The sequence below is a fragment of the Olsenella phocaeensis genome (assembly GCF_900120385.1).
Taxonomy (GTDB): Bacteria; Actinomycetota; Coriobacteriia; order Coriobacteriales; family Atopobiaceae; genus Olsenella_I; species Olsenella_I phocaeensis.
Genome location: NZ_LT635494.1, coordinates 119,324 through 221,360, shown reverse-complemented (window position 1 = coordinate 221,360; position 102,037 = coordinate 119,324). Strand labels below are relative to the sequence as shown.

89 protein-coding genes and 6 pseudogenes are annotated in these 102,037 nt (G+C 67.6%); 21 read left to right on the top strand and 74 right to left on the bottom strand.

What is annotated here, in order from left to right:
* From BQ7388_RS00985 to BQ7388_RS00970, 3 genes are all read left to right on the top strand, one after another.
* On the top strand, positions 1-362 hold a 362-nt coding region (locus BQ7388_RS00985; protein WP_129583212.1), incomplete at its 5' end, for a chorismate synthase.
* A 3-nt stretch (positions 363-365) separates the two neighbouring features.
* Complete coding sequence (locus BQ7388_RS00980) at positions 366-1,511, top strand: bifunctional chorismate mutase/prephenate dehydratase (protein ID WP_009279141.1); 1,146 nt, start codon at positions 366-368, stop codon at positions 1,509-1,511.
* Positions 1,512-2,933 (top strand): type II 3-dehydroquinate dehydratase, encoded by a 1,422-nt coding sequence (locus tag BQ7388_RS00970; RefSeq protein WP_083558157.1) that lies wholly within the window; start codon positions 1,512-1,514, stop codon positions 2,931-2,933.
* An 83-nt stretch (positions 2,934-3,016) separates the two neighbouring features.
* On the opposite strand, the gene BQ7388_RS00965 is transcribed toward BQ7388_RS00970, so the two are convergent.
* Together BQ7388_RS00965 and BQ7388_RS00960 are read right to left on the bottom strand one after the other, a co-directional pair.
* Positions 3,017-3,616, bottom strand: coding sequence for a 5-formyltetrahydrofolate cyclo-ligase (locus BQ7388_RS00965; RefSeq protein WP_062531241.1), 600 nt, complete (start codon positions 3,614-3,616; stop codon positions 3,017-3,019).
* A gap of 189 nt (positions 3,617-3,805) precedes the next feature.
* Positions 3,806-4,405: a 5-formyltetrahydrofolate cyclo-ligase gene (locus BQ7388_RS00960; protein WP_062531241.1), complete on the bottom strand. Its 600-nt coding sequence runs from the start codon at positions 4,403-4,405 to the stop codon at positions 3,806-3,808.
* Between the two features lie 91 nt (positions 4,406-4,496).
* On the opposite strand from BQ7388_RS00960, the gene BQ7388_RS00955 reads away from it, so the two are divergent.
* The 3 genes from BQ7388_RS00955 to BQ7388_RS00945 all read left to right on the top strand — a co-directional run bounded on the left by BQ7388_RS00955 (position 4,497) and on the right by BQ7388_RS00945 (position 6,915).
* Entirely contained in the window at positions 4,497-5,246 is a 750-nt protein-coding gene (locus tag BQ7388_RS00955; protein ID WP_062531243.1) for a M48 family metallopeptidase, read from the top strand.
* Positions 5,247-5,363: 117 nt separating this feature from the next.
* Entirely contained in the window at positions 5,364-6,413 is a 1,050-nt protein-coding gene (gene trpS / locus BQ7388_RS00950; RefSeq protein ID WP_062531245.1) for a tryptophan--tRNA ligase, read from the top strand.
* Between the two features lie 196 nt (positions 6,414-6,609).
* Positions 6,610-6,915 carry a hypothetical protein gene (locus tag BQ7388_RS00945; protein ID WP_009279135.1) on the top strand — a complete coding sequence of 102 codons (306 nt, stop codon included), beginning with the start codon at positions 6,610-6,612 and terminating at the stop codon, positions 6,913-6,915.
* A 119-nt stretch (positions 6,916-7,034) separates the two neighbouring features.
* On the opposite strand, the gene BQ7388_RS00940 is transcribed toward BQ7388_RS00945, so the two are convergent.
* From BQ7388_RS00940 to arcA, 5 genes are all read right to left on the bottom strand, one after another.
* The gene (locus BQ7388_RS00940; RefSeq protein WP_062531247.1) at positions 7,035-7,403 is read right to left on the bottom strand and encodes a hypothetical protein; all 369 of its coding nucleotides are present in this window, start codon (positions 7,401-7,403) and stop codon (positions 7,035-7,037) included.
* 57 nt (positions 7,404-7,460) lie between these two features.
* Positions 7,461-7,835, bottom strand: coding sequence for an MmcQ/YjbR family DNA-binding protein (locus tag BQ7388_RS00935; RefSeq protein WP_062531249.1), 375 nt, complete (start codon positions 7,833-7,835; stop codon positions 7,461-7,463).
* Between the two features lie 137 nt (positions 7,836-7,972).
* Positions 7,973-9,559: a YfcC family protein gene (locus BQ7388_RS00930; protein ID WP_072499557.1), complete on the bottom strand. Its 1,587-nt coding sequence runs from the start codon at positions 9,557-9,559 to the stop codon at positions 7,973-7,975.
* Positions 9,560-10,044: 485 nt separating this feature from the next.
* Positions 10,045-11,040, bottom strand: a complete 996-nt coding sequence (argF, locus tag BQ7388_RS00925) for an ornithine carbamoyltransferase (protein ID WP_072499556.1) — start codon at positions 11,038-11,040, stop codon at positions 10,045-10,047.
* Between the two features lie 128 nt (positions 11,041-11,168).
* Entirely contained in the window at positions 11,169-12,419 is a 1,251-nt protein-coding gene (gene arcA, locus BQ7388_RS00920; RefSeq protein WP_062531253.1) for an arginine deiminase, read from the bottom strand.
* Positions 12,420-13,171: 752 nt separating this feature from the next.
* Here arcA and BQ7388_RS00910 point away from each other — a divergent pair.
* The 4 genes from BQ7388_RS00910 (at position 13,172) to BQ7388_RS00895 (ending at position 15,626) form a co-directional block, all read left to right on the top strand.
* Entirely contained in the window at positions 13,172-13,573 is a 402-nt protein-coding gene (locus BQ7388_RS00910) for a GNAT family N-acetyltransferase (RefSeq protein WP_072500404.1), read from the top strand.
* Between the two features lie 190 nt (positions 13,574-13,763).
* A complete protein-coding gene (locus BQ7388_RS00905; RefSeq protein ID WP_009279127.1) occupies positions 13,764-13,949 on the top strand; it encodes a ferredoxin in 186 nt (61 codons plus the stop codon).
* 67 nt (positions 13,950-14,016) lie between these two features.
* A complete protein-coding gene (locus BQ7388_RS00900) occupies positions 14,017-14,658 on the top strand; it encodes a Maf family protein (protein ID WP_009279126.1) in 642 nt (213 codons plus the stop codon).
* Positions 14,655-15,626 carry a P1 family peptidase gene (locus tag BQ7388_RS00895; RefSeq protein WP_062531256.1) on the top strand — a complete coding sequence of 324 codons (972 nt, stop codon included), beginning with the start codon at positions 14,655-14,657 and terminating at the stop codon, positions 15,624-15,626. The genes BQ7388_RS00900 and BQ7388_RS00895 overlap by 4 nt, the downstream gene beginning before the upstream one ends.
* Positions 15,627-15,833: 207 nt before the next feature.
* Here the strand turns inward: BQ7388_RS00895 and BQ7388_RS00890 are convergent, their stop codons facing one another.
* Both BQ7388_RS00890 and glf read right to left on the bottom strand, forming a co-directional pair.
* Positions 15,834-16,883: a glycosyltransferase family 2 protein gene (locus BQ7388_RS00890; RefSeq protein WP_009279124.1), complete on the bottom strand. Its 1,050-nt coding sequence runs from the start codon at positions 16,881-16,883 to the stop codon at positions 15,834-15,836.
* 27 nt (positions 16,884-16,910) lie between these two features.
* On the bottom strand, positions 16,911-18,110 hold the full coding sequence (gene glf, locus BQ7388_RS00885; RefSeq protein ID WP_062531262.1) for a UDP-galactopyranose mutase: 1,200 nt from the start codon (positions 18,108-18,110) through the stop codon (positions 16,911-16,913).
* A 214-nt stretch (positions 18,111-18,324) separates the two neighbouring features.
* On the opposite strand from glf, the gene pta reads away from it, so the two are divergent.
* Positions 18,325-19,302, top strand: coding sequence for a phosphate acetyltransferase (gene pta / locus BQ7388_RS00880; protein WP_072499554.1), 978 nt, complete (start codon positions 18,325-18,327; stop codon positions 19,300-19,302).
* A gap of 97 nt (positions 19,303-19,399) precedes the next feature.
* Here the strand turns inward: pta and BQ7388_RS00875 are convergent, their stop codons facing one another.
* The 7 genes and pseudogenes from BQ7388_RS00875 to BQ7388_RS00850 all read right to left on the bottom strand — a co-directional run bounded on the left by BQ7388_RS00875 (position 19,400) and on the right by BQ7388_RS00850 (position 28,208).
* Positions 19,400-21,217, bottom strand: coding sequence for a [FeFe] hydrogenase, group A (locus tag BQ7388_RS00875; RefSeq protein WP_072500403.1), 1,818 nt, complete (start codon positions 21,215-21,217; stop codon positions 19,400-19,402).
* Positions 21,211-21,477 (bottom strand): hypothetical protein, encoded by a 267-nt coding sequence (locus BQ7388_RS12550; RefSeq protein ID WP_200781478.1) that lies wholly within the window; start codon positions 21,475-21,477, stop codon positions 21,211-21,213. Before BQ7388_RS12550 ends, BQ7388_RS00875 begins: the two co-directional genes overlap by 7 nt.
* 196 nt (positions 21,478-21,673) lie before the next feature.
* Positions 21,674-21,886, bottom strand: a pseudogene (locus BQ7388_RS12800) (2Fe-2S iron-sulfur cluster-binding protein); the annotation flags it as partial.
* 44 nt (positions 21,887-21,930) lie between these two features.
* Positions 21,931-23,760, bottom strand: coding sequence for an NAD(P)-binding protein (locus tag BQ7388_RS00865; RefSeq protein WP_072499553.1), 1,830 nt, complete (start codon positions 23,758-23,760; stop codon positions 21,931-21,933).
* 293 nt (positions 23,761-24,053) lie between these two features.
* Positions 24,054-25,646, bottom strand: coding sequence for a phosphoenolpyruvate carboxykinase (ATP) (gene pckA / locus BQ7388_RS00860; RefSeq protein WP_062531267.1), 1,593 nt, complete (start codon positions 25,644-25,646; stop codon positions 24,054-24,056).
* Positions 25,647-25,808: 162 nt separating this feature from the next.
* Positions 25,809-27,200, bottom strand: coding sequence for an ATP-binding cassette domain-containing protein (locus BQ7388_RS00855; protein ID WP_072499552.1), 1,392 nt, complete (start codon positions 27,198-27,200; stop codon positions 25,809-25,811).
* A 3-nt stretch (positions 27,201-27,203) separates the two neighbouring features.
* Positions 27,204-28,208 carry an ABC transporter substrate-binding protein gene (locus tag BQ7388_RS00850; RefSeq protein ID WP_072499551.1) on the bottom strand — a complete coding sequence of 335 codons (1,005 nt, stop codon included), beginning with the start codon at positions 28,206-28,208 and terminating at the stop codon, positions 27,204-27,206.
* A 98-nt stretch (positions 28,209-28,306) separates the two neighbouring features.
* Here BQ7388_RS00850 and BQ7388_RS00845 point away from each other — a divergent pair, with 98 nt between their 5' ends.
* Positions 28,307-29,188 (top strand): aldose 1-epimerase family protein, encoded by an 882-nt coding sequence (locus BQ7388_RS00845; protein WP_072499550.1) that lies wholly within the window; start codon positions 28,307-28,309, stop codon positions 29,186-29,188.
* A gap of 7 nt (positions 29,189-29,195) precedes the next feature.
* Positions 29,196-29,759 carry a GNAT family N-acetyltransferase gene (locus BQ7388_RS00840; protein WP_072499549.1) on the top strand — a complete coding sequence of 188 codons (564 nt, stop codon included), beginning with the start codon at positions 29,196-29,198 and terminating at the stop codon, positions 29,757-29,759.
* 332 nt (positions 29,760-30,091) lie between these two features.
* On the opposite strand, the gene BQ7388_RS00835 is transcribed toward BQ7388_RS00840, so the two are convergent.
* The 6 genes and pseudogenes from BQ7388_RS00835 to BQ7388_RS12795 form a co-directional block, all read right to left on the bottom strand.
* Positions 30,092-31,273 (bottom strand): acetate/propionate family kinase, encoded by a 1,182-nt coding sequence (locus BQ7388_RS00835; protein ID WP_072499548.1) that lies wholly within the window; start codon positions 31,271-31,273, stop codon positions 30,092-30,094.
* Positions 31,274-31,357: 84 nt separating this feature from the next.
* Complete coding sequence (locus tag BQ7388_RS00830) at positions 31,358-31,783, bottom strand: C-GCAxxG-C-C family protein (RefSeq protein WP_072499547.1); 426 nt, start codon at positions 31,781-31,783, stop codon at positions 31,358-31,360.
* Between the two features lies 1 nt (position 31,784).
* Complete coding sequence (locus BQ7388_RS00825) at positions 31,785-32,141, bottom strand: histidine triad nucleotide-binding protein (RefSeq protein WP_009279111.1); 357 nt, start codon at positions 32,139-32,141, stop codon at positions 31,785-31,787.
* Between the two features lie 67 nt (positions 32,142-32,208).
* Entirely contained in the window at positions 32,209-32,481 is a 273-nt protein-coding gene (gene xseB / locus BQ7388_RS00820; RefSeq protein ID WP_072499546.1) for an exodeoxyribonuclease VII small subunit, read from the bottom strand.
* A 225-nt stretch (positions 32,482-32,706) separates the two neighbouring features.
* Positions 32,707-33,309: pseudogene (locus BQ7388_RS00810) on the bottom strand (zinc metallopeptidase); the annotation flags it as partial.
* A 229-nt stretch (positions 33,310-33,538) separates the two neighbouring features.
* Positions 33,539-34,687, bottom strand: a complete 1,149-nt coding sequence (locus BQ7388_RS12795; RefSeq protein WP_456319906.1) for a ribonuclease D — start codon at positions 34,685-34,687, stop codon at positions 33,539-33,541.
* A gap of 87 nt (positions 34,688-34,774) precedes the next feature.
* Between BQ7388_RS12795 and BQ7388_RS00800 the strand changes: the two genes are divergently transcribed.
* Positions 34,775-35,716: a diacylglycerol/lipid kinase family protein gene (locus tag BQ7388_RS00800; protein WP_009279106.1), complete on the top strand. Its 942-nt coding sequence runs from the start codon at positions 34,775-34,777 to the stop codon at positions 35,714-35,716.
* Here BQ7388_RS00800 and BQ7388_RS00795 read toward each other — a convergent pair.
* The gene (locus BQ7388_RS00795; RefSeq protein ID WP_009279105.1) at positions 35,713-36,426 is read right to left on the bottom strand and encodes an acyl-[acyl-carrier-protein] thioesterase; all 714 of its coding nucleotides are present in this window, start codon (positions 36,424-36,426) and stop codon (positions 35,713-35,715) included. The genes BQ7388_RS00800 and BQ7388_RS00795 overlap by 4 nt on opposite strands.
* A gap of 49 nt (positions 36,427-36,475) precedes the next feature.
* Positions 36,476-37,651, bottom strand: a complete 1,176-nt coding sequence (locus BQ7388_RS00790) for a cation diffusion facilitator family transporter (protein WP_083558153.1) — start codon at positions 37,649-37,651, stop codon at positions 36,476-36,478.
* 84 nt (positions 37,652-37,735) lie between these two features.
* On the opposite strand from BQ7388_RS00790, the gene BQ7388_RS00785 reads away from it, so the two are divergent.
* The 3 genes from BQ7388_RS00785 to thyA all read left to right on the top strand — a co-directional run bounded on the left by BQ7388_RS00785 (position 37,736) and on the right by thyA (position 39,477).
* Positions 37,736-38,146: a (deoxy)nucleoside triphosphate pyrophosphohydrolase gene (locus tag BQ7388_RS00785; protein WP_062531290.1), complete on the top strand. Its 411-nt coding sequence runs from the start codon at positions 37,736-37,738 to the stop codon at positions 38,144-38,146.
* A 79-nt stretch (positions 38,147-38,225) separates the two neighbouring features.
* Positions 38,226-38,564: a hypothetical protein gene (locus BQ7388_RS00780; protein WP_072499545.1), complete on the top strand. Its 339-nt coding sequence runs from the start codon at positions 38,226-38,228 to the stop codon at positions 38,562-38,564.
* A 64-nt stretch (positions 38,565-38,628) separates the two neighbouring features.
* Positions 38,629-39,477, top strand: coding sequence for a thymidylate synthase (gene thyA, locus BQ7388_RS00775; RefSeq protein WP_072499544.1), 849 nt, complete (start codon positions 38,629-38,631; stop codon positions 39,475-39,477).
* A 109-nt stretch (positions 39,478-39,586) separates the two neighbouring features.
* Here the strand turns inward: thyA and BQ7388_RS00770 are convergent.
* A pseudogene (locus tag BQ7388_RS00770) lies at positions 39,587-40,096 on the bottom strand (aldehyde dehydrogenase family protein); the annotation flags it as partial.
* A 233-nt stretch (positions 40,097-40,329) separates the two neighbouring features.
* On the opposite strand from BQ7388_RS00770, the gene BQ7388_RS13575 reads away from it, so the two are divergent.
* On the top strand, positions 40,330-41,274 hold the full coding sequence (locus BQ7388_RS13575) for a dihydrofolate reductase (protein ID WP_456319905.1): 945 nt from the start codon (positions 40,330-40,332) through the stop codon (positions 41,272-41,274).
* A 91-nt stretch (positions 41,275-41,365) separates the two neighbouring features.
* On the opposite strand, the gene BQ7388_RS00760 is transcribed toward BQ7388_RS13575, so the two are convergent.
* The 18 genes and pseudogenes from BQ7388_RS00760 to BQ7388_RS00680 form a co-directional block, all read right to left on the bottom strand.
* Complete coding sequence (locus tag BQ7388_RS00760; RefSeq protein ID WP_072499543.1) at positions 41,366-42,001, bottom strand: hypothetical protein; 636 nt, start codon at positions 41,999-42,001, stop codon at positions 41,366-41,368.
* Between the two features lie 112 nt (positions 42,002-42,113).
* Positions 42,114-42,890 carry a phosphotransferase family protein gene (locus tag BQ7388_RS00755; protein ID WP_009279096.1) on the bottom strand — a complete coding sequence of 259 codons (777 nt, stop codon included), beginning with the start codon at positions 42,888-42,890 and terminating at the stop codon, positions 42,114-42,116.
* 53 nt (positions 42,891-42,943) lie between these two features.
* Positions 42,944-45,244 (bottom strand): annotated as a pseudogene (adhE, locus tag BQ7388_RS00750) (bifunctional acetaldehyde-CoA/alcohol dehydrogenase); the annotation flags it as partial.
* A gap of 33 nt (positions 45,245-45,277) precedes the next feature.
* Positions 45,278-45,688 (bottom strand): annotated as a pseudogene (locus BQ7388_RS13570) (PLP-dependent transferase); the annotation flags it as partial.
* Positions 45,689-45,843: 155 nt separating this feature from the next.
* Complete coding sequence (gene thrS / locus BQ7388_RS00745; protein WP_072499542.1) at positions 45,844-47,610, bottom strand: threonine--tRNA ligase; 1,767 nt, start codon at positions 47,608-47,610, stop codon at positions 45,844-45,846.
* A gap of 366 nt (positions 47,611-47,976) precedes the next feature.
* Positions 47,977-49,740, bottom strand: coding sequence for a 1-deoxy-D-xylulose-5-phosphate synthase (locus BQ7388_RS00740; protein WP_072499541.1), 1,764 nt, complete (start codon positions 49,738-49,740; stop codon positions 47,977-47,979).
* Positions 49,741-49,957: 217 nt separating this feature from the next.
* Positions 49,958-50,389, bottom strand: coding sequence for a double zinc ribbon domain-containing protein (locus BQ7388_RS00735; RefSeq protein WP_009279091.1), 432 nt, complete (start codon positions 50,387-50,389; stop codon positions 49,958-49,960).
* Positions 50,390-50,487: 98 nt separating this feature from the next.
* Entirely contained in the window at positions 50,488-51,897 is a 1,410-nt protein-coding gene (locus tag BQ7388_RS00730) for a bifunctional folylpolyglutamate synthase/dihydrofolate synthase (RefSeq protein WP_072499540.1), read from the bottom strand.
* 88 nt (positions 51,898-51,985) lie between these two features.
* Positions 51,986-52,585, bottom strand: coding sequence for a GTP cyclohydrolase I FolE (gene folE, locus BQ7388_RS00725; RefSeq protein ID WP_072499539.1), 600 nt, complete (start codon positions 52,583-52,585; stop codon positions 51,986-51,988).
* A 59-nt stretch (positions 52,586-52,644) separates the two neighbouring features.
* Positions 52,645-53,496, bottom strand: a complete 852-nt coding sequence (locus tag BQ7388_RS00720; RefSeq protein WP_009279088.1) for a bifunctional 5,10-methylenetetrahydrofolate dehydrogenase/5,10-methenyltetrahydrofolate cyclohydrolase — start codon at positions 53,494-53,496, stop codon at positions 52,645-52,647.
* Between the two features lies 1 nt (position 53,497).
* Complete coding sequence (locus BQ7388_RS00715) at positions 53,498-54,130, bottom strand: cyclodeaminase/cyclohydrolase family protein (protein ID WP_072499538.1); 633 nt, start codon at positions 54,128-54,130, stop codon at positions 53,498-53,500.
* A 119-nt stretch (positions 54,131-54,249) separates the two neighbouring features.
* Positions 54,250-55,914, bottom strand: a complete 1,665-nt coding sequence (locus tag BQ7388_RS00710) for a formate--tetrahydrofolate ligase (RefSeq protein ID WP_072499537.1) — start codon at positions 55,912-55,914, stop codon at positions 54,250-54,252.
* A 377-nt stretch (positions 55,915-56,291) separates the two neighbouring features.
* Entirely contained in the window at positions 56,292-57,401 is a 1,110-nt protein-coding gene (locus tag BQ7388_RS00705; RefSeq protein WP_072499536.1) for a helix-turn-helix domain-containing protein, read from the bottom strand.
* Between the two features lie 110 nt (positions 57,402-57,511).
* Positions 57,512-59,416 carry an ABC transporter permease gene (locus tag BQ7388_RS00700; protein WP_072499535.1) on the bottom strand — a complete coding sequence of 635 codons (1,905 nt, stop codon included), beginning with the start codon at positions 59,414-59,416 and terminating at the stop codon, positions 57,512-57,514.
* A gap of 1 nt (position 59,417) precedes the next feature.
* Positions 59,418-60,161 carry an ABC transporter ATP-binding protein gene (locus BQ7388_RS00695; protein WP_009279083.1) on the bottom strand — a complete coding sequence of 248 codons (744 nt, stop codon included), beginning with the start codon at positions 60,159-60,161 and terminating at the stop codon, positions 59,418-59,420.
* 136 nt (positions 60,162-60,297) lie between these two features.
* The gene (locus BQ7388_RS00690; protein WP_072499534.1) at positions 60,298-61,272 is read right to left on the bottom strand and encodes a sensor histidine kinase; all 975 of its coding nucleotides are present in this window, start codon (positions 61,270-61,272) and stop codon (positions 60,298-60,300) included.
* The gene (locus BQ7388_RS00685; RefSeq protein ID WP_083558151.1) at positions 61,269-62,030 is read right to left on the bottom strand and encodes a response regulator transcription factor; all 762 of its coding nucleotides are present in this window, start codon (positions 62,028-62,030) and stop codon (positions 61,269-61,271) included. Before BQ7388_RS00685 ends, BQ7388_RS00690 begins: the two co-directional genes overlap by 4 nt.
* Positions 62,027-62,686, bottom strand: coding sequence for a 5-formyltetrahydrofolate cyclo-ligase (locus BQ7388_RS00680; RefSeq protein ID WP_072499533.1), 660 nt, complete (start codon positions 62,684-62,686; stop codon positions 62,027-62,029). The genes BQ7388_RS00685 and BQ7388_RS00680 overlap by 4 nt, the downstream gene beginning before the upstream one ends.
* 191 nt (positions 62,687-62,877) lie before the next feature.
* Here BQ7388_RS00680 and BQ7388_RS00675 point away from each other — a divergent pair, with 191 nt between their 5' ends.
* Positions 62,878-64,158: an amidohydrolase family protein gene (locus BQ7388_RS00675; protein ID WP_062531318.1), complete on the top strand. Its 1,281-nt coding sequence runs from the start codon at positions 62,878-62,880 to the stop codon at positions 64,156-64,158.
* 16 nt (positions 64,159-64,174) lie between these two features.
* Here the strand turns inward: BQ7388_RS00675 and BQ7388_RS00670 are convergent, their stop codons facing one another.
* The 28 genes and pseudogenes from BQ7388_RS00670 to BQ7388_RS00535 all read right to left on the bottom strand — a co-directional run bounded on the left by BQ7388_RS00670 (position 64,175) and on the right by BQ7388_RS00535 (position 95,246).
* The gene (locus tag BQ7388_RS00670) at positions 64,175-64,852 is read right to left on the bottom strand and encodes an aspartate/glutamate racemase family protein (protein ID WP_072499532.1); all 678 of its coding nucleotides are present in this window, start codon (positions 64,850-64,852) and stop codon (positions 64,175-64,177) included.
* A gap of 26 nt (positions 64,853-64,878) precedes the next feature.
* Entirely contained in the window at positions 64,879-65,673 is a 795-nt protein-coding gene (locus BQ7388_RS00665; RefSeq protein ID WP_072499531.1) for an ABC transporter ATP-binding protein, read from the bottom strand.
* Positions 65,673-66,965, bottom strand: a complete 1,293-nt coding sequence (locus BQ7388_RS13410; protein WP_407668487.1) for an ABC transporter permease subunit — start codon at positions 66,963-66,965, stop codon at positions 65,673-65,675. The genes BQ7388_RS00665 and BQ7388_RS13410 overlap by 1 nt, the downstream gene beginning before the upstream one ends.
* Positions 66,966-67,033: 68 nt before the next feature.
* A complete protein-coding gene (locus BQ7388_RS00655; protein WP_072499531.1) occupies positions 67,034-67,828 on the bottom strand; it encodes an ABC transporter ATP-binding protein in 795 nt (264 codons plus the stop codon).
* Entirely contained in the window at positions 67,828-68,745 is a 918-nt protein-coding gene (locus tag BQ7388_RS00650; RefSeq protein ID WP_072499530.1) for an ABC transporter permease, read from the bottom strand. The genes BQ7388_RS00655 and BQ7388_RS00650 overlap by 1 nt, the downstream gene beginning before the upstream one ends.
* Before the next feature lie 97 nt (positions 68,746-68,842).
* Entirely contained in the window at positions 68,843-69,808 is a 966-nt protein-coding gene (locus tag BQ7388_RS00645; RefSeq protein ID WP_072499529.1) for an ABC transporter substrate-binding protein, read from the bottom strand.
* Positions 69,809-69,952: 144 nt separating this feature from the next.
* Positions 69,953-70,942: an inorganic phosphate transporter gene (locus tag BQ7388_RS00640; RefSeq protein WP_009279073.1), complete on the bottom strand. Its 990-nt coding sequence runs from the start codon at positions 70,940-70,942 to the stop codon at positions 69,953-69,955.
* The gene (locus BQ7388_RS00635) at positions 70,935-71,549 is read right to left on the bottom strand and encodes a DUF47 domain-containing protein (protein WP_159430773.1); all 615 of its coding nucleotides are present in this window, start codon (positions 71,547-71,549) and stop codon (positions 70,935-70,937) included. The genes BQ7388_RS00640 and BQ7388_RS00635 overlap by 8 nt, the downstream gene beginning before the upstream one ends.
* 150 nt (positions 71,550-71,699) lie before the next feature.
* The gene (locus BQ7388_RS00630; protein ID WP_072499528.1) at positions 71,700-74,387 is read right to left on the bottom strand and encodes a valine--tRNA ligase; all 2,688 of its coding nucleotides are present in this window, start codon (positions 74,385-74,387) and stop codon (positions 71,700-71,702) included.
* Between the two features lie 187 nt (positions 74,388-74,574).
* A complete protein-coding gene (locus BQ7388_RS00625; protein WP_072499527.1) occupies positions 74,575-75,696 on the bottom strand; it encodes a M24 family metallopeptidase in 1,122 nt (373 codons plus the stop codon).
* Positions 75,697-75,768: 72 nt separating this feature from the next.
* Positions 75,769-77,481 carry an HAD family hydrolase gene (locus BQ7388_RS00620; protein ID WP_072499526.1) on the bottom strand — a complete coding sequence of 571 codons (1,713 nt, stop codon included), beginning with the start codon at positions 77,479-77,481 and terminating at the stop codon, positions 75,769-75,771.
* On the bottom strand, positions 77,471-78,556 hold the full coding sequence (gene mltG / locus BQ7388_RS00615; RefSeq protein ID WP_234946727.1) for an endolytic transglycosylase MltG: 1,086 nt from the start codon (positions 78,554-78,556) through the stop codon (positions 77,471-77,473). Before mltG ends, BQ7388_RS00620 begins: the two co-directional genes overlap by 11 nt.
* Positions 78,553-79,098, bottom strand: coding sequence for a shikimate kinase (locus BQ7388_RS00610; protein ID WP_072499525.1), 546 nt, complete (start codon positions 79,096-79,098; stop codon positions 78,553-78,555). Before BQ7388_RS00610 ends, mltG begins: the two co-directional genes overlap by 4 nt.
* Positions 79,099-79,326: 228 nt before the next feature.
* Positions 79,327-79,740: a Holliday junction resolvase RuvX gene (gene ruvX / locus BQ7388_RS00605; protein ID WP_072499524.1), complete on the bottom strand. Its 414-nt coding sequence runs from the start codon at positions 79,738-79,740 to the stop codon at positions 79,327-79,329.
* A 4-nt stretch (positions 79,741-79,744) separates the two neighbouring features.
* A complete protein-coding gene (gene alaS / locus BQ7388_RS00600; protein WP_072499523.1) occupies positions 79,745-82,396 on the bottom strand; it encodes an alanine--tRNA ligase in 2,652 nt (883 codons plus the stop codon).
* Positions 82,397-82,493: 97 nt separating this feature from the next.
* On the bottom strand, positions 82,494-83,849 hold the full coding sequence (locus BQ7388_RS00595; RefSeq protein ID WP_009279063.1) for an AI-2E family transporter: 1,356 nt from the start codon (positions 83,847-83,849) through the stop codon (positions 82,494-82,496).
* Between the two features lie 17 nt (positions 83,850-83,866).
* Positions 83,867-84,703, bottom strand: coding sequence for a SigB/SigF/SigG family RNA polymerase sigma factor (locus tag BQ7388_RS00590; protein ID WP_009279062.1), 837 nt, complete (start codon positions 84,701-84,703; stop codon positions 83,867-83,869).
* Complete coding sequence (locus tag BQ7388_RS00585) at positions 84,696-85,079, bottom strand: ATP-binding protein (RefSeq protein WP_009279061.1); 384 nt, start codon at positions 85,077-85,079, stop codon at positions 84,696-84,698. The genes BQ7388_RS00590 and BQ7388_RS00585 overlap by 8 nt, the downstream gene beginning before the upstream one ends.
* Positions 85,080-85,157: 78 nt before the next feature.
* Positions 85,158-85,772 (bottom strand): DUF948 domain-containing protein, encoded by a 615-nt coding sequence (locus BQ7388_RS00580; RefSeq protein ID WP_072499522.1) that lies wholly within the window; start codon positions 85,770-85,772, stop codon positions 85,158-85,160.
* 319 nt (positions 85,773-86,091) lie between these two features.
* Positions 86,092-86,928 (bottom strand): SigB/SigF/SigG family RNA polymerase sigma factor, encoded by an 837-nt coding sequence (locus BQ7388_RS00575; protein WP_009279062.1) that lies wholly within the window; start codon positions 86,926-86,928, stop codon positions 86,092-86,094.
* Entirely contained in the window at positions 86,921-87,304 is a 384-nt protein-coding gene (locus BQ7388_RS00570; RefSeq protein WP_009279061.1) for an ATP-binding protein, read from the bottom strand. The genes BQ7388_RS00575 and BQ7388_RS00570 overlap by 8 nt, the downstream gene beginning before the upstream one ends.
* 543 nt (positions 87,305-87,847) lie before the next feature.
* Positions 87,848-88,831, bottom strand: a pseudogene (locus BQ7388_RS00565) (replication-associated recombination protein A); the annotation flags it as partial.
* Between the two features lie 8 nt (positions 88,832-88,839).
* Positions 88,840-90,075, bottom strand: a complete 1,236-nt coding sequence (locus BQ7388_RS00560) for a deoxyguanosinetriphosphate triphosphohydrolase family protein (protein WP_072499521.1) — start codon at positions 90,073-90,075, stop codon at positions 88,840-88,842.
* A gap of 115 nt (positions 90,076-90,190) precedes the next feature.
* A complete protein-coding gene (locus BQ7388_RS00555; RefSeq protein WP_234946723.1) occupies positions 90,191-92,185 on the bottom strand; it encodes a GNAT family N-acetyltransferase in 1,995 nt (664 codons plus the stop codon).
* 108 nt (positions 92,186-92,293) lie between these two features.
* Positions 92,294-92,869 carry a DNA-deoxyinosine glycosylase gene (locus BQ7388_RS00550; RefSeq protein WP_083558147.1) on the bottom strand — a complete coding sequence of 192 codons (576 nt, stop codon included), beginning with the start codon at positions 92,867-92,869 and terminating at the stop codon, positions 92,294-92,296.
* A 1-nt stretch (position 92,870) separates the two neighbouring features.
* Positions 92,871-93,671, bottom strand: coding sequence for a metallophosphoesterase family protein (locus tag BQ7388_RS00545; RefSeq protein WP_072499520.1), 801 nt, complete (start codon positions 93,669-93,671; stop codon positions 92,871-92,873).
* Between the two features lie 69 nt (positions 93,672-93,740).
* Positions 93,741-94,253: a very short patch repair endonuclease gene (locus BQ7388_RS00540; RefSeq protein ID WP_009279054.1), complete on the bottom strand. Its 513-nt coding sequence runs from the start codon at positions 94,251-94,253 to the stop codon at positions 93,741-93,743.
* A gap of 21 nt (positions 94,254-94,274) precedes the next feature.
* Positions 94,275-95,246, bottom strand: a complete 972-nt coding sequence (locus BQ7388_RS00535) for a hypothetical protein (RefSeq protein ID WP_072499519.1) — start codon at positions 95,244-95,246, stop codon at positions 94,275-94,277.
* Positions 95,247-95,455: 209 nt separating this feature from the next.
* Here BQ7388_RS00535 and BQ7388_RS00530 point away from each other — a divergent pair, with 209 nt between their 5' ends.
* Positions 95,456-96,676, top strand: coding sequence for an MFS transporter (locus tag BQ7388_RS00530; protein WP_009279052.1), 1,221 nt, complete (start codon positions 95,456-95,458; stop codon positions 96,674-96,676).
* Positions 96,677-96,967: 291 nt separating this feature from the next.
* Here the strand turns inward: BQ7388_RS00530 and BQ7388_RS00525 are convergent, their stop codons facing one another.
* The 3 genes from BQ7388_RS00525 to BQ7388_RS00515 form a co-directional block, all read right to left on the bottom strand.
* Entirely contained in the window at positions 96,968-98,095 is a 1,128-nt protein-coding gene (locus BQ7388_RS00525; RefSeq protein ID WP_072499518.1) for a DUF5011/hyalin repeat domain-containing protein, read from the bottom strand.
* A gap of 126 nt (positions 98,096-98,221) precedes the next feature.
* Positions 98,222-99,061 (bottom strand): DNA/RNA non-specific endonuclease, encoded by an 840-nt coding sequence (locus tag BQ7388_RS00520; protein WP_234946721.1) that lies wholly within the window; start codon positions 99,059-99,061, stop codon positions 98,222-98,224.
* Positions 99,062-99,076: 15 nt separating this feature from the next.
* The gene (locus tag BQ7388_RS00515) at positions 99,077-99,934 is read right to left on the bottom strand and encodes an HAD family hydrolase (protein WP_072499516.1); all 858 of its coding nucleotides are present in this window, start codon (positions 99,932-99,934) and stop codon (positions 99,077-99,079) included.
* Positions 99,935-100,014: 80 nt separating this feature from the next.
* Here BQ7388_RS00515 and BQ7388_RS00510 point away from each other — a divergent pair.
* The coding region (locus BQ7388_RS00510) for a DUF2201 family putative metallopeptidase (RefSeq protein ID WP_072499515.1) at positions 100,015-102,037 on the top strand (2,023 nt) is incomplete at its 3' end.

Genomic DNA, 102,037 nt, shown 5'->3' with positions numbered 1-102,037 from the left:
GGGGCTTCGGCGCCGCCCGCCTGCGCGGGAGCGAGGACAACGACCCGTATCGCCTCGAGGGGGGACGGCCCGTTCCCTCCACCAACAACGCCGGTGGGGCGCTCGGGGGCCTCTCCACCGGGGCGGCCGTGCTCTTCCGCCTCGCCGTCAAGCCCACCTCGAGCATCGGCCGCCCCCAGGACTCCGTCGACCTCGTCTCGGGCGAGCCCGCGCGCCTCGGCGTGAGGGGACGCCACGACCCGTGCATCGCCCCGCGCGCGGTGCCCGTCGCCGAGGCCGTCTGCGCCTTGGCGCTGCTCGACTCATGGCTCGCCTTCCCCCCCGAGGGCGCGCAGTTCTCGCTTGGCGAGGGAAGGGACTAGACCATGGAGGACCTCGCCCGCCTGCGCGAGCGCATCGACGCCATAGACCACCAGATGCTCGCGCTCTTCCAAGAGCGCATGGACTGCGCCGAGGGCGTGGCCGCCTACAAGAGGGAGAGGGGCCTTCCCATCCTCGACCGCTCGCGCGAGCGCAGGGTGGTCGCCTCCGCCGCGGCCGAGGTGCCACCCGAGCTGAAGTCATACGCCGAGGTGCTCATGCAGCTCCTCATGGAGGCGTCGCGCATGCGGCAGGGGGAGCGCAACTACGACACCGGCCCCATCCTGGACCGCGTCGACGCCGCGCTCAAGGACGGCCCGGGCTACTTCCCCCAGGACGCCTACGTCGCCTGCCAGGGCGTCGAGGGAGCCTTCTCCCAGATGGCCTGCGACCGCCTCTTCAAGCACGCCGACATCAGCTTCTTCGACAGCTTCGATGCGGTCTTCCGCGCCGTGGAGGAGGGCTACTGCGAGTTCGGCGTGCTCCCCGTCGAGAACAGCACCGCCGGCTCGGTCAACCAGGTCTACGACCTCATGATGCGCCATGACTTCAAGGTGGTGCGGAGCTGCCGGCTCAAGATCGACCACAACCTACTCGCCAAGCCGGGCTGCGGCCTCGAGTCGATCTCTGACGTCTACAGCCACGAGCAGGCGCTCAGCCAGTGCGAGGGCTTCCTCTCGTCCCTCCATGGGGTCCGCACCCACGTGGTGGAGAACACGGCCATCGCCTCGAGGATGGTCGCCGAGTCGGAGCGCGACGACGTGGCCGCCCTCGCCTCGCGCTCCTGCGCCGAGCTGTATGGGCTCGACACGCTCGCTCGCAGCGTCCAGGACCGTGACAACAACTACACGCGCTTCGCCTGCATCACGAGGGACCTGCGCATCTACCCCGGCGCGGACCGCAGCTCCCTCATGCTGGTCGTGAGCCACGAGCCCGGCTCCCTCTACCGCGTGCTCTCGAAGCTCCATGCGCTTGACATCAACATCCTCAAGCTCGAGAGCCGGCCCATCCCCGACCGCGACTTCGAGTTCATGTTCTACTTCGACGTCGAGTGCCCCGTCGGGGCGCCCGAGCTCCGCCGGCTCCTCCTGACCCTGGGCGACGTTTGCGACGAGGTCCGCTACCTGGGAAGCTACTCGGAGGTGGTGTAGGTGGCGGCCGGGTCGGGCGGTCGCTTCGGCCTCCTGGGTAGGAGGCTCGGCCACAGCTGGTCGCCCACGATCCACGCGGCGCTGGGGCTCCCCTCCTACGAGCTCTTCGAGCGGGAGCCCGAGGAGCTCGACGACTTCCTCCTCCTCGGTGGCTGGCAGGGCCTCAACGTGACCATCCCCTACAAGAGACGGGCCTTCGAGCTCGCCGACGACGCCACGCCCGAGGCGCGACGGCTGGGCGTGGCAAACACCCNGGGGACGCGCGCCTCGTCGCCCGCCTGCTGGGGCTGCTTCCGCCCACCGCCCCCTAGCCCCGCTCGCGCGCAAGGTGCCACGGCACCCTTCCCTTGTGGGCTAAAGTCTGTATGTCGCACCGTCCGACGGCGAGCGCCCTGCCGCCATCGGACGAAGGATCAGGGAGGTTCGCGCATGACCAGCAGGGAGACGGCGTCTGAGGTCCTCGACCTCGTGGGGGGCACCCCCAACGTGACGGCAAACACGCTGTGCATGACGCGCCTGCGCCTCGTCGTGAGGGACCCGTCCCTCGTCGACAAGAATGCGCTCTGCAAGGTCGAGGGCGTCCTAGGCATCGTGGGACGCGGCAGCGACGGCATCGAGGTGGTCTTCGGGCCCAACTCGGTGGGCCAGGTCTTCGAGTCCTTCGCAGAACTCACCGGGCTGCCCGCGAGCTACGAGACCCCCTTCGCGGACCTCAGCCATGGCGGGAGCCCCCTGCAGGTGAGCTTCACCCCCAGTAGGCGCTCCTCCCACCCCGACGTGGCCACGCCCGCGGCGGACCCCGTCCCCCGTCAGGTCGAGGCTGCCGTCGGCGAGCGTCACTCCCGCCCCAGCTTCAGCGACCCGGCCTTCCACAGCCACCAGGCCGAGGGCGCCGATGAGATCGAGGCGCTCCTGAGCGGCATGGACGACGCGACCCAGGCGGATGACTTCGACGGCTACGAGGACGAGGACGGCCCCCACCTCCTGGTCATCAACGGGCCCAACATCAACATGCTGGGCATCAGGGAACCGGGCATCTATGGCCGGGAGGACTTCGCCGCCCTCCTCGAGCTCTGCGCGGACGCGGCTCGCGAGGAGGGGTTCGCCCACTGCGACTGCTACCAGTCAAACCACGAGGGCGACCTCGTCGACGCCATCCAGGACGCCTACGGGAGCGCGGACGGCATCGTCATCAACCCCGCGGCCTACACCCACACCTCGATCGCCCTGCTCGACGCGCTCAAGGCGGTCGGCATCCCCGCGGTCGAGGTCCACATCTCGAGGCTCGAGGAGCGCGAGGACTTCCGCCAGCGCTCCTACGTGCGCGCCGCCTGCATCGAGACGGTCTCGGGCATGGGGATAGGGGGATATCGCGAGGCCATCCGCATCCTTGCCGACCACCTGGGCATCACCCGCGGCTAGCCGCGGGACGGCCGGGGCAAGGAGGTCTGGCCAAGGGGCGCGCCCCTCTCGGTCGCGCCCGGCTCGCGTCTCCCGCGCCCTCCCTACCAGCGCCGGCAGCTCCAGACCGCGGCGTCACTCACCAGCACGTCGACGGCTATGTCGTGCTCGTCTGCGGGAAGGGGGTTCCCGCTCACCTGCATGCTGTGGGCGAGCCCCACCTTCGTGCCCGGGTACACGGCGAGGAAGTTGTCGTAGTAGCCCGCGCCGTAGCCGATCCGGTATCCGTCCGCGTCGAACACGAGACCGGGAACGAGGCAGACGGAGCCCAGCATCTGCCGGGTCGTGAGGGGCTCCCCCTCCGCCGGCGGCTCGAGGGCGCCGCGCGCTCCGGGGCGAAGCCCGTCGAGGCTCGTCACCTCGAAGAACTGGAGCGACACCGACCCGGGCACGCATCGCGGCAGGGCGACGCGCTTCCCGTCCGCCCAGGCGCGCTCCATGATCGGGCGGGTGTCTATCTCGTCCCTGAAGGGAACGTACGAGAGCAGGAGCTGCGCCTCGGCATAGGTGGGAAGGGCCAGGAGGTGGGCTCGTATCTCAGCGTCCAGGCGCTCGCGATGGCTTGGCGCAATCCGGTCACGAATCGCCAGGTAGCCCTCCCTCAGAGCGCTCTTGCTGGCATCCTCGCCGTAACTGCTCGCCATGGTGCTCCCCTCTCGCCTGCCAACACTACAATATTGGCACATCGCGCAGCCTGATGCGCATGCGAAGCGCCATGGAAACCGAAGGGGGCATGTGTCCACCAGCAGAACGCTCGAGGTGGACGGGCTGGAGGTCGAGCTCGTCCGGGGAGACGTGCGTCGCGTCAACCTCAGGGTGNTCCCGCGCCCTCCCTACCAGCGCCGGCAGCTCCAGACCGCGGCGTCACTCACCAGCACGTCGACGGCTATGTCGTGCTCGTCTGCGGGAAGGGGGTTCCCGCTCACCTGCATGCTGTGGGCGAGCCCCACCTTCGTGCCCGGGTACACGGCGAGGAAGTTGTCGTAGTAGCCCGCGCCGTAGCCGATCCGGTATCCGTCCGCGTCGAACACGAGACCGGGAACGAGGCAGACGGAGCCCAGCATCTGCCGGGTCGTGAGGGGCTCCCCCTCCGCCGGCGGCTCGAGGGCGCCGCGCGCTCCGGGGCGAAGCCCGTCGAGGCTCGTCACCTCGAAGAACTGGAGCGACACCGACCCGGGCACGCATCGCGGCAGGGCGACGCGCTTCCCGTCCGCCCAGGCGCGCTCCATGATCGGGCGGGTGTCTATCTCGTCCCTGAAGGGAACGTACGAGAGCAGGAGCTGCGCCTCGGCATAGGTGGGAAGGGCCAGGAGGTGGGCTCGTATCTCAGCGTCCAGGCGCTCGCGATGGCTTGGCGCAATCCGGTCACGAATCGCCAGGTAGCCCTCCCTCAGAGCGCTCTTGCTGGCATCCTCGCCGTAACTGCTCGCCATGGTGCTCCCCTCTCGCCTGCCAACACTACAATATTGGCACATCGCGCAGCCTGATGCGCATGCGAAGCGCCATGGAAACCGAAGGGGGCATGTGTCCACCAGCAGAACGCTCGAGGTGGACGGGCTGGAGGTCGAGCTCGTCCGGGGAGACGTGCGTCGCGTCAACCTCAGGGTGAGGCCCGACGGCAGCGTGCGCCTGAGCGCCCCGTCGCGGGTGCCGGCGGACGAGCTCGCCCGCTTTGTCCGTGCCCATCGGGCCTGGGTGGACGGTTGTCTGGAGCGCAACGGACTCAGGGACAGGGCCGAGCGGGAGCACTGGCAAGACGGCGGCGCGCTCGACCTCCTGGGCGAGCGGGTCTCCCTCAGGGTGGAGCCGGCGGCCGGACGGCACACCCAGGTCGAGAGGGTCGCGGGCGAGCTCGTCGTCCGTCCGCACGCGCCTCGGCCGGACGGCCTGGGCAAGCCTGGCCTCGCCGATTGGCGGCCCGCCGGCGAGGAGCTGCGCCAGCTCCTCCTTCCCTGGCTCAAGGACGAGCTCGTAAAGGCGGCCCTTCCCCTCCTGGAGCGACGTCAGGAGGAGATGGGCGTCCGCTGCAGCCAGCTCCGCGTGCGCTGGATGAGCAGCCGCTGGGGCTCCTGCAACGTGCGCACGGGCGCCATAACCCTCAACGCCGAGCTGGCCCTGCGGCCCGAGGCCTGCCTCGACGCCGTCGTGTGCCACGAGCTCTGCCACCTCCTCGAGCCCAGCCATGGCGCGCGCTTCTACGCCCTCATGGACCGCTGGTGCCCCGGCTGGCCCGAGGCACACGCCGCCCTCAGGGAGAGCCCGCCCATGCGCTAGCCGCCGCACGTCGGCAGCAGGTCGGGACGCGACGGCCCCCCTCGCGTCCCGCTGGCGCCGGCCTGGGGCCTTGCCGTACCATAGGGGGGTTTGCAGACACGACGCGAGGGAGCACCCATGCCCAACGAGGGAAGCTATGAGGCCGCGCTCAGGCGCAGCGACCAGATACAGGAGGACCTCGAGGTCCACCCCCAGAGCTACAACATGCTCACGGGCGACCGGCCCACCGGCAGGCTCCACCTGGGCCACTACTTCGGCACCATCCGCGAGCGCGTGCGCCTGCAGGACATGGGCGTGCGCACCAACATCATCATCGCCGACTACCAGGTGATCACCGACCGCGACAGCACGGAGCACATCCAGGACAACGTCTTCAACATGGTCATGGACTACCTGGCCTGCGGTATCGACCCCCAGAGGACCATGATCTTCGCGCACTCCGCCGTCCCCGCCGCCAACCAGCTCATGCTGCCCTTCCTCTCGCTGGTGACCGAGGCCGAGATGGAGCGCAACCCCACCGTCAAGGCCGAGCAGGAGGCCTCGGGCCACGCGCTCACCGGGCTCCTCCTCACCTACCCCGTGCACCAGGCCTGCGACATCCTCTTCTGCAAGGGCAACGTCGTCCCTGTGGGCCGCGACCAGCTCCCCCACATCGAGGTCACCAACAAGATCGCCCGCCGCTTCAACGAGCGCTATGGCAAGGTGTTCCCCAGCGTGGCGGGACTCCTCACCTCCACCCCCCTGCTCCCGGGCCTGGATGGTCGCAAGATGAGCAAGAGCTATGGCAACGCGATCTCGCTCAGCATGAGCGCGGACGAGACCGCGCGGCTCATCAAGAAGTCCAAGACCGACTCGGAGCGCAACATCACCTTCGACCCCGAGGCGCGCCCCGGCGTGGCGGCGCTGCTCACCACCGCGGGCATCTGCACGGGCCGCGACCCCAAGGAGATAGCCGACGAGATTGGCATGGGCGGCTCCGGCCAGCTCAAGAAGTACGTGACCCAGGCCGTCAACGACTACTTCGCCCCCATCCGCGAGCGAAGGCACGCCTTCGAGCAGGACCTGGACTACGTGAGGGACGTGCTGCGCGACGGCAACGCCCGCGCCAATGCCATCGCCGACCAGACCCTCGACGAGGTGCGCGAGGCCATGGGCATGGTCTATTAGGACCTCGCATCCCCACGCGCCGGCAACCCTCCCGCCCCGCACCAGTCCTCGGACATCGGCGCGGGGCGGGACTTTTTTCTGTGCGACTCCCCCACCCGCGACGTGCAGGTGTTCCCGTCCCACCCCGCTGCTAGCCTAAGGGTCAGTTGCAGTACAGATGTTCGTATCTGTGGAGAGGGGCACAGGAGCCGTGTACGTGACGCCACCCCACGAGGAGGACCGCGCCTACGTGGCGGTCTCGTTCTTCGTGGACACCAACGGGAACCAGGAGTTCACGGCCCTCCACTGGCCCTACCAACCCCACGCCTGCAGCCTGCAGGTGACTTCCACGAGGGAGGTCTCGCCCGCGCCACGACCGGGGGTGCGCCCCTTCCGGGCTTGGGAGCTCGTGCTGGGGCGCAGAGGCGCGAGGCGCACCGTCTTCTTCGAGGACGGCCGCTACTTCGTGCGGAGGGGCCACCTCAAGCCCTTGGGGGCCGAGGTGCAGCTTCGGCCCGCCTAGCCTCACGTAGGGCGGCAAGGGCCATAGAAACCGAGGGGTACCCCGCCCCAGCACGCTCGAGCGAGATACCCCTCGTATCGTCCAGTTGCCTGGGCGTCAGGCCATGGGCAACAGGCGGCCTACAGGACGGGGCGGCCGTGGCGCGCCAGGAGCTCCTGGGCGGCCGTGCAAGCAGCGCAGTCGCAGTAGTGGGCGCCCTCGGCCTTGCGCTCCTGCTGGTGGACGAGGAGCTGGGAGGCCGCCTCCTCGCCGAGGAGCTCGCGCGCGGGGCCCTCGGCAAACGAGATGACCTCGTCTATCGTGGTGTGGTGCTCGTCCAGCGCGTCGAGAAGCTGCTTGGTCTGCGCCTCGAGCGCGACGTCGTCGAGTCCGCCCGCAACGGCGTCCTTCCAGGCCCGTGCGGCCTTGATCGTGCCCTCGGAGCTCGACGAGGCGGCGAGCAGCTCGTCCACCTTCTGGGCCGTGTAGTCGAAGAGTTCCTTGTCCATGTCGTGTCCCCTCTCGTTCGGTCTGCTTGCTTGTGCTTAGATGCCCGAGTCCCCGGGTCACCCGCGCGGAAACGAAGCGGGGTCGACGGGGCGCAGCCTCCGGGGAAGCTTCGACACCACGAGGAGGTAGGACTCCGTGACCAGCCTCCCCACCAGCGCGTCGTCCAAGTCGTCCCCCGCGCGCAGGCTCACCCAGTGCCTCTTGTTCATGTGGTAGCCGGGCGTGATCGAGGGGTAGGCATGCGTGAGCTCGAGCACGTCGTCCGGCTCAGCCTTGAGGTTCACGAGCTGTCCGCCGTGGTCGGTCAGGAGGGCGAACCACTTGCCGCAGACGCGCACGTCCTCCCATCCGTCAGAGAAGCAGCCCGCCACGCTCCCAGGCAGCTCGAGCGCGCTGTCAAGGGCCACCCTGTAGAGCTCCTCGCCAGTCATGCCAGCTCCTCCCTGCCTCCGCCCACGAGGACGGGGCTTCCCCTCTTGCATCTTAGGCCTCTGGGAGGCCCGCGCACAAGAAGAGGGAGGGCGCCCCGAAGGACGCCCTCCCAGCCGAAGCACGATGTGGGTCTGACCTACGCGGCCGCGGGGATGGCCAGCATCGCGATGGCGAGGATGACCATGGAGGCCACGGCGATGGTCGCGACGACCTTGATCGCGAACTTGACCCAGGTGCCGTACTCGATGCGCGAGAGGGCCAGGCCACCCATGATCGCGCCGTTGGTCGGGGTGATCAGGTTCACCGCGCCGGAGGCGGCGGAGAAGATCATGATCATGACCGCGGGGTTGAAGCCGAGCTTGACGGCAAGGGGCCCCATGATGGGCATGGAGACGGTCGCCATGCCGGAGGTCGAGGGGATGAGGAAGGACAGGACGAAGTAGAGCAGGTAGGAGCCGATGGTGAAGACGATTCCGGAGGTTCCGGAGAGGCCCTCGGCGGCGGCGTTCAGGAAGTAGTCCGAGAGACCGGTGGAGCTCATGAGGACGGAGACGCCACGGGAGACGGCGATGATCAGGACGACGGACATCATGTCGCCGGCGCCGGCCATGAACTCGTTGACGATCTCGTGCTCGGAGAGGCCGCCCACGATGCCGATGATGATGGCGAGGAGCAGGAACCAGGTGGTGGACTCGGCGAAGTACCACTGGCCGAGCGGAGTGCCGGTCAGGAAGGCGGACCAACCGGCGTTGTCGGTGACGGAGGAGCTGAGCTCGCCGGTGACGGACTCGGGGCTGAGCGTCAGGTCACCGAGCTTGTCGCTGCTGTACTGCTCGACGATGTCGGCGGCGGTGACCTCGGTGGTCTCGTCGTGAGAGGCGGAGCCGGCCACGAAGGCGTCGACGCCGAGGTCCTCCCAGGGCACGAAGCCGATGATCATCACGAGGAACGCGGCGGCGAAGAAGACCAGGACGCCCTTCTGCTTGCCGGTGAGCTCGGCCTTGACGGCCTCGCCCTCGCCCATGCCATAGGACTCCTCGGCGGAGGCGAGCTCGGAGGAGCTCATGAGGGTGCGGGAGGGATCGGCCTTGACGGACTTGGCGTACTGCAGGACGAAGAAGACGGCGATGGCCCAGGTGACGAGCATGAGGACGAGGCCAAGGCCGATGACCACGGCCTGGTCGACGGCGATGCCCATGTCGACCAGCGCGGAGGAGGCGATGCCGGTGGCGAAGGGGTTGACGGTCGAGCCGAGGCAGCCGACGCCGGCGCCGAGCAGGATCATCATGGCGCCCGTCAGGGAGTCATAGCCGGCGGCCATCATGGTCGCGGAGAGCAGGGCGTAGAAGCCGACGGTCTCCTCGCAGAAGCCGTAGGTGGAGCCCAGGACGGCGAAGAGCAGCATCAGGATGGGGATGAGCTTGAGCTCGTTGCCGTTCATCTTGCGCACCAGCGCGTTGATGCCGGTGGTGAGGGCCTCGGTCTTGTTTACGATGCCGAGGAAGCCGCCCAGGACGATGACGAAGAGGCAGACGTCAATGGCATCGCCGAAGCCCTTGACGGGAGCCATGACGAAGTCCGCCAGGGTGGCGCCGGTCACGGCGTCGGTCGACCCGGAGAGGATGACCGTGATGACGGCCACGACCGCCAGGAGGATGAAGATGATGGAGAAGGACGAGAGCATCTCCCTCTTCTTCTTAGGCTGCGCTGTCGAATCTGACATGACCGCAACTCCTTTCGGCGTCCAAGACGCCTGTCGTATGGAACAGAAAACCTTGCGAAACCAAAACTGAACAGAAATCCCGCAAGTTCTCCTAAGATTGTACAAATCTTGAATGCGGGGGCAAATCGGCAAAGGGTGAGCGTTATTCAATAGTCCCCGAATGGTATGACGCTGCCAGTCATCTTTAACAAGAACCCTTTGCCAGATTTCACACCCTTTCAAGCTCATGGACTACTGGACTTAGGGCAACAAAGTCGCAGTTTGGATGGGGTAAGGATCTTGCTCTGACCAAAAGTGAAAGACAAGCGACGCTTCTGTATCCACATATGCTCCACAATCAACAAACTGCATATATTCGTGAATCTAAACGTCGCATCGCAAAGAAAAACTGATAGGACGACTGCAAAAAAGTAAGGGAGGGAACCTTCTCCCCCCACCAGAAAAAACCTCCCCGCCAAATGGCGGGGAGGTCGGGGCGGAGCCGTCTAACAGAGGGTGGCGTACATGACCGCCTTGATGGTGTGCATGCGGTTCTCGGCCTCGTCGAAGACGCGGGACCGCGGCCCCTCGAAGACCTCGTCGGTGACCTCCATCTCGGTGATGCCAAACTCCTCGGCGACCTCCTTGCCGTGGGTGGTGTTGGTGTCGTGGAAGGAGGGCAGGCAGTGCTCGAAGATGGCGGTGGGCTTGGCCTCGGCCATGAGCTCCTTGGTCACGCGATAGGGCGAGAGGAGCTTGATGCGCTCACCGAAGAGGTCGTAGGACTCACCCATCGACACCCAGATGTCGGTGTAGAGCACGTCGCAGTCCTTGGCGCCCTCGTGGGGATCCTCGGTGAGGACGACCTCGCAGTGGTTCTGCGCGGCGATCTCGCGGCAGGTGGCGACGAGCTCGTCCTCCGGCATGCGCTCCTTGGGTCCGCAGGCGCAGAAGTTGATGCCGAGCTTCGCGCAGACGACCATGAGGGAGTTGGCGACGTTGTTGCGGCAGTCGCCGAAGAAGGTCAGCTTGCGGCCGCGGAGGTCCTGGCCGAACTCCTCCTGGGCGGTGAGGATGTCAGCGAGCATCTGCGTGGGGTGGAAGTCGTCGGTGAGGCCGTTCCACACGGGCACGCCGCTCTTCTCGGCGATCTCCTCGACCTGGGCCTGGCTGAAGCCGCGGTACTCGATGCCGTCGAACATGCGGCCGAGGACGCGGGCGGTGTCCTCGGTGGACTCCTTGTGGCCCATCTGCGATGAGTTGGGGTCGAGGTAGGTCACGCCCATGCCGAGGTCGGAGGCGCCGACCTCGAAGGCGCAGCGGGTGCGCGTGGAGGTCTTCTGGAAGAGGAGGACGATGTTCTTGCCCTCGAGGTAGCGATGGGGCACGCCGGTGCGCTTCATGTCCTTGAAGTTGGCGGAGAGCTTGAGGAGGTAGCGAATCTCGTCGGAGGAGTAGTCGAGGAGCTTGAGGAAGCTGCGGCCGCGGAGGTTGACGCCCATGCGTTGTCCTTTCTGTCTGCCGGCGACCTCATGTCGCCGGCACCTAAAAACCGGGGTGACGAACCGATGTACAGCCCGAATCCGGAGACGACGGGGTCATCTCCGGATTCGGGGGATTGCCTAGGAGGCTAGATGTCCTCGCGGGCGAAGGGCATGCTCATGCAGCGGGGGCCGCCGCGGCCGCGGGAGAGCTCGGCCGAGGGAACCACGAGGAGGTCGAGGCCCTCCTTGTAGAGCACGTCGTTGGTGACGGTGTTGCGCTGGTAGACGCAAATCTTGCCAGGTGCGACAGCAAGGGTGTTGGAGCCGTCGTTCCACTGCTCGCGGGCCGCCGCGACGGGGTCGCCGCCACCGCACTTGATGAGCTTGACGGCATCGAGGCCCATGGCCTTGGCCAGGACGTGCTCGAGGGTGTCGTTCATCTCCTCGATCTTGACCTCGCCCTCAGAGGCGCCCTTGGTGAGCTTGAAGACCTGCAGGGTGCCCATGATGCCCGGGTGGATGGTGAACTTGTCGACGTCGATCTGCGTGAAGACGGTGTCGAGGTGCATGAAGGCACGGGACACGGGGATGTTGAAGGCATAGATCGTGTCAATCTCGCACTCGTCGCCCTTCTCCCAGAACATGTGCTGGGCGAGCGCGTCGATGGCGGCTGCCTGGGTGCGCTGCGAGATGCCGATGGCCAGGGTGTGGGCGTTGATGTTGAGGACGTCGCCACCCTCGGTGTGGTAGGCGGAGTCGCGGCGGTACCACAGGGGCGCGTCGTTGTAGTCGGGGTGGTCGCGGAAGATGTACTTGCCGAAGAGGGTCTCGCGGTTGCGGGTCACCGAGAACATGTGGTTCAGGTTGACGCCCTTGCCCACGATCGCGAAGGGGTCGCGGGTGAAGTAGGTGTTGGGCATGGGGTCGATCAGGAGGTCGGACTCACTGTCCTGGTCATAGCCCACGAGGTCGGCAAGGAGGTTGCTCGACTTGGTGGGAAGCTCAAGCTCGTTCTTGCGGATGCCCGCGATGCACTTCTCGACGAAGGCCTGGGTGTCGGTGATGGAGTCCATGAACTCCTTGACGGTGGCGCGGGTGTGGGTGCCGCGCAGACCGGACTCGTCGAGCCACTGCTCGGTGAACTCCTCGCGGGAGCCGGCGGCGTCCAGGGCCTCGGCGACCAGCTTCTCGAGGTACAGGACCTCGGCGCCCTGCTCGCGCAGAATCTCGGCGAAGCGGTCGTGCTCCTGCTGGGCCACCTCGAGGAAGGGCACGTCATCGAAGAGCAGACGACCCAGCTCGTCGGGGGGAAGGTTGAGAAGCTCCTCGCCAGGGCGGTGAAGCAGGACCTTCTTCAGGGGGCCAATCTCGCTGTGGACATAAAGCCCGTTAGCCATGGTTCCTCCTACTCTTTCTGTGCCAGCACAGTGTCTGGCACTAGACCGATAGTCCTCTCGCACGGGAGGCATCCCGGCGAGACCAGAATAACGCCAAGACAGACTATATCCAATCAATTTATGCGTCTCACCCACAATCGCGACTTTCGCGGGAACGGTCCCTTTGGATCCCTAAGCGGTAGCACCATTATTTCTTGCTTTGATTATCACCTATATTTACCTGCTATTTTATGATTTGGCAAAACTAATTTTCTGATTTCCTAAATTATTTTTTGAACTTAAGACGCCTATTCACCCCCTTGACTCAATCTAATAAACCTTCCATAAATATACTATAGATTTTCATTTTCATTCATCACTGCGAATCACGCCACTCCGGGCGGGAGGCGGGCGGTCGCCAGTTGCTAGAATCTTCTGGGACCCGGGAGTGACCGGGACACGAGCCTTGGAGGGAAACCGGTGGCAGAAGAGGTGCGAGGGGAGCTCACGCTCAGGGTCGAGAGGATGGCCTACGGGCCCGACTCCGTCGCCCATCGCGACGACGGGAAGGCGGTCTTCGTGAGCGGTGGCGTTCCCGGGGACCTGGTGCGCGCACGCGTNCCTCTTCCCCCAGACCTTCCACGTCGAGTGCGTGACATTGCTGTCGAGGGCCCGGGGCTGAGGCCCGAGGGCCTCTAAGAGGCCGGATGGTGCCTTGGGGCTCGTGCTGTGGGCCGGACGCCGCAGGGGAAGTCGGAATCTGGGGGTGGCAGATGGGGATAAGGGAGTACACGGACTATCGCGAGGACGAGATACAGCCGCTCTATGATGCGGTGGGCTGGACGGCATACACGAGAGACCCCGCAGCTCTGCGAAACGGCTTCGTGCATTCTCTGCTGGTTTTGGCCGCTTACGAAGGCGACGAGCTGCTTGGCGTCATCAGGGCCGTCGGCGACGGCTTCACCATTGTGTTCATCCAGGATGTCCTGGTCTACCCCGAGAGGCAGCGGCAGGGAGTCGGCACGGCACTAGTCGAGGCCGTGCTCGACCGCTATGGCGACGTGCGCCAGATAGAGCTTGCGACCGACGACAACGAGAAGACCAAGGCCTTTTATCGGTCAATGGGGTTCCGTACGCTTTCGGAGCTGGGCTGTTGCGGATTCATGAGACGCTGATGACCTTCGGCCGCCACGCCCAACCCGAAGTGGGCCCATGCGTATGGCGTCCCTTTTGGACGGACGAGCCCCAGTGGCTCGCGCGCTACCCACATTGGCACTAGCGCTCCGGGCGAAGTAATAGTACAAAGGGGTCTAGAGAACTTGGGTAAGGGGCCTGGGTTCGGATTCAGAGTGAGAGGAAACCACCATGAAGGCAACTGTGAACGAGGATTGCATCGGCTGCGGTCTCTGCGAGTCCACCTGCGCCGAGGTCTTCGCCATCGGTGACGAGGGCGTCGCCGAGGTCATCGTCGACGAGGTCCCCGAGGAGAACGAGGACAGCGCCCAGGAGGCCGCCGACAACTGCCCCGTCAGCGCCATCACCGTCGAGTAGCACAGCTACCAACGAGCGTGACGCCCGGGAGCCGCTGACGCGGCTCCCTTTTTCTTGGAGGAACAGCATGCGCATCGCACTGGGATCTTCTTCGCCCCGCCGCCGCCAGCTGCTGGAGGAGGCGGGGTTCGAGCTCCTCGTGCTCCCACCTGAGGTCGACGAGACGCGCCAGGAGGGAGAGTCTCCCGTCGCCCTCGTCGAGCGCCTCGCGAGGATGAAGGCACAGGCCTGCCTTGCCCTCCCCCAGCTCCAAGCACCCGGGCGCTCCGGCTGCCAGGCCGTGGTCGCCGCGGACACCGTCGTCTGGATGCCCGGACGGGACGTCCTGGGCAAGCCTAGGGACACGCATGACGCGGCCCGCATGCTGAGGGAGCTGTCAGGGCGGGAGTCGCGGGTCTCGACCGGCGTCTGCCTGGCAGCGCTGCCCGAGCACGGCTCTCCCCGCCCGGCCTCCTTCGTCGAGACGACGACCGTGTCCTTCTGGGAGCTCACGCGCACCCAGATCGATGCCTATGCCCAGAGCGGTGAGCCGCTCGACAAGGCCGGTGCCTATGGCATTCAGGGGCGCGGCCGTTTCCTGGTACGCTCTATAGCCGGTGACTACCAGAACGTCGTGGGGCTTCCCGTCTCCCGGCTCGTCCGCGAGCTCTCGGACCTGCTGGGCGACGAGGTGGACCTCGCGGCCCAAGTGCTAGGAGGAGCGCAGTGAGCAGGATCGACGGAGCCGCCTTCCCCATTGCGGGCGTGTTCGCGGCGAGCGTGTCGAACCACGAGGCGGGCACGGGATGCACGGCCATCGTCTGCCCCGAGGGGGCGACGGGGGCCGTGGACGTGCGAGGGGGAGCCCCCGCCACGAGGGAGACGGACCTCCTGAGGCCCGAGGAGACCGTGAGCAAGCTCCACTGCGTCGTGCTGTCGGGCGGCAGCGCCTACGGGCTCGCGGCGGCCTGCGGAGCGGCCGAGGAGCTCGAGCGCAGGGGCATCGGCCTCGACGTCGGGGTAGGCGTCGTCCCCATCGTGAGCTCCGCCTGCGTCTTCGACCTCGCCTGTGGTTCCCCCGACGTCCGTCCGGGGACGGCGGAGGGCGCGCTCGCCGTGGCCCGTGCGCTTGACGAGAGGGACCGTGAGCTCGAGGCGGGCAACCACGGCGCTGGCTGCGGCTGCACCGTGGGCAAGCTCCGCGGGCCCGCCCACGCGATGAAGGGCGGCCTAGGACGGGCGACCGCAGGCTCCGGCGAACTCGTCTGCTGCGCCATCGCCGCGGTGAACGCCTTCGGGAACGTGGTCGACCCAAAGGACGGAAGCCCCGTCGCGGGCACCCTGTCAAACGAGGGCCGTCCCCTCGACCTCGCGGGGTCACTCGCGGCCCACTCTGACCATGTGCCCTTCCTGAGGACCAACACGACCATCTCCTGCGTGGTGACCAACGCCTCCCTCACGAAGGCCCAGGCCACCAAGGTGGCGCAGATCTCCGCCGACGCCTACGCGCACGCCATCAAGCCCACCCACACCACCAACGACGGCGACACCATCTTCGTGATGGCGACCGGAGAGGTCGAGGCGACGGTCGACGAGGTGGGCATGCTCGCCACGAGGGCGCTCGAGGAGGCCATCGTGGACGGCGTCCGCTCCGCCGAGGGCGCCTACGGCTTCCCTGCCGTCAGCGACCTCGAGTGAGGTGTTGACAGGCCAATCGTCGTGCGACTAGGCCCATCCGCTTCGCAGGTGGGCCTTTTTACGGCTTGGCAGGCTAGAAAACTGCGCACGGTATCTTTCCAGAGTGAGGATCATCTGGGCAAACGTCACGCGTCTTCACAATTCGACGCTATCGTGCGCAGTTTTCCGCTTGGGTGCCCCGATGAGGCGGGCGTCCGCCAGGGACGGCTAGTTGAACTTGACCAGCCTCCGGGCGATGCGGTAGATGCCGACCGTGGCCCTTCGGCCACCCTCTCCGGGAAGGTTCATGGCGATGCCCACGAGCCCGTTGCGCGCCCTCCAGTACATGCGCGCGTCGAACTGCCGGAGCTCCTTCCAGAGCGAGTCGAGGTCGTCCATGGCGGAGGGATCGTCAGAGAGCTTCGAGAAGATGGAGCAGGCGGCCATCATGAGGGTGAAGTGGCCCACCATGTAGCTCCGCAGGCGACGGCTCGGTATGTCGTCGTAGAGATGGTAGGCGCGCATCATCACGCGGGTGACCCGAAGCTGCTGGTCGATGCGCGATACCATCACGTCCTCGTTCACCGACTGGTCCTCCCGCCCGATGAAGTAGCGGTAGAGGTCCACGTCCAGGTAGTAGAGGGTGCGGCAGCGCGGCAGGGGGACGTAGGCGTAGATGTTGTCCACGTAGAAGGTGTGCGCCGGCATGGGCACCCCTCCGTCGCGCAGCACGTCGGTGCGGTAGCAGAGGGCGTGCATCAACATGTTCTGGGCCATGTTGAAGTGGCCAATCCTGTCCCACCCGATGATCTTGCGCTTGGGAAGGGCGAACCCGTAGTCGACGACGTTCTGCTTGCCGTCCTCCGCATGCTCGTACACGTAGTTGGTCACCACGAGGTCGACGCGCGTCTCGTAGGCGATGAACTCGCGCAGGGTCTTGAGCAGGGCCTGGAGGGCTTCCTCGTCGACCCAGTCGTCGGAGTCGACGATCTTGAAGTAGGTGCCGTCCGCAGCCTCCAGGGCGGCGAGCACCGCCATTCCGTGCCCGCCGTTCTCCTGGTGCACGACCTTCACCAAGCCAGGAAAGCGGCCCTCCCACTCACGGGCCTTGGCCAGCGTGTCGTCCTTCGTGGACCCGTCGTCCACGATGACGATCTGGACGTCCTCGGCGTGGCCCGAACCCTCGAGAATGGACCCGATGCAATGGTCCATGTACTCGGCGGAGTTGTAGCACGGCACGCCAAAGCTGATCGTCTTCTTCTGACTCGTCTGCGACATCAATCGGACCTCGACCGGGACCCTCGGCTAGTGGTTGGAGATGATCTCGTCGGAGAGCTCGAGAGCGGAGGCGGTGACGCCGTCCATGTCGTAGTAGCGGTACTCGGCGAGACGACCCACCACGTGGAAGTTGACAAGCCCGCTCGTGCGGTCGCGGTAGCGACGGTAGAGCTCGAGGTTCTCGGGCTCATTGATGATGTAGTACGGGGTCTCGCCCACGCCGGGGATGTAGCTGCGGGAGTACTCGCGCATGATGGTCGTCTTGCCCGGGAGGACCTGGCCGGTGAGGTGCTTGAACTCCGTGATGCGGGTGAAGTTCTCGCTCACGGTGTAGTTGACGGTGCCCACGGGCTGGAACTGGTCCATGTCCAGGGTCTCGAAGACCATGTCGAGCGTGCGGTACGGCAGTGCGCCGAGGTCGAAGCCGTAGAGCTCGTCCAGGGGACCGGTGTAGATGACCTCGCCGCCAAAGGGCCTGCCGCAGACGTTGACCACGCCGTCCGCCGTGCTGAGGAGGTCCCGGGCGTCGACGCCCACGTAGACCTTGATCAGGTCGTGGTCGAGCATGCGCTCGAACATGGCGGTGTAGCCGTCGGCGGGCATGCCCTGGTTGGGCGCCAGGGGGAAGTAGCGGTCGTCGTCGCCCACGAAGACGGGAACGCGGCCCATGACGGAGGGGTCGATCTGGTCGGGCGTCTTGCCCCACTGCTTCATCGTGTAGTGCAGGAAGACGTTCTCGTAGACGTAGTCCGCCACCTCGGAGAGGTCGGGGTCGTTCTTCTCGCGCAGCTCCATGATGGGGACCTTCTTGTCCATGCCGAAGGTCGCGACGAGCTTCTGGAAGAGCCGCTCTCCCCTCTCCTCGCCGAAGGCGAGCTTGAGGGACGTGTGGTTGAAGGGGACGGGCATGAGGGTGCCATGCACGTCGGCGAGGACTTTGTGCTGGTACTCCGTCCAGTCGGTGAAGCGCGAGAGGAACTGGTGGGCGCGCTCGTCGGAGGTGTGGAAGATGTGCGGGCCGTACTTGTGCACCAGCACGCCGGCCTCGTCCTCGTAGTCGTAGGCGTTGCCCGCCACATGGCCGCGGCGCTCGAGGATGCAGACCTTGAAGCCGCAGGCCTCGGCCAGACGGCGCGCGCAGACGGCACCGGCGTATCCGGCCCCCACGACGATGGCGTCGAAGGAGGAGGGGTTGAAGTCGTCCGGAAGGCCTGCGTTGAGGTTCATGGTCGTTTCCCTTCGATGGGCGGCCCGCACGTGACGCGGGCGCTGCGCACAAATAAATCGAGTTGCAGGCCCCTGCCCGCGGCTCGATTCCTTGGTCGATTCTATCACGCCGCCCTATAATGGGGAGGATTGCACCCAAAAGCCAGGCCCAGGCCCCATAGATTGGGGCCGAGCGGCCTTCTTGGGCAGGGAACAACAACCAGAAGGAGAGTCGATGAGCGAGTTTCTGCAGCGCATGAAGGACGCAGCCAAGGCCGACGTCAAGACCGTCGTCCTGCCTGAGGGCGAGGACCCCCGCACCATCGAGGCGGCCAGGAAGATCGTCGCCGAGGGCCTGGCGAAGCTCGTCATCCTGGGTGACCCCTCCCAGATCGACGTCGAGGGCGCAGAGGTCATCGACCCCAGGACCAGCGAGCGGCACGAGGCATACGCCCAGAAGTTCGCCGAGCTGCGCGCGAAGAAGGGCGTGACCATCGAGCAGGCCCGCGAGCAGATGGACGACGCCACCTACTTCGGCACCATGATGGTGAAGATGGGCGACGCGGACGGCCTGGTCTCGGGCGCCTGCCACTCCACCGCCAACACCCTGCGTCCCGCGCTGCAGATCCTGAAGACCGCCCCTGGCACCAAGCTCGTCTCGGCCTTCTTCATCATGTGCACCGACAAGGCGGAGTACGGCCAGGACGGCACGCTGCTCTTCGCCGACTGCGGCCTGAACATCGACCCCACCGCCGAAGAGCTGTCCGAAATCGCCATCGCCTCGGCCAACACCTGGAAGCAGTTCATGAGCGACGAGCCCAAGGTCGCCATGCTCTCCTTCTCCACCAAGGGCTCCGCCAAGGGAGAGGTCCCCGAGAAGGTCCAGGAGGCCACCCGCCTCGCCAACGAGAAGGCCCCCGAGCTCGCCCTCGACGGCGACCTCCAGCTCGATGCCGCCCTCGTGAAGAGCGTCGCCGCCCTCAAGGCCCCCGGGTCAAAGGTCGCCGGCAACGCCAACATCCTGGTCTTCCCCGACCTCGAGGCGGGCAACATCGGCTACAAGCTGGTCCAGCGCTTCGCCGGCGCCGAGGCCTACGGCCCGGTGCTCCAGGGCATCGCCAAGCCCGTCAACGACCTGTCGCGCGGCTGCTCCGCCGACGACATCGTGGGCGTCGTCGCCATCACCGCCGTCCAGGCCCAGATGGCCGAGTAGCCCCTCCGGCACAGGCCCCAGGACGAACGGTGGCCCCTCTCGCCCACATGGGTGAGAGGGGCCACCTCCTTTTCTGGCGAACCCCGTGCCTGGAAGCCTAGCGTCTCGCCAGCGCCGCGTCCGGGGCGGACTCCGCCTCGCGTATCCACTCCGCGGGCATCTTCCAAGCCCGGAGGTCGGTGTGCAGCAGCTCCTCGGCGAGCTCGGAGTTGGGCTCTCCGAAGAACTCCTCGTAGCAGCGCCTGACGGCGGGGCTCTCGTAGGAGTTGCGCCACTCCGAGCGCCTGTCGAAACCGTAGAGCGCCTGCCCGCGCACGCCGGCAAGCTCCTGCCCCTCGTGGATGGGCTGCCCGCCGCCGCCCACGCAGCCGCCGGGGCAGGCCATGACCTCGACGAAGTCGTATTGGGCCTCTCCCGAGACCAGCGCCTTGCAGAGGGCGTCGGCATTGGCCAGCCCGTGAGCGACGGCCACCCTGAGCGTGGTCCCCGCCAGGTCGAAGCTGGCCTCCTTCCATCCCTCGAGGCCCCTCACGTCGCCGAACATGTCGTCCTTGGGCGGCCTCCCGCTCACCAGGTAGTGCGCGGTCCTGAGCGCGGCCTCCATGACGCCGCCCGTGGCCCCGAAGATGATGCCCGCGCCTGTCCCCACGCCCAACGGCTCGTCGAAGGGCTCCTCCCCGAGGCTCGCCACGTCCACGTGGTCCGCCCTCAGGAGCCGTTCGAGCTCGCGCACCGTGAGCGCGCAGTCGACGTCGGGGTCCCCGCAGGCGTCGTTCATGTTGGGATAGGCGCACTCCGCCTTCTTCGCCACGCAGGGCATGATCGAGAGCGAGAAGACCTTGTGGGGGTCGAGCCCCAGCAGCTGGGCGTAGTAGCTCTTCACCACGGCGCCGAACATCTGCTGGGGGCTCTTGCTGGTGGACACGTCGTCCACCAGCTCGGGGTGGTGCGCCTTCACGAAGCGGACCCAAGCGGGGCAGCAGGAGGTCATGAGCGGGTAGGGACGGCCCTCGCCCAGGTGGCGGAGGAGCTCGGTGCCCTCCTCCATGATGGTGAGGTCGGCCGCCACGTCGGTGTTGACCACGTAGTCGAAGCCCATGTGACGGAGGGCGGAGACGAGGCGCCCCATGCCCGCCGTCTCCCCCAGGCCCCAATGGTCGCCCCAGGAGGTGCGCACGGAGGGGGCTATCTGGACGACGGTCGTCACCTCGGGGTCCTGGAGCGCGTCGTAGACGCGGGACACGTCGTCGCGTTCGCGCAGCGCGCCCACCGGGCAGTGGGTGATGCACTGGCCGCAGAGCGTGCAGTCCACGTTGAGGATGCTGGCCCCGTCGGCCACGTCCACCGTGGTGTGGGTCGCGCGGTTGGTGATCCCCCAGACGTGCGAGGCCTGGACCTTGTCGCAGACCTGGATGCAGCGCATGCAGCGGATGCACTTGTCGTTGTTGCGTATGAGGGGGAAGCCCTGCGGCCAGGAGCCATGGGGAAGGATGGTGGGATATGGCATGCCCACGAGGCCAAGGTCGTTTGACACCTCCTGCAGCGAGCAGTTGCCCGAGCGCACGCAGGTCGTGCAGGTCGCGTCATGCTGCGAGAGGAGCAGGAGCACGTTCTCGCGGCGGGCGCACCTCACCTTGGGGCTGTTGGTGAGGACTTCCATCCCCTCTTCGACGCAGTTGTTGCAGGAGGCGACGAGGCGCTCTCGGCCCTTGACCTCCACGACGCAGACACGACAGGAGCCGATCTCGTTCAGCTCCCTCAGGTAGCAGAGGGTCGGGACCTTGGACCCCGCGGCGCGGCAGGCGTCCAGGATGCTGGTGCCCGCGGGGACCGTGACGGGCATCCCGTCCACGACGAGGCTCACCGCCTTGGTCGCGACGCCCCTCTCGCCTTGCTCGTGCTCGTGTCCTACCACTGGATCTCCCTCCCCCCGCGGAAGGCCCCGAAGCCGAAGTGGTCGCAGCGCAGGCAGCGCGAGGACTCCTGCAGCGCCTCCTCGGGCGTGAGCCCGCGCTCTATCTCCTCGAAGTTCCGCTTCCTCTCCCCCGCCTCCCGCAGGATGGTCTCGCAGCGGGCGCAGTGCCCCATGTCCTCGAGCTGGGGCGCGGGGACGTCGACGTCGAGCTCGATCCTGTGGTCGAAGCCCAGGTAGTTGTCGATGTTGCCCGCAGCCACCTTGCCAGCGTTTATGGCCTTGATGACGGTGGCGGGACCCGTCTGGCAGTCCCCGCCCGAGAAGACGCCCTCGAGCTCGGGGATGCTCGCGTCGGTCTGGGTCGAGATGCGGCCCCAGGAGGTGGGGATGCCCAGCNGAGAGGAGCAGGAGCACGTTCTCGCGGCGGGCGCACCTCACCTTGGGGCTGTTGGTGAGGACTTCCATCCCCTCTTCGACGCAGTTGTTGCAGGAGGCGACGAGGCGCTCTCGGCCCTTGACCTCCACGACGCAGACACGACAGGAGCCGATCTCGTTCAGCTCCCTCAGGTAGCAGAGGGTCGGGACCTTGGACCCCGCGGCGCGGCAGGCGTCCAGGATGCTGGTGCCCGCGGGGACCGTGACGGGCATCCCGTCCACGACGAGGCTCACCGCCTTGGTCGCGACGCCCCTCTCGCCTTGCTCGTGCTCGTGTCCTACCACTGGATCTCCCTCCCCCCGCGGAAGGCCCCGAAGCCGAAGTGGTCGCAGCGCAGGCAGCGCGAGGACTCCTGCAGCGCCTCCTCGGGCGTGAGCCCGCGCTCTATCTCCTCGAAGTTCCGCTTCCTCTCCCCCGCCTCCCGCAGGATGGTCTCGCAGCGGGCGCAGTGCCCCATGTCCTCGAGCTGGGGCGCGGGGACGTCGACGTCGAGCTCGATCCTGTGGTCGAAGCCCAGGTAGTTGTCGATGTTGCCCGCAGCCACCTTGCCAGCGTTTATGGCCTTGATGACGGTGGCGGGACCCGTCTGGCAGTCCCCGCCCGAGAAGACGCCCTCGAGCTCGGGGATGCTCGCGTCGGTCTGGGTCGAGATGCGGCCCCAGGAGGTGGGGATGCCCAGCCCCTCGAAGGGGGCCGACTCGATGGCCTGGCCGATGGCGACGACCACGCGGTCGCAGGCGATGGTGCGCTCGGGCGCCGAGGCAGGTCGGGGAGCCGGCCTGCCCCCGCGGTGCCCGCCGATGAGCTGGGGCTGGACCACGAGTCCCGCGACCCTGCCCTCGGAATCGGCCTCTATGCGGACGGGGGCGTTGAGCTCCAGGATCTCGCAGCCCTCGGCCCGGGCGCCCTCGATCTCCTCGTCCTGCGCCGTCATGTCGCAGGCACGGCGGCGGTACACGATGTAGACGCGCTCGGCGCCGCAGCGCACGCTGGAGCGCGCGACGTCCATGGCGACGTTGCCGCCGCCCACGACGCAGACGTGCTGCCCCGAGAAGTCGGGCATCTCTCCGTCGCCGATGGAGCGCAGCATGTCCACCGCGCTCTCGACCCCCGGCAGCCCTTCCCCCGCTATGTCCAGCTTCTTGTCGCCATGGGCGCCGATGGCCAGGTAGACAGCATCGTATTCCTCGCGCAGGCGCGCGAGGCCGGCCGCGTCGACCTTCTCGTCCATGCGGACCGTGACGCCCTGGCCCACGATCCAGCCGATCTCCTGGTCCAGCCGCTCGCGCGGGAGGCGGTAGGCGGGGATGCCGTAGCGCAGCATGCCGCCCAGATGGTGTCGGGCCTCGAAGACCGTGACCTCGTGCCCCATCAGCGTCAGGTAGTAAGCGCAGCTGAGGCCGGCGGGACCGCCCCCCACCACACAGACCCTCTTGCCCGTCGAAGCGGCACGCGCGGGCTCCTCGGGAGTCCCCTCGTGCTCGCAGGCAAAGCGCTTGAGCGCGCGGATGTTGATGGGGTCGTCCACCATCCCGCGGCGGCAGTTCCTCTCGCAGGGATGCTCGCAGACCAGGCCGCAGACCAGGGGGAAGGGGTTGTCCTTCCTGATGAGGCGGACGGCGTCCGCGCACCTGCCCGCCCGGACGAGCGCGAGGTAGCCGGGCACGTCCACGCCGGCGGGGCACCCTGCCACGCAGGGCACGCTGGGAGCCAGGGCGCTCGCGCAGGAGTTGTGGCTCACGTGGCTCACGAAGTCGTCCCTGAAGCCCCTCACGGCCCTCAGGGCCATGGCGCCGGCCTCGTAGCCTATGGCGCAGTCGCTCGAGAGGTAGGCCGTCTGGGCGAGCCGCTCGATCTCGTCGATCGTCGCCATCGTCGCCGTGCCCGTGAGCACGTCGCTCAGGAGGTGCCTGAGCGCCCTGAGCCCCACGCGGCAGGGCGTGCACTTGCCGCAGCTCTGTGTCGCGCACATGTTGACGAACGACATCGTGAACTCGACCGGGCAAGGGGCGAGGGAGCTCACCTCGAGCCGCCTGCCCACCGAGGCATGCAGCTCGTCCATCACCTTCTGCTCGGGAGTCAGTTCCAACAGATGAAATCGAGCCATCTGCCCCCCTATGGTCTGGGGCGCGCCCGCGCCCGGCCTGAGCGTGGCCGCGTTCCTCTCCCCTGGCCACGCACCTGAATGTATATAGCTAAGGATGGGCCAAGGGCTGTCGTTTGGGGACCGAGGGGGCCGTTGCGAGGGAACCAGTGGAAGGAAAGCGGGGATGGGTGGCCGGGCGAGAGGGGCGCGCGGCCGAGGTCGGAGGCGCCGTCGCACCGGAACGTGGCACAGGCTCCGACGGGGGCCGGCCCCCGGGAGCCAACGCCGCACGCTGGCCCCGGGAGCCGACGGCGCTAGGCGGGGTTGGGTCCCGCGGCCCTCACGGCAGGGTCCATATCGGGGTACTTCTCGCGTGCGTTCTCCACGAACATGCCCGCGAGCTGGCGGGCGACGCCATCATAGGCGGCCTTGTCCGCCCAGGTTCCACGCGGGTTCAGGACACGGCTGTCAACGCCCTCGATGTGCTGGGGCACGTCCACGTTGAACACGGGGTCGTGGACGAACTCCGCCTCCTCGACCGAGCCGTTGAGCGCCGCCGAGACCATGAGACGGGTGGAAGCGAGGTCCATGCGCATGCCCACGCCGTAGGGGCCTCCCGTCCAGCCCGTGTTGATCAGGTAGACCCTGGTGCCGGCCTTGTCGATCTTCTTGCCGAACATGTCGGCATAGAGCAGGGGCGAGAGCGGCATGAAGGGCTCGCCGAAGAGGGTCGAGAAGGTGGGCTGGGGCTCGTCCACCCCGCGCTCGGTGCCCGCGACCTTGCTGGTGAAGCCGCTCAGGAAGTGGTACATGGCGCCGTTCTTGTCCAGGCGCGAGATGGGCGGGAGCACGCCGAAGGAGTCGCAGGTCAGGAAGATGATCACGTTGGGATAGCGCCCCTGGCCCATGACCTGGGCGTTGTCGATGAAGTCGATGGGGTACGCCACGCGCGTGTTCTCGGTCAGGGTGCCGTCGAAGTAGTCGGGCTTGCGGGTGGCGTTGTCCACGATCACGTTCTCGCAGATGCTGCCGAAGCGGATGGCGTTGTAGATCTGGGGCTCGGTCGCGGACGAGATGCGGATGGCCTTGGCGTAGCAGCCGCCCTCGAAGTTGAAGACGCTCCCCTCCGCCCAGCCGTGCTCGTCGTCACCGATGAGCATGCGGTCCGGGTCGGCCGAGAGCGTGGTCTTGCCCGTGCCGGAGAGGCCGAAGAAGACGGCCGTCTCGCCCGTGACGGGGTCCATGTTGGCCGAGGAGTGCATGGGCAGGACGCCCTCCTCGAGGGGCATGAGGTAGTTCATGACCGAGAAGATGGACTTCTTGATCTCGCCCGAGTACATGGTCCCCGCGATGAGGACCTCGCGCTCCTGGAAGTTGATGAGGACGACCGCCTCGGAGTGGGTCCCGTAGGTCGCGGGGTCCAGCCGCAGCGTGGGGGCGACGAGGACGCTGAAGTCCTGGGGCTCGAAGTCCGCCAGCTGGCGCTTAGACGGCCTGACCAGGAGCTGGCGGGCAAAGAGGGCCTGGCTCGCGCGCTCGCAGACCACGAGGAACTTGCGGCACCAGCGGCGATCGGCGCCGGCGATGGCGTGGACCACATAGAGGTCGCGCGTGCTCAGATGGTCGACCACGGCCTTCTTGACCCTCTCGTAGCCCTCGACGTCGAAGGGACGGTTGACGGCGCCCCAGGCGATGTCGTCGTGCACGTCGGGCGTGTCCACGATGAAGCGGTCCTCGGGGGAGCGACCGGTGTAGCGGCCCGTCTCCACGTACAGGGCGCCGCGCGAGGTCAGGCGACCCTCGTTGGCGAGCAGGGCCTTCTCCACCAGGACGGCCGGGGCCGCGTCCACCTGGATGGCACCCCTGCAGTTGACAAGACCGCAGGCAGCAAGCTGGTCTTGAATCATGACCCACCTCCTTCTCCATGGCCGCGGGCACGGGCTGGGACACGGCGCCGCGGGAGTTCAACCCATCCAGCATATGGGAAGGCCGGAGGTGCCGGGAGTTTATTAACAAAGCTTAACGAGGGACGCGCCATGGGACGGGCCGGCGCCAGGTCCGCCCGCTCGCTAGCGCGTGGGTCGCAGGGAGAGGGGGCGCGCGCCCAGGGCGCGCAGGTCCCCCTCGTCGTGGGAGGCCATGACGAGGGTCCGGCCGCCGAGGAGCCGGTCCACGAGGGAGCGGCAGCGCCTGCGCGCGTCTGGGTCGAGCCCCGCGAAGGGCTCGTCCAGAAGGACGGTGTTCGAGGGCGAGAGGAGCGCGCGCACGAGCTCGACGCGCCTGCGCTGCCCACCGGAGAGCTCGCCCACGGGTCGAAGGGGATCCACGCCGGGAAGGGCCTCCGCCAGGGTGCGCTCGACCTCGTCGCGCGCGCGGCCGCGCGCGCAGAGGAGGACGTTCTGGAGCGCCCCCATCTCGTCGACGAGGAGGCTTCCCTGGGTCTGGACGGAGAAAGGCGCGCCTCCGCGCAGCTCACCCGCCGTGGGAGCGAGGACGCCGTCGAGCAGGCGCAGGAAGGTGGTCTTCCCCGAGCCGGAGGCGTCGTTCAGGCAGGCGCGCGAGCCGGGCGCGAGCTCGAGGTCGAGTCCCTCGATGACGGAAGGGCCACCATACGAGAAGCGAAGCCCCCTGGCCACGATGGGCGTCAGGGGCGGAAGGGCACGCCCCTCTCCTCCGTCCCCTCGCCCCAGGCCCATGAGGGAGAGGCTGCGACAGAGCGGGCCGGAGGCCTCCAGCAGCGCCACGACGAGCGCCTCGCTGAGCCTCGACGCCAGGATGACCAGCGCCGTCCAGGCGAAGACGTCCGAGGTCTCGAGCAGGAGCTTGGCCTGGAAGACGCGCTCCCCCACGCTGCCCAAGGACGAGCCGACGAGCTCGGCGGCCACGGCGGCCTTCCACGCCATCCCCACGGCACTCCGGGAGGCGGCGACCACGAAGGGGAGCACCTGCGGCCAAAAGCTGGCGAGGAGACGCCTCCAGAGGGGGACCCTCATGACGGAGAGGAGCGACGACATCCCTCGGTCTAGCTCGGACAGCCCCTCCAGGACGGCAAAGAGCAGGGGCGGGAAGCAGGCGAGGAACACCGCCGCCTCGGCGACGCGCGCCGCCCCGAACCACAGGAGGAGCAGGACGATGACGCACACGATGGGGGCGCTCTTGAGCACCGTCACGCCGGGAAGGACGACGCGTCGGACGGCGGGGAAGGCGTCGAGCGCCCATCCCAGCGGGAGGGCCAAGAGGAGCGAGGCGGCAAAGCCCAGGGCGACGTGCGCGAGCGTCGCCGACCCCACCCGGACGAGCGTCCCTGCGGCAGCGAGGCGCGCGAGGCTCCCGAGCACGGCCAGGGGGCCAGGCAGCAGGAGCTCGCTCGAGACGAGGAGGCTCGCGACCTGCCAGGCGCCAAGCCAGAGCAGGCAGGCCGCGAGCCACGAGGCAAGCCTATGGGAGCGGCTTCCCCTCAAGGGCTAGCCCTGGAAGTAGAAGTCCTTGGGAGGGAGGCTCCCGCCCACGGAGCTGGCGTCGACGGAGGCGATCGCCCCGAGGTAGCCCGAAAGCGCGCTTTCCATCTCGCCGCCGGTCAGGCAGACCAGGTGGCAGGCGGGGATGGCCTTCTCGACGACCTTCTCGTTGTCCATGATCCCGGCGGCCACCACCTTCGGGGAGACGCCAGCGGGGTCGGAGTTGGCGGCATCCACCGACGCCGCATGCTCCTTCAGGAACTCCTCCACGGCAGCCGGGTGGTCCCTCAGGAAGTCGTTGCGCACGACGGTGACGCCGGTGACCATAGTGGCGCCCTCGCCCGTCGCCGCCCAGGCGTCGTTGAGGTCGATTGCAGCGCGCAGCGAGGGGTTCTTCGAGGTTGCCGCGGTCACGTAGGGCTGGGGCAGCACACCGACCGCGGACGGGTCTGCCACGAGGGCGGCCACGACCTCGGTGGGGGCGCTCTTGAACTCGAGGGTCACCTTGTCTGCAAGCTCCGACTTCTGGAGCAGGTACTGCATGACGAACTCGGGCGTCGTGCCCTTGCCGGTCATGTAGACCGTCCTGCCGGCGAGGTCGGCGAGGCTCGACACGCCCTCGTCGCCCGTCACGACGGAGAGCACGCCCAGCGTGTTGACGTCGATGACCGAGACGGCCCCCTTGGTCTTGTTGTAGAGGACGGAGGCGACGTTGGCGGGAACCAAGGCAACGTCGAGGTCACCGCTCACGACGGAGGGGACGATCTCGTCGGCGGAGGAGGCGATGGTGAAGCTGTAGGCGTTCGCGGTGCCGCCACCAGCCGCCCGATCCATGAAGGACGCGAGGCCGATGGAGGTGGGACCCTTGAGGGAGCCGACGCGCACCTCGGTCACTCCCTGGGACCCCGTCGCATTCTGCCCCTGCCACGGCGCGCCAGCGCAGCCGACAAGGGCGAGGGCGAGGAGGACCACCACGAACGACGCGAGCGGGAACAGCTTCCTCTTGTGCATGCCTGAGCCTTCCTTTGCCTGGGGGATGTACTATCTATGTGCTCACACATTGCACATATTACTGCATCCAACTCAAGCGTTCGGGGCGGGAGGACGGCATGGAGGACACGGCACGCATCTCCTCTGGTCAAATCGAGGCCGAGGTCAGCAGGCTTGGGGCTCAGCTCATGAGCCTCAAGGCGGGCGGTACGGAGTGCCTGTGGCAGGGAGACCCCCGTTGGTGGCCCCGCCGGGCGCCCGTCCTCTTCCCCATCGTGGGCAACCTCAGGGGAGACCACGCCACCAGCGCTCGGGGAGAGATACGCCTCGGCAGGCACGGCCTCGCCCGCAACGAGGAGTTCTCGTTGGTGGAGCGGGAGGGGAACCGCGTCCTCCTGGAGCTCGAGTCGAACGAGGGGACGCGCCGGTCCTTCCCCTACGACTTCAGGCTGCGCCTCTCGTACGCCATCGACGAGAGCTCGCTCGTGCAGGGCTTCGAGGTCACCAACACCGGCTCGCACGACCTTCCCTATGTGCTGGGGGGCCATCCCGCCTTCAACGTCCCGGCTGTGGGAGCCTCCGATGGCTTCGATGCCTACCGCCTCGAGTTCGCCGAGCCTTGGACCTACGCCGCTCCGCGGATCGACGTCTCGACCGGCCTCCTCGACTTCCAGGACCGCCTCCCCCTCCTGGACGGCTGCTCCGTCCTGCCGCTGACCCACAGGACCTTCGACGTCGACACCCTGGTCTTCGAGGACGTCCCGCAGAGGCGGGTTCGTCTCGTGGGGCCGGAGGGACACGGCATCAGGGTCGACTTCGCGGGATTCGACTACCTCGGCGTCTGGTCTGCCGCCGGGGACGCGCCCTTCGTCGCGCTCGAGCCCTGGACGGGCTGCGCCACGGCGGAGGACGAGGACGACGTGTTCGAGCACAAGCGGGGCATGAGGCTCCTCTCGCCCGGACAGAAAGACCGCCTCTCCTTCGTCGTCACCCCCTTCTAGGGACGTCATGTCGGAACGACGCATCAGGACGGCAGAGGTCCACGAACTTGACGACGTCATGCACGCGCTCGAGTCGTCGCGCTCCTTCATGCGCGCACGGGGCAACCCACAATGGGAACGCTCCTTCCCCACGAGGGCGGAGCTGACGTCGGAGCTCAGTCGCGGCACACTCATGGTCTGCGAGGAGGAGGGCGAGGGGGTCGTCGGATGCTTCGTCCTCGCGCCGGGGCCAGACCCCTGCTACCTGCGAATCGACGATGGAGACTGGCTGGACGACGGCCCCTACTTCGTCGTGCACCGCTTTGCCACGCTTCGTCAGGGCAACGGAGTCGGCTCCTTCATGATGGCTTGGCTCTGCGAGACGGCAGACAGCCTGCGCATGGACACCCACGAGCTCAACCTGCCCATGCAGGGGCTGCTCGAGAGGCATGGCTTCAGGCGCTGCGGGGTCATCTGCCTTTCCAACGGAGAGGAACGGCTCGCCTACCAGTACCTCTCCCCCACACACGAGCCAGAGCCGCGGGGCATCCTAGAATGGCTTCCTTGGCGCAAGGGCGGGCTCGGCAGGTAGGAGGAGCCACGACAGGGCCCTGCCAGGCGAAGGGCACTCGCCCGCAGTAGCGCAGCAACTCAAGACTCTCGACTATACAGGCCGACCAGGCCTCGCGAGTGCGCAAGCTGAAGGGTTAAGGTTGCACACTCGAGAGACGCTGGCTTCCTCTCAACTGGGAAAACACTGGGGAGAGGGACGTCGAATGCGCAACCTTAAGGTTTCAGCTTGCGCACTCGACATAGCGAGGGTAGGAATGGGCCCTGCCAGGCGAAGGAAACGCGCCCGCATTGCAGAGACGGCCCGACGGGAAATCCCGCCGGGCCGTCTCTGCAAAGCGTTTTGGCTTGAGACTACTTGCCCAGGAGCTCCTCGACGTCCATGGCGATCATGAGCTCCTCGTTGGTGGGAACCACGAGGACCTTGACCCTAGAGTCGGGCGCAGAGATGACGCGGGGCTCGCCGGAGCGGACCTTGTTGGCCTCCTCGTCGATCTTGACGCCGAGCCACTCGAGCTCCTTGGCGACGCCAAGGCGCATGATGTCGGAGTTCTCGCCGATGCCCGCAGTGAAGACCATGGTGTCGAAGCCATGCATGGACTGGGCCATCTCGGCGACGAGCTGGGAGGTGCGGTAGTAGAACATCTCGAGCGCGAGCTTGCAGTTCTCGTCGCCCCTCTCGGCACCCTCCTCGATGTCGCGGGAGTCGCTCGAGACGGCGCTGAGGGCCGCCAGGCCGGACTGCTTGTTCATCATGGTGTCGACCTCGTCGACGGTGTAGCCGCCGACGCGCTGCAGATAGAACACGGTGGCGGGGTCGACGCTGCCGCAGCGGGTGCCCATGATGAGGCCGTCGAGCGGGGTGAGGCCCATGGTGGTGTCCATCACGCGGCCGTCCTGGATGGCGGCGAGGGAGGCGCCGGAGCCCAGGTGGCAGGAGACGAGCTTGTGGACGTCGCCGTCCAGGAACTCGTTGGTGGTCTTCCAGATGAAGCGGTGCGAGGTGCCGTGCGCGCCGTACTTGCGGATGTGCAGCTTGTCGACCACGTCGCGCGGCAGGGCGTAGCGCCAGGCCTTCTCGGGCATGTTGTAGTGGAAGGAGGTGTCCGCCACGATCACGTTACCGATGCTGGGGAAGAGCTCGCGGCAAATCTGGATGACGTCTGCCTCGGCGTAGTTGTGCAGGGGCGCGAGAGGAGCGACCTCACGAGCCCAGCCCAGGGTCTCGTCGGTGACGACCTTGGACTCGGGGAAGTACCAGCCTCCCTGGACCACGCGGTGGCCGATGCCCTCGATCTTCGAGGTGTCGAAGCCGGCCTCGTCCAGGATCTTGAATACGTGCTGGATGGCGGTCTTGTGGTCCGGCAGGGCCACCTCGAGCTTCTGCTTCTCGCCGTCGTTCTCCTGGTGGCCGATGAACGAGCCGTCGATGCCGATGCGCTCGCAGTTGCCCTTTGCAAAGACCTGGCGGGTCTTGGTGTCGAGCAGCTGGTACTTGAGCGAAGAGCTGCCGGCGTTGATGACTAGGACGTTCATGGATCTCCTCTCGAGGCGGTGTGCCCAATCGGCACAAACTCTCTCTATCATAGCCCTCCGCCAGCCATGGGAGGACGTCACGGGCTAGGCCTGGCGCGTGCGCGCCTCCCGGAGCACGTCCTCGGCGATCCTCACCGCGTCGCTGACGCACTTCGTGCAGGGCGCGAGCACCGTTCCCGTCCCCACCCCCTTGAGCTCGCGACAGGTGGTCGATCCGTTTGCCTCGCCAAATCGCTCCACGATCTGGCGCGAGAGACGGTACGTGGATGCCTTGCTGTTGGGATGGTCCAGGTCGCCCGTGCTGTTGAGGAGGCCGGCAACCATGCATGCGCCCGCGACGGCGCCACAGGTGGCCTGCATGCCGCCCATGCCAAGCCCCAGTCCCTCGGCAGCCCTGAAGAGGGAGGCCTCGTCCATGCCCAGCTCGTCGGCGAAGCTGCACGCCACCGCCTGGGCGCAGTTGTAGCCGCGGGCGTGTCGCTCGGCGGCCGCCTCCTCATGCGACGGCACGCTAGGACCTCGCGATCAGGCCCTCGCCCAGGGACTCCCCGCCCAGGACGTGGAGATGCAGGTGGTGGACCGTCTGCCCGGCGTCATCGCCCGTGTTGGTGATGACGCGAAACCCCGTCTTGTCGATGCCCTCCGCGCGCGCGACCTCGCCCACGGCATGCGCGAGGGCGGCCAAGGTCGCCTCGTCGACGCCGTCGAGGATGTCCTCATGATGGCTCTTCGGGACGACCAGGACGTGCGTCGGCGCCTGGGGGCTCATGTCCCTGAACGCGCAGACCAGCTCGTCCTCGTACACGTAGTCGGACTCGATCTGGTGGTTGGCGATCTTGCAGAAGATGCAGTCGTCCCTGATGGCCATGGCCGTTCCTCTCCCCAGATGTCTGTTGCTTCCCGCTGGCATGGCGCGATGCGCCCGGACGCGGCGGCTACTCGTCCAGATAGGCGGTAGACGGCGCGGCCGTGGTGTCCGCGACGGCGGCGGGTTCTGTCGAGTCCACGAGCAGCTGCACCTTCTGCTCCGCCTCCGCGAGGCGCCTGCGCAGGCTCTTAAGGAGCTCGACGCCCCGTCCATAGCGGCTGAGGGACTCCTCGAGCTCGAGGTCACCCGCCTCGAGGGAGCGCACGATCTGCTCGAGCTCGATCGAGGCCTCCTTGAAGCTCAGCTGCTCAACGTCGGCGTTCGCGGTCTTCTCCTCCATGGGGCTACTCCTTTCGCGGGGCATCCTGCCCCGCCGCTTCCGGACTTACGTTCGTGACGACCGTGCCCACGCTGCCATGCGCGAGCAGCAGCCGAAGCTCGTCGCCCACGCCAACGCTCTCCGCGTCGCTCAGGACGTGCCCCTCGCCGTCGCGGGCTATGGCGTAGCCGCGCGTGAGGACCTTGAGGGGCGAGAGCGCCTCGAGCGTCGCCGCGAGGCGCAGNCCTGGCGGGCGCCGCGCCCGTCGAGCCCCTGGCCGTTCGCCGAGAGGTAGGCGACCGCGCGGCGCGAGGCGTCGATCTCGACGGGGAGGGTGACGAGCTGGAAGACGACCGAGAAGGCGAAGAGGGCGATGGCCAGGCGCACGAGGCCGGAGAGGCTTAGGAAGACGCCCAGCATGAAGACGACCGCCCACGCCTGCTGGGTGACGTTGACGACGGGCACCAGCGCCGAGCGCAGCCTGCCGAAGGCATAGCCCCTGGCGGTCTGCACGGCATGCCCGGCCTCGTGACAGGCCACGGCGACCGAGGCGACCGAGCCCTGCGCGTAGTTCTCGCCCGAGAGGTGCAGCTGGTTGTCGCGCGGGTCGAAGTAGTCCGTGAGGTGGCCCTCCACCCTGGTGATGCCCACGCCATGCGCCCCACCCGAGTCGAGCATGCGGCGGGCGACCTCAGCCCCGGTGGCGCCCAGGGTGGACGGGACCTTGGACCACTTCCTGTAGGTGGACTGGATGTAGCTCTGGGTGAGGAGCCCCAGGACGAGCGAGACCAGGACCACGCCCAGGTAGCCCAGGTCCGCACCGTAACCGTAATACATGCCCATTGGCATACGACCTGCCTCCCATCCGATCGGTGACATGGAGCACTTGTACCCCATCCGCCCGCGCTGTCTTGCGCCCATCCTACGACAGTCCTGGGACACAATCGGCAAGGCCGCTCAGAGAAGCTCGATGTGTCCGTCCTTGACGGTGAGGCCCATCTCGCCCGAGAGGAGGCGGGAGAGCTGGCTTCCCAGGAGCTCCGCCCTCCACGAGCGCGAGAGCTTGGAGGAGGCGGGGTCAGAGACGTAGTCCTGGAGGTCCTCCCTCGTGGCGATGAGCTGGGCGGCGACGCCGCTGCACTCCGAGACCAGCCTGAGGANTGCGCTCCAGGGCCATGAGTCCCTCCGCCTCGAGCTTGCGGGCGAGCTGGGCCACCTGCTGGCGCAGGAGCCCCTCGCCCGCCACGCTGATGCGCGACGCCACGAACGAGAGCCTGCCGCTCCCCCGGTATACGTTGAACCTGCCCTGCATCTCGAGCTGGAGCCCGTCCCTGAGCCGCACGCCGGACTTGGCGTAGCTCCCGCGCCAGACGATGACGTCCATCGCGGAGGAGTCGTCCTTCACCTGGAAGTAGCAGTGGCCCGAGCGGGCGTTGGGGCCTCGGAACCCCGTCACCTCGCCGTTGACGAGCAGGGTGGGCATGGCGTCCGCCGCCGCGGCGGCAAGCCCCACCGCCTGGCTCACGGAGATGNGGGCCGCCTCGCGCTCGCGCCAGGCACAGACCTCGCGCGCGACGGAGAGCTGGCGGCGGGTGAGGGAGTTGGAGCGCTTGAGGTGCAGGTAGGCGTCCCTGGGGTCGCGCTCGACGCGCGAGGGGTCGGTGAGGGAGCGCATCTCGGGCTCGAGCCAGGCCAACCTGTCGCGGCGGGCGAGCTCCGACACCATCTGCTCATAGATGCGCGGGAGGTAGATCACGTCGTCCTCCGCGTAGCGCAGCTGCTCGGCGTCGAGGGGGCGGCGGGACCAGTCGGTGAGCGACTCCGCCTTGGGCAGGCGCACGCCACAGCAGGCCTCGACGAGGGCACCGTAGCCAATCTGCTGGCGATGCCCCAGGAAGGCAGCGGCGAGCTGGGTGTCGAAGACCGGCGCGGGCACGCAGCCCATGCCGTCCAGGATGACCTCGAGGTCCTGCGTACACGCATGGAAGACCTTGGTGACGGAGCGGTCCTCGAGGAGCCTCCTGAGGGGCGTGAGGTCCTCGATGAGGATGGGGTCGACGGCACACGACTCGTCGGCGGTCGCGACCTGGATCAGGCAGAGCCGGGGAAAGTAGGTCCTCTCGCGCAGGAACTCGGTGTCCACCGCCAGCACCTTGGAGTCCGAGGCCCGCTCGCAGAAACGCGCGAGCCCCTCCGCGTCAGATATGTACACGCACGCTCGATTCATGTCTTGTCGCCAAAACGGATACATTTGTATCCGTCGGCCGGCCCCTCGCCGGCCCCACCATCATACTCAAGGCCGTCGGAGGTCAGCATGCGCAGCCTCATAGTCCACAACAACGCTTCCGGCTTCGGGTCGGACGCGGTCTTCGAGTTCGAGCGCGCCCTGCTCGAACAGGGCGACGAGTGCGTGATGCGCGTGCTGCCCGGCTCGGGAGGAGGGCGCGAGTGCCTCGCGGACGCGGAGGACTTCGACCTCGTCGTGCTCTCGGGCGGGGACGGCACGGTGTCCGGCCTCCTCTGGGAGCTCAGGGGCCGCGACGTCCTCAGCTGCGTGTTCCCCTCGGGCACGGCCAACCTCCTGCACGCCAACCTGGGATCGGCCGCCGAGCCCGCGGCGATCGCCCGGGCCTGCAGGCGCGGCCTCTGGGCGCGCACCGACCTCGGCGAGCTGAGCTGGGAGGACCCCTCCGGCGCACACGTGTGCGGATTCGGCGTCATGTCCGGGACAGGCTACGACGCCCGCCTCATGCAGGCCGCCGTTCCCAACAAGCAGAGCATGGGGGAGGCGGCCTACTTCGCGGCGGCGCTGAAGAACATCCGACCGCAGGTATCACACTTCTCCATAGAGGTGGATGGCGAGCGTCACGAGCGTGACGGCATCGCCTGCATGGTCGCCAACTGCGCCATGATCCAGGGCGAGGTGGAGATCGTCCCCGACAGCAGCATGGACGACGGGCGTCTCGACGTGATCGTGCTCGAGACCGAGGACGCCGTCCACCTGCTCAGGCCCATGTTCGCGAGCCTCGTCGACCCTGCGGGAAGCCACCTGGGCAGGCCATACCTCGAGCACTTCTCGGGCGAGAGGGTCCACGTCCGCTCGAGCGAGCCCATGCCCATGCAGATCGACGGCGAGCTGGTCACGGAGGGGGTCACCGAATACGAGGCGCGGGCCCTCCCCTCCTGCTGCAAGTTGGTGGTGGACGGCCTCAGCCGCTACAGGCCACAGGGCGAGCGGGCGCCGGTGCGCCCCTAGCGAGAGAGCCGGACCACGGCGTAGCTCCTCTCGCCGCCGTCCGAGAGGTCAACGCAGGCGCCGTCCTGCCACCGGTGGACCCGGGGCGCCACGAGGTCCCCCAGAAGTGCCATCTGGCGGTACTGCACGCAGATCCGCCGTGGCTCGAAGGCCTCGCCCAGCTCCTCCAGCGCGTCGCAGGCAAGCTGGATGTACTGGGCATTGTTGACGTGGCGGTTCGTGTCGAGGTGCTGCTCGGCGATGGTCACGGGACGCGTCTCTCGGTACGGTCCCTCGACCTCGAGCTTCCTCTTGGTGGGTGGCAAGTCGAGCCGGGGCGTGTCCTCGGCATATGCCAGCTGGGACTCCGGTATGCGCACGGGTGACTTTGCCTCGGTGTCATACACGAACCAGAGCGAGTCCGCCTGGACGTAGGTCCTCCCCTCGGGCGAGGAGATGGTGAAGCAGCGACCCGCCTGGGTGCGCCTCATGCTGTACGCCCAGGTGGAGACCACGATGGGGTCGAAGAAGCGCGGGAGCTCGTCAATCTCGATCTGCCAGGCGGAGATGAACCACGCGAAGTGGTGCGCGGCCATGAAGTCAAGGCCGATGCCCAGGCTCTGCGACTGGAAGGTCGAGCAGTCCTGCAGGTAGTTGACAAGGCCCAGGAGCGACAGCCTCCCGTCCTCGTCGCACTCGCTGTAACGCACCCTGCCATCGAAGCTGTACATGCGGCACCTCGCCATCTGGGTCGCCATCCCCGGGCGACGACCCCCCATCCTAGTCCGAAACGTCCGAGTCGAGCCCCACGGTGAAGCTCCAGTCGGGATATGCCTCGGAGCATTCTGCACGGATCGCCTCGTAGGTCCCCATCCTGTCAGGGTCGTCGAAGTCGACGATCACGTCGAAGAGCGCCGTGTGCCTCTCTTCGTTTGCGTAGAACCCGTGCATCTGCGCCACGTGCTCGTGGGACCACACGATGCGCTCCACCCCCTCGCGCAGGTCCCTCAGGGCCTCCGACCCCGAATCGTTCGTCGCATAGATCCCGACCGTGGTCAGGATGACCCCGCATCGCTCGAACGCCCGTGACTGGATGGCGCGGGAGAGCGCGTCAATCTGGGGGGCGGCGAGGCGGTCATCCACCTCCACATGCACGCTTCCCTGAAGGCGCTGGGGCCCGTAGTCGCTCAGCAGGAGGTCATAGGCGCCACGCACCCCATCGACGGACTCTACTGCCTCCTTGACGCGACGCGAGACGCCGGCGTCGACGCGCTCGCCCAGCACCTTGGAGAGGGTCTCGCGAAGCATGGAGACGCCGCTCTTGAAGATGATGACCGAGATGAGCGCGCCAAGCCATCCCTCGAGGCGCGCTCCGGTGGCGAGATGGACGAAGGCGGCCGCAAGGGTCGTCGCGGAGATGGCCGCGTCCATGGATGCGTCGGTGCCGGAGGCGACGAGGGCGTCGGAAGAGACGCGTCTGCCCACCGACCTCGCGTGTCTTCCCATGAGGAGCTTGGCGACGACCGCCGCCGCGACGATGGCGAGGGACGTCGCAGAGTAGTCTGGCGTCGCGGGGTCCAGGATGGACGCGACAGACTCCTTGAGGGAGCTTGCGCCCGCCGCAAGCACTATTGCCGCGATCACGATGGCGGAGAGGTACTCCACGCGGCCGTAGCCAAAGGGATGCCGCCTGTCGGCCGGACGGGAGGCAAGTCGCGTCCCGATGATGGTGATGAGCGAGGACAGGGCGTCCGAGAGGTTGTTCACCGCGTCGAGCGCGATCGCGATGGAGCCCGTGAGGGCGCCCACGACCGCCTTGAAGGCCGCGAGCACGACGTTGCCGGCGATGGCCAGCTCGCTCGCGCGAACGATGATCCGGTCCCTCTCGCCCTCGTCCCTTTCCAGGAGCGTCCTCAGCTCCTGGCCCCCCTCCGAGTCGACCTGCTCCCCTGACATGTCGCGATACCTCCGCGCTATAGAATCGAATGGGCTCCGCATACCAACCACTGATACCCATCGCGAGGGCCCGGAGGTGCGTGAATGGAAAAGACCAAGGTTGTCTGTGCCATCGTCCAACGCGACGGGAAGGTCCTGGCGGCACGGCGCGGACATGGCATGGAGGGATGGGAGTTCCCCGGCGGCAAGGTGGAGGAGGGCGAGTCGCGCGAGGAGGCCCTCAGGCGCGAGGTGCGGGAGGAACTGGGGTGCGAGCTCTCCACCATCTGGTACCTCGACAGCGTCGACTACGAGTATCCCGGCTTCCACCTGGACATGGACTGCTTCGTGTGCAGCCTCGCCGAGGGGGAGGAGCCCGTCCTTCGCGAGCACCGCGAGCTCCGCTGGCTGGGCCGGGACGAGCTCACCGACGTCGACTGGCTTCCCGCGGACCACGGGCTGATCATGACGCTGGGCGTGATGTGGGACTCCATCTTCGAGTCCAGCCATCTCTAGGCTGCGGGCACCCCGAGGAAATGCGACGTGACGCCTTGCCTCGGGTATCATGGGAAGCCAGCCCACAGAGGAGGTATGCATGGAGGAGCAGGCTCAGGTCACCGAAAGCGGGCCGCAGGTCATAGAGACCGCCTCGGGCACCACCTCGCCTGACAACGCGAACTCGGGGGCCAAGCCCCTCGTCATAGCCGGCCTGGGCCTCCTGCTGGCCATCCTCGTCTTCTCCTACCTGGGTGGCTGCGCCGCCCAGGTCGTGGGTGACGCCCTCGACAGGGAATTCAGGGCCTTCGCCCAGATGAAGGGCTCGGGAGGGAATGCCTGGGAGACCGACGAGGACGACGAGGAGCTCGTCCGGGAGCTTGAGGAGCTCCTCCGCGACGACCAGGACCTCGGGTCATCCCCCATCCAGCGAGGCTAGGCCAACGAGGGCGGCGACGTGCCGCCACAACCAAGATCCAGGGCGCAAGGCGAGAGGAGCGCGCATGAGCAAGGCCGACGATATCTTCATTGGCATGTGCAGGCAGATCATCGAGCACGGCAGCACCACCGAGGGCCAGAAGGTCCGGCCCCGCTGGGAGGACGGCAGTCCCGCCTACACCATCAAGAGCTTCGGCATGTGCAACCGCTACGACCTGCGGGAGGAGTTTCCCGCCCTCACCCTGAGGAGGACCGCCCTCAAGAGCGCCATGGACGAGGTCCTCTGGATCTACCAGCGCAAGTCCAACAACATCAACGACCTCCACTCCCACATCTGGGACGAGTGGGCCGACGAGGACGGCAGCATAGGCAAGGCCTACGGCTATCAGGTCGCGCAGAGGAGCCATTACCCCGAGGGCGACTTCGACCAGATGGACCGCGTCCTCTATGACCTCAAGAACAACCCCTACTCCCGCCGCATCATGACCAACCTGTACACCTTCGGCGACCTCAGCGAGATGAACCTCTATCCCTGCGCCTTCAACGCCATCTACAACGTGACCCATGCGGAGGGCGACGAGAGGCCGACCCTCAACATGCTGCTCGTCCAGCGCAGCCAGGACGTGCTCGCCGCGAACAACTGGAACGTCTGCCAGTACGCGCTCCTGCTCATGATGGTCGCCCAGGCCAACGACATGGTGGCCGGCGAGCTCGTGCACATGATCGCCGACGCCCACATCTACGACCGCCACGTGGACATCGTGCGGGAGCTCATCTCGCGCCCGACCCACCCTGCGCCCAAGGTGAGCCTGAACCCCGAGGTGCACGACTTCTACGACTTCACCACCGACGACCTCGTCGTGGAGGGCTACGAGCACGGGCCGCAGGTCAAGAACATCCCCATCGCGGTCTAGGGAAGCCATGATGAACGCGATAGTCTCCGTCACCCCCAGCTGGGGCATAGGGCGCGACGGCGCGCTCCTGGTGCGCAACCGCGCCGACATGCGCCGCTTCGTGGAGCTCACCATGGGCGGCNCCCGCCGCCTCGGCGGCGTCGCGGACCACGCGCGCGGCCTCGATGGTGCACTGCTTGGCGCGGGGGTGCGGGCTGATGATGATGGCGTTGCGGGTCTTGAGGCAGACCAGCGTCTTGAAGATGGCCGTCGAGGTGGGGTTGGTGGTGGGGATGACGGCGGCGATGATGCCGATGGGCTCGGCAATCTTCTTGAAGCCGTAGGCCTTGTCCTCGAATATCACGCCACAGGTCTTGGTGTTGCGGTACTTGTTGTAGATGTACTCGGCCGCATAGTGGTTCTTGATGACCTTGTCCTCGACGAGGCCCATGTGGGTCTCTTCCACCGCGAGCTTGGCCAGCGGGATGCGGGCCTTGTCGGCGGCCATGGCCGCCTCGTAGAAGATCCTGTCGACCTGCTCCTGGGTGAACGTTGCGAACTCGGCCTGGGCCACGCGCATCTGCGCGATACGCTCTGCCAGGGCATCGACGCTGTCGATGACTTTCTCGGCCTTTGCCATGCTTCCCCTTTCGCGTAAGGTAGGGCACCGCAGTCGGTGATGCCGTCTACGTAGGGCTCTACGTACGGTCCTAATCATAGCGAAAAAGCCTTGCGGGGATATGTGCAAAGGCAGGCCTAAGCGTTTCAGACTTGCACCTCTACCTGCGGTTGTCTACCAAACGATGTACAAGTGGACCCTAATTGGCGCCCAGCGGCGCAATTGGGCCGCAAGGCAACGAGGCCACTGACGCCATGCGGCGACGGAGCGCGCGTCCCTCTCGCCTGGAGCGTTCTCTATGCAAGCAACTGCGCCCCTGCGGGCGTTCTCTATGCCGTCGCGGCCCTGCAGGCGTTCTCTATGCAAGCCGCCACGCCCCTGCGGGCGTTCTCTATGCAAGTCTCTTACTTCTCGCTTACAAAACCCCAGTTGGGACCGAAACGATTTCAGAGATGTGCATAGAGAACATCGGGGGCAAGAAGAACGTACGGAAGGAAGAACGCATGGGGAGGCTTCGTGGACGAAAGGGCAAGATGCCAGAAGCGCCCCATACCCCGCCGCCGCCCGCTGCCAGGCCCGCGACCCCATTTCGGGCAGCGAGGCGCACAAAAGGGCAGAGGGAACGCCCGGGGTCAGCAGCCTTGACGGCACAGCCGTGCCTCCAGCCGTGCCACGAGCCCCCGTGCGTCTCCCCCGCCGCAGGCGACGCGACACCAGGAGGCCTCCCCCGCCAGCCGGAAGTCCACGAGGGGCCCGAATCCGTCGAAGAGCAATGCCGCCGCAGCCTCGTGGTCTGGGTCATCGGGAAGCCCGGGATAGCGCAGCCCCGAGACGGCGNCCCCCTCAGGGGACGCCGCAACGTCGTGCTCACGCGCGGGGCAGGGGGCCTGCCCGAGGGCGTGGAGGTCGCGAGCGGCATCGAGGAGGCGCTGGGCCTCGTCGCGGACACGACTCCCGACGAAGTTTGGCTCATAGGAGGACAGAGCGTCTACCAGGAGCTCCTACCCTGGTGCGAGCGCGCCTACGTGACGATGAACTACGTCGAGGCGGAGGCCGACGCCTGGTTTCCCCGGCTCGACGACCTTCCTGGCTGGAGGATCGAGTCGCGCGAGGAGGGTGGCGTCACGGCGGGGGGCGTGCCCTTCGAGTACCTGACCTACCGTCAGCTTGAGCCACGGGGCCTGGCGGAGGACGAGTAGACAGCACTGGCCAACAGCGCGGGTTGCGAACGATGCGGGGCGCAGACCGTCTTCGGCCCGCGCCCCGTCTCTCGCTGCTCAGACGCCAGGGCTAGACGAGGGACTCCAGGGACGAGAGGTCGATGTTGCCGAACAGGACGTCCGCCATCCTCTGGGCGTCATCCTTCGTGGGCTGCCAGCCATCCTCGCCCTTCACCAGGTCGAGCGTAACGTCACCCTCGACCTGGGCGTCACTTGCGTCCAGGTTCTCGTAGAAGCGGGAGAGGAGCTTCTGCGCCACGGCGGCCTCCCCGCCGTCCTGGTAGGCGGAGACGAGCTCGGCCATCCCCTCGCCGGAGGAAAAGCCCGACCAGGTCGCCTCGAGCGCCGGGGCGAGGTCGCGCCCCTTGACGTGCACGGCGGCGGTCGCCGTGTCACCATCCACGCTCACGTCCCCCAGCTGGTAGTCGAAGCCTTTGAGTACGTGCGCGGCAAGGTCGTACACGTCGATCCCACAGCCTTCGAGCCTGCTCACGCCGTCCTGCCCCAGCTGCGACACGTAAGGCTCCAGCGACTCCCTGCTCGGGTTCTTGAGCGCGTCCAGGCTTTGCGTGAGGCCAGCCCGTATGAGCTGCTCCTCCGCCTGCTTGCATCCAGCGAGCGAGAGCCCCGCACCCACGGCAAGCACCAGGGCGAAGGCCAGGCAGGCAAGCCTGGCAAGTCCCCTTCGAGTGGTCTTTGCGCGCATCTCTCCCCTTCCTTCGGGCCTTGTCCTTGCTGGGGCGTCATGCGCAGGGGACCCGAAAGGCTCTCCGGGTCCCCTGCATCCCTAACTCACGTGGCGGGCCATGCCCCGTTGCCTACTCGTAGTCGCCCACGTTGACCATACCGGCGAGCTTCTCCTCGTTGACCTTGCGGTTACGCGAGAGCTCCGCGGCGGCGACGACGGGCAGCCAGTAGTGCACGACCTGCTTGGGCGTGTCGGTACGCCGCGAGTAGATGACCAGGTACTCCTCGGCAAGCTCGGGGTCCTCGAGGCTGAAGAGCAGGTAGGTCATGGCGGCGTCAAGCTCGGGCAGGCCGGCGGTGACGTGCGCCCAGTCGCAGACGTAGAGCTCGTTGCCGTCCTCGCTCACGATCACGTTGGAGGGGACGAAGTCGCCGTGGCACACCCTCATGCCGGGCTTCATCCCGTCGACGCGCATCTCGAGGTCGTAGCGCACGGAGGGGTCGATGCCCTTGCAGCTGGCTATCATGCGTGCCAGCTTGTCCTTCTGGCGGTTGAGCAGGGGCGCCTCGAAGGAGTGGACCTCCGCCTGGAGGTCCACCAGCTGCTCCAGGTAGCGCCCCCTCCCCTCGGGATCGCCCTGGGCGACCTCGAGCAGCGTCACGCCGTGGACGTAGCGGGTGGCAAGGGCCCAGGAGCCCTTGTGCTCGCCCTCCTCCACGCGGGAGACCTCGAGCACCTCGGGGACGCGGATGCCCACGCCCTGGACGCGCGCGAGGTTGAGGGCCTCGTTGAACACGTCGGCCGCGGGCTTCTCGCTGTTGAACACCTTAACGAGCCTGTCACCATCGTGGTAGACGACCTTGTTGCCACGACGCACCAATTCGACCTTGCCGTCAGACAGCTTCATTGCGATCCTCCTCGTGGGTCACGAATCGTTGCTTCCTTCGACCTCCCGCAGCGCTAGTCCTCGTAGGAGCTAGGCTCGCGGCCGTAGTAGGCATCGAGGTAGAGCTCCTTGATCTCGCTCATCAGGGGATAGCGGGGGTTCGCGCCGGTGCACTGGTCGTTGAAGGCCTGCTCCACCATGGCGTCGAGGTTGTCGAGGAAGTTCTTCTCGTCCACGCCGTACTCGGCGATGGTGCGATGGACGCCCACGTAGTCGAAGAGCTCCTGGATCTTGGCGACGAACTTCTCGAAGACCTCCTGGTCGTCCTTGCCGGTGACGCCACAGTAGCGGGCGGCCTCGGCGTAGCGGTGCAGGGTCTTGGGATGGTCATACTGCGGGAAGGTGCCCATGCGGGTGGGGCGCTCGGCCGCGTTGTAGCGCATGACGCGCGTGAGGATCACCGCGTTGGCCCAGCCGTGCGGGATGTGGTGGAAGGCGCCCAGCTTGTGCGCCATGGAGTGGTTGATGCCGAGGAACGCGTTGGCGAAGGCGAGGCCACCCAGGCAGGAGGCGTTCGCCATGTGGTCGCGGGCCTCGACGTCGGTCGGGTTGTCGTAGGCGCGGGGCAGGTAGTCGAAGACCAGCTTCATGCCCTGGAGTGCCAGGGGGTCGGTGTAGTCGGACGCCATGACCGACACGTAGGCCTCGAGGCAGTGGGTCAGGACGTCGACGCCAGAGGACGAGGTGAGGCCACGCGGCTGGGTCATCATGTTGTCCGTGTCCACGATGGCCATGTTGGGCATGAGCTCGTAGTCGGTGATGGGCCACTTAACGCCGGTCGTCTTGTCGGTGATGATGGCGAAGGGCGTGACCTCGGAGCCGGTGCCCGAGGAGGTGGGGATGGCCACGAAGTAGGCCTTCTTGCCCATCTTGGGGAAGGTGTAGACGCGCTTGCGGATGTCCATGAAGTCGGCGGACATGTCCTCGAACTTCTCGTCCGGGTTCTCGTACATCGACCACATGATCTTGCCGCAGTCCATGGCCGAGCCGCCGCCCATGGCGATGATCACGTCGGGCTCGAAGGCCTTCATCTGCTGCAGGCCCTCGAGCGCGGACTGCAGCGAGGGGTCGGGCTCGACGTTCCAGAAGCTGGAGTGCACGATGCCCATCTGGTCGAGCTTGTCCTCGATGGGCTTGGTGAAGCCGTTCTTGTAGAGGAACTGGTCGGTGACGATGAAGCAGCGCTTCTTGCCCATGACCGTGCCCAGCTCGTCCAGGGCGACGGGCATGCAGCCCTTCTTGAAGTAGACCTTCTCGGGGGTACGGAGCCACAGCATGTTCTCACGCCTCTCTGCCACGTCCTTGACATTGAGCAGGTTGGCGACGCCGACGTTTCCGCAGACGGAGTTGCCTCCCCAGGTTCCGCAGCCGAGGGTGAGCGACGGGGTCATCATGAAGTTGTAGATGTCACCGATGCCGCCCTGGGCAGCGGGGGTGTTGACCAGGATGCGGCAGGTCTTCATGGCATTCTGGTGCTTCTCGAGCTTCTCGGTCTCGCGCACGTCACAGAAGAGGGAGCTCGTGTGGCCGTAGCCGCCGTCGGCGACCAGGCGCGATGCCTTCGCGATGGCGTCGTCGAAGTCCTTGGCGCGGTACATGCCCAGGATGGTGGTGAGCTTCTCGTGCGCCCAGCGGTTGGAGGGCTCGACGGACTCGGTCTCGCCAATCAGGACCTTGGTGGACCTGGGGACGTCCACGCCCGCCTCGCAGGCGATGTGGTAGGCGGACTGGCCCACCATGGCGGCGTTGACCGCGCCGCCGTCCTTGATGACGAGGTTGACGACCTTGTCCGCCTCCTCGCCCTTCAGGAAGTAGCAGCCGCGCTTCTCGAACTCGGCCTTGACCGCGTCGTAGACGCCGTCGAGGACAATCACGTTCTGCTCGGTGGCGCAGATCATGCCGTAGTCGAAGGTCTTGGAGTGGATGATCGAGTTGACCGAGAGCTCGACGTCCGCGGAGTCGTCGATGATCGCGGGGTTGTTGCCGGGGCCGACGCCCAGGGCGGGCTTGCCCGAGCTGTAGGCGGCGTTGACCATGCCGGGGCCGCCCGTGGCGAGGATGGTGTCGCAGGAGTGCATCAGCTCGTTGGTGAGGGCGAGCGAGGGCTCGTCGATCCACGAGATGATGCCCTTGGGCAGGCCCGCCGCCTCGGCGGCGTCGCGGACCACGCGCGCGGCCTCGATGGTGCACTGCTTGGCGCGGGGGTGCGGGCTGATGATGATGGCGTTGCGGGTCTTGAGGCAGACCAGCGTCTTGAAGATGGCCGTCGAGGTGGGGTTGGTGGTGGGGATGACGGCGGCGATGATGCCGATGGGNCCGAATCCGTCGAAGAGCAATGCCGCCGCAGCCTCGTGGTCTGGGTCATCGGGAAGCCCGGGATAGCGCAGCCCCGAGACGGCGGGATGGCAGCGCAGGTAGCAGGCGACGACCATCGCCTCGTCGTTCGCGGCACGTCGGCGCAGGTCGAAAGCAGGAAGCGCCGCCACGAGCGCCTCGAGCTCCCCCGCACTCGCGCCGTCGAGCGCGTCCACAGCCTCGTCCAGTCCCGCGACGCGCCGCGAGTCGCGCGAGAGGCTCACCGCGGCCAGACCCGCGCCCTCTCCCAGGACGGGGTCGAGGAGCTCCACCGCCAGGTGCGCACCACGCCTGAGCGGCGCCGCGCCAAAGGAGCTCGCGAGCGTGTTGTCGGCCACGACCGCCCTGCCCTGCCCCCGCGCCTCGGGAGCGAGGACGCGCAGGTCCGGCACCCCCACGGGCATGCCTCCGAGGGTCGGCACCACGAGGGCGTCCCCGGGCAGGCACAGACGCGAGAGGAGCCCCTCCCGGGAGCCGGCGCGCACGACGCGCGTGCGCCGTGCCCCGACCCTCTGGGAGAACCCCCTCTCGACCTCGCTCTGAGGACGGCCCCCCACGCCTAGCCGCGACGTTCGGCGATCTCTGCCGTCACGCTGGCAACGAACTCCTCGAGGCTCGTCTGGTGGGTCTCGTTGGAGCGGTCGCGGACGCTGATGTTGCCCGCCTCAGCTTCCTTCTCGCCCAGGATGAGCATGTAGGGCACGCGGTCGATGGAGCGCGCCTCACGAATCTTGTAGCCGATCTTCTCGTCGCGCTCGTCCACCTTGACGCGGATGCCGGCGGCGCGCAGCCTCTCGCCGACCTCCTTGGCGTAGTCGCGGGCCTTCTCGGACACGGGAAGGACCTTGACCTGGCAGGGGCTCAGCCAGGTGGGGAACTTGCCGGCGTACTGCTCGATGAGCATGCCGGTGAAGCGCTCGAAGGATCCGAAGCCGGCGCGGTGGATCATGATGGGGCGCTGCTTGCTGCCGTCGGGGGCAGTGTACTCGAGCTCGAAGTTCTGGGGGAGCTGGAAGTCGAGCTGGATGGTGCCGCACTGCCAGGTGCGGCCCAGGCAGTCCTGCAGGTGGAAGTCAATCTTGGGGCCATAGAAGGCGCCGTCGCCCTCGTTGAGCGTGTACTCGACGCCCATGGAGTCGAGCGCCTCCTTGAGGCCCGCCTCTGCCTGCTCCCAGTCCTCGTCGGAGCCCATGGAGTCCTCCGGGCGGGTGGAGAGCTCGACGCGGTAGGGGAAGCCGAACTGAGCGTAGTAGGTGGTGATCAGGTGCGCCGTGTCCGTCACCTGCTCGGTGATCTGGTCGGGACGGATGAAGAGGTGGGCGTCGTCCTGGGTGAACTCGCGCACGCGGAAGAGGCCGTGCAGGGCGCCCTTGAGCTCGTGACGGTGGTCGAGCCCGGCCTCGGCGAGCTTGAGGGGCAGGTCGCGGTAGGAGCGCGGACGGCTCTTGTAGATCAGGCAGGCACCCGGGCAGTTCATGGGCTTCACCGCGTAGTCCTCATCGTCGATGAGGGTGGTGTACATGTTCTCTTTGTAGTGGTCCCAGTGGCCCGAGGTCTCCCAGAGCTTGCGCGAGAGGATGATGGGCGTCTGCACCTGCTCGTAGCCGTAGGCGTCCTGCATCTCCTGCCAGTACTGCATGAGGGCGTTCTTGACGCGCATGCCGTTGGGGAGCCAGAAGGGAAATCCCGGACCCGCGTCGCTCATCATGAAGAGGTCCATCTCGCGGCCTATCTTGCGGTGGTCGCGCTTCTCGGCCTCCTCGAGCATGTGCTCCCAGGCCGCGAGCTCGTCCTTGCTGCGGAAGGCGGTGCCGCTCACGCGGGTGAGCATCTTGTTGGAGCTGTCGCCCTTCCAGTAGGCGCCCGACACGCCGGTGAGCTTGAAGGCCTTGAGGGCCTTGGTGTACATGAGGTGGGGCCCCACGCACATGTCGACGTACTCGCCCTGCCTGTAGAAGGTGATGCGCGCGTCCTCGGGGAGGTCGCCGATGTGCTCGACCTTGTACTTCTCCCCCCTCTCCCTCATGTGCTCGATGGCCTCGGCACGGGGGAGCTCGTAGGTCTCGAACTTGAGGTTCTCCTTGGCCACCTTGCGCATCTCGGCCTCGATGGCGGGAAGGTCCTCGTCGGTGATCTTCTGGCCCCCGGGCAGGTCGATGTCGTAGTAGAAGCCGTTCTCAGTGGCGGGACCGTAGGCGAAGTCGGCCTCGGGGTACAGGCGCTTGATGGCCTGCGCCATGATGTGCGCGGCAGAGTGGCGGATGACGTGGAGCTCCTCGTCCTCGGGGACCTCGTCCACGCGGCCGTCGTTGAAGAGTGCCTTCATAGTTGTAAAACCTTTCCTTGCAGCTGGTCGCTTGCCATGCTCGTCGGTACAAGAAAAAACGCCCGACCTCCCTCTGGGGCCGAGCGGTTGAGGCGCCTGCCACAGGCAGCTCGCTGCCGTGAAGGGACAGACGCCTAGATAGTCGGAGTTCGGGTGGAGCTGGCAGACGCTGGCCTGTCGCAAGAGAGCATGCTGGGAAACCTCCGTTTGGCTACAGGGCAAAGGTTTACCACATCCTGGGCCTCCGGTCAGCCCAGACAGCGCACTTGGAACCCATCGCCCCAAGGAGGCCACATGGACGACGCGGGCGAGAGGAGCCATCCGCGACCGCGCACGCACGCCCCTCTCGCCCGCCCCGCGCGGTGGCTATGCCCCCAGCTGGGCCAGAACGTCCTCGCAGACCTGCTCGGGGGCGAGCCGCGCCTCGCGCAGGAGCTCGTCCGCGTCGTAGCGGTCGTAGAAGGCCTTCGCGAAGCCGCGGACCAGGACCCTCGTGGAGGGGTCGGCCGCGAGCCGACCCGCCACGCACTGGCCGAAGCCGCCGTCCACCGAGCCGTCCTCGAGGGTCACGACGAGCTCGTGCGTGCGGGCGATCTTGTCCAGGGCGCCCTCGTCGAGACCGGAGGCGAAGAGGGGGTTGACCAGCGTGGCCTCCACCCCGTGCTCGGCGAGGAGGTCCGCCGCCCGCTCTCCCAGGCCGAAGAAGTCCCCCAACGCGAGGATCGCGACCCTCTTGCCCACGCGCGCGTGCTCCCAGCGGGTCTGGGAGTAGTCGTCGCGCTGGACGGCGCCCTCGGGCGCGTGCCGCACGGGACCGGCGGGAAGGGCGATGTAGACCGGGCCCTCCTCCTGGTCGAGCGACCACCCGAGCATGGAGAGGTACTCCTCCACGTTGGTGGGGGCGAGGTAGGTGATGCCGGGGATGTTGGCCACCATGGGGATGGAGTAGAAGGCGGCGTGGGTCACGTCGCTCATGCCCCAGACCGAGGCGTTGGCACCCACGATGGTCGCAGGGTTGTGGTTGATGGAGAGGTCCTGCGAGAGCTGGTCGTAGACGCGCTGCAGGAAGGTCGCCTGCGTGCCGAAGACGACGTGCGCCCCTGCCTTCGCCGCTCCGGAGGCCAGGGCGACGGCAGTCTCCTCGGCGATGCCGACGTCCAGGTAGTGCTCGCCGAGGTCCGCGCGCTGGGAGGGCCCGAGGCCCAGGGTGCCGGGCACTGCGGCGGCGAGCACGAGGAGGTCGCGGTCCGACTTGGCGCGCTCGAGCAGGTAGCGCGCCGTGATGGAGCCGTAGCCCTCGCCGGAGCCCTGGCGGAGGGGACGCCCCGTGGCGAGGTCGAAGGGGGCGTTGTAGTGCCAGGGCTCGGGGTCCTGCTCGGCGGGGGCGTAGCCCTTGCCCTTCAGGGTGTTGACGTGGACCACCACGGGATGGTCGATGTCGCGGACCTCCTCGAAGGCGGCGACGAGGGCCGCGCAGTCGTTGCCGTCCGCCACGTAGCGGTAGTCGAGGCCCATGGCCCGGAAGAGGTTGTCCTCCGCCTTGCCCCCCGTCTCGCGCAGGCGGGCGAGGCCCGCGTACATGCCGCCGTGGTTCTCGGCGATGGACATCTGGTTGTCGTTGAAGACGATGACGAAGTTGCTGCCCAGCTCGCCGGCGACGTCCAGGCCCTCGAGGGCCTCTCCCCCGCTGAGGGACCCGTCGCCTATGACCGCGACGACGTTCTCGTGCCTCCCGGCGAGGTCGCGGGCCTTGGCCAGCCCCAGTGCCAGGCTGATGGAGGTCGAGGTGTGGCCGACCTCGAAGAGGTCGTGGTCCGACTCGGCGGGGTTGCTGTAGCCGCTGACCTCGTCGTAGCGCGCGGGGTCGAGGTAGGCGTCGACGCGCCCTGTGAGCATCTTGTGCGGGTAGGTCTGGTGCGAGACGTCGAAGACGAAGTGGTCGCGAGGCGAGTCGAACACGTAGTGCAGGGCGATCGTCGCCTCGACGAAGCCGAAGTTGGGGCCGAAGTGCCCACCGTGCGCCGCGGCGCGCCTCAGTAGCGCGTCCCTGATCTCCTGTGCGAGGACCGGCAGCTGGTCGCTCGCGAGGGCCTTCACGTCCTGGGGCGAATGGATGTTCTCTAGGTACATGCGCTTCCTTTCTGCGCCGCATCGGAACGGCGGCTTTTCTCGGGACCTTATTCCCCGGGGTGGGGCGCGCGAGAACGACGTCACGTACCTTCCCGCCCATCGAAACGCATGCGTAACGAAGCGGGCCGCACGACGTCAGAGGTCCGTCGCGCACAAGTCAGGCGCCCCCGTCGCGGTGACGGAGGCGCCTGGCGTCGGAACTACGTTGGCCTTAGGGCTACTGGATGCGGGTACGGCAGTAGGGGCAGACCTTCCAGTCCGCATTGAGCGGGCGGTGGCAGGTGGGGCAGACGTTGCGCACCTGCGTGTTGCAGATGGGGCAGACCACGAAGTCGCGGTCGATGGGAGCTCCGCACTTGGGACAGATGCCGTAGTGCGAGAGCTGGTGCTCGCGCAGGGCGATGTCCAGGTCCTGCTCCTCGCGGTCGACCAGGTAGCTGCTGGGGCGCAGGATCACGTAGGCGAGAAGGCCCACGATGGGGATCACCGAGATGATCGCCCAGAGCCACCAGGGCTCGGCACCGCGCCGCTGGGCGTCGCGGATGACGTAGACGATGGAGAGGATATAGAGCATGACGACGCAGGCGACCATGAGGTAGAGCACCATGCGCACCTCAGGGGTGATGAGCTGGTCAAGTAGGTCTGACATTAAGGCTGTGCTCCTTTGCTGTCATAGGACGGCGCCACGCGGACGGACATGCTCGCGCCATGACCCATTTGGGTAGCTCGGGCAATTGTAGCAGATGGCTAGCGCAGGGCGGCCGCGACCTCTCCCGCAAGCGTGATGGAACCACAGGCGACGAAGGCCTCTCCCACCAGGGCGGCCAGCGCCTCTCCGCAGCTCGCATACTCCCCCACCGGCTCTGCGGCATGGGCGCGGAAGCGCTCGGCAAGCTCGTGCGCCGCCAGGGCGCGCGGCGAGGACGTCTGCGTGACGACCACGCGGGGGAACTCCGGGGCAAGCAGGCCGACGATCCCATCCACGTCCTTGTCCGCCAGGACGGCGCAGAGCAGGGTGGGCCTCGTCGCCACCTCGGGAGCCACCTCCCTCACGGCCGAGAGGAACACCCCCACGGACTGCGGGTTGTGGCAGGCGTCGATGAGTCCCACGGGGTCGGCGCGCACCACGTCAAAGCGGCCGGGCGTGGGGCAGCAGACCACGGACTCGAAGAGCGCCTCGGGATTGAGCCCGCGTCCCAGAAAGTCCTCGCAGAGCACCACGGCACAGGCCACGTTGGCGGCCTGGTAGACGGGCTTCAGGGCCGAGAGCTCGCGGTAGCGCGAGCGCGGGGTCGTGACGTCGAACACCAGGGATCCGCCTATGCGCCCCGGTCGCCGCAGGACCTCGTAGCTGGCATGGGGAAGGTCCCCGTGGGTGCGCGGCAGTCCGGGGTGGAGCTCCCCCACCGCGTCCTCGAGCCTGGCGGGCCTGAGGAGCGTCGGTGCCACACCCTCGTCGGCGCAGCGCCGGAGGAAGACGTCCTCGACGCTCGCCGGGGTGGCGGTGCCCACGCCCAAGACGCAGCTCCTTCCGGAACGGATGATGGCGGCCTTCTCGCCCGCGATCTTCTCGAGGGTGTCACCCAGGATGCGGGTGTGGTCGAGGCCCACCCCCGTCACGGCGACGGACTCGATGGAGCCCACAGCCGTGGTGGCGTCCCAGCGGCCGCCCATACCGCACTCGAGCACCACGACCTCCGCCCCCAGAAGCGCGAAGGCGACGCAGGCGCCCACGGTGAGCAGGTCGAACTCGGTGATGTCGTAGGGACGCTCGCCCGAGGCCTCCCGGGCGGCGTTGACGCGTCGTCCGGCCTCCGCCGCGGCGGCGATCGCCTGGGCGAAGTCGCGCTCGGATATGGGGGCTCCGCCCACATCTATGCGCTCGGTGTAGCTCACGAGCTCGGGCGAGGTGTAGAGGCCCACCTTGAGCCCCTCCCCGCGCAGGATCGCCGCCGCGTAGCGGGAGGTGGACGTCTTGCCGTTCGTGCCCGCGACCTGCAGGCTGCGGAAGCGAAGGTCGGGGTTCCCGAGCTCCGCGAGCATGTCCTCCACGCTCTCGAGCATGGGGCTGATGCCGAGGCGCAGGGTGGCGTGAAGCCGCCCCATGGCCCCGTCGAAGTCCCAGTCAGGTACCTCGAACGGAATCTTGTAGCTCATGTGATGCGGGCCTTTCAGCTCTTGGGCATCACGCCGTCCGCCTGCCAACGGGATGCCCCTCTCGTCAGATACTGCAGCGTGCTGCGCCCTAGTTGCTCACGCCCAGGAGGCGCAGGGCCTCCTCACGCGTCTTCACGTCATTCTTGAAGCAACCGCGCACCGCCGAGGTCACCGTGAGGGAGCCTGCCGCGCGAATTCCGCGCATGGTCATGCAGGTATGCTCCGCCTCGATGACCACCATCACGCCAAGGGGGTCGAGCTCGGTCACGAAGGCATCGGCCACCTCGGCCGTGAGACGCTCCTGCAGCTGGGGACGGGCCGCATAGCCCGCCACGCAGCGGGCGATCTTTGAGAGCCCGGTGATGCGACCTGCGCGCGGGATGTAGGCAACGTGCGCCTTGCCGATGAAGGGCAGGAGGTGATGCTCGCACATCGAGTGGAAGGGGATGTCCCGGACGATGACCATCTCCTGGTTGTGGTCCTCCTGGAACTGCTTGCGCAGGTGGCGGGCAGGGTCGTCCGAGAGCCCCCCGAACAGCTCCTCGCAGGCGCGCGCCACGCGGTCGGGGGTGCCCCTGAGCCCCTCGCGGTCGGGGTCCTCCCCTATGGCGAGAAGGAACTCCCTCATCGCCGCCTCCACCCGCGGCCTGTCTATCCCATGCGCCACCTGGGCCTCGTCCCGTTCCATGCACCTGCCTTCCCTCCGGCCGCGCGCGGGCGCGGCGCCATGCACCGTCAACGTCTGAATCAGTGCCGCAGCTCGGCCGCACTCACCACGTGCTCCATGAGCACGGCCGTCGTTATGGAGCCGATCCCGCCCGGGACCGGCGTGATGGCAGAGACGAGGGGCGCCACCGCGTCGAAGTCGACGTCGCCCACAAGCCTGCCCGCCTCGCCGTCCCAGTTTATGCCCACGTCCACCACCACCTGGCCGGGAGTGACGAAGTCCGCGCCGACCATGCGGGGCCTGCCCGTGGCGACGACGAGGACCTCGGCCCCGCGGCATGCGGCGGCGAGGTCACGGGTCCTGCTGTGGCAGAGCGTCACGGTAGCGTCACGCGCCTGCAGCAGCAGCGCCAGCGGACGTCCCACGACCAGCGAGCGCCCCACGACGGTCACGCGCCTGCCCGAGAGCCCGATGCCGTAGTGGTCGAGGAGGCGCAGGGCCGCCTCCGCCGTGCAGGGCGCGAAGCCACGTCCCCTGCCCGAGAAGACCTTGGCAAGCGAGAGAGGCGTGACGCCGTCCACGTCTTTCCCAGGAGCGAGCAGGGTGCAGGCAGCCTCCCCGTCGAGCCCCGCGGGAAGCGGACGGAACATGAGGCAGCCGGAGACCTCGTCGTCCTCGTTGACGGAGCGAATGGCCGCCTCTAGCTCCCCCTGGCCGCAGCCCTCGGGCGGCAGGACCCTCCTCAGGCCGATGCCGAGCGCGTCCGCCCTCTTCTGGAGGCCGCGCTCGTAGCTGAGGTCGTCGGGCCTCTCCCCCACGCGAAGGACCGCCAGCACGGGTGGCCTCCCGGCTTCGGCGAGGGCATCCACGCGCCGGCGCAGCCCCTCGGCGATGGCTGCGGCGACGGGGGCACCCCTCAGTTCCCTGGACATGCTAGCCCCTCTCCCTCAAGGCGCGCGTGACCGCGCGCAGCAGCGCCTCGGCCCTTGGCTCCCACTGCGCCAGGAGCGCATCGCAGCGGGCGTCGAGCCCATCCGCCACGTCGCGCCGCACGAGCGAGCGCGTGTTCACGTAGACGTTCAGGCTTGCCGCCGAGAGCGACGCCCCGCAGAGCGCCGCGGCGCAGCCCACGTCCGAGACGAGCAGCCGCGATCCCTTCTCGCCCAGGAGCTCCAGCTGCGGGATCGCCCGGGCGACGAGTCCCATGAGCTCGAGGGGGACCTCGCAGGCGCCTCGGCCCGCCTCCTCGAGGGCGGCGGGCCTTCGGGGGTCGCCCGCGGGCAGGGCGTAGGCTCGGGTCAGAGGCTCGAGCGAACGGGCGTCCTCGTCCACGAGCTCGACGAGCCTCAGACGGATCCGCCCGAGCTCGTCCAGGGCCTCCCTGACCTCCCCCTCCACATCGGCGTAGCGAGACTTGCCCAGGGTGAACTCTGCTGCCATGGAGCCCAGGGCGGCACCCAGGGAGGCGACGTAAGCGACGGCCGCGCCGCCTGCGGGACTCGACACCCTGGCCGCGAGGTCGTGCGAGAAGTCCTCGCAGCTCCTCTGCACTAGGCGGTCTTCCATGTTTGCTCCAAACGACGCCTGGGCACCGGGGCAGGGGCTCCCGGCACCCAGGATGCTTTTGCTTGACCCCGTCGATGTTCCCACAGCGCGCGCTCCGCGCGGACGGCGAAGGCGACGCTCTAGAAGAGGCCCACGATGCGGCCGTCCTCGGTGACGTCGATTCCCTCCGCCGCGGGCCGCTTGGGCAGCCCAGGCATGGTCATGATGTCGCCGGTGAGCGCCACGACGAAGCCCGCGCCGGCAGAGACCTTCACGCTGCGCACGGTGATGCGGAAGCCCTCGGGTGCGCCGAGCTTGGCCGCATCGTCAGAGAAGGAGTACTGCGTCTTGGCCATGCACACCGGCATGTTGGTGAAGCCTTGGTCCTCGAGCTGCGTTATCTGCTTCTCGGCAGAAGTGGTGAAGTCGACCCCGTCGGCGCGATACACGCGCCTCGCGATGGCCTCGATGGACTCCCTGATGCCGCCCAGCTCGTAGCTGAACCGGAAGTTCGAGGGCTCGTCGCAGAGGCGCACGACCTCCTCGGCCAGAGCACGTCCGCCCTCGCCTCCCTTGGCCCACACCTCGGAGAGGGCCACGTTCACGCCCAGCTCCCTGCACTTGGCTTCGACGAGGTCGAGCTCGTCCTTGGTGTCGGTGGGGAACGCGTTGATGGCCACCACGACGGGCAGGCCATAGACGTTCTTCATGTTGTCCACGTGCTGCAGGAGGTTGGGCAGGCCCGCCTCGAGGGCTTCGAGGTTCTCGTTGTTGAGGTCTGCCTTGGCCACGCCGCCGTGGTGCTTGAGCGCGCGCACCGTGGCGACCACCACGCAGGCATCGGGCGTGAGACCCGCGAGGCGGCACTTGATGTCGCAGAACTTCTCGGCACCCAGGTCGGCCCCGAAGCCCGCCTCGGTCACCACGTAGTCGCCGAGCCTCATGGCCGTGGTGGTGGCGGAGACGGAGTTGCAGCCGTGGGCGATGTTGGCGAACGGGCCGCCATGCACGAAGGCGGGGTTGTGCTCGAGGGTCTGCACCAGGTTGGGCGAGATGGCGTCCTTGAGCAGCGCCGTCATGGCGCCTTCCGCCTTGAGGTCGTGTGCGGTGACGGGCTTGCGGTCAAAGGTGTAGGCCACCACGACGCGCCCCAGGCGCGCCTTGAGGTCCATGAGGTCGGTGGCCAGGCAGAAGATGGCCATGACCTCGGAGGCCACGGTGATGTCGAAGCCGTCCTCGCGCGGCATGCCGTTGGCCACGCCGCCCAGGCCGTCCACGATCTTGCGCAGCTGGCGGTCGTTCATGTCCATCGCGCGCTTCCACACGATGCGGCGCGGGTCGATGACCAGCTCGTTGCCCTGCTTGATGTGGTTGTCGAGCATGGCGGCCAGCAGGTTGTTGGCGTTCTCGATGGCATGGAAGTCGCCGGTGAAGTGGAGGTTGATGTTCTCCATGGGAATGACCTGGGCGTATCCGCCACCTGCCGCACCACCCTTGACACCGAAAACCGGCCCCAGAGAGGGCTCGCGCAGAGCGAGCACCGTCTTGTGACCGAGGGCGTTCATGGCGTCGGCCAGTCCGACGGAGGTGGTGGTCTTGCCCTCGCCGGCGGGCGTGGGATTGATGGCGGTCACGAGGACGAGCTTGGCCTTCTTGGGCTTGTCGGCCATCTTGGTGACGTCCACCTTGGCCATGTGGTGGCCGTAGGGGATGAGCTCGTCGTCGGTGAGGCCCAGCTTCTCGGCAATCTCGCCAATGGGCCGAATCTCGGCCTCCTGTGCGATCTCGATGTCTGACTTTGCCATCGCTTACTCCCCTTCTCCGGACGCAACGCTCGCCTTTGGACTCACGGGACACATGCTAGGGAACGTGCCCCGGCTCCCCACGCCATTTTGGCAAGAACTCCTGCGCCAGGGTTGGTCATTTTGCGCCGATGAAACCAGCCGCCCGCAGGTGGTACGACAATGACAATCATATTGAACGGAATGCCCGAGCCACACACCCAAGCTTCGGCGCGTGGGGGCAATAGGCAGAATCACCCATACGATGGCGTGTTCCGGCACGCATTGGGCTTCGCCGATGGCAATGCCCCCGGGCGGCTGCCCGCAAGGATAACAGGGCGCCCTGGGTGGAGCAGGCCGCGCGTACGAGTGCTCTGTGCGTGCGGCGCCCGTCGCGCTTGCTAGAGTTGCCTTATGCGGGCAAGGGCTCTCGCGACCTTGGAATCCTGTGCGACCAAGCTCCATTCGCCGCGGCCCTCGACCATGGAAAGAAGGCCCTTCCTCACCATTGATGCCGGGGGTCGCACCATGTCCGCCGCGTTGCCGGGGGCGAAGACGTGCTCGAAGAGGGGACCGGCAGGGAACCTCTCACCTTGCTCCGCCGCGCAGATGACCTTCTCCGCCAGGCCTGCGAACCTGGCGAGATAGGATGCTGCCTCCGTCGCCTCCTCAAGCTGGGCCGAAGCCGCCGCTGCCCCGGCCCAGAAGGTAAGGGCGGTCTCGGGCAGGTGCTCCTCCAGCTCAAAGCCCGACACGAGGGCGTTCCCAGCCTTGAGCAGCGCATCCGCCTGCGCCTTGGATGGATGGGCCAGCAGCTGGGCGCAGATGCCCCCCATGACCCCACCGAGGCTCGAGAACAGCTCGCGTTCACGAAGAGATGCGGCGTCCTCCGCTCGCCCGCACTGCTCGTACAGAGAGGCGAGCACCGAGGAGGTTCCTATGGGCGTTGCCCCAACGATGCCTTCAAGCAGGGCGATCGCCTCCCCCAACCTGTCATCTTGCCTGCGGAGGAACCCCGCCCTGATGAAGCGCGCCAGGGCGAGTTGCCTCGCGTCCTCGGAGCGAGCCTCGACACGGTCGAGGCAGTCGAAGGCGTTATCCCTCAGCTCGTCGGCTCGCGTGGGATCCGCCGCGCTCCGACCAAGGTAGAACATTGCTGCCTGGAGTAGCCAAAGCAGGCAGAAGGGGTGCTCTGCCGTCACCGACCTGATCTCTGCGTAGGCACCCTCGGGGTCGTCGTTGGCGCGCAGGGCAATTCTCGCCGCCGTCTCCCTGACCTGGCCTTCGTCCAGCTGGGAGTCCCAATCGAACAGCTCGTCAAGCGACATCCCAAACTGTGCCGCTATGCTCGGCAGCAGCGCCACGTCGGGCAGGCTGAGCCCAAGCTCCCACTTGCTTACGGCAGCCTTCGTCACGCCAAGGAGGTCCGCGAGCTGCTCCTGCGTGAGCCCCTCGGCATGGCGTGCCCGCGCGATGGTGGCCCCGATGTTGGTCGCGCTTGTGTTCTGCATGATGGCTCCCCTCTTCAGGATGGCTCCCCTCTTCCGTGCGGGTCCATTCTCTGGCGCTGGTGCCTACCGCTCAAGCGAGCGCGAGTTGACCTTTTCGAGGGTTGAGTCAACTAGTCCCGCGGACGGACGAAGGACTTCACCTGTCCGCTGAAGCGGGTGTCCAGCGCTGCAAAGAGCAGGGTCTCCAGCGCGAGCAGGGGAACCATGGTCACAGCCATGCGCACGTAGACATGTGCGCTCGCTACGTCCATGCTGATGAGGAACGCCATCGCAAAGCCCGTCAGCACGACTGCGAACCCAATGGGCAGGGAGAAGAGCAGCTGCAGCTGGCGCCTCTGGATGCGCAGCACCTGTGCCAGGGACAGCCCCATGCGGTTCAGGTTGCGCATGACGGGCAGGCTCTCGCGCACGTCGGAGAGCAGCCGGAAGTAGACGAGGCTGATGGAAGCCACTATGAAGATGACGGCCAGCATGAGCGAGATGTAGGTGTACATCTCGTACGAGTACTCCTGCAGGAAGATGGTCTCTATGCGAGGAATGAAGAGGAAGTCGTTCCCGTCCCCGAGGCCCACGCCTATCGTGCTGCGTATGCGCTCGCAGGCGGTACGCACCTCCTGGGCTTGGGCATCGTCATCCACGTCAAACGTGAAGACCCTCACGTCCACAAGGCTGCCCGTGTCCTGCAGCATCTGCCAGTCCGCATCGCTCACCACGTAACTGCCGCTGCGCTTGGCGGTGTCCAGTATGGGTGTGGACGTGCCGACGACCTCCAGCACCCGGCCGCCTGGCACCTCCACCGAGCTTTCTGGCTCGGCCGCGCCGGAGACGTCAACCGCCTGTCCGTCTTCGATCGAGAGCGTCCTACCCGACTGCCTCTCGTATGAGCTCTGGGCAACGAACTTGTTCCCGAAGATGGTCTTCTCGGTCTGCAGCATGCCGTAGGAGTCCTTCGCGTACGCCACGCCATGGCTGGCGAGCTCGGCCTCGATCTCGCTGACGTCTGACGACTCCCGCGCGTTGTCGCCATACGAGAAGTACCCGATTCCGAAGGGGATGTCCCTGGTGATGTCGGCGCGGACCGTCGTGACGAGGGCGAGGGACACGACGATGGCGCTGAACGACATCGTGAGCATGAGGGTCGACACGAACATCGTCGTGACCGACCCCTTGAGGCGGTCCCTGAGCCCGGAGACCCAGATGGCGTTTCCCTCCCTCAGGTAATAGCGCGACCGCGCGACGCGCGAGATCACGAGGAACGAGAACTGGCGGTACGCGAGGAAGAGTCCGGCGAGCGTGGACGCGATGATGAGCCAGGGTATGACGTCGACGAGCGCGTCGTGGGACTCCACGAACGTTCGCACGGACGGGATGACGCCGAACAGGCAGGTGCCGCAGCCGCAGGCGAGCAGGACGATGCCCAGGACGGCCAGGGGCTTCGAGAAGCGCATCTCGCGGCTCTCGTCGACCTTGGCGGCAAGCAGGTCGACGATGGGACGCCTGCATATCCCGCGCGCCTGCGCTGCGCTCGCCACCAGGAATATGACGGAGAACGTGACGACAGTCTGCACGATGGACGCGGACGGGAACTGGTATGCGATGTCGGCGACATGGATGATGCGGGCCATGAGCATGACCATGAGATGCCCGAAGACAAGCCCGATGACGAGTCCTGCGGCGATGGCGCTCACGCCAATCAGGAGGCTTTCGAGCACGATCGAGAGGGCGACCTGGCGCCTCGTCATGCCCATGGTGAGGAGGGCTCCGTACAGGCGCCGCTTGCGCTTCAGGAAGGCGCTGAGCGAAAGCCCCAGGAACCCCAGGGAGTACACGGCGATGAAGGCGATGGCGAGGCGCATGATGTCCTGCACGCTCTCGCTCTGCGCAAGCTGCGGATGGTTCATGTTGGCGGAGAAGACGAAGAAGACCACGATCGAGAACACGCTGCTCAGCCAGAACGCGACGTAGCTCTCCTTGTCGCGCATGACGTTGTTGAGGGCAAACCTGAAGAAGCTCATCCTACTTCGCCCCCATGAACTTGAGCACGTTCAGGATCTCGTCGTAGAACGCCAGCCCGTCTCCCTCGCGGTACAGCTCCTCCAGGATGCAACCGTCCTTGATGAAGATGGCGCGCGTGCAGAAGCTTGCGGTCTTGGCGTCATGCGTGACGATGATGGTGGAGGTGCCCCGACGCGCATTGAGGTCGGCAAAGATGCGCATGACGCCCTCGGCTGCCGCCGAGTCGAGGTTGCCCGTGGGCTCGTCGGCAAGAAGGAGGCGTGGGCTGTGGATGATGGCGCGGGCGATGGCGGCACGCTGCGCCTGACCTCCCGACACCTCATGCGTCCGTTTGTCGAGGATCTTGCCGATGCCAAGGCTCGCGGCAATGCTCTCGGCTGCGGCGTTCATGCGTGCAGGCGGGACGTGGCGCAACATGAGTGGGAGCATGATGTTCTCGCGGATGGTGAGCGTGTCCACCAGGTTGAAGTCCTGGAAGACGAAGCCGAGCTCGTTGCGGCGGAACTCGGCCGCCTCGGGCTCGCCCAGGTGGGAGATGTCGCGCCCGTCGATGCGAATTTCTCCCGAGCTGAGCGGGAGGATGCCCGAGATGAGGTTGAGGAGCGTGGACTTTCCCGATCCCGACGCCCCCATGATCGCTACGAACTCGCCCTCCTCCATCTTCATGGACAGGTCGTTCACGGCACGCACCTGAACTCCGGTTCCGTATATCTTGCTCGCGTGCTCGATGGTGAGAATCGCCATGAGGTTCTCCTTTCCGATTCGCTGCAAGCAGAATACGAAACGGCACGTGAGGGGCGCTATCGAGTGGAGTGACGAAAGATGACAGCCCCTGTCACTTTTGCACAAGGGGGATGATGGGCGCGAGTCGGGGGCGACGCTAGAAAACTATGTCCACTCGGGTTCCATGCCCAACCTCAGACCTCACCTCTATTTCGTGCCCAAGCTCGTCGAGCGCGCGCTTCACCACGTACAGTCCGACGCCTGACGACTGGTCGTGATCGCGTCCGTTGCTCCCCGTGAAGTAGAGGTCAAAGATGCGCGGCAGGTCGCGCGGGCGGATGCCAATGCCGTGATCGACAAAGCTGAGCTCCACGCTTCCGTCCGACTCCCCCGCGCCGACCTCGATCGACGACCCCGCGTCCGAATACTTCACGGCGTTATGCAGTATCTGCTCGATGACGAACGCGAGCCATTTCCTGTCGGTGCGCATGCGCAGGCTTGCGTCGATGCCTACAGTGGGGAAGACCTCCCTCTGCGCAAAGAGGCGCCTCTCTTTGTCAATAACGGCCTCTACCACCTCTTTGAGGGACAGATCCTCGATGGTGAGGTCGGCCTGCATGCGCTCCATGCGCACGAGACTCAGGATGAGGTCGAGCTGCCCCTGCATGCGATCGAGCTCGCAGAGCGCACCGAACGAGTCCATATGCCCGGGGTCCTTCTGAACCATGAGGCGCAGGACGCTCACGGGCGTCTTCATCTGGTGCACCCACTGCATGACATGCGTCCGCCAGCGCAGCATCTCGTCGTCTCGCTCGTTCAGCTGGCGCTGGTAGCTGCGGTAGGCATCACGCCTGCGTGTGACGTACGCTTCGGTGACGGGGTCGCCGCTATGGCGCCCCACCAGCTGTTCCATGGTCTCGACGTCATCTTCCAGGCTTTCGTAGAACGCCCGCTTGCGCGCGAATCGCACGACAAGGAACACCGCCAGCACGAATGCCGCCACGAAGAGGAAGTAGGCGATGCCTGCGGCCGTCTCGAAGCCTCGGCCAAAGTGAAAGGCAAGGGCTATGGCAACGGACTCGAGGAGGAAGAGGGCCATGACGTCCAGATGATCCCTGAGGAAGAGCCTCATGGCCTTCCGCCCATGTAGAGACGATAGCCAACGGTGCGCACCACCTTGATCTGGGCGAGAATGCCCGCACTGGAGAAGCGATCGCGAAGCCGGCGGATGTTGACATTCAGGGTGTTGGGCTCCACGAAGCCCTCCCCGTCCCACGCGGCCATGTACAGGTCTCCACGCGCAGCCGTCTTTGGATATGCCCTCATCAGGCATCCAAGGAGACTTGCCTCCGTGGCGGTGAGCTCGATCGTTGAGCCCTGGTACTCCGCCCTGAGGAGTCCCGGGAAAAAGACGAGCCCGTCGCAAGCGAGGGACTCGAGCTCCGTTGTGGCAGGTGCGAGCTCCCCATAGTTGCGGCGCATCTGCGCCTGCACCTTGGCGAGCAGCACGTCGAGGTCGAAGGGCTTCGTCACGTAGTCGTCAGCTCCCGCCTCCATGCCACGCACCTGGTCGGACGCGGCATCACGAGCCGAGACCATGACGATGGGGACGTGCGATGTCTCGCGGATGCGACGACACCAGAAGAATCCGTCGTAGCGGGGCAGGCTCACGTCGAGCAGGACGAGGGAGGGGTCGAGGGCACGGGCCTGGGCGTCTATGTCATCGAACGAGTCCGCCACGCGGCACTGGTAGCGATACCGCCCCAGCAGGTCTGCTACCTGACCCGCGAGGGCGCTGTCATCTTCCACTATGAGGATGGGCCGCAGCGTTGCGCCCTCCTCGGCCCGCCGCGCGCCACCATGTGCCGCCGTTGTCTTCTCCATGGTCATGCCTGGCCCTCCTTCTCTCGCACCCAATTGGACCAGGGGCTCTCGGACGTTTCGATGGTGCGCCGCTCCGTCACTACCACGTCGACGCCCAGGTCATGCTCCCCCACCACGCCCATGGCTGCCAGGTTATCGGTAAGCTGCGCCTCGCGACATATGCCGACGGAAGTGCCAGGAAAATCGGCAAGCAGCGTGTCATAGAAGCCGCCCCCGTACCCCATGCGGAAGCCATGGCCGTCGAAGGTCAAGCCAGGCACGACGGCGAGGATGCTCCCGCCCGCCTCTGCCTCGCGCGCGACGTCCAGAAGGCGATCTGGCTCCGCAAGGGGCTCCTCCACGCCAAAGGAGCTGCGCTCGAGGCGGTCGAAGTCGTCGATGCGATACCACTCCATGAGACGAGTGTGGGGCACCACGCGGGGGATGGCAACGACCTTGCCAGCCAACCACGCCTGACGTACGAGCCCGCGTGTGTCCACCTCCTCGCCTACCGAAAGGTAGGCGAGGACGATCTGGGAGCGTTGCCACTCGGACAGAGAGAGGACGCGGGAGGCGATGCCGGCATCGGCACGCTCTCGCGCCTCGGAGCCAAGGTCCTTGCGCGCCTGCCTGAGCCGCTTGCGAAGCTCCTTCTTGCGCGCGGTGACTTCCTTGTCCTCCATGTGCCTCCCCCAGGACCCAATTCACATCGAGGAGAGCTTACTCCACCCCGAAGCATGCGTCACAGGGAAGGAGGCGCGCCATCCTGCTGCAATGCAGGCAAAGGGAAAAGTATCTGGCACAAGAACCCCGCCTCCTAGCCCATCGAAACTTGGAAGGTCTACGATGGCAGCGCTGACTTCGAGGAGGGGCCATGAGATACGCATTTGCCAATGCCACCGTGATCGACGGAACGCTCGAGGCTCAACCCCAGGAGGGACGCTGCGTACTCGTCGCGGACGGACGCATCGAGTCCGTCGATGCGGGCACGGCCCCCTCCGGATACCGCGTGGTCGACCTCGGGGGCAGATTCCTGCTGCCCGGCCTGATAAACATGCACGTCCACCTCGCGGGCAACGGCAGCCCGAAGTCGGGTGGCAAGGACCCCAAGAAGACGGTGGACGCCATCTTTGCCACTCCTGTCGGCGCGGCCGTCGCCCACCTCATGGTGGCCGGGTTCGCCAAGGCCGCACTCATGGGCGGCGTGACCACCGTGCGCACCGTTGGCGGCCTGCGCGACCTCGACACGCGCGTGAGGGACGAGATCGCCGCAGGCAGGAGGATCGGACCGCGCATCCTCGCCGCCAACGAGGCGGTCTCAGTGCCGGGAGGGCACATGGCCGGATCGGTCGCCGTCGCGGCGACGACCGTCGAAGAGGCCCTGGCCGCGGTCGATGCCGCCTGCGACCAGAACGCGGACCTCGTCAAGCTCATGATTACCGGCGGGGTCATGGACGCACGGGCCAAGGGAGAGCCCGGCGAGATGAAGATGCCTCCAGAGATGGTGCGTGCCTGCTGCGACCGGGCGCACGCGCGCGGTCGCATCGTGGCGGCGCACGTGGAGTCTCCCGAGGGCGTCCGCGCCGCACTCGAGGGCGGCGTCGACTCGATCGAGCACGGCGCCAGGCCGGACGAGGACACCATGGCCCTCTTCGCCGAGAGGGGTTCCTTCCTGGTGACCACGCTCTCCCCCGCCCTCCCCTATGCGCTCTTCGACAGAAGCGTCTCAGGCGCCTCCGAGATGGCCCAGTTCAACGGCAAGGTCGTCTTCGATGGCATCAGGGAGTGCTCGAAGGCGGCACTTGCCGCCGGGGTGCCCGTGGCGCTCGGCAACGACGTGGGCTGCCCCTGGATCGCCCAGTACGACTTCTGGCGCGAACTCGTCTACTTCCACAAGTACGTGGGCGCAAGCAATGCGCTCGCCCTGCATACCGCAACCCTCGGCAACGCCCGGCTCGCGGGCATCGACAGGGTGACGGGCTCCGTCGAGGAGGGAAAGGACGCCGACCTCGTCGTCTGTGCGCGGAACCCCCTCGAGGACCTCAAGGCGCTTCGCGAGGTCGACATGGTCATGGCACGCGGCATCCTCGTACGGCACCCCCACGTCAGACGCAACGCCCTGCTCGACAGGGAGCTGGACAAGTTCCTGGATTAGCCTCGCGGCGCACGCGCTACCTGGCTCTAGCCTCGTCCACGAGCGCCTGGGCCTGAGCCCCCAGGGCGTCGGCCACCGGGAGCGCAAGCTCTCGACCCCGCGCGAGCGCGAGGAGCTCCGGCGCGGCCATCACGATGGCCTGGGCGCCATGCTCGACCGCCTCGCCCACGAGCTCGTCAAAACGTGCCAGGTCGTCCGCTGAGGGTTCCTCTCCCCCGGACACGCGCCCGATCACGGCGTCGACCCACTCCTTGTCCTCGTCGTTGGGCGTGAACACCGGAACGTGGCTCGCCGCGATGGGCGACTTGAAGAACTTCTCGCGCATGGTGGTGGACGTGCCAAGGAGAAGTACGCGCACATACCGCGCTGCGACGATTCTCCTCCAGCTGGCCTCGACCACGCTCAGCAGCCGCACGCTGGTCGTACCCCGCAACTCGCGGAGGACGAGGTGCGCGTCGGTCCCCACGATCGCAACGAGCTCGCAGCCACGATGCTCGAGCGACTCGACCGCAGGGGCGAGGAGCGCGACCAGGCCCTCCCTGTCGCCCTCGCCGGCGAGGGCGTTCGTCAGAGCGGCATCCACGGACGAGCGCTCGACCTGCGCGGCGGTCTCGCCCAGCTCCTCCCCGAGCACGTCCGTGAAGTGGCGCATGCCTGCCTCGCCCGTCGCCAGAACGATGCCCATCTTCCTCATGAGACCCCCCGTCCGCCGGCGCGCGGCTAGCTCAGGAGCATGCGGTCGTTGGCGAGCTCGCCGCCGCTTGCCTCCTCGAACTTGAGGAGCAGGTCGTGGACCTTGAGCGCGCGCTTCTCCTCGCCGCTCACGTCGTAGATCACGTGGCCCTCGTGCATCATGATCAGGCGGCTGCCCAGGCGGATGGCGTCGTTCATGTTGTGCGTGATCATGAGGGTGGTGAGGGAGTCCCTCTCGACGACCTGGGCCGTGAGCTCAAGGACCTTCTTGGCGGTCTTGGGGTCCAGTGCCGCCGTGTGCTCGTCCAAAAGCAGGAGCTTGGGCTTCTTGAGCGTGGCCATGAGCAAGGTGAGCGCCTGGCGCTGCCCGCCCGAGAGCAGGCCGACTTTGGAGCTCAGGCGGTCCTCGAGGCCCAGGTCGAGCGAGGCCAGTCGCTCCGCGTACTCGGCGCGCTCGGCCTTCCCGATGCCCCAGGACAGTCCCCTGCCCTCGCCGCGGCGGCGGGCCAGAGCCAGGTTCTCGTCGATCTGCATGTCGGCCGCGGTGCCGCGCATGGGGTCCTGGAAGACGCGCCCCAGGTAGCGGGCGCGCTGGTGCTCGGAGAGCAGGCTCACGTCGGCCCCGTCGATCTGTATGACGCCCGAGTCGGGCGGGAAGACGCCGGCTATGGCGTTGAGCAGGGTCGACTTGCCCGCCCCGTTTCCGCCGATCACGGTGACGAAGTCGCCGGGCTCGAGGTGGAGATCCACGCCGACGAGGGCGAGCTTCTCGTTGACGGTGCCCTTGTTGAAGGTCTTGCTGACGTTGGTGAGGCGCAGCATCAGCGCTCGCCTCCCTTCGAGTAGGAACGCCTCTGCCGCTGGCGCTCGACGACGGTGGGTACCACCAGGGCAAGGGCGACGATCACGGCCGAGAGGAGCTTCATGTCGTTGGCGTCGAGGCCCATCTGGAGCACGATGGCCCTGATGAGGAAGTAGACGACGGAGCCCACGACCGCCGAGGTGAGACGGCTGCCGAAGGCCTGGAGCTTGCCGGGGGTGAGCCGGCCCAGGACCTCGCCGATGACGATGGCGGCGAGTCCGATCACGATGGCGCCCGTGCCCATGCCGATGTCGGCGTACTTCTGGCTCTGGCAGATGAGGGCGCCCGAGAGGCCCACCAGGCCGTTGGAGAGGGCAAGCGCTATGAGCTTGGTGACGCGCACGTCGATGCCCAGGGCGCGGCACATGTCCTCGTTGTTGCCCGTGGCGCGCAGGGCGGAGCCAATCTCGGTGCCGAAGAACCAGTACATGGCCGCCACCAGAGCCGCTGCCACCACGAGCCCCACGACCATGGCCGAGGCGGCCTGGTTGAGGCCCGTCAGCGCGGAGATGCGCGTGAAGACGGTGTCCACGTTGAGGAGCGGGGTGTTCGACTTGCCCATGACGCGCAGGTTGACCGACCAGAGGGCGATCTGGGTCAGGATCCCGGCCAGGATGGCGGGGATGTCGAACACAGTGTGGAGAAGCCCCGTCACCAGGCCCGCGANGTCGGCCACCGGGAGCGCAAGCTCTCGACCCCGCGCGAGCGCGAGGAGCTCCGGCGCGGCCATCACGATGGCCTGGGCGCCATGCTCGACCGCCTCGCCCACGAGCTCGTCAAAACGTGCCAGGTCGTCCGCTGAGGGTTCCTCTCCCCCGGACACGCGCCCGATCACGGCGTCGACCCACTCCTTGTCCTCGTCGTTGGGCGTGAACACCGGAACGTGGCTCGCCGCGATGGGCGACTTGAAGAACTTCTCGCGCATGGTGGTGGACGTGCCAAGGAGAAGTACGCGCACATACCGCGCTGCGACGATTCTCCTCCAGCTGGCCTCGACCACGCTCAGCAGCCGCACGCTGGTCGTACCCCGCAACTCGCGGAGGACGAGGTGCGCGTCGGTCCCCACGATCGCAACGAGCTCGCAGCCACGATGCTCGAGCGACTCGACCGCAGGGGCGAGGAGCGCGACCAGGCCCTCCCTGTCGCCCTCGCCGGCGAGGGCGTTCGTCAGAGCGGCATCCACGGACGAGCGCTCGACCTGCGCGGCGGTCTCGCCCAGCTCCTCCCCGAGCACGTCCGTGAAGTGGCGCATGCCTGCCTCGCCCGTCGCCAGAACGATGCCCATCTTCCTCATGAGACCCCCCGTCCGCCGGCGCGCGGCTAGCTCAGGAGCATGCGGTCGTTGGCGAGCTCGCCGCCGCTTGCCTCCTCGAACTTGAGGAGCAGGTCGTGGACCTTGAGCGCGCGCTTCTCCTCGCCGCTCACGTCGTAGATCACGTGGCCCTCGTGCATCATGATCAGGCGGCTGCCCAGGCGGATGGCGTCGTTCATGTTGTGCGTGATCATGAGGGTGGTGAGGGAGTCCCTCTCGACGACCTGGGCCGTGAGCTCAAGGACCTTCTTGGCGGTCTTGGGGTCCAGTGCCGCCGTGTGCTCGTCCAAAAGCAGGAGCTTGGGCTTCTTGAGCGTGGCCATGAGCAAGGTGAGCGCCTGGCGCTGCCCGCCCGAGAGCAGGCCGACTTTGGAGCTCAGGCGGTCCTCGAGGCCCAGGTCGAGCGAGGCCAGTCGCTCCGCGTACTCGGCGCGCTCGGCCTTCCCGATGCCCCAGGACAGTCCCCTGCCCTCGCCGCGGCGGCGGGCCAGAGCCAGGTTCTCGTCGATCTGCATGTCGGCCGCGGTGCCGCGCATGGGGTCCTGGAAGACGCGCCCCAGGTAGCGGGCGCGCTGGTGCTCGGAGAGCAGGCTCACGTCGGCCCCGTCGATCTGTATGACGCCCGAGTCGGGCGGGAAGACGCCGGCTATGGCGTTGAGCAGGGTCGACTTGCCCGCCCCGTTTCCGCCGATCACGGTGACGAAGTCGCCGGGCTCGAGGTGGAGATCCACGCCGACGAGGGCGAGCTTCTCGTTGACGGTGCCCTTGTTGAAGGTCTTGCTGACGTTGGTGAGGCGCAGCATCAGCGCTCGCCTCCCTTCGAGTAGGAACGCCTCTGCCGCTGGCGCTCGACGACGGTGGGTACCACCAGGGCAAGGGCGACGATCACGGCCGAGAGGAGCTTCATGTCGTTGGCGTCGAGGCCCATCTGGAGCACGATGGCCCTGATGAGGAAGTAGACGACGGAGCCCACGACCGCCGAGGTGAGACGGCTGCCGAAGGCCTGGAGCTTGCCGGGGGTGAGCCGGCCCAGGACCTCGCCGATGACGATGGCGGCGAGTCCGATCACGATGGCGCCCGTGCCCATGCCGATGTCGGCGTACTTCTGGCTCTGGCAGATGAGGGCGCCCGAGAGGCCCACCAGGCCGTTGGAGAGGGCAAGCGCTATGAGCTTGGTGACGCGCACGTCGATGCCCAGGGCGCGGCACATGTCCTCGTTGTTGCCCGTGGCGCGCAGGGCGGAGCCAATCTCGGTGCCGAAGAACCAGTACATGGCCGCCACCAGAGCCGCTGCCACCACGAGCCCCACGACCATGGCCGAGGCGGCCTGGTTGAGGCCCGTCAGCGCGGAGATGCGCGTGAAGACGGTGTCCACGTTGAGGAGCGGGGTGTTCGACTTGCCCATGACGCGCAGGTTGACCGACCAGAGGGCGATCTGGGTCAGGATCCCGGCCAGGATGGCGGGGATGTCGAACACAGTGTGGAGAAGCCCCGTCACCAGGCCCGCGACCACGCCGGCAAGCATGCCCAGTAGGATCGCGACCAGCGGGTCGAGCCCCAGCGAGACGGAGGCGACCGCCGCGACGCAGCCGCCCAGGGCGAAGCTGCCGTCGACCGTCAGGTCCGCGATGTCGAGCATCTTGTAGGTGACGAAGAGTCCGAGCACCATGACGCCCCAGAGGATTCCCTGAGAGACGGCACCCGTTAGAGCTGACAGCATGCTACCCCCAAACCTGCGATGTGCCCCGGGTCGCCCCGGGGCACACGACGAACGTCAGAAACTGTCGTCCCATCCCGGGACGAGACGCGACCCGCGCCTAGGCGCCCAGCACGGAGAGGTCGACCCCGATGGCGTCGGCCGTGGCCTGGTTGGTCGCAAGGGTGCAGTCCTCCGCAGCGAGGTACTCGATGGGCATCTCGGCAGGCTTGGCCTCGCCCTTCAGGACCTTGACGGCCATCTGGCCAGCCTTGTAGCCCAGCTGGTCGTAGTTGACGCCATAGGTGGCAAGGCCGCCGTTGTCGACCATGCCCTGCTCGCCCACGATGACCGGGAGCTTGTGCTCGATCGCCACCATCGAGACCGTGGACATGCCTGCGGCGATCGTGTTGTCGGTCGGCGCGTAGGCGACGTCCACCTTGCCCACCATCGACTCGACGACCTGCTGGATCTCGTTGGAGCTCGAGACCGAGAAGCGGACGGCCTCTAGGCCGCGGGCGGAGGCGGCAGCCTCGGCGAGCGCGACCTGGACGTCGGAGTTCGACTCGGCGGTGCAGTAGAGCAGGCCGACCTTCTTGGCGGAGGGGATGAGCTTGACCAGGAGGTCGAACTGGTCCTCGACCGGCGTGAGGTCGGAGCTGCCCGTTACGTTGCCGCCCGGGGCGTCGTTGGAGGCGACGAGACCGGAGGCCGCGAAGTCGGTGATGGCCGTACCGATGACGGGAATCTGGTCGGTGGCGCCTGCGACCGCCTGCGCAGCCGGCGTGCCGATGGCGAGGATGAGGTCGTCCCCGTCGTTGACCAGCTTGGAGGCGATGGTCTGGCAGGCCGACTGGTCGTTCTGGGCGTTCTGCTGGTCGATCGTGTAGCTCAGTCCGGACTCGTCGAGCGCGCGGACGAAGCCGGCGTTGGCCGCGTCGAGCGCGGCGTGCTCGGTGAGCTGCAGCACGCCGACCTTGTAGCCCCCCACAGAGGGAGCGGCGGCGTTTCCGCAGGCAGAAAGGGTGAACGAGGAGCAGCCCCCCAACGCGAGGGCAAGGAAGGACCTTCTGCTAAGGCTGTTCATGGCAATCCTCTCTGAACGCGCCGCAGGGCGGCGGCAGACGTCTCGATGCAGTTGGTTATATCAGTTGCAAGACGTCCGATGGTTTCCTGCGCATTAAGTTATTTATGGGACCGCTCGGGATGCCGTGCAATTCGCCCGAGAGCCCTAGAAGCGCTCCGCCACGAGGGCGAAGAGGGCGCCCAGGCACATGGTGGCCGGAAGGGTCACGACCCAGGCGGTCACGATGCTGCCGGCGACCCCCCAGCGCACGTTCTTGATGCCCTTGGCACTGCCCGCACCCATGATCGAGGTGGTGAGCACCTGCGTGGTGGAGACAGGTGCGCCCAGGGCGGTCATCGCCTCGATGGCGATGGCAGAGGCCGTCTGGCAGACGAAGCCGATGGCGGGCTCCAGCTTGGTGACGCCCTGGCCCACCGTCTTCATGATGCGCTGCCCGCCGATGGCGGTCCCCAGGGCCATCATCGCCGCGCAGAGCACCTTCACCCAGAGGGGCACGCCGGCCCCGGCATCGAGCATCCCCGCCGAGACAAGGGCGATGGTGATGATGCCCATGGTCTTCTGTGCGTCGTTGTTGCCGTGGCTGTAGGCCATGAACATCGACGAGGCGACCTGGGCCTTGTGGAAGAAGGAGTTCGCGTTATGGGCCGTGACGTCGGCGAAGGCCTCGAAGGCCAGGTTCATGAAGACGAAGCCCAGGGCCAGGCCGATGAGGGGCGAGGTGAAGAGGGGAATCACGACCTTGTCCACAACCCCCTCCCAGATCACGTCCTGGGGTCCCCCCGTGAAGACCATGGTCGCGCCGATGAGGCTCCCGATGAGGGCGTGGCTCGAGCTCGAGGGAATCGAGAACCACCAGGTGAAGAGGTCCCAGGCCACGGCGCCCAGGAGGGCGGCGAGGATGACGTGAAGTCCCAGCTGCACGCTCACCAGGCCCGTGGCGATGGTCATGGCGACCTTCTCGCTCGTGAGCGCGCCGACGAAGTTCATGGCCGCAGAGCTCAGGATGGCCACCCGGGGAGAGAGGGCGCGCGTGTACACCGTGGTGGCGATGGCGTTCGCCGTGTCGTGGAAGCCGTTGATGAACTCGAAGGCGAACGCGATGACGAGCACGGCGGCGAGCAGCGGGCTAGGCATTCTTCATTACCACGCTATGAGCGACGTTGGAGACGTGCTTGCAGTTGTCGAGCGCGTCCTCCATCTTGTCGAGCAGGCTCTTCCACTTGAGGGTGTGGATGGGGTCGTCGTGGGCGGCGAAGACGGCGCCGAGCGCCTCCCGGTAGACGACGTCGCCCTGGTCCTCGAGCTCGTTGACGCGCCGCATCTGCTGCGTGACGACGGGATCCTTCTTGAACCTGTCGAAGTGCTCGAAGAGGGTCTGGAGCTCGCGGGCGGAGGCCAGGGTGAGGTCGGCCATGTCCTTGGCGGGGGCGATCATCACGTTGACGTCGTAGATGGCGAAGCGCGCCGAGACCCCCTCCATGCCGTCCACGATGTCGTCCAGGAGGGTGATGAGCTGGAATACGTCGTCGCGGTCGAAGGGCGTGATGAAGGAGCGGTTGAGCTCGTCCATCGCCTGTCCGGTGAGCTCGTCGTGCCTGCTCTCGAACTCCTTCATCAGGGGGATGAGGGGCTTGGAGCTCGGCCACTCCCCCACGATCCTCACGAAGAGCTCCGCGGCTTCGACGATCATCTTCGACGACGCCCTGAAGTGGTCGTAGAAGACGGCTTCCTTGCGACTCACGCGGCTCATAGGCCCCTCTTCCAGGGCGCGTGCCCATCTCGTTTTTTGACGAACCGTTGAATTCTACACCCGTGGCAGAGTGCCCCGCCACCGCAGGGCGTCAGGGCACTCGAATCCGTCTGTGGCGGGCGGGGGCCGCGGGCGGCAGGCCTATGCGAAGTCGGCAATCTGGCTCCTGAGCTGCTCCACCGCCAGGTCGAGATCCTCCTGCTGCTGGCGTTTCTTCTCGATGACCTCGGGTGCCGCCTTGGCCACGAAGCCCTCGTTGGAGAGGGTGCGAACGACGGACGCGAGGTCTTTCTCCGCCTTGGCAAGCTCCTTCTGGAGGCGCCTGGACTCTGCGGCGAGGTCCACGAGCTCGCCCACCACGACGAAGGCCTCGAGGCCGCCGTCGGCAACCGAGACGGAGCCCACCGGGCGCTCCTGCCCGGCGTCGAGCATGAGCTCGCTCACGCGGCCCACCTTGCGGATGAAGCCCTCCTGCGAGGAGAGGACCGCGAGCTCTGGCTCGCTGGCGCGCACCGCCACGGCAAGCTCGGCCTTGGGCGAGAGGCGGTAGCGGGCCCGGGTAGAGCGCACGACGGAGATGAGGCGCTTGGCGAGCTCGAAGTCGCCCTCGGCGCGCTCGTTGACGAAGCCCGCGAGCGCCTCAGGCTCGGGCCAGGCGGCCGTCATGAGGAACTCGCTCGAATGGTCGTCCAGGGCGGAGGCGGGAAGCATGTCCCACACGCTCTCGGTCACGAAGGGCATCACCGGGTGGAGCAGGCGCATGCTCACGTCGAGGACGAAGACCAGGTTGCGCTGGACCTGCAGGCGCTCCGCGGCGACACCGTCCAGGAGGCGGCCCTTGCAGAGCTCGATGTACCAGTCGCAGACCTCGTTCCAGAAGAAGGACTGGATGTCACGGGCGTAGTCGCCGAACTCGTAGGCCTCGAGCTGCGAGGTCGCCGTGCGCACGGCGCGCGCGAGGCGGCTGAGCATCCAGGCGTCCTCGGGGGTTTGCGCGAGCGCGGGGCCCGGCTCGTAGCCGTCGAGGTTCATCTGGACGAAGCGGCTCGCGTTCCAGATCTTGGTCACGAACCCGCGCGCCTGCTCGGTCCGGGGGCTGTCTATGAGCGCCTTGGTCTTCTTGTCGATGTTCGCGTCGAACTTGACGTCCTGGTTGTTGGTGATGAGCGTCAGCAGGTTGAAGCGCATGGCGTCGGCGCCGTACTTCTCCATGAGCTCCATGGGGTTGACGCCGTTGCCCTTGGACTTGGACATGCGGCTGCCGTCCTTGGCCAGGATCGTCGCGTAGATGTACACGTCGTGGAAGGGCACCTCTCCCGTGAAGTAGAGGGAGCTCATGACCATGCGCGCCACCCAGAGGGCGATGATGTCACGCGCGGTGACCAGCACCTTGGTGGGGTGGTGCCCCTCCATCTGCTCCGGGTGGTCGGGCCAGCCCTGCGTGGCGAAGGTCCAGAGCTGCGAGCTGAACCAGGTGTCGAGCACGTCCTCGTCCTGGTGCACGTGGTGGCCACCGCAGTGGGGGCACACGTCCACGTCCTCCATGAGGGCGTCCTGCCAGCCGCAGTCGTCGCAGTAGAAGACGGGGATGCGGTGGCCCCACCAGAGCTGGCGGCTGATGCACCAGTCCTTGAGGTTCTCCATCCAGGTGAGGTAGGTCTGGGTCCAGCGGTCAGGGTGGAACGTGACCTCGCCGTCCCTCACGACCTCGCAGGCACGCTCCTTGAGCTTGTCCACGGCCACAAACCACTGCTCGCTGAGCCAAGGCTCGAGGGCGGTGCCGCAGCGGTAGCAGTGCATGACGGAGTGGTCCAGCTCCTCGACGTGGTCGAGCAGCCCATGCTCCTCGAACCAGGCCACGATGGCCTTGCGGCACTCGTCGCGGTCCATGCCGCTGAACTCGCCGTAGCCCTCCACCACGTGCGCGGTCTCGTCGAAGATGTTGATCTGCTCGAGGCCGTGGGCCTGGCCCATGGCGTAGTCGTTGGGGTCATGCGCGGGGGTCACCTTGACAAATCCGGTGCCGAAGCCGGCGTCGACGTGCCAGTCCGAGAAGATGGGGATCTCGCGGTCCATGATGGGCAGGATGACCGTCTTGCCCACGAGCCCCGCCTTCTTGGGGTCGGATGGGCTCACGGCGATGCCGGTGTCGCCCAGCATGGTCTCGGGACGGGTGGTGGCCACGGTCACGTACTCGACGCCGTCCACGGGCTCCGCCAGGGGGTAGCGCAGGTACCAGAGGTGACCCTTCTCGTCCTGGTACTCCGCCTCGTCGTCCGAGATCGCGGTACGGCAGCTGGGGCACCAGTTGACGATGCGCTTGCCGCGGTAGATCAGCCCGTCGTGGTACCAGTCGACGAAGACCTTGCGCACGGCCTTCGAGAACTCGGGGCTCATGGTGAACTTCTCGTCGTCGAAGTCGATCGAGCAGCCCATGCGGCGGATCTGGCTCACGATGGTCCCGCCGTACTCGTGCGTCCAGTCCCAGCAGGCGTCGAGGAACCTCTCGCGTCCGATCTCGAGGCGAGAGACGCCCTCGGACTTGAGCTTCTTGTCCACCTTGGTCTGCGTGGCGATGCCGGCATGGTCAGTTCCCAGGATCCAGCGGGTGGAGCGGCCCCTCATGCGGTTGTAGCGCACGAACGCGTCCTGGATGGCGTCGTCCATGGCGTGCCCCATGTGCAGGATGCCCGTGACGTTGGGGGGCGGGATCACGACGGTGCAGTCTCCCACGCCCTTGCTGCGCTGGTAGCAGCCTGCAGAGACCCAGCGGTCGATGAGAGCGGGCTCGCTGGCCTGGGGGTCGTAGGTCTTGGGCATCTCTTCCACAGGTACTTCCTCTCGTCTGGCCCGGGGCACGCGTTGGCACTCGTGTCTTGAGCGCGCGCGACCTTCGGGCTGGTCAGGTCTGCGCGAGGGGCCATGCCCTCGCGGCTAGCAAAGAAGAATAGCACGCAGCGGGTGGGGCCTCCCCTGCCGGATCGACCCGCCGCGCGTCGGGTTGCCCTGTCGTGCGCTACCCCACCACGCGGAGCTCGTGGCCGGACTTGGTGAAGGGATGGTAGCCGTCCTCCCCCATGATGCCGAAGTCCTCGAGGCGCACTCCGAAGCGACCGGGCAGGTAGATGCCCGGCTCGATGGTTATCACGGAGCCGACGGGGACGGGCTTGTCGTAGAGCCTGCCGAAGCTGGGCTGCTCGTGGATCTCGAGCCCCACGCCGTGGCCCAGGCCATGCTTGAAGTAGTCGCCGTAGCCGGCGTCGGTGATGACCTCGACGGCCAAGTTGTGGATGTCGCTGCCGATGCAGCCGGGCCTTGCCTCGCGGGCGCAGGTCTCGTGGGCGAGACGAACCACGTCGTAGACCCGGCGCTGCTCCTCCCCCGGTTCGCCCACGCACACGGTGCGCGTCATGTCGGAGTGGTAGTCGTGGTAGCCGGCACCGTAGTCCATGACGACCATGTCGCCCTCCCGGACCACGTACTCGCCCGGCTGGGCGTGCGGGTTGGCGCCGTTGGGCCCCGCGGCGACGATGGTGTCAAACGAGAGCGCGTCCGCACCATGCGTGAGCATGTAGTTCTCGAGCTCGACCTTGATCTCCTGCTCGGTCACGCCCGCCTTGACGAAGCCGCAGATGTGCTCGAAGGCCGCATCGGTGATGCGCTGGGCGTGGCGCATGAGCTCGACCTCCTCGGCGTCTTTCACGATGCGCAGGCCGACGATGTCGCCGTGCATGCGCGGGACGAGGCAGGCGGTCGACTGCTTGGCGCAGGCAACGTTGAAGGCGTCGAAGAAGGCGAGGCTGCAGCTGTCCTCGATGGCCACGACGCGGGCGTGCGCCATCGAGACAACGCGCGCCGCCCACTCCGCGGGGTCGACGAGCTCCATGTCGATCTGCCAGGGTGTGTCGGCGCCCAGGCGCTCCTGGAAGGTGTTGAAGTAGCGGGAGTCGGTATGGAGCCAGAGCCCGTCGGCCGTGACGACGGCCGTGTGCGCCACCTCGCCGTCGAAGGTGCGCTCGGCACCCGTGAGCCAGCGCAGGTCGGGGTTGTTCCTCAGGATCGCGGCGTCGTAGCCACGCTCCCCCATGAGCGCGCGGAAGCGCTCGACGCGTCCCGCGCAGGCCTTTGCGTCTGCCATGTTCTGTTCCTCTCTGGCCATCCTCTGCCGCGTGGGTGCGGGGTCCTGCCCCGCGTCGGCAGTTCGATCCTTCTATTCCTCGGGCAGGTGGGCGTCGCACCAGGCGGCGGCATGCTCGGCGAGCAGGTCCTCGTCGACGGAGGAGAGCCTCACGCGCCCCACGGCCTGGGGCAGCGCCAGGAGGAAGCGGTTGCTGCGCGCGAAGCGCTCCCTCCTCAGGGCCTCCACCATGGCCCCCGGCTCGAGCTCGCACTCTATGGGCTCGACGCCCAGGCGCTCGAGCAGCTCGTCCTGCACCAGCACGTCGTCCACGTCGAGCTTGCCCTCGCCGGCCGAGATGCGGGCGGAGAAGCGAAGGGCCTCCCCCAGGAGCTCCGCCTCGGATGCCGCGGGGACCAGCGGGCGCAGGGCGCGCACGAAGTCCTGCCCATAGAAGAGCGACTGTCGCACGGCGACGGCCGTCGAGGAGGCGAGCTTACCGCGGGCCTTGAGCAGGGCCATGGCTTGGTCGAGGAGGACGTCCTCGTCGCCCTCCATGATCTGGGGCGTGGCGTCCCAGAGGTGCTCGAGCGTCGGCCTCGAGTCCGCGACGGCCGTGGCGACCATCAGCGCGAGCGAGAGGCGCGTGGCCTCCGAGTNCGAGGCCTCCTTGACCAATGCACCGGCGGAGAAGCCCAGGGCGACGGCGTCGTCGGTCGCTGCCGCGAGCAGGGCGACCTTGCCGTCTGGCGTGGCGGAGGCGATGACGCAGGCGGCCTTCTGCCCGCCCATGCCGTCGCGGATGGTGTCCCAGGCGCTGCGGAGCTCCTTGCCCGAGAGGCCCTCGACGCGGGCGATAGCGCAGCGGTAGCCGCCCAGGTCGACCGCGGAGGAGATAGCCTGCGCCAGCTGGTCGCTGGAGGCACCCACCTTGGCCGCGTCCAGGCTCTTGCGCGCCTCGCGGAGCTCCGCCTCCAGGGCCTCGACGCGCGCCTTGAGGTCGGACGGGCGGCACTTGAGCGACGCCGCGACGTCTTCCAGGAGCTGCAGGCGCTCGTCCACGTACTCTATGGCGCCGGCGGAGGTCACGGCCTCGAGCCTGCGGGCGTTGGACCCCACGGAGCTCTCGCTCACGATCTTGAAGAGGCCGAGCTCCGCGGTGTTGCGGGCATGGGTGCCGCCGCAGAGCTCGCGGGAGAAGGGCGTCTCGGACTCGCCGCACGAGACCACGCGCACGACGTCGCCGTACTTCTCGCCGAAGAGGGCGACTGCACCGGACGCCTTGGCCTCCTCGATGCCCATGATCCTGGTCACGATGGGCTCGGCTGCGAAAATCTGCGCGTTGACCAGCCCCTCGACGCGCTCGACCTCGTCCTTGGTCATGGCCTCGAAGTGCGTGAAGTCGAAGCGCAGGCGGNGGTTCCCCGCCACGACGTCGGTGAACACCTGGTCGCCCACGAGCACGGCCTGCTCGGCGGGGACGCCCACCTTGCGCAGCGCGGCATGGACGGCGAAGGGCAGGGGCTTCATGGCGTGATGCACGACCTCGCAGCCCAGCTCGCGGGCCGAGCGCTCGACCTCGGCGGAATGGAAGTTGTTCGAGACGACGCAGGTCGCCATTCCCGCCTCCCGCACCCGCCCGAGCCAGTCGAGGACCTGCGGGGGCGCGACCTTCGCGTCGCGAGGCACGCAGGTGTTGTCACGGTCCAGGAGCACGCAGCGCACCCCCTCGGAGGCGAGGCGCCCGACGTCGACGAGGTCAACGGAGGCGACGTAGGCCGTTGCCTCGAAGGGACTACGAGGCATTGGAGATCGCCTGCAGGTGCTGGTCGTAGGTCTCGGAGAAGACGTGCTCGCTCTGGGTGATCCAGAAGTAGAGGTAGTTGGTGCTGGGCGGGTCCATCGCGGCCTGGATGGAGGCAAGGCTGGGCGAGCAGATGGGAGTCGGGGTCAGTCCCGCGTTGAGGTAGGTGTTGTAGGGGCTCTGGGTCTTGAGGTCGTCGGCGCTCACGGCACCGCCCGTCACGTAGCCCATCGTGGCATCGCTCTGCAGGGCCATGCCCTCCCTCATGCGGTTGTACATCACGGACGAGATGTTGCTGCGGTCCTCGTCGTTCAGGGCCTCCTTCTCGATGATGGAGGCGAGGGTGAGGATGCCGTAGTCGCTCATGTCGATGCCGTAGGTCTCCTTGATTCTCGCCTCCGCCGAGGCGAGGTCGAGGCTCGCGACCTCCTGCCCATATTGGTCGAGCATGGCGCGGATGACGGCATCCGCGCTGGCCGCCTTGCCGCCCAGGTCGTAGGTCTTGGGATACAGGAAGCCCTCGAGGGAGTCGTTGGCGGCCCGTGCGAGGAAGGGGTAGTCGGCGACGTAGTTGGAGGCCTTTGCCTGGTTGAGGAAGTCCTCGGCCGACACGCCGATGCCGCTCGAGCCGACGGCCTCCGCCGTCTTCTGGAGGGTGAGGCCCTCGGCTATGGTCAGCTTGCCCGCCGCGGAGTTGGGCCCGCTCACGAGCTGCCTCACGACCTCGGACACGTTGGCGCCGGTGAAGAAGTCGTAGGAGCCGCTCTTCATGCTCGACTCCGCGCCCTGGGCCTGGACGGCCTTGAAGAACTCCCCGCTGTCGCTGATGACGCCGGCGTCGAGGAGGATCTGGGCTATCNCCCTGAATCCGGCGTCGGTGACCTGCCTGCGCAGACGCTCGACCAGCCCCTCGTCGGAGCCCGCCGGGACCACGATGGCGCAGACCTCGGGCCTTCCGGCCACCGTCTTGAGGACGGACCCCAGCCCCTCGACGAGGTCGCGGCCCACGCGCACGTCGCAGGAGCCCCCGGGCACCGAGACCCACTGTCTGACCAGCTCGGGCACCTCTTCGCTCATAGCAGACCCTTCTCCCAGAGCAGCTGGGCCGCATCGGCACAGACCTGCTCGAACGTCCTGTTCCTGATGTCTATCGTGTAGTCGGAGGTCGCCTCGTAGAGGGGCCGCCTCCGGACGTGGAGGCTCCTGGCGCAGTCCACCGTGGCGAAGTCGGGCCTGAGCTCGGGATGCCTGAGCTGGCGAAGGGAGTCCTCGACGTCCCCGTCGAGGTAGACCACCGTGCCCATGCGGTGCATGAGCTCGCAGCTCTCCCGCCCCTCCACGATGCCGCCCCCGCAGCTCACGAGCAGGGACTTGCGCGAGAGGAGGCCCCTGAGGACCTTCGCCTCGTCGCGTCGAAACGCCTCCTCGCCCTCCCGCTCAAAGATCTGGCAGACGCTGAGGCCGCGCATGCGCTCGACCATGCGGTCGGTGTCCACGTAGTCACGACGGAAGAGCCCACCCAGGTTGCGCGCCAAGGTGGACTTGCCCGCTCCGTGAAAGCCCACGAAGAAGATGTGGTCGCAGCCCTCGTGGACCACGTACCCGCCAGCCGATGCCATAGAGCCTCTCGAGAGGAAAGATGTCTTTCGTGACGATTCTAGCATCCGAGTCCCGGGCTATTCCCCCCTGAACCGGCGGTCTCCCAGCACGACGCGCTCCGCGACGCGCAGGAGCTGCGNCCGCGCGAGCGACGCGTGTCGCCGCCGCGGACGGGCCGGGAGCCGCGACTCGAGGGCTCGGGCGAGAAGTGCGATCCGTTGCGGGTCGGGTTGTCAGACATCAGGGACCTAATCTACTCGGGCGTCCAGCCAGGCCTGCAGGAACAGGGACGCCGCCACCATGTCGACGCGCCCGCGCATCGAGCGCTCGTCGTACCCCTGCTCACGAAGGATACGCTTGGCCTCCCTGGACGAGAAGCGCTCGTCGGCAAACTCCAGAGGAAGGCCGCAGGAAGCCGCGACCCCCCTCGCCTGCTCCATGACGCGCTCGGCCTGGGGACCCTCCTCGCCCGCAAGGGTGAGGGGGCGGCCGCACAGCAGGAGCTCGGGCTCGTAGTCCTCCAGGATGCGCCTGAAGCTGCGCGCGTTCTGGAGGACCTCCTGGGCCGGGAGCACCTTGACGGGAGAGGCGATGCTTCCGCTCGCGTCGCTCGCCGCGACGCCGATGCGCACCTCCCCTATGTCGAGGGCGAGGACCCGCATGCCGCTAGGCGCCCAGCATCTCTCGGACGGCCCTCAGCGCCGCGTCGATTCCGGAGGCGTCGGTGCCGCCTGCCTGGGCCATGTTGGGCCTTCCGCCACCGCGGCCACCCACCAGCTGCGAGGCCTCCTTGACCAATGCACCGGCGGAGAAGCCCAGGGCGACGGCGTCGTCGGTCGCTGCCGCGAGCAGGGCGACCTTGCCGTCTGGCGTGGCGGAGGCGATGACGCAGGCGGCCTTCTGCCCGCCCATGCCGTCGCGGATGGTGTCCCAGGCGCTGCGGAGCTCCTTGCCCGAGAGGCCCTCGACGCGGGCGATAGCGCAGCGGTAGCCGCCCAGGTCGACCGCGGAGGAGATAGCCTGCGCCAGCTGGTCGCTGGAGGCACCCACCTTGGCCGCGTCCAGGCTCTTGCGCGCCTCGCGGAGCTCCGCCTCCAGGGCCTCGACGCGCGCCTTGAGGTCGGACGGGCGGCACTTGAGCGACGCCGCGACGTCTTCCAGGAGCTGCAGGCGCTCGTCCACGTACTCTATGGCGCCGGCGGAGGTCACGGCCTCGAGCCTGCGGGCGTTGGACCCCACGGAGCTCTCGCTCACGATCTTGAAGAGGCCGAGCTCCGCGGTGTTGCGGGCATGGGTGCCGCCGCAGAGCTCGCGGGAGAAGGGCGTCTCGGACTCGCCGCACGAGACCACGCGCACGACGTCGCCGTACTTCTCGCCGAAGAGGGCGACTGCACCGGACGCCTTGGCCTCCTCGATGCCCATGATCCTGGTCACGATGGGCTCGGCTGCGAAAATCTGCGCGTTGACCAGCCCCTCGACGCGCTCGACCTCGTCCTTGGTCATGGCCTCGAAGTGCGTGAAGTCGAAGCGCAGGCGGTCGGGGGCGACGAGGGAACCCGCCTGGCTCACGTGCTCGCCCAGGACCTGCTTGAGCGCGGCGTCCAGGAGGTGGGTCGCGGTGTGGTTGCGTCGGATGAGCTCGCGGCGGCCGTGGTCGACCACGGCACGGAGCTCGCGGCCCTGGGCCACCTCACCCGCGACGACCTCCGCCACATGCCCCACAAGACCACCCTCGTGGTGGCGTGTGTCAGTGACCTGCAGGCTCAGGCCCTTTGCCAGGAGCCTGCCGGTGTCGCCCACCTGGCCGCCCATCTCGGCGTAGAAGGGAGTGCGGTCGAGGACGACCTCGACCCTCTGCCCCAGGGTGGCGGAGGGGACCTCCTCGCCGTCGCGGACGAGGGCCAGCACCCGGGCGCCCTCGAGCTCGTCGCTGTCGTAGCCCACGAACTCGGTCTGGGCGATGCGGTCGGAGATGGAGACCCACACGTTGTTGGCCTTGCCCCAGGCGTCGCGGTTGGCCGTGGCGCGGGCGCGCTCGCGCTGGGCCTCCATGGCGCTGTCGAAGGCGCCCATGTCGATGCCATGGCCGGAGTTGGCGCAGATCTCGCGCGTGAGGTCGATGGGGAAGCCATAGGTGTCATGCAGCTTGAAGGCCACGGCGCCCGAGAGGTCCTCCCCCTCGCCCAGGGACTCGAGCTCGGCCTTGAGCATGGTCTCGCCGGCGTCCAGGGTTGCGCCGAAGCGCTCCTCCTCGGCGTTCACGATGCCGTCGATGAGGGCGCCGTTCTCCACCAGCTGCGGGTACACGTCCGCCATGAGGCTCGTGACCTCGTGGACGTAGCTGGAGAGGAAGCGTCCCTGGATGCCCAGGAGGCGTCCGTGGTAGACGGCGCGGCGCAGCAGGCGGCGCAGGACGTAGCCACGCCCCTCGTTGGAGGGCAGGATGCCGTCGCCGATCATGAACGAGACGGCGCGGCTGTGGTCGGCGACGATGCGCAGGCTCTTGTCCACCGCGTCGGACGCATGATAGGTCACGCCGGCGAGCCGCTCGCCCACGCCGATGAGGGTGCGCAGGACGTCGCCCTCGTAGTTGGAGCCCTCGTGCTGCATGATCGCCGCAATGCGCTCCAGGCCCATGCCGGTGTCGATGTTGCGATGGGGCAGCTCAGGCATCGAGCCGTCCTCCTGGCGGTCGTACTGGGTGAAGACGAGGTTCCAGAACTCGAGGTAGCGGTCGCCGTCGTCGCCGGGCGCCTCTCCCTCGAAGTCGGGGCCCTGGTCGAAGTAGATCTCGGAGCAGGGACCGCAGGGACCGGTGGGGCCGGCGGCCCAGAAGTTGTCCTCCTCGCCCAGACGCGAGATGTGGTCATAGGCGACGCCCTGGGCGTGCCAGAGCTCGATCGCCTCGTCGTCGTCCTCGAAGACGGTCATGTAGAGGCGGTCCGCGGGAAGGCCGAGGTGCTCGGGGCTGGTGATGAACTCCCAGGCCCAGGCGATGGCATCGGCCTTGGTGTAGCCGCCGAACGAGAAGTTGCCCAGCATCTCGAAGAACGAGAGGTGGCGGGAGTCGCCGATGTTGTCGATGTCGTTCGTGCGCAGGCACTTCTGGCAGGAGGTGGCACCTATCTCCCTCATGGTCTTGGTGCCCTGGTAGTACTCCTTGAACTGGTTCATGCCGGCGTTGGCGAGGAGGAGCGAGGGGTCCTCGGGGACGAGCGAGGAGGACGGATAGAGCTTGCAGCCCTTCTCCTCGAAGAAGCGCAGGAAGTCGCTGCGAATCTGCGCGGTGGTCATGGTCTTGTAGTCAGAGCTGCTCATGCTTCTCCTTGTGGTTTTACTCGCGGCGGTGGCGCCGAGCCAACCCATATATCATACGTGGCGCGCCCTTCGAGCGCGGCTGGGAATTGCCACTCAGCTACTTCTCTTCATCGTCTGCGCCAGACCTGCCGCGCATGGCATGCCGCGCGACGTTTTGCACCCGCGCCCCCAGGCCGACCCCGGCCGCGTCCGGCCGGGGCTCGGGCCGCACCGCATGCAGGCCCTCGGGGCTCACCAGCCGCGTGCTCTCGAAGAAGCGGTCGTCGTCCAGGGCGTCGAAGGAGGGCTCGATGCGCCCCTCCTCGTCGCGGAAGGGGGTGCTCCTGAACAGCGCCCCGTCGTACGAGACGAGCTGCCGTCCGCTCTTCGACTCGAAGAAGTAGACGAAGACGCTGCGGGCCGCGGCGGTGAGCGGTATCGCCAGCGCCATGCCCAGGACCCCGCCCAAGGCGTTGCCGATCACGATGCCCAGAAGCGAGAGCGCCGGATGCACCTTGACCGACGACTGCATGACCAGGGGAGAAACCACGTTGTCCGTCAGGTTCTGCACCACCACCGACACGAGCAGGGCCTCGAGGGCGAGCACGGGGCTCACCGAGAGCGCGAGCAGCACGGCGAGGGCGGAGGCGATCCAAGGCCCCACCACGGGCACGAAGTGGAACACGCCCATCGCGATGGCCATGAGCCCCGCGTAGGGGTGTCCCATGAGCGCGTAGCCCACGAAGGCGAGGAGCCCGCCCACGAGCGAGGTGATGGTGACGCCCCTCATGTAGCCGCCCACGGACCGGCTCATCACGGCGAGGAGCACCGAGAGGTCCCTGCCGTGCGCGGGGCCGGCGATGACCATGAGCTCGCGCGCAATCCTTGGGTAGTCCTTCGCGAACCAGTAGCCCAGGACGAGGCCGAGGAAGAGGGTGAAGAGCCCTCCCACGGCAGAGACGGCGTTGCGCACGATGCCGCTGGAGAGCCGCTCCACCAGCTCGGAGGAGGTGTTGAGGCCCAGGTTGGATATGGCGGTCACGAACTGGTCGAGGCTCTGCTGGACCTCTACGGTCTTGTCGCTGCCAAAGGACTCCCAGAACCCGCCCATGGTCGCGCGCAGCTGCGAGACGTACACGGGCGTCCTCTGCAGGACCTCGAGCAGCTGGCTCATGAAGGGCGGTCCCAGCAGGACGAAGACGAGGGACGCGACGAGGAGCACGAGCAGGAGGGAGGCGAGCGCGGCGAGCGCGCGGCCCACTCCTCTCCCCTCGAGCCAGTTGGTGATGGGGCTGCAGACGAAGCCGACGACCACCCCCACGATGAGGAGCTCCACCGCGGGCCACACGATCACGAGCGCGCGGCTGGCCAGCCAGACGGCGAGCAGGCAGCCCACGGTCGCCCAAGCCCGCAGGGCGACCCTGCGGGCCCTTTCGTCGCTGGCGCCACGGTCGTGGGCGTCGGTCTGGGGCATGAGGGCTCCCTTCCGGCCTAGCGCATGAGCCCCTCGGGGTCGATCTTCTCCTGGACCTTCTTGAGCGTGCGCCTCAGGAGGCGCGACACCTGCACCTGGGAGATGCCGAGCTTCTTCGCTATCTCGACCTGGGTGAGGCCGTCGATGAAGCGCATGCGTATGATCTCCTGCTCGCGCGGAGAGAAGTCGCGGATGGTGTCCTCGATGACCATGCGGTCGTCAGAGGAGGCGAGCTCCTCGTCCTCGCTGGCGTAGTGGTCCAGGACCGAGGGGCTGTCGTCGTCCCCACCCGAGCTCGGCGCCTCGAGCGAGACCGAGCTGTAGGCGCTGGAGGACTCCATCGCCTCGAGCACCTCGTCCACCGTGGAGTCGAGCTCGCGGGCTATCTCCTCCACCGAGGGGCTGCGCTGCAGCTCCTTCGTGAGCTCGTCGGTCACCTGGTTGACCTTGGCCGAGAGCTCCTGCAGGCGACGGGGCACGCGCACCGACCAGCCCTTGTCGCGGAAGTGGCGCTTGATCTCTCCCGTGATGGTGGGCGTGGCGAAGGTCGTGAACTCGAGGCCGCGCTCGGGGTCGAAGCGGTCGATGGCCTTGATGAGGCCGATGGAGCCCACCTGGATGAGGTCGTCCAGCGGCTCGCCGCGGTTCTTGAACTTGGACGCGAGGAAGCGGACCAGGTTCAGGTGGCTCTCGATGAGCTGCTCGCGGGCCTCCTCGTCGCCCTCCTCCTTGTAGCGGCGGAAGAGCTCGCGCGTGCGCCCCTTGTCCCAGGCGAGCTTGCCGTGGGTGAGGCGCGCGGAGCTCCTACGACGGCGGCGCTCGGCCGAGGCGGACGTTGCGTCGAGGCTAGGCATGGGCAACGACCGTGCCCTTCGCGAGGTGCAGGACGCCCTCCTCGGTGATGTCGAACTCGTCGCAGATGGCCGAGAGGAGCAGGCCCACCATCTCGAGGCCATCCTCCCCTGCGCCCCCCTCCGACTCGTCGGGCTCGCCCTCGCCCAGCACGAAGTCCATGCGCACGGCACGCTCGCCCAGGCGGAAGCTGATGTCGCAGGACTCGGGACGGGTCGCGCAGCAGTAGACGAAGCCCTCCTCGGCGGCCATGCGGACGTCCTCCACGTCGTCCACGCTCATGTCGCAGGCGACGGCGAGGCTCGCCGCGGTCATGCGCACGGCGCGCGCGTACTTCGCCTCGGCGGGAACGCTCAGGCGAACCATGTTCTCGGTCATTTCTCTCCTTGTCAGGGGCGCTGTCAGGCGACGCCCGCGTGGTGTGTGATCGATCCTCGGCTGGGAAGGAGGCCGATGCTACTCCTCGGCGTCGCCCTCGTTCGTGGTGGCGTCGCCGCCCTCGCCCGCCGCCCCCTGTGCCTTGGGGCTGCCATCCTTGGGGTCGTCACCCTTGGGGCCGCCGTAGGTCACGTACCCCGTGGGCTCCTTGGCGCGATGCGGCGTGGCAGTCGGTCCATCCGCAAGCGAGGCGTCGTCAGCGGGGGCGAGCTTGGCCGAGCCGCGCTCGCCAGGCACGTGGGCGAGGCGTGAGACGATTCCGTTCACCGAGTTCGCCGCGTTGTTGGCGACCTTGGTCACGGCGTCGGTCACGCCGACGGCGGTGCCGGACACGGTGGAGACGTCGCCCAGGATGCCGTTCACGCGCTCGAGGCTGACGTTTGCCTGCGTCACGGCGACGTCGAGCTTCGCCGCGATGGGGTCGGCCTGCTTCAGCGCGGGCTGCAGCTCGTCCATGACCCCGTCCAGCTTCGAGATGATGGGCTGCACCTGCTCGATCGTCTCGTTCGCAGACCTCGTCACCTCCTCGACGGAGGAGCGGGCCTTCCTGAGGGTGAACGCCAGCTCGACGACCGCCCATATCGCCGCGGCCACGAGTGCCAGGATCAAGATGCCAAGAGGTGTGAGGTCCATGACCTGCCCTTCCCTAGTGCGTGGGCCGCAACGCACGGCGCGGCCACGTGGTCGGATCCAATTCTAGCCGTTCGTGCCGTCCTGGCCAGGACGGCCGTCCTGCGCGTCAAGATGGTCCCTTCCCGCAGCCTCCACGCGCCAGGCCTCCCAGCCCCTCGGCCCCGGATGGTAGAAGTCGCCCCGCGAGAGCCCGTCGGGNGCCAGACGGCGAGCAGGCAGCCCACGGTCGCCCAAGCCCGCAGGGCGACCCTGCGGGCCCTTTCGTCGCTGGCGCCACGGTCGTGGGCGTCGGTCTGGGGCATGAGGGCTCCCTTCCGGCCTAGCGCATGAGCCCCTCGGGGTCGATCTTCTCCTGGACCTTCTTGAGCGTGCGCCTCAGGAGGCGCGACACCTGCACCTGGGAGATGCCGAGCTTCTTCGCTATCTCGACCTGGGTGAGGCCGTCGATGAAGCGCATGCGTATGATCTCCTGCTCGCGCGGAGAGAAGTCGCGGATGGTGTCCTCGATGACCATGCGGTCGTCAGAGGAGGCGAGCTCCTCGTCCTCGCTGGCGTAGTGGTCCAGGACCGAGGGGCTGTCGTCGTCCCCACCCGAGCTCGGCGCCTCGAGCGAGACCGAGCTGTAGGCGCTGGAGGACTCCATCGCCTCGAGCACCTCGTCCACCGTGGAGTCGAGCTCGCGGGCTATCTCCTCCACCGAGGGGCTGCGCTGCAGCTCCTTCGTGAGCTCGTCGGTCACCTGGTTGACCTTGGCCGAGAGCTCCTGCAGGCGACGGGGCACGCGCACCGACCAGCCCTTGTCGCGGAAGTGGCGCTTGATCTCTCCCGTGATGGTGGGCGTGGCGAAGGTCGTGAACTCGAGGCCGCGCTCGGGGTCGAAGCGGTCGATGGCCTTGATGAGGCCGATGGAGCCCACCTGGATGAGGTCGTCCAGCGGCTCGCCGCGGTTCTTGAACTTGGACGCGAGGAAGCGGACCAGGTTCAGGTGGCTCTCGATGAGCTGCTCGCGGGCCTCCTCGTCGCCCTCCTCCTTGTAGCGGCGGAAGAGCTCGCGCGTGCGCCCCTTGTCCCAGGCGAGCTTGCCGTGGGTGAGGCGCGCGGAGCTCCTACGACGGCGGCGCTCGGCCGAGGCGGACGTTGCGTCGAGGCTAGGCATGGGCAACGACCGTGCCCTTCGCGAGGTGCAGGACGCCCTCCTCGGTGATGTCGAACTCGTCGCAGATGGCCGAGAGGAGCAGGCCCACCATCTCGAGGCCATCCTCCCCTGCGCCCCCCTCCGACTCGTCGGGCTCGCCCTCGCCCAGCACGAAGTCCATGCGCACGGCACGCTCGCCCAGGCGGAAGCTGATGTCGCAGGACTCGGGACGGGTCGCGCAGCAGTAGACGAAGCCCTCCTCGGCGGCCATGCGGACGTCCTCCACGTCGTCCACGCTCATGTCGCAGGCGACGGCGAGGCTCGCCGCGGTCATGCGCACGGCGCGCGCGTACTTCGCCTCGGCGGGAACGCTCAGGCGAACCATGTTCTCGGTCATTTCTCTCCTTGTCAGGGGCGCTGTCAGGCGACGCCCGCGTGGTGTGTGATCGATCCTCGGCTGGGAAGGAGGCCGATGCTACTCCTCGGCGTCGCCCTCGTTCGTGGTGGCGTCGCCGCCCTCGCCCGCCGCCCCCTGTGCCTTGGGGCTGCCATCCTTGGGGTCGTCACCCTTGGGGCCGCCGTAGGTCACGTACCCCGTGGGCTCCTTGGCGCGATGCGGCGTGGCAGTCGGTCCATCCGCAAGCGAGGCGTCGTCAGCGGGGGCGAGCTTGGCCGAGCCGCGCTCGCCAGGCACGTGGGCGAGGCGTGAGACGATTCCGTTCACCGAGTTCGCCGCGTTGTTGGCGACCTTGGTCACGGCGTCGGTCACGCCGACGGCGGTGCCGGACACGGTGGAGACGTCGCCCAGGATGCCGTTCACGCGCTCGAGGCTGACGTTTGCCTGCGTCACGGCGACGTCGAGCTTCGCCGCGATGGGGTCGGCCTGCTTCAGCGCGGGCTGCAGCTCGTCCATGACCCCGTCCAGCTTCGAGATGATGNCCCTGAAGGCGGCCTCGGCCACGAGGAGGGCCTGGGGGTCGGCGTTGCCTATGTCCTCGGAGGCGAGGATGAAGATGCGGCGCGCGATGAACTTGGGGTCCTCGCCCGCGTCGATCATGCGGGCGAGCCAGTAGAGGGCCGCGTCGGGGTCGCTCCCGCGCATCGACTTGATGAAGGCGGAGATGACGTCGTAGTGCATGTCGCCGGACTTGTCGTAGCTGAGGCCGCGGCGGGGGTTCGCCTCGCGCACGTGCTCGGAGGTGATGGCAAGGGGGTGGGAGGGGTCGGCCTCGGCGGGGTCTCCGGTGGGAAGGGCCATCTGGCTCGCGAGCTCGAGCGAGGTGAGGGCGGCGCGGCCATCTCCCCCGGCCAGGGTCACGATGTCGCGCAGCGCCTCGTCCTCGAGGGCGAAGGCGCCGGCCAGGCCCTGGGGGTCCGCCACCGCCCGCAGGACCAGCGTGCGCAGCGACTCGTCGTCGAGGGGCTGGAGCTCGACCACCCGCGAGCGGCTGATGAGCGCTGAGTTGACCTCGAAGTAGGGGTTCTCGGTCGTGGCACCCACGAGGACGACCACGCGGTCCTCCACGGCGTGCAGCAGCGCGTCCTGCTGCGAGCGGTTGAAGCGGTGGATCTCGTCCACGAAGAGGATGGTGCGCCTTCCCTGGACGAGTAGGCGGCTCTCCGCCGCGTCAACCTCGCGACGGAGGTCCTTCACCGTGCCCGTCACGGCCGAGACCTCGACGAACTCGGCATGGGTGCCATTGGCGATGATCCGCGCGAGCGTGGTCTTGCCCGTGCCGGCGGGCCCGTAGAGGAGGACGGACGAGAGCGTGTCGTGCTCTATGGCCCGCCTCAGCCACGACCCCTCCCCCACGGCCTGCTCCTGGCCCACGAACTCGTCGAGGGTCTGGGGCCGCATTCGCACGGCGAGAGGGGCGTTGGCCTTGCGCTTGTAGCGCTCGACGCTTGAGAAGAGGGTGTCCATGTGGCCCTCTACGCCCGCACGCCGTCGAAGTAGCGCCGCCTGGGGAAGAGCGACCTAGCCTCGGGGAAGGCCTCCTGGCAGATCGCCACGAAGTAGTCGTCGGTCATGGCGCTGATGAAGTCGCAGACGGTCTGGTCGGGGTCCGTCTCCCAGTCGTACTCGCGCCCGTAGTGGCCCAGGTGCCGCTGGAGCGGGAGCACGTGGTGCTGGAACACGGCGCTGCCCTCGTCACCCTCGGCCAGGGCATCCAGCTCGTGCTCGTAGAGGCGGTGGAAGTACTCCCCCACCTCGCGCGAGAAGTCGCCGTTGACCTCCGCCGAGCGGTAGATCTTCTGGTAGTTCTCGCGCTTCGCGCGCCTGAGCTCGGCGAACCCCTCCACGCTCAGGGCGATGCGGTCCTTGCCCAGGCTGTTCTCGACCACGTCGGCCACGAAGGCCGAGAGCGCCCACGCGTTGTAGGCGCCTCCCAGGCCGTCGTCGAAGCTGTCCTCGTCGCAGATGCCGGCGCGGATGGCGTCCTGCCGGTCCTTGCCCACGTAGGCGATGATGTCCGACACGCGGACGACGCAGCCCTCGAGGGTCATGGGGCGCAGGCGCCCGATGGCATCCTCGCCCGTCTCCCAGCAGCCCGCCACCACGCGGTCGAAGGTGTCGAAGTTGGTGAGCCCGCTGGTCTCGAGCCGCTGCTGCTCGAACTCGCCGTTGTGGCAGATCACGCCGTCGAGGGTCTGGAGCGAGAGGTTGCGCCCGTAGAGGCGGTCGAGCACGCGCACGCTCTGCACGTTGTGGAAGAACCAGCGCCCCGTGCGCTCGTGGAAGACGTCGTTGAGGCACTTCTCGCCCACATGGCCGAAGGGCGTGTGCCCCAGGTCGTGGCCCAGGGCTATGGCCTCGATGAGGTCCAGGTTGAGCCCCAGGGCGCGGCCGATGTCCCGCGCGACCCTGCCCACGAGCTGCTCGTGGAGGCCGCGGCGGCAGAGGTCGTCGTTGGGCCTGAACGAGAAGACCTGGGTCTTTCCGTTGAGCCTGTTGTAGGCGGGGATGTGGAGGATCTTCTCCGTGTCGCGCACGAAGGCGGGGCGCAGGGCGCTGTCCTGGTCGCGCTCGTCGTCGCGGCGGATCGCCGCGAGGTCCGAGGTCGCGTAGTGCGAGAGCGTGCCCGACGCGCGCTGCTCGCGCACGCGCGCGGCCGCCTCGTCGGAAAGGCGCCCCGTGAGCAGCGGCGCCAGCCTGTTGGTCTGCATGGTCCCTCCCGGCATGGCCTCGACCGTCAGGGACGCGAGCCTCCGCGCTGCACCTGGGCGACGTCAGCCATGTGATAGCTGTCTTCTGACGCCCAGTATAGGAGCAGCCTGGGACCTAGTGCCTGGGGCCGTCCCCCGCACATGCCGGTGGCTCGTCCGTCTGCGCGGTATCTCCACCTTGCGCGGGCTCCTCGCCCGCACCGTGGGCCCAGCCGTCGCCGGCCCCCTCAGGCGCGACCACCTCCCCCGCCTCGGGAGCGCGCGAGACGTAGCAGCTCTCGTTGGCAGCCTGGACCTTGAGACCAAGGCGTCGCTGCAGCCTGAGGGAGTCCCTGTTCTCCGGCCACACCTCGCACCAGGGCCTGAGGCCACGCGCCAGCTGGTCCTCGATCTTGGCGCGCTCGAGCGCCTCTCCCCAGCCCCTGCCCCTGTGCTCGGGGAAGACCTCCAGCATGCCCATGGAGCCACCGGGGTGCTCGCCCACGAACCCCACCAGCTCGCCGCCCTCGAAGCCCCCCAGCAGGAGTCCCTGCTTGAGCAGCCCCTCGAGCTCCCCTTGGCGCAGGTACTCCGGGTGGGAGTAGCGCTCCCTCACGACACTCGCGAAGGAGGCGTCAAGGGGACGGACCTCGCGCGGACGAGAGGGACGGTGCCCCTTCGCCGCTGGCTTGGGCCGCCCCTGACACACGCAGATGCTCACGGGGCTCACGGACTCGAGCCCCAGGGTGAGGCACACGTCGCGAACGAGCGCCGGCTCGAGGCAGTACACGAGCTCGACGTCGTCCAGCATGAGCAGGACGTCGTGCGCGAGCTCCCGGTCGCGGCCCCAGATGGTGACCTGGCCGGGCACCAGCGAGAGGGCCACGCAGCCCTCCTCCGCGAACAGCACCTCTCCGATGCCCCTCCTCAGCTCCTCCTGCAGGGGGAAGCAGCGCCGCGGCGCGCCCTCGAGCAGGGTTTGCGCCCGCGTGCGGCGCTCCTCCACGTCGCCTCGCCGCATCATCATGCGAACCCAGAGCCTGCGTGCGAGCTGGCGCGAGCCCTCTGCGTTGGGATGCTCGAAGCCGTCCGCCATGAGCGAGGCCCTGTGGTCCAGCAGCCGCCCCCCGTCCAGGAGGGTCATCTGGTCGTGCGGGGCGCAGTGGGCCGCCAGGAAGAGGGGCACGCTCCGCCAGCAGCTCATGGAGTGGGAGGGGTAGGCCTCCTCGTCGTGCCAGAGGGGCGACATGACCCAGATGGGGACCCTGGGCCAGAGGCGCGAGAGCTCGAGCAGGTAGCCCCTGACGTCGCGCGTCACCAGGCGCTCGCGGCAGGGCTCGTAGCGATAGTTTGCCCCCAGCTCCACGACGATGCAGGCGGGGTCGACCGCCTGGGCGAGCCCCAGGAGCGTCCCCGGCTGGAACACCTGCCCACCTATGCCCTGGTTCACGAGGTCCAGGTCCAGGCGGGACGCCAGGAGGGCGGGCCAGGCCTGGAAGGGGTCGTCCGAGACGAACCCCTGGGCGATTGAGTCCCCCAGGACGAGGAGCTCCCGACGGGCGGAGACCCCCCTCACGAAGCTCCCGTTGCCCACGACGTCGCGAAGCCGGCATCCGCGCAGGCAGGGAAGCCAGATGCGCACGTGGTGCGTGTCTCCCATGCCGGGGAGCTGCATGACGCCATCGGCCGGGGCGGCGTCGGGGTCGTCGAGCGAGAAGACCACGCAGTCGTCGTCGCCGGAGGGCTGTCGCAGGCCCAGGTGCCTGCCGTCCACCTCGCAGGAAACGCCGTCGTGAGGGAACGCCTCCCCCTCAGGGTCCACGTAGTCGAGCACCGCACGGGTGCCCCGGGGCTCGTCGTCGAGCAGGAGTTCGAGGGCGACCTCTGACGAGTCCGTCGTGAACTCGAGCGTCACGCCGGCGGTCGTGCGGGCCATCTGGCGGTACAGGCCGGGGTGCCAGGCCTGGCAGCTCCCCAGGGCGCGCATCTGGATGGGCGAGAAGCGCCAGGGCCGCACCCAGCCCTCTCCCTCGTCGCTCGTCCTCAGGGCGCCATGCAGGAGCTCGCGCGCCCTCGCCGAGGCAAGCGTCCGCTGCGATCCGGGCGTCATGTCCATGTCACGAAGCCTCATCGACGTCTCTCTCGTTTGAGCTGCGGTCATCGCCGTTGGGCACTGACATTCTCTCAGAGCGTGCCGACGTCAGGCAAGGTTGGCGCAAAAAAGCCAGGAGCGGGGCCGCTACCCGCCCACCGCGTCCCGGGACAGGCAGGGCGGGTCGCTCCCCTCCGCGGCCTCGCGCACCACGGCGTAGGCCCGGACCAGGTCGTCGAGGCGCCACCGGGCGTTGGCGGGGCTCGTCGAGGGCAGCGCCACGCAGGGCACGCCCAGGACGGGCTCGACGTGACGGCGGTAGAGCCGCGCCGCAGTCGAGCCCGTGCAGAACACGCGGCAGATGGGGGATGCCCTGAGGATGGGCCCGAGGTCGTTGGGGACGGGATTCGCGATGGACGAGTCTGATGCCCCCGCGATGTCGCAGCTCGCCAGCACGTCATGCAGGGCAAGACGATGGCGGCGCAGGAGGTCCCGGCGACCCTCGACGCTGTTGGGAGGCTCCTCATCCCAGAGGGCGGAGAGCACGCGCCAGAAGCGGTTCTGGGGGTTCCCGTAGTGGTAGCCCCTCTCGCGCGAGAGCGGGCTGGGGAGGCTCCCCAGGACGAGCACCCTGGAGTCCGCGTCGAAGACGGCGGGAAGCGGGGACTCGACGTGCCTCAGCGGCCGGGTCGCGCCCCTCCCGGCGTCACGGCCGGAGGGCACGCTACTCTCCCTCGCGGACGGGCTCGTAGAACTCCATGCCATCATCCAGACGCAGCATGCAGACCTTCCCGAAGCCCGCGCCGCCCGCGGCGCCGCAGTCGATGTCCCAGCGGTCCGAGACGCCGCCCGTGGCCTCGCAGGCCCCGACCCTGACCATCTGGCAGAGCCCGTCATCCGCCCTCGAGGGCCGCTCGGGCAGGTCCGCCATGCCGTCCAGGTACGCCGTCGGCGTGTGGCCCGCGATCACGATGGGACCGCGCCCCGCCTCGTCGAGGAGGTTCGTGGGCCGCCCCCAGAAGTCCTCGCGGATCCAGAGAAGGTCGTCCACGAGCTGCCGGTCCAGGAGGTCGAGCAGCGCCTGGGCGTCCCAGGACTCGCGGGGAGAGAGCCCGTCGGCGCGGATGCCCGCGTGCACCAGGATGTAGGGCCTCTCGCCCACCTGGGTGATGGCGCAGACGGGAAGCTGCTCCACCCAGCCGAGGAGCTCGGTGCGCGACGCCTCGTCGAGCCCGTCGAGGCCCGCCTGGGTGCTCGCCGCGCCGTTGGTCTGCCAGTTGTACTGGCGGATGGGGTCGTCGGGCTGCTCGAGGCACGAGAGGAGGAGGTCCTCGTGGTTGCCCATGAGGACGGTGCAGCCGGGGAGGTCGCGACAGCAGCGCATGACCCCCACGGGATCGGGCCCGCGGTCGATCATGTCGCCTAGCATGAAGAGGCTGTCACCCTCGCCGGGGGTGATGCGCTCCAGCAGGCGGTCGAGGGGGGCAAGGTGCCCATGCACGTCCGAGAACACGTAGGTTGACACGAGCGTCCCTCCTCAGGTGGCAGTGCGTCGCCCCTCTGGCTACGGCGCTGCCTGGCAATGTCTCACAGTCTAGCGGTAGTGCCCCGACGCGTGCCTGCCCGACCTTATGGTCCTGAGCCTCCAGCCCGGCAGGGACCCGGCCTCCACGATGCGCCCCGCGTGCGTTCCGGCACCGCCCGCCCGCTCGACCTGCGTCACCACATCGCGCATCGTGGGCTCGAAGCGCTCGCCCTTGAGGTGGCACTCCCAGACCACGACCACCGTCCAGCCGTCCTCCATGAGCAGGACCTGGTCACGCTCGTCACGAGCCCTGTTGCGGTTGAACTTCGCCTCCCAGAACTCGACGTTGGACTTGGGCATGCGCAGGTCGCAGTGGGGGCAGCGATGCCAGAAGCAGCCGTTCACGAAGATCGCCACCTTGCGGCCGGGATAGCAGATGTCGGGCCTCCCGGCCGCCTTCTTCCAGTGCAGGCGATAGCCGGGGTAGCCCGCGGCGCGCAGGGCCTCCCTCACCCTGAGCTCGGGCTTGGTGTCCTCGCTCTTGTTGGCCTGCATCACATGGCGCGTGGCAAGGCTGGTCATGCTGCGGGAGCGCCGCCTTCCCTACTCGCCGGCATCAGGGTCGTCCGGGTCAACCGGCATGCCCGAAAAGTTGAGGTCGCGGGAGAGGCGCAGGCTCGCCGCGTAGTCGAACGAGGGCGAGAAGAACGTCGTGACGTTGTCGAAGACCTCCTCCAGGGCGTCCTCGTATATGTCCCAGAAGCTGTCGGTGCTCGAGACGCCCTCCACGAAGGGATGGCTCCAGACATGGTGGTCGTGATTGTCGAAGGCCGAGGTCCTCTCGGCCCGCACGCGATGCGCCATGGCGCCATAGAGCGAGTAGCGCTTGTGGCCGACGAGGCGCTCCAATGGCGCAAGGACGCGGGCCTTGCCCTGGCGGGGGGTGTAGAAGAGGCGCTGCATGAGCCTGAATGCCTTGACGGCGCGCGTGTAGCAGTCGAGGTCCAGGGTGCGGCTGTAGGTCCAGAGGCCCATGTAGAAGTACAGCTTGTCGATGATGGCGAGGGTCTGGTCGCTGGCGTGCAGCACCTCCTCGTAGGGCCTGTAGTCCGCGACCGTCTTGCCCGTCTTGGTATAGAGCACCATCTCGTCCAGGTCGCGCTCGATCTCTGCGTGCACCTCTCCCCCGTCGGAGCGGTCGAGCCCGTCCACGCCGGCGTCGCAGATGGCGTACTCGTTAAAGAACACGAGGGGGTGCACGGCCCGGTCGAGCGTGTAGTGGCAGAGAAAGCCAGCGGCGTAGGCCTCACCCACGGGGCGCTCCTCGCGCGTGAGCATCGAGAGCGCGTCATGGAGCGAGAGCAGGAGCTTGGCAGGGCGGGCGTGGTGCATGAGGCCACCCACGCGGTTGCCCTTGGAGACGCGGGGGTCGGCCACCAGGTAGAAGAGGGGGTCCGGGCCCTGGTTGCCCAGGAAGAAGGCATCGTGCTCCTCGACGGAGAGCAGGCCCAGGCGGGAGGAGACGTCGGCGTAGGCGTCCCTGCCAAAGAAGTCGTGGGTGAGAATCGCGGGCACGGTGGCTCCTTCCTTCCGTCGTCCCACCCATGGTGCGGTTTATCACCTTGCGATGCAAGGGGCACTTGGCCCCGTGCCCCCCGGGTGCCCCGGCCCCGCCGCAGAGCCCTGGTGAGGGGCCGTTGGGCCTGAGCGGCGGGGATCGCGTACGAGGGCGCACATACAATATGCAAGAAATGCGCGATGGGCCCTGCTGGGAGGGAGCAGAGATGGCACGCACCAGGTTCACGAAGGCCGAGAAGAGCTGGATCATGTACGACGTTGGCAACTCAGCCCTCGTGCTGCTCGCGACGAGCGTCATCCCCATCTACTTCAAGTCGCTGGCCGATGGGCCCGCGCTCGTGGCCTGGAGCTACGGGGAGACCGTCGCCTCCCTGGTCATAGCCCTGCTCATGCCCATCCTCGGCTCCATAGCCGACATGCAGGGCATGAAGAAGAAGTTCGTCCTGGGCACGGTGCTCACGGGCGTCGTCGCCACCGTGGGAATGGGGTTCCCCACCAACGCGATGGCCTTCCTGGTCGTGTACGTCATCTCGTCGGTGATGCTCAACTCGTCGATCGTGTTCTACGACGCGCTCCTGGTCGATGCGACCACCGACGAGCACATGGACGAGGTTTCGAGCCAGGGCTACGCCTGGGGATACATCGGCAGCTGCGTGCCCTTCGTGGTCTGCCTCGCCGTCGTGCTCCTGCGCGAGCGGCTGGGCCTGGCGCTGCAGACCTCCATGCAGATCTCGTTCGCCGTCACCGCGGCCTGGTGGCTCGCCTTCACGATCCCGATGCTGCGCGACGTGGAGCAGACCCACTACAAGCCGCTCGAGAGCCACGCCCTCTCCAAGGCAGTGCGGGGCATCGGCTCGACCCTGCGCTGCATCGGCGGAGACGAGGCCCTGCGCACCTACATGCTGGCGTACTTCTTCTACATCGACGGCGTGCACACCATCATCAAGCTCTCCACGAGCTATGGGTCCGACCTCGGGATCGACGGCACCCAGCTCGTGCTCGCCCTGCTGGTGACGCAGTTCGTGGCCTTCCCCTCGGCCATCGCCTACGGCAAGCTGGGCAGCCGGGTGGGCACCCGCAAGATGATCCTGGTGGGCATCGCGGGCTACACCTTCATCACGCTCTTTGCCGCCTTCTTCCTCCGCAGCGCCGCCGAATTCTGGTTCCTCGCCATCATGGTGGGGCTCTTCCAGGGCGGGCTTCAGGCGCTCTCGCGCTCCGAGTTCGGAAAGCTCTGCCCCAAGGACCACGCCAACGAGTACTTCGGCTTCTTCGACATCTTCGGCAAGTACGCTGCCATCCTGGGAACCTTCATCGTGGGCACCATGACGGCGGTCACGGGAAGCGGGTCTCTGGGCGTGCTGTCCATCGTCGTGCTCTTCGTCATCGGCTTCGTCCTGATGACCCGCGTGCCCGAGCGCAGGTAGCGCCGGCGACGGCCGAACCCGCGGGCCACGGCCGGTGGCTCGCGGACTATGGGCCGCGAGCCACCGGCCAATTCCGGCTGCCCTGGGGCGCCCGCTTCGAGCGCCTCGCACGGATTGCCAGCGAAGCGCGCATTCTATTTTTAGAATGCGCGCTTCGTCTCAAAATGCCAGGTCGGCATATGGGGGTGCGCATTCTAAAAATAGAATGCGCACGTGACAGCTCCCCGCAAGGGAAGAGGGCAGGTCATTCTCAGACGCAGCCATGTGCCGACGACCAGGCGGGAGATTCCGCTAGGGGTTGCAGTGGCCGCAGGGGCTATACCCCTGAGCGATGAGCTCCTCGCGCGTCGACTCCACGATTTTCTTGTTCTTGTCCTTCATTCGGCTAATGTCGCGGCACCCCTCGCGATGAAACTTGTGGGTATGGGTGTTGAGCACGTATGTCTGGGTCTGGGGCTCTGACGCGGAAACTACCGAAGTCGGTTCCTGGGCTGATGAGACCTCCTGTTGGGCCGTGGAGGCATCGGGGGACTTCTCCTCTGGCTTGGAGGACACCTCGACTCTGAAGGACTTCTTGGCGCTGTTTCCGCTTGCATCACAAGCTCTGACCACGAGCTCGTAGCTGCCCGGAACGTTGGTGTCAACCGACCCGTCGATGAGGTACCAGCCCACTTCGTAGAAGTTCTTCCCATCCTGGCTTCCCTTGGGGACTGGCTCCTCCTCCACGCGTGGCAGAGCCCCATCCACCGGATCTGCCGTGACACTCACGTTGGAGGCCACGTCGAGGCCATCCCCCTGCACAATCCCCAGCACGTCCTGTGCGAGAGTGATGTTGGGAGCGCGGGTGTCACGCACCTCGAAGGCGACGTTCTGCTCCTTCGTCTTGTCGCCCAGGTGGATGACATAGCTCAGCTCCTGTCGCCCGAGCCTCCTAAGGTCGATACCGCCAGAGGCGGAGACCTCCGCGCCCTCGTCGGAGCATCTCATGAGAGTCAGGGGATCAACGGGAAGGTCGGAGTACTCGAGCACCCCAGTCGTAGGGGTGAGATTCACCGCATCTAGCCTTGCCTGCATTTCGTCCGTCCGCTCCTCCGTCGAGGGAGCCTCCCCGCTGTTTTGGACAGTGCTCGCCCCTGCGGAGTAGCAGGCCGTAAGGAAGAGGGCGAGGGCTGCCGGTAGCCAGTAGCGTCCCGCCCTACGTGCCCAGGCGGGCGCGTCGAAGTCTCCTCGATGAAGGTGAGGCAGCCGGTTCGATAGCTGCTTCACCGGAGCAAGGAAGAACGCCGCCAAAACGAAGAGCAGCGAGGCAAGACTGGGAAGGAAGCAAAATGAGAAGAGGAGACAGGCTCCCGTACAAGCCCAGCGAAAGACGCTCCCCGCAAAGCCGAACGCCCGGCCCTTCCAAAGCCTGCGCAGCATGAGCTCCCCCTTGCAAGGAAGTGAACCTGGAATGTGTGATCGTGAGTCCAGGGATAGGTTTCCGGATGCCTTCCAGGACAAGATATGCACGGACGGCAGAAGGGAGCGGCAAGCGGGGTACGCCAGCTAGGAGACGCTGGCAAACTCGCCCGTGTGGTAGTCGATCCGGTAGCCCTTCGCGGCGTTGTACACCTCGAGACGCTCGTCGATCTGCCCGTCAGACGAGAGGACGTCCACCATGACCGAGCGGCAGATGGGCTCGTCCCCCTCGTAGAGGGGCGTTGCCACGTACTGGACGCTCACGTCGGGATACACCTCCAGCCAGCTGCGGATGGCCGACTCGAACATGTCCATTCCGCCCTGCCCGTCGTTGGCGCCGACGTTCTGCATCCTCGTCCCGCAGACCAGATTCTGCAGCTCGTCGCTCCCGCCCAGGGACTTGGCGAGCAGGTGGCTGCGGTTCCAGAACCAGCCGTGGTAGATGCGCCCGTCAGGGAGCTCGATGGATACCTCCTCGTTGTGGGAGGGCCACCCGGATGGGTCTGGGAGGGAGCGCGAACGCGCCCTGGCACGACCCTCGTCCATCATCTGACGCGTGATGCACGCGCGCACGCGACCCGTCCTCCCCAGCGCGTCCAGTCCTTCGTAGACGACCTTCCCCGGCTCGAGCGGCTCTGCGACCTCGGCCGTGCCGACCAGGCGAACGTAGTTGGGGCTCTCCTGCTCCGACCAGCTGGTGTAGACGAGAGCGCCCGGCTCCGTCGCCGCGGCATCGACGGAAGTCCCCGGATCGCCGTCCTCCGAGGGGGACGTCTGGGACCTCGCGGCCATGGGTTGCGCCCCGGGCACCCCATAGGGGGCGGTGGCCAGGACGCCCAGGGCGACGGCAAGGCCGCAGGCGACAAGGAAGTTGCGCCATGCCCTCCTGCCTGCCCTGTTTGGAGAGGGGACTTTTGCAAACGCCACGGGAGGGCGAGCCACCTAGTCCCTCGAGACCTCGTCGGGAATGGCCAGGTCTCCTCCGCTCCGCGCGATGGCCTCCATGACCCGTGCCGGAGCGTCGTCGAGGTCGCGGGCGATGTGGAAGCTCGCCGTTCGCTTCGCCTCGTCGCTGCCGTTCTCCACGCAGACCGAGCTGGGAAGGCGACGCATGAGGGCGAGGTCGTTCTCGGAGTCCCCGAAGAACGCCACCTCGTCCGTCGCGAGCCCAAGGGCCTCGAGGAGGAGGTCAAGTGCCGTGCCCTTGTTCCAGCCGCGGGGCATGACGTCCAGGAAGCCGGGGGCGGGAGAGACGAAGTCGAGCTCCGGCGCCGCGACGGCAAGCTCCTGGCGGACCTCTGCAAACCTCGTGGTGGAGCCGCTGCAGAGGAAGCCCACCGTGAGGATGGGGCAGTCGGGCAGCTCGGGGGCAAGGGTGACGTCCACGCGCCCGCCCTCGCTGGTGCGCATCCCCGCCGCCTCCTCGGCGCTCGCCCCCAGGAGCAGGCGCTCCGCGCTCCCGTCGGAACGGGCCGGCCCATGGGTCACCAGGCCGCAGTCACGCTGGCTCGCGGCGTAGTCGACGACCTTCTGGAGCGCATGGCGGTCGAGCTCCCGCCTGTACACCACCTCGCCACCCGCCAAGACGTACTTGCCATTGGCGAGGATGCCGTTCTCTATGGTGACGCTTCCCTTGCCGAAGAAGCCCATCACGTCCTCGAGCTCGCGCCCGCTTGCCGGGCCGAAGCCGATTCCCGCCCGTCGCAGCGCCTCGATTGCCGCAAGCGTCCGCGCGGAGACCTCCTGATGCCCAAAGGGCAGCAAGGTGCCGTCCATGTCGCAAAGAACGAGTCGTATCATGCGAATTCTCCCAGCGTCGGCCAACCGCGCGGACGCGGGGCGAGTCTCGTGTGAGATAGTAAGCCAAAAAAGGGAGGGACATGGCCCAGGCGAGCGCGGAACGCAACGCACGAGACATGCTCGAGCAGGCGCGCGAGCTCATCCGGAGCGGTCACTCCTCCCGTGCGGCGACGGCATGCCGTGCCCTCGCCGACGTGCGGCGCGAGCTCTCCGCCCAAGAGGCGGTGGACCTCCTGGAGCGCGCCTGCTGCATGGCGGACGCCTCCGTGGTGGAGGCAGTTTGGCAGGCCTTCTCGGGAGACTTCGCCTACAGCGGCTGGGCGCTCGCGCTGGCCCTGCGCTGCGCCCGCGAGGACGTGGCTCGCCTGCTCCTCTCCCGGGGCGTGGACCTCCTGGGAGGCGTCCGGCACCCGCGCGCGATTCGCTCCCTCCTCCCCCACGAGGGGGTGTTCACCCGCTTCGACCTCGTGCGAGAGAGTCCTACCCTCTTCGTGAACAACATGGACCCCACGGTCTCGACCGAGGTCTTCGAGCCCTTCACGGGCAGGGAGCAGCTCGCCGGGCCGCCCTATGCGCCAGAGGTCGACCTCGCCGCCAGCTGCGGGCTCGTCGCACGCCTGGCCGAGGAGGGGCTCTTTGACGCCACGGTGTTCGACGACCTGCTGCGCGCCAGCGCCGTCAAGGCCTGGAAGGCCCTGCGCCATGCCGACCGGCGCGACGAGGATGTGGCCGGAACCTGCCTGGGGCTTGCGCGAAGGCTCCTCGAGCTCCATCGCGAGCGCGGCATGGGGGACTCCAACATCGAGCACGTCCTGGGAAACCTCATAGTCCCCCGGGCGGACCCGGCCATCGTCGCCTTCGTCTGCAAAACGGAACCCCAGGTCTTCCTGGGAAGGCTGGTCGCCCTCGGGTGGCTCCGCGAGGACGGCGAGCTGCTGCGCTCGATGGTGCCCCTGCTCAGCGCGGGCAGCGAGGAGCAGAACCGTGCCGTCCTGGTCTGCTGCGCCAGGAACTCGTTCCTGGACGAGCTCGGGCTGCTCGAATCCTGGCCGCGCACCATGACCGAGCGAAACCTCCGGGAGGCCATCCGGGCGGCAAGCGAGGCGGGCCGCGCCGAGGCCGTAGCCTGGCGGCTGGCACGGCTCAAGGGGGTGGGCGACGCGGCGGCCCTGCGGCCCGCGGCCGCCAGGCAAGCCCTTGGGGACGACGTGGGACCAAACCCCTCGCGAAGGGTCAAGGGCCTTGCGTCGTTCCAGCCCAGCCACATCGTCTCGACTCCTTCCGGGCCTCTCCCTGACGCAGGGGAAGACGATGGGGCCCAAGGCGAGAGGGACGCCCTCGCGCTGGAGGTGGTCTCGCTCGCCCGAGACGCCCTCCTCGCCCAGAACCCCTTCCTCGCCTCCAGCATGGGCCTGCTCGAGCTGGCGCCCCGGGAGCTGGGGGGCACGTCCCTCTCGACCGATGGCGGGACGCTCTGGTACGACCCCACCCGCATCCTCGACGAGTTCCGCGCCACGCACGAGCCCCCCGTCCACGAGATCGCCCACCTCTTCGTGCACTGCCTGCTCCTGCATCCCTTCGTAGACGCCAGCGTGGACGCAAGGTCATGGGACCTCGCCGCCGACATCGTGGCCGAGGGCCTCTCCACCGAGCTGGTGGGCCCGCGCGAGGGAGAGCGCGGGAAGAAGATCGCCGCGGTGATGGAACAGCTCCGCGACGCCTTCGAAGGGCGCGTCACGACCGAGAGGCTCTATGGGCGCCTGCGCAGGGGCTGCTGGGACAACATGCGCGAGGTCTGGGAGGAGCTCTTCCGCGTGGACGACCACGCGCCCTGGCACCCCCGTGCGGCAGACCAGCCCACCGACGAGGGCGACGGGGCGGACGCGCAGGACGGCCCCTCCGACGGCCAGGCGGATTCCCAACGCCGCAGGAGCTCGCAGGGCCAGGACCAGGGCTCCGCAGGCTCGGACGGGCACGGAAGCGGGGGCGACTACCGCGACGACATCTGGGACGAGGACGAGGGGGACGTCAAGGGAGAGGGGCCCTCCGAGGCCGAGGGTCCTGCCCACGGCTCCCCGCGCCCCCAGCAGGCACCGGCCCGCG

Excerpts from the sequence above, each read along its gene's own strand:
- BQ7388_RS00980 (WP_009279141.1), top strand. The coding sequence starts at position 366 with ATGGAGGACCTCGCCCGCCTGCGCGAGCGCATCGACGCCATAGACCAC.
- BQ7388_RS00965 (WP_062531241.1), bottom strand. The coding sequence starts at position 3,616 with ATGGCGAGCAGTTACGGCGAGGATGCCAGCAAGAGCGCTCTGAGGGAG.
- BQ7388_RS00960 (WP_062531241.1), bottom strand. The coding sequence starts at position 4,405 with ATGGCGAGCAGTTACGGCGAGGATGCCAGCAAGAGCGCTCTGAGGGAG.
- trpS (WP_062531245.1), top strand. The coding sequence starts at position 5,364 with ATGCCCAACGAGGGAAGCTATGAGGCCGCGCTCAGGCGCAGCGACCAG.
- BQ7388_RS00940 (WP_062531247.1), bottom strand. The coding sequence starts at position 7,403 with ATGGACAAGGAACTCTTCGACTACACGGCCCAGAAGGTGGACGAGCTG.
- BQ7388_RS00935 (WP_062531249.1), bottom strand. The coding sequence starts at position 7,835 with ATGACTGGCGAGGAGCTCTACAGGGTGGCCCTTGACAGCGCGCTCGAG.
- BQ7388_RS00930 (WP_072499557.1), bottom strand. The coding sequence starts at position 9,559 with ATGTCAGATTCGACAGCGCAGCCTAAGAAGAAGAGGGAGATGCTCTCG.
- argF (WP_072499556.1), bottom strand. The coding sequence starts at position 11,040 with ATGGGCGTCAACCTCCGCGGCCGCAGCTTCCTCAAGCTCCTCGACTAC.
- arcA (WP_062531253.1), bottom strand. The coding sequence starts at position 12,419 with ATGGCTAACGGGCTTTATGTCCACAGCGAGATTGGCCCCCTGAAGAAG.
- BQ7388_RS00910 (WP_072500404.1), top strand. The coding sequence starts at position 13,172 with ATGGGGATAAGGGAGTACACGGACTATCGCGAGGACGAGATACAGCCG.
- BQ7388_RS00905 (WP_009279127.1), top strand. The coding sequence starts at position 13,764 with ATGAAGGCAACTGTGAACGAGGATTGCATCGGCTGCGGTCTCTGCGAG.
- BQ7388_RS00900 (WP_009279126.1), top strand. The coding sequence starts at position 14,017 with ATGCGCATCGCACTGGGATCTTCTTCGCCCCGCCGCCGCCAGCTGCTG.
- BQ7388_RS00890 (WP_009279124.1), bottom strand. The coding sequence starts at position 16,883 with ATGTCGCAGACGAGTCAGAAGAAGACGATCAGCTTTGGCGTGCCGTGC.
- glf (WP_062531262.1), bottom strand. The coding sequence starts at position 18,110 with ATGAACCTCAACGCAGGCCTTCCGGACGACTTCAACCCCTCCTCCTTC.
- pta (WP_072499554.1), top strand. The coding sequence starts at position 18,325 with ATGAGCGAGTTTCTGCAGCGCATGAAGGACGCAGCCAAGGCCGACGTC.
- BQ7388_RS00865 (WP_072499553.1), bottom strand. The coding sequence starts at position 23,760 with ATGGCTCGATTTCATCTGTTGGAACTGACTCCCGAGCAGAAGGTGATG.
- pckA (WP_062531267.1), bottom strand. The coding sequence starts at position 25,646 with ATGATTCAAGACCAGCTTGCTGCCTGCGGTCTTGTCAACTGCAGGGGT.
- BQ7388_RS00850 (WP_072499551.1), bottom strand. The coding sequence starts at position 28,208 with ATGCACAAGAGGAAGCTGTTCCCGCTCGCGTCGTTCGTGGTGGTCCTC.
- BQ7388_RS00845 (WP_072499550.1), top strand. The coding sequence starts at position 28,307 with ATGGAGGACACGGCACGCATCTCCTCTGGTCAAATCGAGGCCGAGGTC.
- BQ7388_RS00840 (WP_072499549.1), top strand. The coding sequence starts at position 29,196 with ATGTCGGAACGACGCATCAGGACGGCAGAGGTCCACGAACTTGACGAC.
- BQ7388_RS00835 (WP_072499548.1), bottom strand. The coding sequence starts at position 31,273 with ATGAACGTCCTAGTCATCAACGCCGGCAGCTCTTCGCTCAAGTACCAG.
- BQ7388_RS00825 (WP_009279111.1), bottom strand. The coding sequence starts at position 32,141 with ATGGCCATCAGGGACGACTGCATCTTCTGCAAGATCGCCAACCACCAG.
- xseB (WP_072499546.1), bottom strand. The coding sequence starts at position 32,481 with ATGGAGGAGAAGACCGCGAACGCCGACGTTGAGCAGCTGAGCTTCAAG.
- BQ7388_RS00800 (WP_009279106.1), top strand. The coding sequence starts at position 34,775 with ATGCGCAGCCTCATAGTCCACAACAACGCTTCCGGCTTCGGGTCGGAC.
- BQ7388_RS00795 (WP_009279105.1), bottom strand. The coding sequence starts at position 36,426 with ATGTACAGCTTCGATGGCAGGGTGCGTTACAGCGAGTGCGACGAGGAC.
- BQ7388_RS00790 (WP_083558153.1), bottom strand. The coding sequence starts at position 37,651 with ATGTCAGGGGAGCAGGTCGACTCGGAGGGGGGCCAGGAGCTGAGGACG.
- BQ7388_RS00785 (WP_062531290.1), top strand. The coding sequence starts at position 37,736 with ATGGAAAAGACCAAGGTTGTCTGTGCCATCGTCCAACGCGACGGGAAG.
- BQ7388_RS00780 (WP_072499545.1), top strand. The coding sequence starts at position 38,226 with ATGGAGGAGCAGGCTCAGGTCACCGAAAGCGGGCCGCAGGTCATAGAG.
- thyA (WP_072499544.1), top strand. The coding sequence starts at position 38,629 with ATGAGCAAGGCCGACGATATCTTCATTGGCATGTGCAGGCAGATCATC.
- BQ7388_RS00760 (WP_072499543.1), bottom strand. The coding sequence starts at position 42,001 with ATGCGCGCAAAGACCACTCGAAGGGGACTTGCCAGGCTTGCCTGCCTG.
- BQ7388_RS00755 (WP_009279096.1), bottom strand. The coding sequence starts at position 42,890 with ATGAAGCTGTCTGACGGCAAGGTCGAATTGGTGCGTCGTGGCAACAAG.
- thrS (WP_072499542.1), bottom strand. The coding sequence starts at position 47,610 with ATGAAGGCACTCTTCAACGACGGCCGCGTGGACGAGGTCCCCGAGGAC.
- BQ7388_RS00740 (WP_072499541.1), bottom strand. The coding sequence starts at position 49,740 with ATGTACCTAGAGAACATCCATTCGCCCCAGGACGTGAAGGCCCTCGCG.
- BQ7388_RS00735 (WP_009279091.1), bottom strand. The coding sequence starts at position 50,389 with ATGTCAGACCTACTTGACCAGCTCATCACCCCTGAGGTGCGCATGGTG.
- BQ7388_RS00730 (WP_072499540.1), bottom strand. The coding sequence starts at position 51,897 with ATGAGCTACAAGATTCCGTTCGAGGTACCTGACTGGGACTTCGACGGG.
- folE (WP_072499539.1), bottom strand. The coding sequence starts at position 52,585 with ATGGAACGGGACGAGGCCCAGGTGGCGCATGGGATAGACAGGCCGCGG.
- BQ7388_RS00720 (WP_009279088.1), bottom strand. The coding sequence starts at position 53,496 with ATGTCCAGGGAACTGAGGGGTGCCCCCGTCGCCGCAGCCATCGCCGAG.
- BQ7388_RS00715 (WP_072499538.1), bottom strand. The coding sequence starts at position 54,130 with ATGGAAGACCGCCTAGTGCAGAGGAGCTGCGAGGACTTCTCGCACGAC.
- BQ7388_RS00710 (WP_072499537.1), bottom strand. The coding sequence starts at position 55,914 with ATGGCAAAGTCAGACATCGAGATCGCACAGGAGGCCGAGATTCGGCCC.
- BQ7388_RS00705 (WP_072499536.1), bottom strand. The coding sequence starts at position 57,401 with ATGCAGAACACAAGCGCGACCAACATCGGGGCCACCATCGCGCGGGCA.
- BQ7388_RS00700 (WP_072499535.1), bottom strand. The coding sequence starts at position 59,416 with ATGAGCTTCTTCAGGTTTGCCCTCAACAACGTCATGCGCGACAAGGAG.
- BQ7388_RS00695 (WP_009279083.1), bottom strand. The coding sequence starts at position 60,161 with ATGGCGATTCTCACCATCGAGCACGCGAGCAAGATATACGGAACCGGA.
- BQ7388_RS00690 (WP_072499534.1), bottom strand. The coding sequence starts at position 61,272 with ATGAGGCTCTTCCTCAGGGATCATCTGGACGTCATGGCCCTCTTCCTC.
- BQ7388_RS00685 (WP_083558151.1), bottom strand. The coding sequence starts at position 62,030 with ATGACCATGGAGAAGACAACGGCGGCACATGGTGGCGCGCGGCGGGCC.
- BQ7388_RS00680 (WP_072499533.1), bottom strand. The coding sequence starts at position 62,686 with ATGGAGGACAAGGAAGTCACCGCGCGCAAGAAGGAGCTTCGCAAGCGG.
- BQ7388_RS00675 (WP_062531318.1), top strand. The coding sequence starts at position 62,878 with ATGAGATACGCATTTGCCAATGCCACCGTGATCGACGGAACGCTCGAG.
- BQ7388_RS00670 (WP_072499532.1), bottom strand. The coding sequence starts at position 64,852 with ATGAGGAAGATGGGCATCGTTCTGGCGACGGGCGAGGCAGGCATGCGC.
- BQ7388_RS00665 (WP_072499531.1), bottom strand. The coding sequence starts at position 65,673 with ATGCTGCGCCTCACCAACGTCAGCAAGACCTTCAACAAGGGCACCGTC.
- BQ7388_RS00655 (WP_072499531.1), bottom strand. The coding sequence starts at position 67,828 with ATGCTGCGCCTCACCAACGTCAGCAAGACCTTCAACAAGGGCACCGTC.
- BQ7388_RS00650 (WP_072499530.1), bottom strand. The coding sequence starts at position 68,745 with ATGCTGTCAGCTCTAACGGGTGCCGTCTCTCAGGGAATCCTCTGGGGC.
- BQ7388_RS00645 (WP_072499529.1), bottom strand. The coding sequence starts at position 69,808 with ATGAACAGCCTTAGCAGAAGGTCCTTCCTTGCCCTCGCGTTGGGGGGC.
- BQ7388_RS00640 (WP_009279073.1), bottom strand. The coding sequence starts at position 70,942 with ATGCCTAGCCCGCTGCTCGCCGCCGTGCTCGTCATCGCGTTCGCCTTC.
- BQ7388_RS00625 (WP_072499527.1), bottom strand. The coding sequence starts at position 75,696 with ATGGCAGACGCAAAGGCCTGCGCGGGACGCGTCGAGCGCTTCCGCGCG.
- BQ7388_RS00610 (WP_072499525.1), bottom strand. The coding sequence starts at position 79,098 with ATGGCATCGGCTGGCGGGTACGTGGTCCACGAGGGCTGCGACCACATC.
- ruvX (WP_072499524.1), bottom strand. The coding sequence starts at position 79,740 with ATGCGGGTCCTCGCCCTCGACATAGGGGAGGTGCGCATCGGCGTCGCG.
- alaS (WP_072499523.1), bottom strand. The coding sequence starts at position 82,396 with ATGAGCAGCTCTGACTACAAGACCATGACCACCGCGCAGATTCGCAGC.
- BQ7388_RS00595 (WP_009279063.1), bottom strand. The coding sequence starts at position 83,849 with ATGCCCCAGACCGACGCCCACGACCGTGGCGCCAGCGACGAAAGGGCC.
- BQ7388_RS00590 (WP_009279062.1), bottom strand. The coding sequence starts at position 84,703 with ATGCCTAGCCTCGACGCAACGTCCGCCTCGGCCGAGCGCCGCCGTCGT.
- BQ7388_RS00585 (WP_009279061.1), bottom strand. The coding sequence starts at position 85,079 with ATGACCGAGAACATGGTTCGCCTGAGCGTTCCCGCCGAGGCGAAGTAC.
- BQ7388_RS00580 (WP_072499522.1), bottom strand. The coding sequence starts at position 85,772 with ATGGACCTCACACCTCTTGGCATCTTGATCCTGGCACTCGTGGCCGCG.
- BQ7388_RS00575 (WP_009279062.1), bottom strand. The coding sequence starts at position 86,928 with ATGCCTAGCCTCGACGCAACGTCCGCCTCGGCCGAGCGCCGCCGTCGT.
- BQ7388_RS00570 (WP_009279061.1), bottom strand. The coding sequence starts at position 87,304 with ATGACCGAGAACATGGTTCGCCTGAGCGTTCCCGCCGAGGCGAAGTAC.
- BQ7388_RS00560 (WP_072499521.1), bottom strand. The coding sequence starts at position 90,075 with ATGCAGACCAACAGGCTGGCGCCGCTGCTCACGGGGCGCCTTTCCGAC.
- BQ7388_RS00555 (WP_234946723.1), bottom strand. The coding sequence starts at position 92,185 with ATGAGGCTTCGTGACATGGACATGACGCCCGGATCGCAGCGGACGCTT.
- BQ7388_RS00540 (WP_009279054.1), bottom strand. The coding sequence starts at position 94,253 with ATGACCAGCCTTGCCACGCGCCATGTGATGCAGGCCAACAAGAGCGAG.
- BQ7388_RS00530 (WP_009279052.1), top strand. The coding sequence starts at position 95,456 with ATGGCACGCACCAGGTTCACGAAGGCCGAGAAGAGCTGGATCATGTAC.
- BQ7388_RS00525 (WP_072499518.1), bottom strand. The coding sequence starts at position 98,095 with ATGCTGCGCAGGCTTTGGAAGGGCCGGGCGTTCGGCTTTGCGGGGAGC.
- BQ7388_RS00515 (WP_072499516.1), bottom strand. The coding sequence starts at position 99,934 with ATGATACGACTCGTTCTTTGCGACATGGACGGCACCTTGCTGCCCTTT.